The 114841-nt window shown below is 58.6% G+C and carries 102 protein-coding genes (2 of these 102 only partly in view); 53 read left to right on the forward strand and 49 right to left on the reverse strand.

Annotated elements, in window-relative coordinates; genetic code table 11:
- Positions 1-324: the end of a carbohydrate ABC transporter permease gene (locus tag J7447_RS04495; protein WP_022997643.1), read on the forward strand. The gene continues 519 nt to the left of window position 1, outside the view; 324 of the gene's 843 nt are visible here — the last part of the coding sequence; the start codon falls outside the window, past its left edge; it ends in the stop codon at positions 322-324.
- A 12-nt stretch (positions 325-336) separates the two neighbouring features.
- Positions 337-1398, forward strand: coding sequence for a sn-glycerol-3-phosphate ABC transporter ATP-binding protein UgpC (ugpC, locus tag J7447_RS04500; protein ID WP_209168911.1), 1062 nt, complete (start codon positions 337-339; stop codon positions 1396-1398).
- A 57-nt stretch (positions 1399-1455) separates the two neighbouring features.
- On the opposite strand, the gene J7447_RS04505 is transcribed toward ugpC, so the two are convergent.
- The 4 genes from J7447_RS04505 to J7447_RS04520 all read right to left on the reverse strand — a co-directional run bounded on the left by J7447_RS04505 (position 1456) and on the right by J7447_RS04520 (position 5852).
- Complete coding sequence (locus J7447_RS04505) at positions 1456-2868, reverse strand: metallophosphoesterase (protein ID WP_209168913.1); 1413 nt, start codon at positions 2866-2868, stop codon at positions 1456-1458.
- 110 nt (positions 2869-2978) lie between these two features.
- Positions 2979-4256 (reverse strand): TRAP transporter large permease, encoded by a 1278-nt coding sequence (locus J7447_RS04510; protein ID WP_022997640.1) that lies wholly within the window; start codon positions 4254-4256, stop codon positions 2979-2981.
- Between the two features lie 13 nt (positions 4257-4269).
- A complete protein-coding gene (locus tag J7447_RS04515; protein ID WP_167579479.1) occupies positions 4270-4857 on the reverse strand; it encodes a TRAP transporter small permease in 588 nt (195 codons plus the stop codon).
- Positions 4858-4874: 17 nt separating this feature from the next.
- A complete protein-coding gene (locus tag J7447_RS04520) occupies positions 4875-5852 on the reverse strand; it encodes a sialic acid TRAP transporter substrate-binding protein SiaP (RefSeq protein ID WP_031268038.1) in 978 nt (325 codons plus the stop codon).
- 236 nt (positions 5853-6088) lie between these two features.
- Between J7447_RS04520 and J7447_RS04525 the strand changes: the two genes are divergently transcribed.
- The 6 genes from J7447_RS04525 to J7447_RS04550 all read left to right on the forward strand — a co-directional run bounded on the left by J7447_RS04525 (position 6089) and on the right by J7447_RS04550 (position 12883).
- Positions 6089-6859 carry a GntR family transcriptional regulator gene (locus J7447_RS04525; RefSeq protein WP_209168914.1) on the forward strand — a complete coding sequence of 257 codons (771 nt, stop codon included), beginning with the start codon at positions 6089-6091 and terminating at the stop codon, positions 6857-6859.
- Between the two features lie 797 nt (positions 6860-7656).
- Entirely contained in the window at positions 7657-8910 is a 1254-nt protein-coding gene (locus J7447_RS04530; RefSeq protein ID WP_022997635.1) for an ABC transporter substrate-binding protein, read from the forward strand.
- A gap of 179 nt (positions 8911-9089) precedes the next feature.
- On the forward strand, positions 9090-10004 hold the full coding sequence (locus tag J7447_RS04535) for a sugar ABC transporter permease (protein WP_023000238.1): 915 nt from the start codon (positions 9090-9092) through the stop codon (positions 10002-10004).
- A gap of 13 nt (positions 10005-10017) precedes the next feature.
- Positions 10018-10857, forward strand: a complete 840-nt coding sequence (locus J7447_RS04540; protein WP_023000237.1) for a carbohydrate ABC transporter permease — start codon at positions 10018-10020, stop codon at positions 10855-10857.
- Entirely contained in the window at positions 10854-11888 is a 1035-nt protein-coding gene (locus J7447_RS04545) for a Gfo/Idh/MocA family oxidoreductase (RefSeq protein WP_209168916.1), read from the forward strand. Before J7447_RS04540 ends, J7447_RS04545 begins: the two co-directional genes overlap by 4 nt.
- Complete coding sequence (locus J7447_RS04550; protein ID WP_062489227.1) at positions 11885-12883, forward strand: ABC transporter ATP-binding protein; 999 nt, start codon at positions 11885-11887, stop codon at positions 12881-12883. Before J7447_RS04545 ends, J7447_RS04550 begins: the two co-directional genes overlap by 4 nt.
- A gap of 312 nt (positions 12884-13195) precedes the next feature.
- Here the strand turns inward: J7447_RS04550 and J7447_RS04555 are convergent, their stop codons facing one another.
- From J7447_RS04555 to yghU, 3 genes are all read right to left on the reverse strand, one after another.
- Positions 13196-14629: an NAD(P)(+) transhydrogenase (Re/Si-specific) subunit beta gene (locus J7447_RS04555; protein ID WP_209168918.1), complete on the reverse strand. Its 1434-nt coding sequence runs from the start codon at positions 14627-14629 to the stop codon at positions 13196-13198.
- Positions 14630-14641: 12 nt separating this feature from the next.
- Positions 14642-16225 carry a Re/Si-specific NAD(P)(+) transhydrogenase subunit alpha gene (locus J7447_RS04560; protein ID WP_209168920.1) on the reverse strand — a complete coding sequence of 528 codons (1584 nt, stop codon included), beginning with the start codon at positions 16223-16225 and terminating at the stop codon, positions 14642-14644.
- Positions 16226-16621: 396 nt separating this feature from the next.
- Positions 16622-17491: a glutathione-dependent disulfide-bond oxidoreductase gene (yghU, locus tag J7447_RS04565; RefSeq protein ID WP_062489222.1), complete on the reverse strand. Its 870-nt coding sequence runs from the start codon at positions 17489-17491 to the stop codon at positions 16622-16624.
- A 442-nt stretch (positions 17492-17933) separates the two neighbouring features.
- On the opposite strand from yghU, the gene J7447_RS04570 reads away from it, so the two are divergent.
- Together J7447_RS04570 and J7447_RS04575 are read left to right on the forward strand one after the other, a co-directional pair.
- Positions 17934-19334 (forward strand): selenium-binding protein SBP56-related protein, encoded by a 1401-nt coding sequence (locus tag J7447_RS04570; protein WP_209168922.1) that lies wholly within the window; start codon positions 17934-17936, stop codon positions 19332-19334.
- A 78-nt stretch (positions 19335-19412) separates the two neighbouring features.
- Entirely contained in the window at positions 19413-19997 is a 585-nt protein-coding gene (locus J7447_RS04575) for a hypothetical protein (protein WP_286189055.1), read from the forward strand.
- An 8-nt stretch (positions 19998-20005) separates the two neighbouring features.
- Here J7447_RS04575 and J7447_RS04580 read toward each other — a convergent pair whose 3' ends face one another.
- Positions 20006-21265 carry a Xaa-Pro peptidase family protein gene (locus tag J7447_RS04580; RefSeq protein ID WP_209168926.1) on the reverse strand — a complete coding sequence of 420 codons (1260 nt, stop codon included), beginning with the start codon at positions 21263-21265 and terminating at the stop codon, positions 20006-20008.
- A 95-nt stretch (positions 21266-21360) separates the two neighbouring features.
- Here J7447_RS04580 and J7447_RS04585 point away from each other — a divergent pair, with 95 nt between their 5' ends.
- The gene (locus J7447_RS04585) at positions 21361-22248 is read left to right on the forward strand and encodes a LysR family transcriptional regulator (protein ID WP_209168928.1); all 888 of its coding nucleotides are present in this window, start codon (positions 21361-21363) and stop codon (positions 22246-22248) included.
- 4 nt (positions 22249-22252) lie between these two features.
- Here J7447_RS04585 and J7447_RS04590 read toward each other — a convergent pair whose 3' ends face one another.
- The 4 genes from J7447_RS04590 to J7447_RS04605 form a co-directional block, all read right to left on the reverse strand.
- A complete protein-coding gene (locus tag J7447_RS04590) occupies positions 22253-22684 on the reverse strand; it encodes a universal stress protein (RefSeq protein WP_023000227.1) in 432 nt (143 codons plus the stop codon).
- The gene (locus J7447_RS04595) at positions 22681-25317 is read right to left on the reverse strand and encodes a TRAP transporter permease (protein ID WP_168687847.1); all 2637 of its coding nucleotides are present in this window, start codon (positions 25315-25317) and stop codon (positions 22681-22683) included. The genes J7447_RS04590 and J7447_RS04595 overlap by 4 nt, the downstream gene beginning before the upstream one ends.
- A 184-nt stretch (positions 25318-25501) precedes the next feature.
- Positions 25502-26470 carry a TAXI family TRAP transporter solute-binding subunit gene (locus J7447_RS04600; protein ID WP_023000225.1) on the reverse strand — a complete coding sequence of 323 codons (969 nt, stop codon included), beginning with the start codon at positions 26468-26470 and terminating at the stop codon, positions 25502-25504.
- 52 nt (positions 26471-26522) lie between these two features.
- Positions 26523-27392, reverse strand: a complete 870-nt coding sequence (locus tag J7447_RS04605) for a MurR/RpiR family transcriptional regulator (protein WP_055659167.1) — start codon at positions 27390-27392, stop codon at positions 26523-26525.
- A gap of 313 nt (positions 27393-27705) precedes the next feature.
- Here J7447_RS04605 and J7447_RS04610 point away from each other — a divergent pair, with 313 nt between their 5' ends.
- Positions 27706-28596, forward strand: a complete 891-nt coding sequence (locus tag J7447_RS04610) for an alpha/beta hydrolase (protein ID WP_077290300.1) — start codon at positions 27706-27708, stop codon at positions 28594-28596.
- A gap of 88 nt (positions 28597-28684) precedes the next feature.
- Here J7447_RS04610 and egtD read toward each other — a convergent pair whose 3' ends face one another.
- Both egtD and egtB read right to left on the reverse strand, forming a co-directional pair.
- Positions 28685-29647 carry an L-histidine N(alpha)-methyltransferase gene (gene egtD / locus J7447_RS04615; protein WP_031269029.1) on the reverse strand — a complete coding sequence of 321 codons (963 nt, stop codon included), beginning with the start codon at positions 29645-29647 and terminating at the stop codon, positions 28685-28687.
- A complete protein-coding gene (gene egtB / locus J7447_RS04620; RefSeq protein ID WP_209168930.1) occupies positions 29647-30912 on the reverse strand; it encodes an ergothioneine biosynthesis protein EgtB in 1266 nt (421 codons plus the stop codon). The genes egtD and egtB overlap by 1 nt, the downstream gene beginning before the upstream one ends.
- A 541-nt stretch (positions 30913-31453) precedes the next feature.
- Here egtB and J7447_RS04625 point away from each other — a divergent pair.
- From J7447_RS04625 to dapA (J7447_RS04635), 3 genes are all read left to right on the forward strand, one after another.
- Complete coding sequence (locus J7447_RS04625) at positions 31454-32047, forward strand: TetR/AcrR family transcriptional regulator (protein WP_209168932.1); 594 nt, start codon at positions 31454-31456, stop codon at positions 32045-32047.
- Positions 32048-32087: 40 nt separating this feature from the next.
- Complete coding sequence (locus J7447_RS04630; protein ID WP_077290298.1) at positions 32088-32372, forward strand: YciI family protein; 285 nt, start codon at positions 32088-32090, stop codon at positions 32370-32372.
- Positions 32373-32515: 143 nt separating this feature from the next.
- Positions 32516-33394: a 4-hydroxy-tetrahydrodipicolinate synthase gene (dapA, locus tag J7447_RS04635; RefSeq protein ID WP_077290297.1), complete on the forward strand. Its 879-nt coding sequence runs from the start codon at positions 32516-32518 to the stop codon at positions 33392-33394.
- A gap of 115 nt (positions 33395-33509) precedes the next feature.
- On the opposite strand, the gene metG is transcribed toward dapA (J7447_RS04635), so the two are convergent.
- From metG to J7447_RS04650, 3 genes are all read right to left on the reverse strand, one after another.
- Positions 33510-35030 (reverse strand): methionine--tRNA ligase, encoded by a 1521-nt coding sequence (gene metG, locus J7447_RS04640; RefSeq protein ID WP_209168934.1) that lies wholly within the window; start codon positions 35028-35030, stop codon positions 33510-33512.
- Positions 35031-35212: 182 nt separating this feature from the next.
- On the reverse strand, positions 35213-36208 hold the full coding sequence (locus J7447_RS04645) for a YeiH family protein (protein WP_209168936.1): 996 nt from the start codon (positions 36206-36208) through the stop codon (positions 35213-35215).
- A 26-nt stretch (positions 36209-36234) separates the two neighbouring features.
- Positions 36235-37551 (reverse strand): cytochrome c peroxidase, encoded by a 1317-nt coding sequence (locus J7447_RS04650; RefSeq protein ID WP_286188929.1) that lies wholly within the window; start codon positions 37549-37551, stop codon positions 36235-36237.
- A 3-nt stretch (positions 37552-37554) separates the two neighbouring features.
- Between J7447_RS04650 and J7447_RS04655 the strand changes: the two genes are divergently transcribed.
- Positions 37555-38037 (forward strand): tetratricopeptide repeat protein, encoded by a 483-nt coding sequence (locus tag J7447_RS04655; RefSeq protein WP_023000214.1) that lies wholly within the window; start codon positions 37555-37557, stop codon positions 38035-38037.
- Between the two features lie 213 nt (positions 38038-38250).
- Here J7447_RS04655 and dctP read toward each other — a convergent pair whose 3' ends face one another.
- From dctP to J7447_RS04685, 6 genes are all read right to left on the reverse strand, one after another.
- Positions 38251-39309 (reverse strand): TRAP transporter substrate-binding protein DctP, encoded by a 1059-nt coding sequence (gene dctP / locus J7447_RS04660; protein WP_055659181.1) that lies wholly within the window; start codon positions 39307-39309, stop codon positions 38251-38253.
- 27 nt (positions 39310-39336) lie between these two features.
- Positions 39337-40830 carry a TRAP transporter large permease gene (locus J7447_RS04665; protein WP_209168940.1) on the reverse strand — a complete coding sequence of 498 codons (1494 nt, stop codon included), beginning with the start codon at positions 40828-40830 and terminating at the stop codon, positions 39337-39339.
- The gene (locus J7447_RS04670) at positions 40830-41420 is read right to left on the reverse strand and encodes a TRAP transporter small permease (protein ID WP_023000211.1); all 591 of its coding nucleotides are present in this window, start codon (positions 41418-41420) and stop codon (positions 40830-40832) included. The genes J7447_RS04665 and J7447_RS04670 overlap by 1 nt, the downstream gene beginning before the upstream one ends.
- Positions 41421-41580: 160 nt before the next feature.
- Complete coding sequence (locus tag J7447_RS04675; RefSeq protein ID WP_209168942.1) at positions 41581-42096, reverse strand: flavin reductase family protein; 516 nt, start codon at positions 42094-42096, stop codon at positions 41581-41583.
- Positions 42096-42986, reverse strand: a complete 891-nt coding sequence (locus J7447_RS04680) for an aldo/keto reductase (RefSeq protein WP_209168944.1) — start codon at positions 42984-42986, stop codon at positions 42096-42098. Before J7447_RS04680 ends, J7447_RS04675 begins: the two co-directional genes overlap by 1 nt.
- Entirely contained in the window at positions 42986-44140 is a 1155-nt protein-coding gene (locus J7447_RS04685) for an LLM class flavin-dependent oxidoreductase (protein WP_055659188.1), read from the reverse strand. The genes J7447_RS04680 and J7447_RS04685 overlap by 1 nt, the downstream gene beginning before the upstream one ends.
- Positions 44141-44330: 190 nt before the next feature.
- Here J7447_RS04685 and J7447_RS04690 point away from each other — a divergent pair, with 190 nt between their 5' ends.
- Complete coding sequence (locus J7447_RS04690) at positions 44331-45041, forward strand: GntR family transcriptional regulator (RefSeq protein ID WP_055659191.1); 711 nt, start codon at positions 44331-44333, stop codon at positions 45039-45041.
- Between the two features lie 35 nt (positions 45042-45076).
- Entirely contained in the window at positions 45077-46201 is a 1125-nt protein-coding gene (locus tag J7447_RS04695) for a Gfo/Idh/MocA family oxidoreductase (protein ID WP_055659193.1), read from the forward strand.
- An 85-nt stretch (positions 46202-46286) separates the two neighbouring features.
- Here J7447_RS04695 and J7447_RS04700 read toward each other — a convergent pair whose 3' ends face one another.
- Complete coding sequence (locus J7447_RS04700) at positions 46287-46715, reverse strand: hypothetical protein (RefSeq protein ID WP_055659195.1); 429 nt, start codon at positions 46713-46715, stop codon at positions 46287-46289.
- Between the two features lie 214 nt (positions 46716-46929).
- Between J7447_RS04700 and J7447_RS04705 the strand changes: the two genes are divergently transcribed.
- Entirely contained in the window at positions 46930-49629 is a 2700-nt protein-coding gene (locus tag J7447_RS04705; RefSeq protein ID WP_209168946.1) for an SH3 domain-containing protein, read from the forward strand.
- A 6-nt stretch (positions 49630-49635) separates the two neighbouring features.
- Here J7447_RS04705 and J7447_RS04710 read toward each other — a convergent pair whose 3' ends face one another.
- Positions 49636-50097: an Lrp/AsnC family transcriptional regulator gene (locus J7447_RS04710; RefSeq protein ID WP_023000201.1), complete on the reverse strand. Its 462-nt coding sequence runs from the start codon at positions 50095-50097 to the stop codon at positions 49636-49638.
- A gap of 104 nt (positions 50098-50201) precedes the next feature.
- Between J7447_RS04710 and J7447_RS04715 the strand changes: the two genes are divergently transcribed.
- Together J7447_RS04715 and J7447_RS04720 are read left to right on the forward strand one after the other, a co-directional pair.
- Positions 50202-51668: an aminotransferase class V-fold PLP-dependent enzyme gene (locus J7447_RS04715; protein WP_209168948.1), complete on the forward strand. Its 1467-nt coding sequence runs from the start codon at positions 50202-50204 to the stop codon at positions 51666-51668.
- 16 nt (positions 51669-51684) lie between these two features.
- Complete coding sequence (locus J7447_RS04720; protein WP_023000199.1) at positions 51685-52473, forward strand: class II glutamine amidotransferase; 789 nt, start codon at positions 51685-51687, stop codon at positions 52471-52473.
- A gap of 70 nt (positions 52474-52543) precedes the next feature.
- Here J7447_RS04720 and J7447_RS04725 read toward each other — a convergent pair whose 3' ends face one another.
- From J7447_RS04725 to J7447_RS04740, 4 genes are all read right to left on the reverse strand, one after another.
- Positions 52544-52915: an STAS/SEC14 domain-containing protein gene (locus tag J7447_RS04725; protein WP_209168950.1), complete on the reverse strand. Its 372-nt coding sequence runs from the start codon at positions 52913-52915 to the stop codon at positions 52544-52546.
- A gap of 139 nt (positions 52916-53054) precedes the next feature.
- Positions 53055-53735, reverse strand: coding sequence for an HD domain-containing protein (locus J7447_RS04730; protein ID WP_353653742.1), 681 nt, complete (start codon positions 53733-53735; stop codon positions 53055-53057).
- The gene (locus tag J7447_RS04735) at positions 53725-54294 is read right to left on the reverse strand and encodes a helix-turn-helix transcriptional regulator (RefSeq protein ID WP_209168951.1); all 570 of its coding nucleotides are present in this window, start codon (positions 54292-54294) and stop codon (positions 53725-53727) included. The genes J7447_RS04730 and J7447_RS04735 overlap by 11 nt, the downstream gene beginning before the upstream one ends.
- A gap of 88 nt (positions 54295-54382) precedes the next feature.
- Entirely contained in the window at positions 54383-55009 is a 627-nt protein-coding gene (locus J7447_RS04740) for a DapH/DapD/GlmU-related protein (protein ID WP_055659209.1), read from the reverse strand.
- Between the two features lie 399 nt (positions 55010-55408).
- On the opposite strand from J7447_RS04740, the gene phnC reads away from it, so the two are divergent.
- The 5 genes from phnC (at position 55409) to J7447_RS04765 (ending at position 60936) form a co-directional block, all read left to right on the forward strand.
- The gene (gene phnC, locus J7447_RS04745) at positions 55409-56242 is read left to right on the forward strand and encodes a phosphonate ABC transporter ATP-binding protein (RefSeq protein ID WP_055659582.1); all 834 of its coding nucleotides are present in this window, start codon (positions 55409-55411) and stop codon (positions 56240-56242) included.
- A 58-nt stretch (positions 56243-56300) separates the two neighbouring features.
- Complete coding sequence (gene phnD, locus J7447_RS04750) at positions 56301-57215, forward strand: phosphonate ABC transporter substrate-binding protein (protein WP_023000193.1); 915 nt, start codon at positions 56301-56303, stop codon at positions 57213-57215.
- A gap of 182 nt (positions 57216-57397) precedes the next feature.
- Complete coding sequence (gene phnE / locus J7447_RS04755) at positions 57398-58246, forward strand: phosphonate ABC transporter, permease protein PhnE (protein WP_023000192.1); 849 nt, start codon at positions 57398-57400, stop codon at positions 58244-58246.
- Between the two features lie 11 nt (positions 58247-58257).
- Positions 58258-59592, forward strand: a complete 1335-nt coding sequence (phnE, locus tag J7447_RS04760) for a phosphonate ABC transporter, permease protein PhnE (RefSeq protein WP_152507038.1) — start codon at positions 58258-58260, stop codon at positions 59590-59592.
- Positions 59593-59748: 156 nt separating this feature from the next.
- Positions 59749-60936 (forward strand): lytic murein transglycosylase, encoded by a 1188-nt coding sequence (locus J7447_RS04765; RefSeq protein WP_209168952.1) that lies wholly within the window; start codon positions 59749-59751, stop codon positions 60934-60936.
- A 49-nt stretch (positions 60937-60985) separates the two neighbouring features.
- On the opposite strand, the gene J7447_RS04770 is transcribed toward J7447_RS04765, so the two are convergent.
- Entirely contained in the window at positions 60986-62590 is a 1605-nt protein-coding gene (locus tag J7447_RS04770) for a tetratricopeptide repeat-containing diguanylate cyclase (RefSeq protein ID WP_209168953.1), read from the reverse strand.
- A gap of 186 nt (positions 62591-62776) precedes the next feature.
- Between J7447_RS04770 and parA the strand changes: the two genes are divergently transcribed.
- From parA to J7447_RS04795, 5 genes are all read left to right on the forward strand, one after another.
- Positions 62777-63418, forward strand: a complete 642-nt coding sequence (parA, locus tag J7447_RS04775) for a ParA family partition ATPase (RefSeq protein ID WP_023000188.1) — start codon at positions 62777-62779, stop codon at positions 63416-63418.
- Positions 63419-63555: 137 nt separating this feature from the next.
- Positions 63556-69099: an alpha-2-macroglobulin family protein gene (locus tag J7447_RS04780; protein ID WP_209168954.1), complete on the forward strand. Its 5544-nt coding sequence runs from the start codon at positions 63556-63558 to the stop codon at positions 69097-69099.
- A 42-nt stretch (positions 69100-69141) separates the two neighbouring features.
- On the forward strand, positions 69142-71241 hold the full coding sequence (gene pbpC / locus J7447_RS04785) for a penicillin-binding protein 1C (protein WP_209168955.1): 2100 nt from the start codon (positions 69142-69144) through the stop codon (positions 71239-71241).
- An 813-nt stretch (positions 71242-72054) separates the two neighbouring features.
- Positions 72055-73215 (forward strand): porin, encoded by a 1161-nt coding sequence (locus tag J7447_RS04790; RefSeq protein ID WP_077290281.1) that lies wholly within the window; start codon positions 72055-72057, stop codon positions 73213-73215.
- A 438-nt stretch (positions 73216-73653) separates the two neighbouring features.
- Positions 73654-74814, forward strand: coding sequence for a porin (locus J7447_RS04795; RefSeq protein ID WP_077290281.1), 1161 nt, complete (start codon positions 73654-73656; stop codon positions 74812-74814).
- A gap of 231 nt (positions 74815-75045) precedes the next feature.
- Here the strand turns inward: J7447_RS04795 and J7447_RS04800 are convergent, their stop codons facing one another.
- Positions 75046-75975 carry an alpha/beta hydrolase gene (locus tag J7447_RS04800; RefSeq protein WP_209168956.1) on the reverse strand — a complete coding sequence of 310 codons (930 nt, stop codon included), beginning with the start codon at positions 75973-75975 and terminating at the stop codon, positions 75046-75048.
- Positions 75976-76254: 279 nt separating this feature from the next.
- On the opposite strand from J7447_RS04800, the gene dapA (J7447_RS04805) reads away from it, so the two are divergent.
- Both dapA (J7447_RS04805) and smpB read left to right on the forward strand, forming a co-directional pair.
- A complete protein-coding gene (gene dapA / locus J7447_RS04805; RefSeq protein ID WP_023003772.1) occupies positions 76255-77133 on the forward strand; it encodes a 4-hydroxy-tetrahydrodipicolinate synthase in 879 nt (292 codons plus the stop codon).
- 104 nt (positions 77134-77237) lie between these two features.
- A complete protein-coding gene (smpB, locus tag J7447_RS04810) occupies positions 77238-77717 on the forward strand; it encodes an SsrA-binding protein SmpB (protein WP_023003773.1) in 480 nt (159 codons plus the stop codon).
- Positions 77718-77904: 187 nt separating this feature from the next.
- On the opposite strand, the gene J7447_RS04815 is transcribed toward smpB, so the two are convergent.
- From J7447_RS04815 to J7447_RS04825, 3 genes are all read right to left on the reverse strand, one after another.
- Positions 77905-78363, reverse strand: coding sequence for a thioesterase family protein (locus tag J7447_RS04815; protein ID WP_051990088.1), 459 nt, complete (start codon positions 78361-78363; stop codon positions 77905-77907).
- A complete protein-coding gene (locus J7447_RS04820) occupies positions 78360-79523 on the reverse strand; it encodes an iron-containing alcohol dehydrogenase (protein WP_286188931.1) in 1164 nt (387 codons plus the stop codon). The genes J7447_RS04815 and J7447_RS04820 overlap by 4 nt, the downstream gene beginning before the upstream one ends.
- A 128-nt stretch (positions 79524-79651) precedes the next feature.
- Positions 79652-80059, reverse strand: coding sequence for a DUF2000 family protein (locus J7447_RS04825; RefSeq protein WP_168693346.1), 408 nt, complete (start codon positions 80057-80059; stop codon positions 79652-79654).
- Here J7447_RS04825 and J7447_RS04830 point away from each other — a divergent pair.
- Entirely contained in the window at positions 80058-80966 is a 909-nt protein-coding gene (locus J7447_RS04830; protein ID WP_209168957.1) for an AraC family transcriptional regulator, read from the forward strand. The genes J7447_RS04825 and J7447_RS04830 overlap by 2 nt on opposite strands.
- 30 nt (positions 80967-80996) lie before the next feature.
- On the opposite strand, the gene parC is transcribed toward J7447_RS04830, so the two are convergent.
- Positions 80997-83249: a DNA topoisomerase IV subunit A gene (parC, locus tag J7447_RS04835; protein WP_209168958.1), complete on the reverse strand. Its 2253-nt coding sequence runs from the start codon at positions 83247-83249 to the stop codon at positions 80997-80999.
- 322 nt (positions 83250-83571) lie between these two features.
- On the opposite strand from parC, the gene J7447_RS04840 reads away from it, so the two are divergent.
- Positions 83572-85587 carry an EAL domain-containing protein gene (locus J7447_RS04840; protein WP_209168959.1) on the forward strand — a complete coding sequence of 672 codons (2016 nt, stop codon included), beginning with the start codon at positions 83572-83574 and terminating at the stop codon, positions 85585-85587.
- Positions 85588-85710: 123 nt separating this feature from the next.
- On the forward strand, positions 85711-86385 hold the full coding sequence (gene lepB, locus J7447_RS04845; RefSeq protein ID WP_209168960.1) for a signal peptidase I: 675 nt from the start codon (positions 85711-85713) through the stop codon (positions 86383-86385).
- Between the two features lie 17 nt (positions 86386-86402).
- Here the strand turns inward: lepB (J7447_RS04845) and recO are convergent, their stop codons facing one another.
- The 9 genes from recO to rpoZ form a co-directional block, all read right to left on the reverse strand.
- Positions 86403-87158 carry a DNA repair protein RecO gene (recO, locus tag J7447_RS04850; RefSeq protein ID WP_209168961.1) on the reverse strand — a complete coding sequence of 252 codons (756 nt, stop codon included), beginning with the start codon at positions 87156-87158 and terminating at the stop codon, positions 86403-86405.
- Positions 87159-87217: 59 nt separating this feature from the next.
- A complete protein-coding gene (gene era / locus J7447_RS04855; protein ID WP_209169377.1) occupies positions 87218-88144 on the reverse strand; it encodes a GTPase Era in 927 nt (308 codons plus the stop codon).
- Positions 88145-88231: 87 nt separating this feature from the next.
- The gene (rnc, locus tag J7447_RS04860) at positions 88232-88942 is read right to left on the reverse strand and encodes a ribonuclease III (protein ID WP_023003783.1); all 711 of its coding nucleotides are present in this window, start codon (positions 88940-88942) and stop codon (positions 88232-88234) included.
- Between the two features lie 36 nt (positions 88943-88978).
- Positions 88979-89731, reverse strand: a complete 753-nt coding sequence (gene lepB, locus J7447_RS04865; protein ID WP_023003784.1) for a signal peptidase I — start codon at positions 89729-89731, stop codon at positions 88979-88981.
- Between the two features lie 115 nt (positions 89732-89846).
- On the reverse strand, positions 89847-90278 hold the full coding sequence (acpS, locus tag J7447_RS04870) for a holo-ACP synthase (RefSeq protein ID WP_209168962.1): 432 nt from the start codon (positions 90276-90278) through the stop codon (positions 89847-89849).
- A gap of 72 nt (positions 90279-90350) precedes the next feature.
- Positions 90351-90965 (reverse strand): DUF2062 domain-containing protein, encoded by a 615-nt coding sequence (locus J7447_RS04875; protein WP_031270631.1) that lies wholly within the window; start codon positions 90963-90965, stop codon positions 90351-90353.
- Positions 90966-90995: 30 nt separating this feature from the next.
- The gene (gene pyrE, locus J7447_RS04880) at positions 90996-91577 is read right to left on the reverse strand and encodes an orotate phosphoribosyltransferase (protein ID WP_023003787.1); all 582 of its coding nucleotides are present in this window, start codon (positions 91575-91577) and stop codon (positions 90996-90998) included.
- Positions 91578-91686: 109 nt separating this feature from the next.
- Positions 91687-93933 (reverse strand): bifunctional (p)ppGpp synthetase/guanosine-3',5'-bis(diphosphate) 3'-pyrophosphohydrolase, encoded by a 2247-nt coding sequence (locus J7447_RS04885; RefSeq protein ID WP_023003788.1) that lies wholly within the window; start codon positions 93931-93933, stop codon positions 91687-91689.
- A gap of 108 nt (positions 93934-94041) precedes the next feature.
- Positions 94042-94443 (reverse strand): DNA-directed RNA polymerase subunit omega, encoded by a 402-nt coding sequence (rpoZ, locus tag J7447_RS04890; protein WP_023003789.1) that lies wholly within the window; start codon positions 94441-94443, stop codon positions 94042-94044.
- 400 nt (positions 94444-94843) lie between these two features.
- Between rpoZ and J7447_RS04895 the strand changes: the two genes are divergently transcribed.
- A complete protein-coding gene (locus J7447_RS04895) occupies positions 94844-95437 on the forward strand; it encodes an NYN domain-containing protein (RefSeq protein WP_023003790.1) in 594 nt (197 codons plus the stop codon).
- Positions 95438-95451: 14 nt separating this feature from the next.
- Entirely contained in the window at positions 95452-96111 is a 660-nt protein-coding gene (locus J7447_RS04900) for a uracil-DNA glycosylase (RefSeq protein WP_209168963.1), read from the forward strand.
- 259 nt (positions 96112-96370) lie between these two features.
- Here the strand turns inward: J7447_RS04900 and J7447_RS04905 are convergent, their stop codons facing one another.
- Together J7447_RS04905 and J7447_RS04910 are read right to left on the reverse strand one after the other, a co-directional pair.
- On the reverse strand, positions 96371-97153 hold the full coding sequence (locus J7447_RS04905) for an arginyltransferase (RefSeq protein ID WP_023014479.1): 783 nt from the start codon (positions 97151-97153) through the stop codon (positions 96371-96373).
- A 45-nt stretch (positions 97154-97198) separates the two neighbouring features.
- Positions 97199-99031, reverse strand: a complete 1833-nt coding sequence (locus tag J7447_RS04910) for an SLC13 family permease (protein WP_023003793.1) — start codon at positions 99029-99031, stop codon at positions 97199-97201.
- Between the two features lie 199 nt (positions 99032-99230).
- Here J7447_RS04910 and J7447_RS04915 point away from each other — a divergent pair, with 199 nt between their 5' ends.
- The gene (locus J7447_RS04915) at positions 99231-99716 is read left to right on the forward strand and encodes a TspO/MBR family protein (RefSeq protein ID WP_209168964.1); all 486 of its coding nucleotides are present in this window, start codon (positions 99231-99233) and stop codon (positions 99714-99716) included.
- A 2-nt stretch (positions 99717-99718) separates the two neighbouring features.
- Here J7447_RS04915 and J7447_RS04920 read toward each other — a convergent pair whose 3' ends face one another.
- The 3 genes from J7447_RS04920 to hemB all read right to left on the reverse strand — a co-directional run bounded on the left by J7447_RS04920 (position 99719) and on the right by hemB (position 102741).
- The gene (locus J7447_RS04920) at positions 99719-100225 is read right to left on the reverse strand and encodes an RDD family protein (RefSeq protein WP_209168965.1); all 507 of its coding nucleotides are present in this window, start codon (positions 100223-100225) and stop codon (positions 99719-99721) included.
- A gap of 273 nt (positions 100226-100498) precedes the next feature.
- The gene (locus J7447_RS04925; RefSeq protein WP_209168966.1) at positions 100499-101749 is read right to left on the reverse strand and encodes a threonine ammonia-lyase; all 1251 of its coding nucleotides are present in this window, start codon (positions 101747-101749) and stop codon (positions 100499-100501) included.
- On the reverse strand, positions 101746-102741 hold the full coding sequence (gene hemB / locus J7447_RS04930) for a porphobilinogen synthase (protein WP_286188932.1): 996 nt from the start codon (positions 102739-102741) through the stop codon (positions 101746-101748). Before hemB ends, J7447_RS04925 begins: the two co-directional genes overlap by 4 nt.
- Before the next feature lie 274 nt (positions 102742-103015).
- Here hemB and J7447_RS04935 point away from each other — a divergent pair, with 274 nt between their 5' ends.
- The 14 genes from J7447_RS04935 to thiL all read left to right on the forward strand — a co-directional run.
- Positions 103016-104155, forward strand: a complete 1140-nt coding sequence (locus J7447_RS04935) for an isobutyryl-CoA dehydrogenase (protein ID WP_023003798.1) — start codon at positions 103016-103018, stop codon at positions 104153-104155.
- A gap of 53 nt (positions 104156-104208) precedes the next feature.
- Positions 104209-105246 (forward strand): enoyl-CoA hydratase/isomerase family protein, encoded by a 1038-nt coding sequence (locus J7447_RS04940; RefSeq protein WP_209168968.1) that lies wholly within the window; start codon positions 104209-104211, stop codon positions 105244-105246.
- Positions 105247-105269: 23 nt separating this feature from the next.
- Positions 105270-105689 carry a DUF6163 family protein gene (locus J7447_RS04945; protein WP_023003800.1) on the forward strand — a complete coding sequence of 140 codons (420 nt, stop codon included), beginning with the start codon at positions 105270-105272 and terminating at the stop codon, positions 105687-105689.
- A 73-nt stretch (positions 105690-105762) separates the two neighbouring features.
- Positions 105763-106680: a 3-hydroxyisobutyrate dehydrogenase gene (mmsB, locus tag J7447_RS04950; protein WP_023003801.1), complete on the forward strand. Its 918-nt coding sequence runs from the start codon at positions 105763-105765 to the stop codon at positions 106678-106680.
- Positions 106681-106834: 154 nt separating this feature from the next.
- The gene (locus tag J7447_RS04955) at positions 106835-107350 is read left to right on the forward strand and encodes a winged helix DNA-binding protein (RefSeq protein WP_023003802.1); all 516 of its coding nucleotides are present in this window, start codon (positions 106835-106837) and stop codon (positions 107348-107350) included.
- A 359-nt stretch (positions 107351-107709) separates the two neighbouring features.
- On the forward strand, positions 107710-109014 hold the full coding sequence (locus tag J7447_RS04960) for a L,D-transpeptidase family protein (RefSeq protein WP_023003803.1): 1305 nt from the start codon (positions 107710-107712) through the stop codon (positions 109012-109014).
- Between the two features lie 128 nt (positions 109015-109142).
- Complete coding sequence (locus J7447_RS04965; RefSeq protein ID WP_062489145.1) at positions 109143-109370, forward strand: hypothetical protein; 228 nt, start codon at positions 109143-109145, stop codon at positions 109368-109370.
- A 407-nt stretch (positions 109371-109777) separates the two neighbouring features.
- Positions 109778-111088, forward strand: coding sequence for a serine hydroxymethyltransferase (gene glyA, locus J7447_RS04970; protein WP_209168969.1), 1311 nt, complete (start codon positions 109778-109780; stop codon positions 111086-111088).
- A gap of 28 nt (positions 111089-111116) precedes the next feature.
- Entirely contained in the window at positions 111117-111593 is a 477-nt protein-coding gene (gene nrdR, locus J7447_RS04975) for a transcriptional regulator NrdR (RefSeq protein WP_023003806.1), read from the forward strand.
- A 20-nt stretch (positions 111594-111613) separates the two neighbouring features.
- A complete protein-coding gene (gene ribD, locus J7447_RS04980; protein ID WP_152511270.1) occupies positions 111614-112738 on the forward strand; it encodes a bifunctional diaminohydroxyphosphoribosylaminopyrimidine deaminase/5-amino-6-(5-phosphoribosylamino)uracil reductase RibD in 1125 nt (374 codons plus the stop codon).
- A 1-nt stretch (position 112739) separates the two neighbouring features.
- Positions 112740-113351, forward strand: a complete 612-nt coding sequence (locus J7447_RS04985) for a riboflavin synthase (RefSeq protein ID WP_055653455.1) — start codon at positions 112740-112742, stop codon at positions 113349-113351.
- A 157-nt stretch (positions 113352-113508) separates the two neighbouring features.
- Positions 113509-113958 carry a 6,7-dimethyl-8-ribityllumazine synthase gene (gene ribH / locus J7447_RS04990; protein ID WP_023003809.1) on the forward strand — a complete coding sequence of 150 codons (450 nt, stop codon included), beginning with the start codon at positions 113509-113511 and terminating at the stop codon, positions 113956-113958.
- 5 nt (positions 113959-113963) lie between these two features.
- The gene (nusB, locus tag J7447_RS04995; protein ID WP_023003810.1) at positions 113964-114485 is read left to right on the forward strand and encodes a transcription antitermination factor NusB; all 522 of its coding nucleotides are present in this window, start codon (positions 113964-113966) and stop codon (positions 114483-114485) included.
- 2 nt (positions 114486-114487) lie between these two features.
- On the forward strand, positions 114488-114841 hold the 5' portion of the coding sequence (gene thiL, locus J7447_RS05000) for a thiamine-phosphate kinase (RefSeq protein ID WP_209168970.1). The gene runs 645 nt beyond the window's last position; only the first 354 of its 999 coding nucleotides appear in the window; its start codon is at positions 114488-114490; its stop codon lies off the right edge, out of view.

Genomic DNA, 114841 nt, shown 5'->3' on the forward strand with positions numbered 1-114841 from the left:
GAGGCCGGCATGATTGACGGTTGCAGCCGCTTCGAAGCGCTCAGGAAGATTATTCTGCCGCTGACGCTTCCGGGGCTTGGGGCGACGCTGGGCTTCGTCTTTACCGCCGCCTGGAGCGAGCTGCTCTTCGCACTCATGCTGATCAACTCCAACGACACCATGACCTTCCCCGTCGGGCTTCTGACTTTCGTTTCAAAGTTCTCTGTCGACTGGGGGCAGATGATGGCCGCCGGCGTGCTCGCACTGGTGCCGTCCTGTCTGTTCTTCATCTTCATCCAGCGCTATCTGGTCCAGGGGCTTACCTCTGGCGCCGTCAAGGGGTAGGAGACCCAGACCATGGCTCGTATCGAACTCAAGAACATCGCCAAGGCCTATGGCTCCGTCGAGGTGATGCGCGATATCAACCTCTCCATCGATGATGGCGAATTCATCGTGCTGGTCGGCCCGTCCGGCTGCGGCAAGTCCACGCTGCTGCGCATGATCGCCGGCCTGGAACCGATTTCCGGAGGCGATTTCACGGTAGACGGCAAACGCATGAACGAAGTGCCGCCCCGTGATCGTGACATGGCCATGGTTTTCCAGTCCTATGCGCTTTATCCGCATATGGATGTGGCGCGGAACATGGGCTTCTCGCTGGAAATCCGCAAAGCGGCCAACGAGGAGCGTGTAAGCAAGGTGCAGGAAGCTGCCAGGACACTTGGCCTGAGCAATCTGACAGCACGCCTGCCGAAACAGCTTTCAGGCGGGCAACGCCAGCGTGTCGCCATGGGTCGAGCAATCGTCCGTGATCCAAGCGCCTTCCTGTTCGATGAGCCGCTATCCAATCTCGATGCGGCACTGCGTGTCGAAATGCGCCTGGAAATCGCCCGGCTGCACCAGCGTCTGAAGTCGACGATGATTTATGTGACCCACGACCAGGTGGAAGCCCTGACGCTGGCCGACAGGATCGTGGTCCTGAATGCGGGCGACATCCAGCAGGTCGGCACGCCGCTGGAGCTCTACGACACCCCTGCCAACAAGTTCGTTGCCCAGTTCATCGGGTCTCCGACCATGAACATCCTCGATATCGAACCGAAGGAAGGTGGCGTTGCACTGAAGAACGGCGCCAGCCTCGGCCTCGGGTTGAGCAATGGGCAAGCAGCTGCAAGGGAGTTGGGGGTCCGTCCGGAACATCTCAACATCGTCGCCCAAGACGTCGCTCATATTTCCGGAACGGCCGAACTGGTCGAGCATCTGGGCTCGGACACCAACATTCACGCAAGTGTGCCAGGCATCGGTCAGGTCCTGGTGCGCGAGCACGGGCATTTCGCGCTGAAATCCGGTGATCCGATCGGCATCGCGCTGGATCTCGATAAGACACATCTGTTCGATGCTGAAGGCCGACGCCTGGCAGCCTGAGTGCGTGGGGAGCTCAACCTCCCACTTGCTCAGGCTGATTAAAAAGTGCGCGCACGGTCAGTTGCTGCTGCAGAGGCAGGTTTTGTAGGCGTCCAGGCTGGTGGCATCGAGCGCGCAGCCATATGCCTGCCAATTGACGGGATCGATTTCCGGGGTCGCTGATTGAACGGCATAGAGATCGCTGAACCGCTGGCGCAGTGGCTCGTCGTTCTGAAGCGTCTTGGCGAGTGAAGCCCGACTGGCGGCGGAAAGATCCGGAACCGCATAGGTGGAGCGATAGTCATATTCGAGCCGCCAGTCCGGTTTTGCACCGGCGGCGGCAGCTTCGAGGTTCGTCAGATAGAAGGTCGCCGAGTCCTTCACCGTGCCGCTGGTCTTGTCGTATAGAAAGACCGCAAAGGCCGGGTTGTTGCCGAAAACAGGGCTGACCGATGCCGTTATCTGGTTCGCAATCAACGGTTCACCCGAAGCATCATTGATGACAGTGAAACCGTCCATATGCGTGTGGCCGGAAAACGTGTAGTCGACGGTGCCGGCATATTTGTACATCAGCTCCAGAAAGTCCGTGAGGTAATGCTCGTGCCAGAAGAGGTGGATACTGGCCTCACACGTCTCCTTGTCTGCATGGCGCGCCGTATCGCGGGCATCGGCCCCAGGTGGAACATGCATCAGTAGCTGCGCCTTGCGGCCGGCCTGCTGCGTTTCGGCAAGCTGCTCATCCAGCCAGGTCATGACGTCCTTTCCAGGATCGCCGCCATTGGTATTGCAGGCATCCGAATAGTGTTTTGCCCAGTAGACGTTGCTGAGGGCGATGATGTCCTGATCCGGCACCGTTGGATGCGTAACCTTGTAGAAGCCGTCGTGCTTGAACGCCTGGAACCCGCCCGGTTGACGGCTCAGCTTCGCCCACTGCTCGCCGACACCTGCAAGAAATGCACTGTCGGGAGCGAGCTGATAGTCACCGCAGGCTGAATCTTCGTTGCCCAGAACGCCGTAGACCGGGATGTCGCCGAAGGTATCGCCCAGAAGCTGGGAAACATATTGCGTGGTCTTGATGGCAAACGAGGTCACGCCCTGCGGATTGTCGCCCGCTGTCTTCTGGTAGGTGTCATTGAAATGGTGACTCAGGTAGTCACCGGTATAGAGCACGTAGTCGTAGGTCATGCCTTGGGCTGCCGCCGCATCCAGGGCGGAGACCATCAGCGAGTAGGTGGCATCATTGCCGTAACTCTTGATGCTTTCCGCGGCCCCCTTGAAAATGTCTGTCCACCCGGAGACCGGGCTCTTGTCCAGTTCTGGCACGAGGGTCGGATCACTGAACGGGTCGAAGTGGATGTCGGTGACGATCAGAAACAGACCCTCGTTCGTACCCGGGTAGAACACCGGTTCCGTGGATTGGGCGCGTACACCGTCGAGCGTCAAAGTGACGGCTGCAAATGCCGCAAAAGAAAATGCCAACCTGTCGAACATTCCGGCCCCCTAGCTGTGCCAAAAATTCCCTAGCGGAATATTGGCACAGTCAAACACGGCACCGGTAAATGGATGTGAACCGCACTTCCGAAAATTGAGCCGATTTGCGCCTACCGATAGACCAGTGTCGGCAGCCACATCGAAAAGGCCGGAACGAAAGTCAGCAACAGCAGCACCGTGATCAGCGGGACGAGGAAGGGAGCCGTTGCCGTCACGCATCGCTCGAAAGGCACTTGCGCCACTTTTGAAAGCACGTAAAGCACCATGCCGACCGGGGGCGTCAGAAGGCCGATCATCAGGTTCAGGATCATGATGATCCCGAAATGGACTGGATCAATACCCAGGCCGACGGCCACCGGAAGCAGCACCGGCGTCAGAATGGTGATGGCGGCAATTGTTTCCATGAACAGGCCGATCACCAGCACGATCAGCGTGATGATCAGTAGCAGAACGACCTTGTTGTCCGTCAATGCCACCATCAGCTCGGAAAAATGGCGTGCGGTCTGGTTGGCCGTCAGGATCCAGGCGAAAATCGTGGAAGCGGCCACGATCAGCATGATGGCTGCGGTCGTCTCCACCGTCTCGAAGGAAACCTTGAGGATCTTTCTGAAATTCAGCGTCCGATAGACGCCGACACCCAGAAAAATGCACCAGGCGACGGCAGCGATCGCCGCTTCCGTCGGAGTGAAAATACCGAACATGATGCCGCCGATGATGATCGTCGGTGTCATGAGGGGAAGCAGGGCGTCGAGAAAGGTCTGGCCAAGCCGCGAAAAGCGGAAATTGAGATCGCGCGGATAATTCCTCTGCCGGGAGTACCAGGCAACCATCACCATCAGGGCCAGTGCCATCATGAGCCCGGGAACGATGCCGGCCATGAAAAGCTGGCCGATGGAAGCGTCCGCAATGACGCCGTAGATAACCAGGGGCAAAGACGGAGGTATGATCGGCCCGATAGTGGAAGAGGCAGCTGTGATGCCGACCGCGAAATCCGTATCGTAGCCACTGTCCCGCATGGCCTTGATCTCGATGTTGCCGAGACCTCCCGCATCCGCCACGGCGGCCCCTGACATGCCGGCAAAGATGACACTCGCACCGACATTCACATGACCCAGTCCGCCGTGCATCCAGCCGACCGCCGCGCGGGCGAAGGCAAAGATGCGGGTCGTGATGCCTGCAGAGTTCATCAGGTTGCCGGCAAGGATGAAGAAGGGAACCGCAATAAGCGGAAACGAATTAATGCCGTTGACCATGTTTGCCAGCACGATCATCGGCGGCAGGCCTTCCATCAGCACGAAGGCGAGCGAGGCGAGGGCAAGGGCGGCTGCGACCGGCACCCCGATGATCATCAGGGCGAACAGCAGCATCATCATGAACAGGACGGCCATCGGCGAAAACTCTTCAATCGGTTGGCAGGTGGTCGTCCAGCGAGCGGACGAGGTCTTCGGGGCTTTGGCGAAGGCGGCGCCAAAGCCAGATGGCCGAGTAGAACGCCATCAGTCCGAGAGCGACGACGCAGATCGTGTAGATCCAGGCCTTCGGGATCGGCAGGGAAATCATCTTCTGCCGGGTTTTCTGGGTCAGTTCGATACCGATCCAGGTCATGGAGGCGAAAAAACCGAGCGTGATCGTCTGGGACAGAACAGTCAGACCTTTCGCAAGACGCGGTGGCACCATGCGCATCAGAAACTCGAGCGTGATATGCGCACCACGCCGCGTCGCGGTGATTGCGCCAAGAAAGCAGACCAAGATCAGCAGATAACGGGCCACTTCCTCGGTCCACGCGAGGGAATCGTTCAGCACATAGCGAGTGAAGAACTGGAGGAAAACGACCACGGCAAGGACCCAGAAGACCAGAATGCCGGGGGCATCGATCCATTTCAGCGCGCTGAGGTCGGTTTCGGTCTCGTCAAAGTGAAGCAGTTCGGGCGCGCCGTCCGCGCGCCCTTGCTCCGTTTGTGCGGTGGCCTGTTTCGTTTGGTCAGCCACGGCATCGTTGCTTTGCGTCATTGAGCGAGAGCCTGCATCCGCTCGTAGTGTTCCTGGGTATAGGGAACCTTGGATTCATCGGTCAGGATCGGCTCGACAGCAGCCTGGAAAGCGGCCTTGTCGACTTCGTTTATCTGGATGCCTTGATCAACGAACCACTGCACAAGGTCTTGTTCCGACTGATAGATCTCGTCCGCATTCTGCGCGGCGGCTTCCTTCAGAACAGCGTCCACGGTTGCCGCATCGTCCCCAAGCTGCCCCATCGCGTTTTCGGAAACGACGATGATCAGCGAATTGCCGATATGGCCGGTCAGATTGATGTTGGACTGGACCTCGTAGAACTTCTTGAACTTGATCGTCGGCAGAGGGTTTTCCTGGGCGTCGACAACGCCCTGCTGCAACGCCAGGTACACTTCGGAAAAGGCGATTGGTGTCGGGTTGGCGCCAACCGCATTCGGGAACAGCACCATCAGCGGCGAATCCGGCACACGGATCTTCAGACCCTTCATGTCGTCCGGTTTTGTGATCGGAAACTTGGATGTCACATGGCGGTAGCCGTACCAGGTGATGGCCATCACCGTGTGACCGGTCGCTTCCTTGTAGCCATTGGAAAGGTCGCTGAAGAGGTCACTGTCCCGGTAGGCCTTCCAGTGATCATAGTTCTTCAGCATGAAGGGATAGTCGGAAATGGCGATCGGACCGTAATCGCGTTCGGCGAAGTTGGGCCCGGTATAGATCATGTCGACGGACCCGATGGTCAGTCCTTCGTTGATCTCTGCTTCCTTGCCAAGTGACGAGGCCGGGTAGACCGAGATGGTCACGCGGCCATCCGTTTTTTCCTTGATCTGGTCTGCGGCCCACAGCGCCCATTTGTGGTAGCTGGATCCTTCCTCATAGACATGCGCCCATTTCAGGTCCGCGGCCCAGGACTGCCCAGCCAGGGCAAGTGTCATCGCGGCGGCCAGAAGGCCGCGCTTCATCGTTCTTCCAATCATGTCTGTCCTCCCGTCGGCCGGGGTCGAGCTCCTCCACTCAATCGGCCTATCTTGTATAACTGGTATACAAGTTATTTTACGTATATGACATATTGTCAGAATGCAAACGAATTCGGCTGGTCATCCCTTTGCTGGATTGCTAGTAAACCGGAAAAGAGGGGGAGAAACTGTAGGGATTCGAAGCAGATAGGCTCAGATCAGCTGCATCTTCGAACCTCTTGGTTTCAGGAAAGACGATGGCCGTATCACTGGATGAAACGCCTTCTGCCGGAGGCAAGACGCGCAAGCCGAGAGCGAAAAATGCACCCCCACGCGGTGCAGCTTCCGGGACTGCCAGACGGGCGGCCCGCAACTCGGAAATCGTCTACCAGGACCTGCGTAACGCGATCATAAATGTCACGCTGCCACCCGGTTCGCCGCTGGCGGAAAAAGACCTGACCGAAAAATACGGCATCAGCCGAACGCCGGTTCGCGAGGCGATCTTGCGGCTGGCGGAAGAGAACCTTGTCGACGTTTTCCCGAAGTCCGGCACCTTCGTTGCCAGGATTCCCGTTTCCGAATTGCGCGAGGCCATCGTCGCGAGGAAAGCGCTGGAGGAAGTCTGCGTTCGCGAAGCCACGATGAAGGCGAGCAAGAGCCAGTTGATGGGGCTGCGGGCGATAGTCCAGCGCGAACAGGAGCTGGCCGACAAAGGCGACGAACAGGCCTTCCACGAGGCGGACAATGCGTTTCATTCCGGTATCGCCGCAGCCAGCGGTTACCCGGGCATCTGGAACATGATCGAGAAGATCAGGCTGCAGGTGGAGCGCTACCGCAGGCTGACGCTGCCGCAGGAGGGCCGGATGCAACTGATCGTCGGCGAACATGCCGCTGTTCTGAAAGCGATCGAAAAGGGCGATGCAGATGCTGCGGTTGCCAATATGAACAACCATCTCAACAAGCTTCAGATCGATATCGGCACTTTTCAGGATCTGTGGCCCGACTATTTCCTGTTCGACAAGGATTAGGCCTGCCCGGTTGGGGCGCTGCCCTGATCGGAAAAGGCGGGCAGTTGGGGCAGGTGGTAACGAGGTGGCGTGAGCCGGCGCGACTGTTGCGCTTCAGGAAGAGCGAGTTTTTGGGGCTGTACTGTGGAAGACGCAGCGGCACAGGCGGCATCCGCCATTTCTTTTTCAATCGCAACCATTCAAGTGCGCTGTTGCCCGGGTCGGTTTCGGAAAACGGGTCTGGGTGTGGAGGCCTGTTTCAAGCGGCTGGTTCTGATTTCTTTTAGAAAACAGATCGTTATGCCTGATCTCTGAAGCGGGATCTCGACTGAACAGCTCCCGCGACCGTGCAGGACTGGCCTGTGCAGAAACCAGCTCGCACGAGGGTCAAAGCATTTGTTCCGGCTGGAGTAATGCCAGTTATTTACAAGACAATACCGGACAGGCGGAAATCCGCCGGATTTCGGCGTTTGCTGAACGTGGCGAAACAATACCTCTGAGCCTGAAAGGCTGAAAAAACAAATCCAATATAATACCAATAAGCTGCGTGAATGGGCGATTCGGCCTGTGAAAAATGATTTTCACGATTTCAAACTAATAGGTCGACAAGTGGTATCAAATAGGTATTATATGAAATGAGCAGGAGGGCTGATGCTCTCCGGCGCATATTGTTCTGTATCTGGCGGTAAAACAAAAACGCGAATGGCAACGGAAGGTCCCATTAGGGCCGGCCGCGCCGGGAAGCGGGACGGGCTCCAACGCCGTGAGCGGACAATTTTGAACGTCCCGCAATGGATGGAACTTTTCGGAGGTGTCTTATGAAACGCAATATTCTAGCTCTGGCGATGGCCAGCACTGCGCTCTTTACGTCGACGGCTTTTGCTGAAGATGTCACGCTGACGATCGAAAGCTGGCGCAACGACGATCTGGCGCTGTGGCAGGAAAAGATCATTCCGGCTTTTGAAGCCTCGCATCCGGGCATCAAGGTGAAATTCACCCCGTCCGCACCGACAGAATACAATGCCGTACTGAACTCCAAGCTTGATGCCGGCTCCGCGGGTGACCTGATCACCTGCCGTCCGTTCGATGCCTCGCTGGCGCTTTATGATGCCGGACACCTGGCGGACTTGTCCGACATGGACGCCATGAACAACTTCTCTGACGTTGCCAAGGCCGCCTGGCAGACGGACGACGGTTCGGCAAGTTTCTGCGTGCCGATGGCTGCCGTGATCCACGGCTTCATCTACAACAAGGATGCTTTCAACGAGCTGGGCATCGAAGTCCCGACGACCGAGGAAGAGTTCTTCGCCGCTCTCGACAAGATCAAGGAAGACGGCACCTATATCCCGATGGCCATGGGCACCAATGACCAGTGGGAAGCGGCCACCATGGGCTACAACAACATCGGTCCGAACTACTGGAAGGGTGAGGAAGGCCGCAAGGCTCTGATCGCCGGCGAGCAGAAGCTCACCGACGAGCAGTGGGTTGCCCCTTACGCCACGCTGGCAAAGTGGGCACCTTACCTGGGTGATGGCTACGAGGCCCAGACCTATCCGGACAGCCAGAACATTTTCACGCTTGGCCGTGCAGCGGTCTATCCGGCCGGCAGCTGGGAAATTTCGGGCTTCAACACACAGGCCGATTTCGAAATGGGCGCTTTCAAGCCGCCGCTCCGCAACGCAGGCGACAAGTGCTACATTTCCGATCATACCGACATCGGCATCGGCATGAACGCCAAGACCGAGCACCCCGAACAGGCAAAGGAATTCCTGGCTTGGGTGGCGTCTCCTGAATTCGCCACCATCTTCGGCAACGCTCTGCCGGGCTTCTTCCCGCTGTCCAAGACGCCGGTTGAACTGGAAGATCCGCTTGCGAAGGAATTCGCCAGCTGGCGCGGCGAGTGCGAAAGCACCATCAGGTCCACCTACCAGATCCTGTCCCGTGGCACGCCGAACCTGGAAAACGAAACCTGGGGCGCATCTGCCGCCGCTATCAAGGGCACGGAAACGCCTGAAGCACTCGGCAAGAAGCTGCAGGACGGTCTGGCGAGCTGGTACGAGCCGCAGAAGTAATCTGCACGAATGACAAACGGTTCCCTGGCGGTGTTCGCATCGTCCGGGAACTCTGGACCTGGACAGGCCTCTGTCTGCCCAAGGGAAGTTTGTGTCCCGGGCAAGCCTCTGCCTGCCCAAGGAAAGTCTATATCCCGGGCAGGCTACTGCCTGCCCGGGGCATTTGACCGGAGCTTTTTATGAGCAGGCCTCGCTTCCGCTGGCATATCGTCGTGTTCCTGGCCCCAGCGGTCCTTGTTTACACGGCCGTGATGATCTTTCCCCTCTTCAACACGCTTCGTCTTGCCCTCTACAGCAAGATTGACCAGGAGCGCGTCTTCGTGGGGCTGCAGAATTTCACCACGCTTCTTGGCGATCCACTCTGGTCGGATCAGTTCTGGAACGCGCTGGGGAACAATTTCTGGTTCTTCATCATTCATATGCTGGTTCAGAACCCGATCGGCATCGCCCTGGCGGCCATCCTCAGCCATCCGCGACTGCGGTTTGCGGCCTTCTACCGCTCGGCGATCTTCATTCCCACAATTCTGTCCTTCGTGATTGTCGGTTTCGCCTGGAAACTGATCCTGTCGCCGATCTGGGGCATTGCTCCGTCCATGCTGGATGCCGTCGGTCTGAAGTTCCTGTTCGCGCCCTGGCTCGGCAAGGAAGAGTACGCACTGACCACGTTGTCGCTCATTTCGGTCTGGCAGTTCGTGGGCATCCCGATGATGCTCATCTATGCCGCGCTGCTGTCCATTCCCGAAGAGATACTGGAAGCCGGCGAAATTGACGGCATCACCGGCATGTCGGCCTTCTGGAAGATCAAGCTGCCGCTGATCCTGCCGTCCATCGGCATCATTTCGATCCTGACCTTCGTCGGCAATTTCAACGCCTTCGACCTGATCTACACGGCACAGGGGGCGCTGGCCGGGCCGGACTTCTCGACCGATATTCTCGGCACCTTCATGTACCGCACGTTCTTCGGATTCCAGCTTCAGCTGGGCGATCCCTACATGGGCTCGGCAATCGCAAGCGCCATGTTCGCGATCATCCTGATCGGCGTCTGTCTCTACCTCTTCGGCATCCAGACCCGGATGCGCAGATATCAGCTGTAAGGGAGGTCGTCACATGAACAAGGCGCGTACCAACCCGCTCAACACCGCCGCCATGCACGGTGCCCTGATCCTCTATACGCTGATCGCGCTGTTCCCGGTCTTCGTGATACTGGTCAACAGCTTCAAGACCCGCAAGGCGATCTTCAGGGAACCGCTGGCACTGCCGGATGCCGAAAGCTTCTCGATGATCGGCTACCAGACGGTCATGAAGCAGGGGGATTTTTTCCTCTACTTCCAGAATTCCATGATCGTCACTGTGGTGTCCTTGACCTTCATCCTGCTGTTCGGGGCGATGGCCGCCTTTGCCCTTAGCGAATACCGCTTCAAGGGCAACATGCTGATGGGCCTTTATCTGGCACTCGGCATCATGATCCCGATCCGGATCGGCACCGTGGCCATTCTGGAAATGATGGTTGCCACCGGTCTGGTCAACTCGCTGATGGCGCTGATCCTGGTCTATACGGCGCAGGGGTTGCCACTGGCTGTCTTTATCCTGAGCGAGTTCATGCGGCAGGTGTCAGACGATCTGAAGAACGCGGGACGTATCGACGGGCTCTCGGAATACACGATCTTCTTCCGCCTTGTGCTGCCGCTCGTGCGCCCGGCGATGGCGACGGTCGCCGTCTTCAACATGATCCCGATCTGGAATGATCTGTGGTTCCCGCTAATCCTGGCGCCTGCTGAAGAAACCAAGACCCTGACCCTTGGCAGTCAGGTGTTCATCGGCCAGTTCGTTACCGACTGGAACGCGGTCCTGTCCGCGCTTTCGATGGCGATCCTGCCGGTGCTCGTCCTTTACGTCATCTTCTCACGCCAGCTCATTCGCGGCATCACCTCGGGAGCTGTCAAATGATCCGGGTTCTGATCGTCGGCCTTGGCAACATGGGACTTTCCCACGCCCTGGCTCACCACAAACATGCGGACGCCGAGATCGTCGGTCTCGTCAACCGTTCCGGACGGGTGACCCATCCGGATCTTGCCGGCTATCCGGTGTTCACGGATTACGCGCAGGCACTGGACACCTCCAAACCGGACCTGGTGGTGATCTCCACCTATTCCGATACCCATGCGGATTATGCGGTTGCGGCGATGCAGGCAGGCGCTCATGTATTTGTCGAAAAACCGCTGGCGACAACCGTGGCCGATGCAAAGCGGGTGGTCGCTTGTGCCGGGGAAACCGGCCGCAAACTCGCGGTCGGCTATATCCTGCGGCATCATCCGTCCTGGGTACGGCTGATTGAGGAGGCGCGGGGGCTCGGCGGACCATATGTCTTCCGCATGAACCTCAATCAGCAGAGCTCGGGAGCGGAGTGGGAAACCCACAAGGCCCTGATGCAGACGACTGCTCCCATCGTCGATTGCGGTGTGCATTATGTCGATGTCTGGTGCCAGATTACCGACGCCGAACCCGTGAAGGTGCACGGCATGGGGCTGCGGCTGTCCGACGAAATCGGCCCGGACATGTACAACTACGGCCAGTTTCAGGTCTTCTTCGACGATGGCTCGGTCGGTTGGTACGAAGCCGGGTGGGGGCCGATGATGTCCGAGACCGCCTTCTTCGTGAAGGATGTCGTTTCACCCGCAGGCTCCGTTTCGATAGTCGAGGACGACAAGGGCGCATCGGCCGATGTTGACGGCCACACCAGGGTCGGCGGGCTTCTGGTCCATCACCCGGAAGGTGACCGGCGCATCGATCTGCCGGGTGAACCCGGCCATCAGGAACTTTGCGACGCCGAGCAGGCTTTCATGCTTCGTGCGATTTCGGAAAACATCGATCTCAACCGGCACATGCTGGATGCCGTCCGGTCGCTGGCAATTTGCCTTGCCGCCGACGATAGCATCCGCACCGGTCACTCAGTCATGCTAAAGGAGCTAACGCCATGACGGCGCTAACCCTGACCAACGTCAACAAGTCGTTCGGCAACGTCCATGTCCTGAGGGACATCAATCTCGAAGTGGAAGACGGCGAGTTTGTCGTCTTCGTCGGACCGTCAGGGTGTGGCAAGTCCACCTTGTTGCGGGTGATCGCAGGTCTTGAAGACGTCTCCTCCGGCGAGGTCAGTATCGGCGGGGAGATCGTGAACACGACGCCGCCGTCCAAACGCGGCATTGCCATGGTGTTCCAGAGCTACGCGCTTTATCCGCATTTGAACGTGCGCAACAACATGACACTGGCGCTCAAGCAGGAAAAGCAGAGCAAGCAGGTGATCGACCAGCGCGTTGCAGAGGCGACCCGCATGCTGAACCTGGAGGACTATCTCGACCGCTATCCGTCGGAACTCTCCGGTGGCCAGCGCCAGCGTGTCGCGATCGGCCGGGCCATCGTGCGCCATCCGAAACTGTTTCTGTTCGACGAGCCGCTGTCGAACCTTGATGCAGCGCTGCGCATGAACACAAGGCTGGAGATCGCCAACCTGCATCAGCAACTCAAGACCTCAATGATCTATGTGACCCACGACCAGTCCGAAGCCATGACGCTGGCCGACAAGATCGTGGTCCTGCGCGCTGGCCGCGTCGAGCAGATCGGCAGCCCGATGGAGCTTTACAACAACCCGGTCAACCAGTTCGTGGCAGGGTTCCTCGGGTCTCCGGCCATGAATTTCATGCCTGCAAGCCTGGTCAGTGAAGGCGATGCCCGCACGTTGGGAGTGCGCCCGGAAGACCTGTTCCTGAGCGACCAGGGGCAACTGAAAGCGTCTGTGCAGCATGTGGAACAGCTCGGCGGCGACACCAACGTGATCGCGAAGGTGCAAGACCAGCAGATCACTGCACGGCTCTTCGGCCAGCACGAGATCAAGCCGGGTGCTGAGCTGAGCTTCGGCATCGCGGAAGGCAAGTCGTTCTATTTCGACAAGGACGGCGCCCGCCTGCGCGGGTAGCACACTTTTTTAGAAACAACACAAAGGCCACCTGGAAGTGATCCCGGTGGCCTTTGTTTTTTGGGGCCGTCATTCCGGACAATTAAGGCGAAGCCGAACGCCGATCCGGAATCCAGACATACTCGTGCCAACGGCACACAGAGCTTGAAAGAGCAACGGTGTTCGCTGGGTTCACGCTGATATCTGGGTTGCGGATCGGCGCGCAACTTGTGTTGCGCTTGTCCGGAATGACGGTGGAGGAAGCGTGGCTCTGTCATCAAAAAAGCCGCCCCGGTCTCCCGGGACGGCTTCTCGATATCTCGTCACTCAGACTTAGCCGATCTGGGTCAGCAGCTTGTCGAGGCTGGCCTTGGCGTCGCCGTAGAACATGCGCGTGTTCTCCTTGTAGAACAGCGGGTTCTCGATGCCGGAGTAACCGGTACCCTGGCCGCGCTTGGAAACGAAGACCTGTTTCGCTTTCCAGACTTCCAGAACCGGCATGCCGGCGATAGGCGAGTTCGGGTCTTCCTGGGCAGCCGGATTGACGATGTCGTTGGAACCAATGACGATCACGACATCCGTTGACGGGAAGTCCTCGTTGATCTCGTCCATTTCCAGAACGATGTCATACGGCACCTTGGCTTCGGCCAGCAGAACGTTCATGTGGCCGGGAAGGCGGCCTGCGACCGGATGGATCGCGAAGCGCACTTCCTTGCCCTTGGAGCGCAGGCGCTTGGTCAGTTCGCTGACCGACTGCTGTGCCTGGGCAACTGCCATGCCATAGCCCGGAACGATGATGACGCTGTCGGCATCTTCAAGCGCCGCAACAACACCATCGCTGTCGATGGCGATCTGTTCGCCTTCCACTTCCATGGCCGGACCTGTGGTGTTGCCGAAGCCGCCGAGGATAACGGAGACGAACGAGCGGTTCATCGCCTTGCACATGATGTAGGACAGGATCGCACCGGAAGAACCGACGAGCGCGCCGACGACGATCAGCAGATCGTTGCCAAGCGAGAAGCCGATGGCGGCCGCGGCCCAGCCCGAATAGGAGTTCAGCATCGACACCACAACAGGCATGTCGGCACCGCCGATGCCCATGATCAGGTGGTAACCGATGAAGAACGCCAGCAGCGTCATCAGAACCAGCGTCCAGATGCCGGCGCCGTTCAGGAACATCAGCAACAGGATGACGCTGAGTGCGGCCGCACCGGCGTTCAGCATGTGGCCACCAGGCAGTTTTTCCGCCTTGGAGGTCAGCTTGCCGGCCAGCTTGCCGAAAGCGACGACAGAGCCGGTGAAGGTGACGGCACCGATGAAGACGCCAAGGAACACTTCAACCTTCAGGATCGACTGTTCGATCGGGGTCTTGTGCGCCAGGATGGCGGCGAAGCCCTCAAGCGTATTGCGTTCTTCCTCGCCCATCGCCAGCACGTTGCCGAGCTCGATATAGGCATTGTAGCCGACGAACACGGCGGCCAGACCCACGAGCGAGTGCATGGCGGCGACCAGCTGGGGCATTTCGGTCATCTGGACGCGCTGCGCCACGAAATAACCGATGATGCCGCCGGCAGCGATCAGGATGAGAGACAGGAGCCACAGGCCGGAGCCCGGACCGATCAGGGTGGCGACAACGGCCAGTCCCATGCCGGCGATACCGTACCAGATGGCGCGCTTGGCGCTTTCCTGGCCGGAAAGGCCTCCCAGAGACAGGATGAACAGAACAGCCGCAACAACGTAAACGGCGGTCGTGAAACCGAATTCCATCTGCCGGCCTCCTTAGGATTTCTGGAACATGGCGAGCATGCGCCGGGTGACGAGGAAACCGCCGAAGATGTTGATCCCGGCCATGAAGACGGACAGGCCTGCCAGCAGGATGACCAGGAACGATCCGGATCCGATCTGCATCAGCGCACCGAGAATGATGATCGACGAAATGGCGTTGGTGACAGCCATCAGCGGCGTGTGCAGCGAGTGACTGACGTTCCAGATCACCTGGAAACCGACGAATACCGAGAGCACGAAAACGATGAAATGCTGCATGAAGCTGGCCGGGGCGATGAGGCCCACCAGCAGCAGAAGCAGGCCACCGACCGCCAGCAGGGTCACCTGCTGCTTGGTCTGCGCCTTGAAGGCGGCAGTTTCCTGCGCACGCTTTTCTTCCGCCGTCAGTTCCTTCGGCTTTTCCTTCGATTTCGCTGCGATTGCCTGCACCTTGGGAGGTGGCGGCGGGAAGGTGATCTCGCCTTCATGGGTCACGGTCGCGCCACGGATGACGTCGTCTTCCATGTTGTGAACGATCTGACCATCCTTCTCGGGCGTCAGGTCGGTCAGCATATGGCGGATGTTGGTGGCATAAAGCGTGGACGATTGAGCTGCCATGCGCGAGGGGAAGTCGGTATAGCCGATGATCGTGACACCATTCTCGGTGACGACCTTCTCGTCCTTGACCGTTCCTTCCGCGTTGCCGCCGCGTTCGGCGGCAAGATCGACGATGACCGAGCCCGGCTTCATGGCCTTGACCATGTCTTCCAGCCACAGCTTCGGTGCATCCCTGTTCGGGATCAGTGCCGTGGTAATGACAATGTCCATCTCCGGAGCCAGTTCCCGGAATTTTGCAAGCTGGGCTTCGCGGAACTCTGGTGAGGAAACGCTGGCATAACCGCCAGTCGCAGCGCCATCCTGCTGTTCTTCTTCAAAGTCCAGATAAACGAATTCAGCGCCCATCGATTCGACCTGCTCGGCCACTTCCGGGCGCACGTCGAATGCATAGGTGATCGCGCCGAGCGACGTGGACGTGCCGATGGCCGCAAGACCCGCGACGCCTGCTCCCACAACCAGTACCTTCGCAGGCGGTACCTTGCCCGCAGCAGTGATCTGGCCGGTGAAGAAGCGGCCGAAATTGTTGCCCGCCTCGATAACGGCGCGATATCCGGCGATGTTGGCCATGGAGCTGAGAGCATCCATCTTCTGGGCACGCGAGATACGCGGTACCATCTCCATGGCAATGACGCTGGCGCCCGATTCCTTCGCCTTTTCCAGCCCGTGGGTGTTCCCACCCGGGTTGAAGAAGGAAATCAGGGTCTTGTCCTTTGTCAGATAGCCCAATTCCTTGTCATCGGGCTGCCGGACCTTGGTTACGATGTCCGATTTCTTCCAAAGACTTGCGGCAGTCTTGACGATTTCAACGCCGGCTTCTTCATAAGCCTGGTCGGAAAATCCTGCGGCGGTCCCGGCTCCGCTTTGCACAAGGCAGGAGAAGCCAAGCTTCTGCAGCTGCTTTGCGGATTCGGGTGTCATCGCCACACGGTTCTCCCCGGGGAAGGTTTCCTTTGGTGTGCCGATCTTTAGGGCTTCTGGCATACGTCTCTCCAGCAAGTGTCGAGGAATTGGCCTTTGGTAAGGGCAAGTTGGCCGGATTGGCTAACAAACTCCCCCCGTGCGTCCTGTCCCTCACAAACGTGCTGCGAATTTAGAAACGAAAATATTACTTATGACAAGGTGTCTTGCGATTGAATTTGGAGGGTATTACCGCACTGCACAGTGAGAGCAGCGCGATATAAATTTCACGGGATTTACAAAATAGGGGTATCGGAAACTGTGGGCGAGGGCATTCGGCAGTCGGAATACTCAAATAGGGCCCGGAATTAGTAAATTTTCCCGGCCCTATACACATATCAAGGCAAAATGACCAAAGACTGGTCGTGCGTAAAACCCCGGCAGCGGTTCCTGGGGAAAGAGCCGCTGCCGGACGAAAATTTATTCTGCAGCAGGGTCCAGAGCGGCTTTTGCGTCCAGATCCGCGGCATCATGACGCTCCGGAAGCTGCTCGTGATCTTCTCCCCAGGTCCGGTTAACCTTGCGCCCGCGAACAACCGCCGGGCGGGCATCGATCTTCTGGGCCCAGGCCAGGAGATTCTTGTATTCGTGAACGGAGAGGAATTCCGCCGCATCATAGGCGCGGCCAAGAACCATTCCGCCATACCAGGGGAAGATCGCCATGTCGGCGATGGTGTAGTCGTCACCGGCGATGTAAGGGCGATCAGCCAGCGCCTTGTCGAGGACGTCAAGCTGGCGCTTGGCTTCCATTGCGAAGCGATCGATGGGGTATTGGTACTTCTCCGGCGCATAGGCGTAGAAATGGCCGAAGCCGCCGCCAAGATAAGGGGCGGATCCCATCTGCCAGAACAGCCAGTTCAGCGTTTCGGTGCGCTTCGCCGGATCCTTGGGCAGGAATTCACCGAATTTCTCGGCCAGATACAGCAGAATGGAACCGGATTCGAACACGCGCGTCGGGGTTTCGGTCGAGTGGTCGACAAGGGCCGGGATCTTGGAATTGGGATTGGCTTCCACGAAACCACTGGAGAATTGATCGCCTTCGTTGATCTTGATCAGCCAGGCATCATATTCAGCGCCCTTGTGACCGAGTGCGAGCAACTCCTCGAGCATCACCGTCACCTTGACGCCGTTCGGGGTCGCCAGAGAATAAAGCTGAAGCGGATGCTTGCCGACAGGCCGGTCCTTTTCGTGGGTTGAACCGGAAATCGGCCGATTGATATTGGCGAACTGGCCGCCGCTCGGCTGTTCCCAGGTCCAGACTTTGGGCGGGGTGTAGGTCGGGTCACTCATGTGAAAGGGTCTCCGGAACGGGTCGGGCAGTAAAGGAAGGCGTGGATCGGAGCCAAGGTTGGTTCGATCCATCGCAATCTTACGATTAAATAGGCGGCAATGGCAGGATTGCCTAGGGGCGATTTTTGTTCTGAGGCATACTATTGCGCAAAATCGAGCCTGGTTGAAACCGGGTCGCAATAAGTTCCTGTTTCGAGGTTTTCTGTTCTTTCTTCTTCATCAAAGTTAGGATGCGTTTTCGCCATCGACCCCTGATCGTATTTCAGGCATTGTACTAAAGTCGCAATTGGAAATGCCAATGGTCGGCACCGTGATCATTGGCGCGGCCCGGCTGCAAAATGCAGGACAAGCAGCATAGGAGACGAATTCGGGAGGTCGGTAACAACAAGAAAAGGAATGCGGACATCCCGTCTTGAATGTCATCACGTTTAGGGAGGACGACATGAATTTAAGGCCCGATCCGAGTTTTTATCCGACGCCGCGCATGGCTATGGAAGCGCCGGTTGAGAAGCTGGCTTTCACCTTGATGCTCAGTCCAGATTTCTCTCAACCCGATGGTCTGGATGTCGTCAATGTCGATCCGCAAAGTCCTGACTACGGCAAGATCGTGCATACCGTCTTCATGCCGAACAAGGGAGACGAATTCCACCATTTCGGGTGGAACGCCTGTTCCTCGGCGCTGTCGCCACTGACAGGACACGCCTTTCTCGAGCGCCGTTACCTGATCATCCCGGGCATCCGGTCGTCGCGCATCTACGTCATTGACGTGAAAGAGCCGCTTCAAGCGAAAATTCACAAGATCATCGAACCGGAAGAAGTCTTCGCCAAGACAGGCTATTCCCGTCCGCACACCATTCATTGCGGGCCGGAAGGCATATATGTCTCGACCCTTGGAGGAGGCGGTGCGGACGGCACCGACGGGCCTCCGGGCATCTTTATCATGGACTGCGAGACCTTCGACATTCTCGGCCGGTATGAAATGGATCGTGGCATCCAGGACAAACACTATGATTTCTGGTGGAACCTGCCGCGCGACTACATGGTGTCGTCGGAGTGGGGGCTGCCGCCGCAGTTCGAGAACGGTCTTGTCGCGGAAGATCTTCTGTCCAACAAATACGGCCACAGCCTGCATTTCTGGGATCTGCGCGGGCGAAAGAACATCCAGACCATCGATCTGGGCGAAAACCACCAGATGGCGCTCGAGGTTCGCCCTGCCCACGATCCCGCCAAACAATACGGCTTTTGTGGCGTTGTCGTCGACACAACCAACCTGCAAGGGGCGATCTTCACCTGGTGGCGCAAGGACGATGGCACGTTTGAAGCCAGGAAGACCATCACCATCGACCCACAGCCGGCCGATCCCGCAGACCTGCCCGAAATGCTGAAGGGGTTTTCCGCAGTTCCACCGCTGGTGACCGACATCGACCTGAGTCTCGATGACAAATATCTCTATGTCGCATGCTGGGGCACCGGTGAAATGCATCAGTATGATGTCTCCGACCCAATGAACCCGACGCTCGCCGGCAAGGTCGAGATCGGCGGGATCGTGAAGAAGACGAAACACCCGAACGGCAAGGACTTCGGTTACGGACCGCAAATGGTCGAAATCAGCCGGGATGGTCAGCGCGTCTATTGGACCAACTCGCTCTATTCCACCTGGGACGAACAGTTCTATCCGGGCGAGCGCGGCGCCGCGATGGTGATGGCCCGTGTTGGAGCGGGTGGCGGATTGACGCTTGATCCGGATTTCTGGGTCGAATTCCCGGCGGGCTACAGGTCGCACCAGATCCGGCTTGAAGGCGGGGACTGCTCCACCGACAGTTTCTGCTTCCCCTCGGTCTAGGTTTTGGAAGAGGCGAGTTTGTCGGCTCTCTGGTGGGCCGTCATTGCGTCTGGTCTCTATCACGGCGTGAACCCGGGCATGGGTTGGCCGCTGGCGGTGTCGGCTGCCTTGATGGAACAACGCGCGTTGGCCCTGCCGCGTGCGTTGTTGCTGCTGGCGGTCGGGCATCTGGCGGCAATGCTGGTTATTCTCTTGCCTTTTTCGGCAATGATCACGCTGGTTTCCCTGGAACGGGAAATCCGCATTGGCGCCGCTTGTCTGGTGATCGGCATGGGGCTGTACCTGCTGATCGCTGATCGCCATCCGCGCTTTCTGGCCCGTATTTCACCGGCGAAGCTTGGCCTGTGGTCTTTTCTGGTGGCGATCGCTCATGGGGCAGGGCTCATGCTGGTGCCTATCTACCTGGGCATCTGCGCAATGGAGCAGGAGGCAGGCCACGCGGCGGCCGGTGCTCTCATGGGGGCAGATTTGAGGATGGCGTTGCTCGTGGCTGCGGTCCACACGCTCGCCATGGCGCTTGCCGGTGGCCTGCTGGCCATCGGCGTCTATTTCTGGCTGGGCCTTCGGTTCCTGCAAAAGGCGTGGTTCAACCTGGACAGGGTCTGGGCAGCCAGCCTCGTTTTCGTCGGCTTGTTTGCTCTTGTCCTGGCGCTCCGGAGCTGAGCTGCTCATCAGGTCAGCAGATGTGCCTCGAACGGAAACCTCGACAGGGTCTCGATGCCGGTTTCGGTGATCAGGACCTGCTGCTCCAGCTTGACGCCTTCCTTGGCACCATCCTCGCCAATGTAGCTTTCGACACACAGTGTCATGCCCGGTTCCACGACACCGTCATAACCGGCGTCCGGAAAGTCGCCATGGTGATAGAGGTAGGGGTATTCGCCGGTCATGCCGCAGCCATGGGCAGACAGATAGTAACGGTTGGCATAGTAGCGGTCGGGGATGTTCCACGCCCGGTCGGCATATTCCCGGAAGCTCATTCCGGGCTTCAGAATGCCCATGTTGTAGTGAACCTGTTCGTAGGCGACCTTGTAAAGTTCGCGCTGGGTGTCCGTCGGCCGGTCCGGACCGGAGTGGAAGGTGCGTGAAAAGTCGGCATAATAACCGTGGCAGCCGACAACATCCGTATCGAGGGCTATCAGCTCGTTCGCGCCGATGACGTTGTCAGATGTTTCCTGGAACCATGGATTGGTGCGCGCGCCAGCATTCAGCAGCCTCGTTTCGACATAGTCGCCGTTCTGCGCGATGATCGACTTGTGCAGCACTGACCAGAGTTCGGCTTCGGTAAGCCCCGGGCGAATTGCTTCACGCAGCTTGCCGACGCCTATTTCCGTAGCGCGCAACGAAGCAATTACGCATTTCATTTCTTCCGGCGATTTGATCGCGCGCGCCATCTCCACGGGTTGTTGCGCGTCGACCACGTTGAGCCCGGCTTCTTTCAGCGCGATGGCCGTTCCCGCATTAAGCCGTTCCAGCCCCACCGTGGCGTCCTTCAAGCCTGTCAGCTCATGAATGGTATCGGCCATCTCCGCCGCCCAGGCGCGTTCGCGCTCTGCAATATGAGGACCGGCAGCGACAAAGCTTGCGGTTTTCGAGGGGCGAACCTCATCGACGGTTTCATAGCCCTCTCCAAGATGAAGACAGCCGGTGAACTCGAAAAGAATGGAGCGGTTCTGGGTCAGCAGCAGGTAGCGCGACGGGGCATTGCGCATGGAAAAAACCTGCATGTTCCGGGTGCCGGTCGCATAGCGGATGTTGACCGGGTCGGAGAGAATTACCGCATCAACACCATATTCGGCCATCTTCTGCCGCACACGCTGCTGCCGGTATGTGCGCACGGCCACCAGATCAATCCCTTCCACCTCGGGTGCGCGGTCAAGCTGCGCCAGTCCCTGAAGGTCGCTGCGCTCCGCGTGCCAGTCCAGTTCCGCCATTTGTCATCGTCTCCAGTTCAACTGGATGGAATATCGGGCGAGCTTCGATTCTTTAAAAGACTGGAAAAAATCGGGTCATTGGATAACCTCCAGTAATGCAAGCCTATCGAAAATCACTCCCGCCGCTCGACACATTGGTCTTCTTTGAAGCCGCCATGCGTCATCTGAACTTTACAGAGGCTGCCGAAGAACTCTTCGTGACCCAGGCCGCCGTTTCCAAACGCATTCGGCAGCTCGAAGACTGGCTGGGCGTCGACCTGTTTGAGCGGTCCGGCCGCAGGCTTCAGCCGACAGAAGCAGGAACATATCTTGCCGAGAAGACCGGCATGACGCTGGATTATCTGACGCAGGCGCTGAGTGCACTGAAAGTGCCGGAGAGGCCTGTCGTGCGGATTGCGTCTGTGACGGCACTTGCTGCCTTCTGGCTCCAGCCTAAGCTCAAGGAATTTGCACTGTCAGACGAAGCTTGCCTGTTCAATCTGGCAACAGCAGACGATCTGGGAGACCTGCTCAAACCAGAGCACGACCTTGTCATCCTGCACGGGGACGGCCGGTTTCCGGGCTGGCGGTCGGAATTGTTGTTTCAGGAGGTCCTGACACCTGTCGGGATCCCGGAAATTATTGACGCCCTGCGGTCAGGAGGTGGTGGGAAACAGCCGGCGCTTCTCAACTACCCGCGTCTTGCTCCGAACTGGATCGATTGGACAGGCTGGATCCAGCGGACAGGGAGATTGGATCTGAAAGATTGGCCTGTTCAGTCATGTGCAAGCTACAATCAGTCTATAGGGCGGGCCCTGAAAGGACTCGGCATTGCGCTTGGCGCCTTGCCATTGTTGCGGGAAGAGATTTCTTCGGGAAGGCTCGTACCGCTGGAAGGTGCTACGCTCAAGACGGGAATGGGCTATTACATCGCCTGGCCGAACATGCGGCCACTCGGCACGGAGGCCGAGCGATTGAAATCCGCGCTGCTGGAAGCCGGCTGAGGCGTCAGTTCCTCACCACATAGACCGAACATTTCGAATGACGGACGACCCGCGCTGCGTTTGGTCCGAGCAGGAATTCGCTCAGATGGGGCTGGTGGGCACCAATGACAATGAGGTCTGCCCCGGTCTTTTTCGCGACTTCCAGGATTTCCTCGTAAATGGAGCCGGTGGCGACCAGATGCCGGATTTCGCTGTTTCTTTCCGCCCCGAGGACGCTTGAGACCTTCTCGACCAGCTTTTTCTGGGTTTCCGCCACCATCTGACCCTGGAAGTTCTCGTCGAAATAGGAAGCGACAAGATTGATGCCGGCGCTCGGGACGACCGTGATTACATCGAGTTGGGCACCGTCCAGACGGGCGAGCTTGTCGGCCGTTTCCAGAACCTTGGTGTCGTCGACCTGCTGGACGTCGACGGCGCACAAGATGGATTTCGTCATGCCGCTACTCCTTCTTCACGGTTGGTCCGGCCTGCGCGGGCGCGCTGGAGCATGAAGACAAGGGCCAGAAGCAGAAGCCCCGGGATATAGATCAGCTCCTTCGGCAACTGATCCGCCTCGAGGCGAGCTTCTTTAACGACCACGGGTTCGTCGCCGTAGAAGTCGAACGTTCCGAGCTGTTCGAAGTAGGGCGTCCCCGGGAAGGGTTCCTCCAGCTTCAGAACACCGTCTTCTTCGATTGTCGTCAGGCCAAGCGCCTGCAATCTGGCTTCGCCCCCGTCTTCGCTTCCGGGCGTGATCGCAATGCGCGTTTCCATCGTGTTGCCGGTGTCGAAATCCGGACCACTCAGCACCAGACGGATCTCGCTGCCTGCAGGTGCATCGCCAACTGCCTGGACGAAACGGTCCGGCGAGACGATCTCGAACGGAGGCTGGATCCGGTTCATGAAGAAATCCGGACGGAACAGCACGAAGGCGACCAGCACCAGGGCAACACTCTCGTAGATCCTGTTCTTGGTCAGGAAATAGCCCATGGTGCCTGCGGTAAACACAAGGATGGCAATCGTCGCCATGATGAAGACGAGTATGCCTTGGGTCACCGTGACGTCGATCAGGAGAAGATCGGTGTTGAAGATGAAGACGAAGGGCAGGGCGACCGTCCGCAGAGAATAGAAGAATGCCGTGAACCCGGTCTTTATGGCATCGCCTCCTGACACCGCCGCCGCGGCAAAGGAGGCTAGACCCACGGGTGGCGTTACGTCCGCCATGATGCCGAAATAGAAGACGAACAGGTGCACGGCAATGAGCGGAACTATCAGTCCGGATTGCGCGCCGAGTTCGACCACGACCCCGGCCATCAGTGAAGACACCACGATGTAGTTGGCCGTTGTCGGTAGACCCATGCCAAGTATCAGCGACAGGACGCCGACGAAGACCAGCATCAGCACCAGATTGCCACCGGATACGAACTCGACAAGATCTGCCATCACCTGGCCGATGCCGGTCAGGGTGACCGTGCCGACGATGATGCCGGCTGTTGCGGTCGCAAGGCCGATGCCGATCATGTTGCGGGCACCGTCGATCATGCCGTGGACGAGGTCGTTGACGCCCTCCTTGAAGGCTTCGACCGTCTCGTTCTCGCCCCGGAAGATCGCCTTGATCGGACGCTGGGTCAGAAGGATCGCGAAGAGCAGAGCCGTTGCCCAGAAGGCTGAAAGGCCCGGTGACTTCTGCTCGATCATCAGGAAGTAGACGAGCACGACGATCGGAAGCAGGTAGTAGAGACCAGCCTTGTAGATCTGGGAAATATCCGGAAGCGTGATTTCCTTGGCATTGGGGTCGTCCGGATGAAGGTCATCGACGCTGGCAGCCAGTTTCAACAGAGCGATATAGGCAAGGAAAACCAGTAGCGCGAGGATCCACGACGCGCCTTCCGGTACCAGGGCGACAATCCATCCGACCGGGTATTGCACGCCATAGCAAAGAGCGGCAAAGGCCGCGAAAAACACGAACATGCCGATGATCGTGCGCAGGGTTGAAACGGTCTTGTGCCCGATGGTTGGCATGTTCCGCTTAACGGCTTCAAGGTGCACGATATAGACCAGCGCGATGTAGGAAATCACGGCCGGCAGAAAGGCGTGAGTGATCACGTCGACATAGGAAATGCCGACATATTCGACCATCAGAAAGGCGGCGGCGCCCATCACCGGCGGCATGATCTGGCCGTTCACGGAGGATGCGACCTCGACCGATCCGGCTTGTTCAGAGGTAAAGCCGACGCGCTTCATCAGCGGAATGGTGAATGTGCCCGTGGTAACGACGTTTGCGATGGATGAGCCGGAGATGAGGCCGGTGGCTGCAGAGCCGACAACGGCTGCCTTGGCCGGGCCACCCTTCAGGTGACCGAGCGCGCCGAAGGCCATCTTGATGAAGTAGTTGCCCGCACCCGCCTTGTCCAGCAAGGCGCCAAAGAGCACGAACAGGAAGACGAACTTGGTGGAGACACCGAGCGCGATACCGAAGACACCCTCCGACGTGATCCACATGTGGCTCATCGCCTTTTGCAGCGAAGCGCCCTTCCAGCGGATGACCTCCGGGACCCATTCTGAGGAGCCGAAGAAGACGTAGAGCAGGAATACGGTTGCAACGATGGCCATGGCCGGGCCGAGTGCCCGGCGCGCGGCTTCAAACAGGACCACGATACCGGCAAGGGCGAACCACTTGTCGGTGTCGTCGGCCAAGCCGCCGTTGGCAACGATCTTGTCGTAGAAGAAGAAGCCGTAAAGCGAAATGAAGGCGCCGAAAAACGCCAGGGCCCAGTCCTGGATTGGGACGCGGTGTCTCGGGCTGCTCGACAGTGCGGGGTAGGCCATGAATGCCAGGAACATCGCAAACGCCAGATGCACCTGTCGGCTGTTGTTGATGATGTCCGACGGCAGGACGTAGTAGACGATGGGGGAGGCGAGCAGAACCTGGAAGCAGGACCAGATCAGGGCCACGGTGGCGATCATCATCCCGACGGATCCGGCAGGGTTCCTGGACCCGGAATCGGAGGAGGCGACGAGTTCCTGAAGTTCTTCTTCGGATAGTCCCTGTCGTTGGTCCCGTCCGTTCGGCTGGTTCTGTTCAGACATGAAGTTCCCCCGGTCTTCCGGCTGAAGCGCAACGTCGGCATTGCGCTCGGCTGGCACCCGACAGCCACGCAGCCCGTGGCATCTGTTAATTCATTCAAGAAATGCCTTGGCCAAAGTGTCGTTCAATGGGCCGCAGCAGAGAAACGGGCCCGGACATGGTCCGGACCCGAAATGTTGGCAAGGATTAGTTGATCCAGCCCTGTTCCTGGTAGTACTTCGCAGCACCCGGATGAAGCGGTGCGGACAGGCCGTCCTTCACCATTTCTTCCGGCTTCAGGTTGGCAAAGGCAGGATGCAGCTTCTTGAAGGCATCGAAGTTCTCGAACACTGACTTGACCAGCGTGTAGACGACTTCATCGTCCACCTTGGCGGACGTGATGAAGGTCGCGCCGACACCGAAGGTGGTGACGTCTTCGTCATTGCCGCGATACATGCCGCCCGGGATGGTGGCCTTGCGGTAGTAGCTGTTGTCTTCGATCAGCTTTCCAACAACCGGGCCGTCAACGTTCACGAGTTTGGAATCGCACGCCGTTGTTGCTTCCTGAATGGAACCGGACGGGTGGCCGACCGTGTAAACCATGGCATCGATCTGGTTGTCGCAGAGGGCGGCAGACTGTTCTGCAGCCTTCAGCTCGGTCGCCTGCGCGAAGTCATCCGTGGACCAGCCCATCGCTTCCATCAGAACTTCCATGGTGCCGCGCTGACCGGAACCCGGGTTGCCGATGTTGACCCGCTTGCCTTTCAGGTCCTCGAAGGACGTGACGCCGCTATCGGCGCGGGCAACGACGGTGAACGGCTCGGGGTGCACGGAGAAGACGGCTCGCAGGTCTTCGAACGGGCCTTTTTCCTCGAACTGCGAGGTGCCGTTGTAAGCGTGATACTGCCAATCGGACTGGGCAACACCAAACTCCAGTTCGCCTTCACGCACCGTGTTGATGTTGTAGACGGACCCGCCGGTGGATTCCACGGAGCAACGAATGCCATGGTCCTTGCGGCCCTTGTTGACGAGCCGGCAAATGGCTCCGCCGGTCGGATAGTAAACGCCAGTCACACCACCAGTGCCGATGGTGATGAATTGCTCTGCAGAGGCTGCGCCGGTGAATGCGATGCTGGTCGCCATGACGGCGCCCGCAAGGTTCAGTTTCATCATCATTTGACTTGGCTTCCCTTTGTTTGAATTCTTGTGTCCGGCATGGCGATCCACGCTAGACGTTTTCAAATTCGTCGAGCAGACGATTGTGTCTGTCGACCTCCTGGATCCGGGCTTCCGCCTCGGCTCCGGCCCGCGCAACCAGCATGCCTGTAATGGTTTCGATAAGCACAAGCGTGGCTGCGTAAGACGAAAAAAAGTGTGGACTTTCAGTGCGTTGTATGAAGTGGTAATTCGCGAATTGCAACCCTGGAAAGGCGTGGCTGTCGGTCAGGACGATCACCTGTGCACCATTTCCTGCCGCCACTTTTGCCGCGCGTACCGAACGGTGGGCATAAGGGTGCTTGGACAGGACGATGACCGTGTCGGCCGATGTAATGCCGGCAAGCGTACTGCCCAGAGTGGCACCATTGCGCCCGGCAACGACCCACCTGTCATCGAACCACTTGGCCAGATAGGCGAAATAGTCGGTAAAACCTGCTGAGGCGAGGGCGCCTATCAGGATGATCTTGCGGGACTGGCTGAGCCGGTCGACGGCAGCATCCAGAACGGCCGGGTCAATGTCGTCCACCAGTGCCTTGATGTTGTCGATGCAAGCGGAGACCTGGCGTGGCAGCAAAGGCAGGTCGGCATCCGAGCGCAGCTTCCTGGCCTTGTCCTGAAACGTGTCTCGCCCACGGTGGCTCAACTCGTTCCGGGCCTGTTCGCGCAACGCTTCGTAATCAGAAAAACCCAGTGCCCTTGCAAGTCGGGTGTAGCTCGCCGGCGAAACACCACTGGCCGATGCGACCGACCTCAGGCTGCGGGTGGCGATTTCCACCTGGTTTTCCGCAATGTAATCCGCTGCCGTACGCAATGCATCGCTCAGGTCGGCATAATTGGCCGAAATTGCGGTGCGAAGATGGGGCGGCGAAATGGTTTCCATCCGGTTACTGTTCCATTTGTTTTTTACATTGTCAATTTGTGAAACAAATGTTTCGCGTTGAAAACGATCCCTCCCTTTCTACCGGAAATCCCTACGGTTTTGCCCGTCCTGCCAGCACACTCAAGGCAGGAAAATGTCCCTGTCCAAGCGGTTTGACGCGGCGATGACGGTTCTCGGTACCTGCTCAAAACGTCACTGATAAAAATACACGTATAAATTGATTGTTGAAATTATAATACACGTTAAGGTTTTATTAATGATATAATCCATTGGGGGCATTGCGCTTTTCCTGTGACCATAAGGGGAGAGAGACATGACTGACTACACATCGAGAACTTTGGCCACATGTGCCCGGTCGGTGCTGTTGACACTTGCAATGGCAGCTCCGGCAATTGCCGGTGACTTCTTTGAAGTCGAGCCCGGGGTCGATCTCTATTACGAGGATCACGGATCGGGTCTTCCGATCGTGTTTGTTCCCGGTTGGACCTTCACCACACAGGTGTTCGAACATCAGATCGAAGCCTTTGCGAAAGACCACCGGGTCATCACCTTCGATCCTCGAAGCCACGGCCGCTCGACGCTGACACTGGAAGGCAATAACTACGTTACCCAGGGGGCTGACCTTGCAAAGTTGCTTGATCATCTCAAGGTCGAAAAGCCGGTGCTGGTGGGGTGGTCATTCGGTTGCCTGACCACTTGGGAATTCATCAAGACAAGGTCTGTGGATGCTGCGTCCGCCCATATGTGCATCGATCTTTCGCCGACACCGCTAACCGGCAATGACGGCGACTGGGCTGAGGGAAGCGTCGCGGAAATTGCGGAACTTTACAGCGGCATTCAGTCAGCTGAAGGCCAACGCAACGTCATCAACTGGTATGCCGACGAGGTCATGATCGAACAGGACTACACGCCGGAACTGTCCCGCTGGATTGTTGACCAGTCGACCAAGTCGCCACCATTCGTGGCCGCGGCTTATCTGGCAGCCGGAAATTTCAGCAATTACCTAGAGACGGCCAAGGAGGTCGATGCGAAGCTGCCGTCGGCCTTCGTGATCGCCGATCACTGGTCCGACAGTGCCAAGGCCTACCTTGCCGTCCATACGCCCAACAGCTCGGTGCAGGCCTTTGGTGGCCATATGATGTTCTGGGAGTATCCGGACCGGTTCAACAGGGTGCTGGCCGGATTCATCGCACAGATCGAATAAGCTTCAGGCTGAACCATTGAGTAAGTGGCGGGTGAGGCCTTGAAACTTTGCCTCACCCGCCTCTGTTAGGTGACCCAAGTAGAAGGGCTTAAGCAGCCTGCAACGTATAGACCGAGAACCATTTGTTCTCGTCGCTGTCGACGTCCGTGATCTGCCATCCGCCTTCGCGGGCGATGCCTTCGAACGCTTCCTCGCTGTATTTGTGCGAGTTTTCCGTGTGGATTGTCTCGCCCTTTGCGAATGCGACGGTTTCCCCGGCGATGGAGACCTGCTGCTGACCCAGGCTTTCCAGATGCATCTCGATACGGCTTTCGCCCTCGTTCCAGATGGCTTTGTGTGCGAAGGCGGCGAGGTCGAAATCGCCATCCAGTTCCCTGTTGATCCGCTGCAAAAGGTTCTGGTTGAAGGCTGCTGTGATCCCGGCCGGATCGTCATAGGCTTCCTGCAGGACTTTTGCATCCTTTGGCCGGTCCACACCGATAACCAAGCTGGCCTCCGGCATGGCTGAGCGAATGTTCGCCAGGAGTGCCGCTGCCTCGGTTTTCTCGAAGTTTCCGATCGTGGAACCGGGAAAGAAGATCAGCACTGGCAACTCGGGCAGCAACGGCAGTTGTCCGAAGGGCTGTGTGAAATCGGCAGCAACCGGGATTACCGCCAATGACGGGTATGCGCGGCGCACCCGTTCGGCAGCAGCTTTCAGATGATTGGCTGAAATGTCGATCGGCATGTAGACGGACAGGTCCGGGAAGGCATTCAGCAACAGGTCTGTCTTGCGGCTGGACCCGCTGCCCAGTTCGACCATCGCTCCGCGTGCGCCCGGTAGACGGCGATATTTCCTGGCATTCTGTGCGAGGATCGAGATCTCCGTTCGGGTCGGATAATAGGCATCCAGTTCGGTGATTGCTTCGAACAGATGTGACCCGACATCGTCGTAGAGCCATTTGCTGCTGATCGCCTTCTGGTCCTTGAGGAGACCGGAGAGGATGTCGTCGCGAAACATATCCGACTGGTTCTCGTCCGTTTGGTTCTCGGGAGAAACATGCTTGGTCATCATTGATCTCCCGCCAGCCTCAGGCCGAGCATCTGCCAGCGTTGGTGTGGATAGAAGAAGGTGCGGTACGACGACCGCAACTGTTCCTTCGGGGTCGCGCAGGACCCGCCGCGCAGCACCATCTGGTTGACCATGAACTTGCCATTGTATTCGCCAATGGCCCCCTCGGGTGGTCGGAAACCTGGGTAGGGACTGAAAGCGCTGCTGGTCCATTGCCAGACATCGCCCCAAAGGCCGGGTCTGCGGCCAACAGGCTGAAAGGCCCCGCTTTCCAGGAAATTGCCTTCGATCGGGGTCGGCTCTGCAGCGGCTTCCCACTCTGCTTCCGTCGGCAACCGGCGACCTGCCCAGCGGGCAAAGGCTTCCGCTTCGTAGTAACTGACGTGGACAACCGGTGCCGCAAGATCAACCGGTCGTGGTCCCTGCAAGGTATAGGTCCACCATTGACCGTCCTGCTGCCACCAGTAGAGGGGGCTGTCCCAACCGTTCTTCTCTCGCACGGCCCAGCCTTCCATCAGCCAGAGCGTTTGGGTTGAGTAACCACCATCTTCCATGAAGGCGATCCACTCACCGTTTGTTACGGGACGATCCGCAAGACGATAGGGCTCCAGCCAGACCTTGTGACGTGGCCCTTCGCAGTCATACGCAAAGCCGGTCCCGTCGTGGCCGATTTCGAGAAGACCACCGTCGTAGGAAACCCATTCGGCGGTTTCAACCGCGCTGACCGGTGCCGGTTTTGGCTCGACATAGGCAGGCAGCAGCGGATTGAAGGAAAACGCATGGAGGAGATCGGTGACCAGCAGTTCCTGATGCTGCATCTCATGATGACAGCCGAGGGTAATCAGCTCTTCAAGCTTGTCCTGTTCGAGCGAAAAGGCGTTTCGGGCAACTCCTTCACGCAGGGCGTCTTCGACATGTGAGCGGTAGTCAAGCACGTCGGCGGCGCTGGGTCGCGAAAGCAGGCCCCGTCTCGACCGGGTATGTCTCGGGCCGGCTTGTACATAGTACGAATTGAAGAGCACGGCGAAACGATCATCGCGTGGCTGATAGCCAGGCAGCGAAGGCTTCAGGATGAATTCTTCGAAGAACCAAGTGGTGTGTGCCATGTGCCACTTGGGTGGGCTGGCATCCTCCATGGATTGCAGCCCCATATCCTCCGGACTGAGGGGGGCGGCGAGAGCAAGTGTCTGTGCCCTGACCCGATCAAACAGGTCGGTAACGGCGGAAAGAGGCGCTTCATGCGTCCGCTCATCCAGCAATGTCATGTCAATCCCTCCACGCGGGAACCGGCTGCTGTGCCTCCAGCCGGACCTGTGTCTGCCACCAAGCGACTTCTAGGTAGGCAGCGAACGGGGCATTCCAATGTCGGAAATTGCACCGGTCCTGTGCACAAATGCGCGATCAAGGCACTTGGTTGCGTATTGTTGATAAAAAGAAACATTGTTGAGACTAATCTTCAATCGATTGGATCGGGTGCGGAAAGTCACCAAGTCGTTGAGAGTGATGGAAGTTTTGCGTTTTGCCTTCCTGTAGATCAGGTGTGACCGTCGAAACCCATCCTAAAAAACAGCTACTGACAGGGTGTGTCAGGAGTTGCTGCAACCAGAGTTCACATTGATGTGAGGGAAGCGAAAATCGCTTCGTGTCAGCTTGAAATGACCCTTCGCAGCAGCGCCACACTGCCTGTCTCGCGCGGCATCCGTGTTTTCCTGATGAACTTCACTTGACTTATTCGGACGGCCGTCCTAATTCGTCAATAGGTCACTTGTCCTAATGAATGATGCGGAAATACGAAGGGAGATGGATATGGTTGCGGCAGGCGAGACACGGCGTCAGATCGTGGATGCGGCGGACAGCCTTTTCTATGCCCAAGGTTTTACGCAGACGTCCTTCGCGGACATTGCCGCAGCGGTCAAAATCTCGCGCGGCAACTTCTATTATCATTTCAAGACCAAGGACGAGATCCTCGATGCCGTGATCGAAAAGCGTTTGTCGGATCGCAGAGAGCTGCTTGCCAAATGGGACGAGACGGCGGATGAAGCACGGAAACGGATTGATTGTTTTATCCGGATCGTCATCGTCAACCAGGCGAAAATCATGGCTTACGGCTGTCCCGTCGGTACGCTGACGACGGAGCTGGCAAAGATCGATCATCCCTCACGGGACAAGGCCAACGAGATCATGGCCCTGTTCGGCGACTGGCTTGAAACACAGTTTCGCGAACTCGGCTGCGGTGAGAATTCGCGGGACTACGCCATGCATGTCCTTGGCTGGAGCCAGGGTGTCGCGACACTCGCCCAGGCATTCAAGGACAAGGCCTATGTCGAGCGTGAAGTCTCGAAAATCCTGAGCTGGCTGGACGGCGTCATTGCCGGGACACAGCAGAACAAGATCCAGTAACTCGCCTTTGCCTTTCGTAAAAACCTACATGGAGAATGACATGTTTGTCGTGACACTCACCTTTGCTGACAAATCCCGGGCAGGCGAACTCATGGAAGGCCACAAGGCCTGGATCCAACGCGGGTTCGAGCAAGGATATTTCCTGATGGTCGGCAGCCTGCAGCCGAACCGCGGCGGCGGGATTATAGCGCACGGCGCTAGCCTGGAAAAACTTGAAGGATTTGTTGCCGAAGACCCTTTCGTTGCTGAAGGTGTCGTAACGGCCGAAATTCTGGAAATAACACCTGCGCGGTTCGATGATCGCCTGGAGTTTTTGGCTGCCTGATCGCGGATCATGATGCAGTAAGATGTTCATGAGGGACGGGGCAGGTTGCCAGTGACGGGTTTTTGGTGGCACATCGATCTGGAATGACTATCGATGGACATGGGACCGTGCTTTCAGACAGCGCGGATCCGGGAGGACGCCACATGCTCGAACTCAAGGGATCCATTCCCGCCCTTGTCACACCGTTCAGGGACGGAAGCGTTGACATCGAAGCGCTGGAACGTCTCGTTGAGTGGCACATTGCCCAGGGCAGCGACGGGCTGGTTGCTGTCGGGACAACGGGCGAAAGCCCGACTGTCTCCAAGATCGAGCATAAGGACGTCATCAAGCGGGTCGTCGATCTCGTGGCCGGCCGCATTCCGGTTGTTGCCGGGACTGGCTCCAACGCAACGGCACAATCCCTCGACATGCTTCAGCACGCTGAAGCCGTTGGCGCAGATGCGGCGCTGGTCGTGACGCCCTATTACAACAAGCCCAACCAGGCAGGCCTGCTCAGCCACTACAAGGTTCTCCACGACAACAGCGCGATCCCGATTATCCTTTACAATATCCCGGGCCGGTGTGTGATCGACATATTGCCGGAAACCATGGCCGAGATGGCACGCTGGCCGCGGATTATCGGCGTGAAAGATGCCACCGGCAGCATGGAGCGGGTCAGCAAGCAAAGGGCACTTTGCGGCAAGGCTTTCATGCAGTTCAGTGCAGAGGACGCCGCCGCACTGGGTTTCAACGCCCATGGCGGGCAAGGGTGCATTTCAGTGACCGCCAACGTGGCTCCAGGCCTTTGTGCCGAGTTTCAGAGCGCATCACTTGCAGAAAACCTCGAACTTGCCCGGGAGTATCAGGACCGCCTGTTGCCGCTCCACTCCGCGATGTTCCTCGAGCCACCCGCAGCCTGCGCCAAATACGGCCTGTCCAGACTGGGGCTTTGCCACGAAGATGTCCGCTTGCCGCTGACACCGGTGACTGAGGCAACCCGTCGCGAGATCGACAAAGCCATGGAAATCGCAGGTCTGCTCTAGAGCCTCTGCTCGTTCGCCGTACACTTTGTGGCTGGAAATCGCTTTCCGCGCGATTGGTTATCTGAAGCGCCCCGAGCAGGGGGCGCTTCATTTTTTTGATCAAGCCGTGACGGGCTTACTGAACCCGCGGATAAAGTGTCTCGATTTCGCCGAGATCGCTATTGCCTTCAAGCCGGTCAAGTTCCGGCTTCCACGGGCAGGCGACAGCCGGTGCGTTCAGCATGGCAAGAGCCTTGCCGGCAGATGCAGGGATGACCTGTGTCAGCGCTTCCATGACGACGCGCAGGCAGTCCAGCGTCACGTAGATCACCGTCTGGCAACGCTCGCGGGTCTCCTCGTTCTTGATGAGATCCCAGGGAGCCTGCTCGGCGAAGTAGTTGTTCATCTCGTCGGCGACGGTGATGATCGACTGCATGCGAGCCGGGATTTCAGCAAGGTTGACCCATTCGCCCATGCCCTTGGTGGCTTCAAGCACGGACTTGCGGATCGCTTCGTCCTCGGCTGACAGCGGACCCGGTGCCGGCAGTTTGCCGTCAAAACGGGCCTTGGAGAACTTGGCCGCCCGCGACAGCAGGTTGCCGATCTTGTTACCCAGTTCTGTGTTGTAGGACTGGGTGATGAAGTCGACCGAAATCTGGCTGTCGCTGTCCGCACGCATGTGCCGGGCGAGGTACCAGCGCAAGGCGTCGACGCCCAGCTTCTCGATGACCTCGATCGGATCGACGACGTTGCCGATGGACTTCGACATCTTCACGCCGCCCGCACCAACCCAGTGACTGTGGACGGACAGCTTCTTCGGCAGCGGCACACCGGCGGCCATCAGCATGATCGGCCAGTAGACCCCATGCGGCTTGAGAATATCCTTGCCGATCAGATGCTCGCATTCCGCCCACCAGCTCTCGTAGCCTGCTTCCGGCCAGTTGATGTTGGTGAGGTAGTTCGCCAGCGCATCGAACCAGACATAGGTGACGAACTCGGTGTCGAACGGCGGTTCGATACCAAGGGTCACACGGGCTTTCGGCCGGGAGATGCAGAGATCCTCCAGCGGCTCGGACAGCATCTGCTTCAGTTCGTTCTTGAACGCTTCGGGCTGAACGAAGTCCGGATTTTCGGCGATGTGCTGCAGAAGGCGCTCGCGGAACGGTTCCATCTTCAGGAAGTAGTTGGTTTCCTCCGTCTGCTCCACCTTCATTGTCGGGTGCAGCGGGCACTGGCCCTCTTCGGTCAGATCGGATTCCTTCTTGAACTCCTCGCAGCCCTTGCAGTAGGTGCCGGTGTAGTTCTTCTTGACGATCAGATCCTTGTCAAAGATCGACTGCTCCATTCCAGCGACGGCCGTCTTGTGGCCCTCGCGGCTGGTGCGCACGAAATAGTCGTAAGCCACGTCCAGACGGTCGAAGACATCGCGGAATTCTGCACAGCGCATGTTGAGGTAGTCTTCAACCGACATTCCCTCTTTTTCCGCTGCTTCCTGGTTCTTCTGTCCGTGCTCGTCCACGCCGGTGGACAGCATCATGTCATACCCCAGCGCCTGTCGGTTGCGTTTCAGGATATCGGCCATCACGGAGGTGAAGGCGTGACCGATATGCGGAGAACCGTTGACGTAGTAGATCGGGGTGGTGATGTAGCTTTTCATCCAAACGCTTTCGAAATGTTTGGGCGGAAACAAGTCCGGTCCGGCCTGTTGCGGCGCATCTGCCGTTCCGCCTAAAGAGGTGCGAGCTATATTCCATACTCGCCCGCACAAGAAAAGCCCCGGCCTTTGAAAAGACCGGGGTTCTGCTTCGTTATATGGGTGCGGCAAGGCCGATTGAAAGGTCAGCCGATCAGCCAGATGCCGCCCAGAACGAAGAGCGCCAGAAACGCTGTCTGCGTGACCAGCATCCAGATGGCCGGGCCGCCGACTTCCAGCAGTTTCGGGATCGAGGTTTTCATGCCCACTGCCGCAATTGCGGCCAGCAACGCCCAGCGGGAAACGTGTCCGGCCGCCTCCTTGGCAACGTCCGGAATAAGGCCGAAGGAATTGAGTGCGGCAAGCACCAGGAAGGCGACAACAAACGCCGGCATGATCGGAGGACGGGCGCTGCCCGGCTCCGAACTCTTGCGCAGGATGAGCGCCGCGACCAGAACGATGGGCGCCAGCATGGTGACGCGGATCAGTTTCACCAGCGTCGAGAGGTCTCCGGTTTCCTCGGAGATCGAAAAACCGGCCCCGACAACCTGGGCAACATCGTGGATCGTGCCGCCAAGGAAGACACCGGTCGCGTCCATGGAAAGGCCGAGGGAGGAGGTGAGGATCGGGTAGAAGATCATCGCCAGTGTGGACAGGACGGTCACGGTAATCACCGTAAAGGCGAGATCGCGTTCGGCATGTTCGCGTTTCGGCAGGATGGAGCCTATGGCCATGGCCGCGGAGGCACCGCAAATGGCGACCGCGCCGCCGGTCAGAAACGAAAACAACCTGTCTCGTCCGAACAGCCTGCCGATCAAGAGGGAAAAGCCGATGGTAACCAGGACGCCGAGGATCACCAGAAGCAGAAACGGCAGACCCAGCTGCTGCACCATTTCCACGCTGATGCGGACGCCGAGCAGGGCAACGCCGACACGAAGCAGCGTGCGGGCTGCAAAGGCGATGCCTTCGCCCGTGCGCTGTTCTTCCGACAGGAAGTTCAGCGGCATGCCAAGCAGGATGGCCATCAACATGGCCGGTGCCCCGTAGTGCTCGTTGAGGAATTGCGCGGCGATGGCGACAAGCCCGGCAATCGCAATACCCGGGAACAGCCGGTTAGCCCGGTCTTTCAATGGAGCAACCATGAAACGTTCTTTGTCCTTGTTGATGTTTACCGGTCGACGGGAAGGCCGCTCGGGACAGTGGCAGGGATGCCGAAGGGCGGAGCTGTGACGGACTGCGTGCCGGTCAGGCTTTTCAGGAAAGCCTCCAGATTGGCAATCTCCGCATCCGAAAGCGGGAGAGGCTCAATATCCCTGAATCGGGCCTGACGCGCCATCTCACGAGCGTCATTCCAGACCACAAAATCGATCGCCCGCAGCCAGGGCGCTTGTGGAAGGGCTGCGGTTTCCGGTGTCCAGGCTTTCAGCATTCCATCGGGGTCGAGATGATGCCGGATGATCCCCTCCAGCGTGGGGTAGGCGCCATTGTGGCCGTAAGGGGCAGTCAGCTCGACATTGCGCAGCATCGGGGTCCGGAACCGGTAGGCATCTTCCAGGCGGTCGGTTTCTCCCATCACGCCGACATCGCGCACCATCGGATCGAAGCTGCGGGTGCGGCCCGGACCAAAGGGGGGCAGGCCCAGGGCGTGGAACTTCTGATCGCTGAGCAGTTTGCCCGAATGACAGGAGGAGCACCCGGCCTTGCCGTAGAAGAGATCGAGACCCCGCTTCTGGGCCGGATCCAGAGCGCTTTCGTCGCCGGCGAGATACGCGTCGAACGGGCTGTCGAAGCTCTGCCATTCAATTGCCTGGAAAGCTGCCAGCGCATTTGCGATTTCAACGATCGTGACCGCTTCCGGAGCGTCGATATGATCGAACGCCTCGACAAACAGGCGGCCATATTCCGGAATGATGCGGACGCGTTTGGCAAGGATCGGCCAGGCGTTGTCGATGCGGTCGTAAATGGCCCCGGCGATCTCGTTTTCCTTCGGATTGCCCGCCATCTCGAACTGGGCCGTCACCGGAAAGACAGCCTGGGCGGAGAGCAGAGAATTGAAGCCCGTGGGCAGCCATTCTTCCGCCGGCGAGTTGAAGCCATTCTCGAAGGTATCGGCAATCGACAGGCGGCCGTCATGAAACAGGACGTGGAGCTCTTTTGCTCCCAAGTTCCAAAGACCTGGAGCGTTTCGCGGAATCCGTTTCTTAATGCGGCTGTCACCGGTTCCGGCAATCCGCATGAGCCCCAACCCTTCGCCGCCTTCGCCGATGCCGAGCGACAACCGGTCCCCGGTGCCAAGGGTCGGGTGGTGGCATGTGGCGCAAGCAATATTCCTGTTGCCGGAGAGGATCTTGTCGTAAAAAAGCAACTGGCCGAGGGCTGCCTGCTTTCTGTCGAAGGCGATGAAATCGTCTTCCTTCAAGGGCGGTGGCAATTCGGAAGCAATCGCCGGTGCCGACAAGCCGAAGACCAGAGGGAGCAACCGCAACACATGAAAACCACGCTGACCGCCGCTCTTTTTGCTCTTGTGTTGTGCACGAGTTCTGCTCAGGCCGAAATCGAAGCCGCGCGCGACCTGATGGAGGCCAATCGCTACGAAGAGGCGATGAAGGAACTCTGGCCGGCGGCACGCTCCGGCAACGCGGATGCGGAAGAACTGATCGGTGTAATGTATGCAATGGGGCTGGGTGTCGAGCGCGACGACCAGCGGGCATTCGAGTGGTATCTCAGAAGCGCGATGAAGGGGCACCCGGGTGCCCAGTCCGGTGTCGGCTGGTACTATGAGGTGGGCCGGGGCATGCCGGCTCCGGATCTCGTGCGGGCTTACATGTGGTACACGCTCTCCGCCATCGGGGGGGACCCCGACGCCGCGATCTCTCTGGAAGAGGTGGTCAAGAAGATGACCAAAGACGAGATTGAGAAGGCGCATATCCTGGTCGGTGATTACAAGGTCTGGATGTATCCGTTCAATTGAAAGCCGGCGGTTCGTTCCTGATCGGCGCAGAACTCGCGTGATCGAGTGCTGGGCGGACCGGACCATTGAGTTCTGGCTCTCCCGGGTCTCCCACGGCTTCACCATGGGACGTGTGCCGATCCCTGTCCAGTTTACGGCAGGCACGATTCCGGAGCGGTGCATGTACTGGGATGTGTCACGCCCTGCAGTGGCAAGGCGTGACACGGTGTTTCGTCAGTTCAGATCGGCAGAGCGATTGGCGTTGATGTCGGCTTCGGCCGCAGCCACGGCTTCTTCCAGAGCGCCGAAGATCTCGCCGCCGCGTCCGACATTGCCCTTGAACCAGTCATAGACCGGAGCGGCTGCTTCCTTGAAGGCTGCCTTTTCTTCCGGGGTCGGGACGTAGAGATCGCCGCCACCGGCCACGAAGTCCTCATAAGCCTTGATCGACTTGCGCTTCGGTGAGGCGAAGGTTGCCTGCTGCAGGGCATAGAAACCGTCCACCACGACGCGGCGAAGGTCTTCCGGCATGGACAGGAACTTCTCGTTGTTCATCCACCACAAGGCGCCCATGTAAGCGTGCCCGTCGAGGGTGACATACTGAAGACCGGCATCGGGGAACTTCATGCCCATGATGTCGGTGATGCCGTTCTTGGAACCTTCGACAACGCCGGTCTGAAGCGAGGTGAACAGTTCCGGCCACGGGATCGGCGTCGGAGCAGCACCAAGTGCCTTGACCAGTTCCTGCGGCAGGTCGGCCACCACGGTACGGATCTTCAGGCCCTTCAGGTCTTCCGGCTTGGCCACACGATGCTTGGTGTTGGCGAAGTTGCGCCAGCCGCCGGTGTTGCCGATGGTCATCAGGCGGATGGTGTCACCGGAATCTTCCAGTGCCATCGTGCGCATGGTGCGGGTGAATTCACCCGACAGGACATGCTCCGCAATCCGGTCGTCGCTCATCATATAGGGCAGGTCGAGAACCTGGACATACGGGAAAATACCCGCCGCGCCGCCGGAGGTGGAGATGTAGATGTCGATCGCACCGTCGGAAATGCCCTGAAGGCATTCAGCGCCGTTGGAGCAAAGCTGCGTGCCGATGAACAGTTCGACCTCGATGGCACCGTTGGAAGCGGCCTCAACGAAGTTCTTGAAAACGACAAGACCGTCGTAGTCTTCGTCGTTTTCGTTGGAATTGGCGGTTGCGCGCAGCGTGTAGTCCGCGGCAAGCGCGCTTAGCGACGATCCGGCAAGCATCGCCGCGACGGTGAGCGTTTTCAGTGCAGTTTTGAGCATTAGGTTCCTCCCTTAGAAAGCTCAGGATCAGTTGGCAAATCCGGTCAGACGCGGGATCGTCATCGAAAGTGCCGGAATGTAGGTGATCAGGAAGATCACCGCGATTTCCACCGCCAGAAACGGCAGGATGGCTTTGGCAATGGTTTCAACCCGTTCCCTTGAAACCGAAGCCGCAACGAAGAGCACCAGTCCCATGGGCGGCGTTGCCAGGCCGATGGTCAGGTTGACGCTCATGATGATGGCAAAATGGATCGGATCGACGCCAAGGTTGACGAAGATCGGTCCGAGAATGGGGCCGAGAATGATGATGGCAGGGCCTGCATCCAGGAACATGCCGACAACGAAGAGCAGCAGGTTGATCAGGAACAGCAGGATCAGCGGGTTCTCCGACAGCGTGAGAACGAACTCCGCCATGATTTCGGGAGCGTGGCTGAGGCTGACGACGGTCTTGAAGGCCATCGCCGCACCGACAAGGAGAAGCACCACTGCAGAGGTTATGCCAGCCCTGTTCAGGACACCCGGGATCTCGGAGACCTTGATGGAGTGCAGAACGAAGAAGCCGATAACCAGCGCGTAGGCAACTGCGACCGCGGCCGCTTCCGTTGGCGTGAAGACCCCCAGCAGAATGCCGCCGAGAATGATGATCGGCGTCTGAAGCGGAGCAACTGCTTTCTTGCACACGACCCGAAAATCCTCCGAGACAGCACTTCTGAGCTTCCACAAGAGCACATGGGAAACCGCCAGGAAGACCGCGAAGAGGATGAAGGAAGTCGTCGTTGAAAGGGAAGCGACCCCGGTCAGGTTGATCACAAGGTCCGCGATCACCGTGAAGAGGGCAGCCAGGTTTGCCCTCAGCACAATGAAGGAGAACCAGTATTCCACCGGTGCCATGGTTTGGCCGGGGTTGACGATCCTCTGTGCTTTGGGAAGGTCGTACTTGTTGGCCATGACCTTGACCATCAGCATCAGGCCGATGCCGACCATGATGCCGGGTACGATACCGGCCAGGAACAGCGCAGCAACGCTCTCGCCCATTACATAGGCATAGATGATCATGATGCCCGACGGCGGAATGATCGGCCCGATGACGGAACTCGCCGCGGTGATTGCCGCAGCAAAGCGCCTTGTGTAACCCTGCTTCTCCATTGCCGGGATCAGCATGGATCCAAGAGCGGAGGTATCGGCAACAGCGGAACCGGACAAGCCTGCAAACAGCATCGACGACAGGATGTTCACATGAGCAAGGCCGCCGCGCAGATGTCCCATCAGGGCCTGGCTGAACTCGACCAGCCGCATGGTGATGCCGCCCTTGTTCATCAGCTCGCCTGCGAGCATGAAAAACGGAATCGCCATCAGAGGAAAACTGTCCATGCCGTTGTAGACGTTGCGGTAAAGCAGCGTGATGTCTTTTTCCTGGCCGTTCAGCCAGAGCAACAGGCCAGGGGCCGCCAGAAGGCCGAAGAAGACAGGCAGTCCGATCAGCAGGAAGACGAGGAAGACGGGAAGGAACCAGATCAGCATCAGTCAGCTCCTGCCATGTCGGGATCGGGAATGACCGGCATGCGGTCGGCGCCACCGAAGCTGGCGATGATGTTGCGCAGGATCAGCTCGATGTTGACGAGCGTCAGCAGGAATACGCCGACGAGGATGGAAGCCATCATCCAGCTGCGCGGCACGCGGATCCATTCGCTGAAGGAAAGGTTGCCCGGAACATAAAGCGAGGCGGTTGCGAAACGGCCTCCGAAACCGGTGACTTCCGAAAAGCCGATCTTCAGGGCAACGACGAGCACCACAAGTGAAATAAGCAGAAGGAGCAGGGATATGGCGCTCCCCAGCAGGCGAGGCAGGGAATGGGTGAACATGTCGATGGCAACGAAACCGCCTCTGCGGAACGCCGTTGGTGCCATAAGACCTGTCATCCAGAGCATGCAGAAACGGGCTGCTTCGTCCGGCCAGGGCAGGGCATTGTTGAAGACATAGCGGAACACGACCTGAACCAGGATCGCGATCACCATCAGGGCGACGGCAACGATGCCGATGCCCCGGCCAATTCGCAACAGCAGCGAATTGACGAAGTCGAGCGGTGCAAGAACCGCCAGCAAAATGCCCATTCGGGCTCCTCCCTGGATCAACCGGCCGTCATGTGCGCGAACATGAGAACCGCGAAGCTGATCATGTTAAAAGTGGTGAAGCGGTCTTCTGCGTTCTCCTGAGACAGAAGGCTTCTCACTTTCCTCCAGAACGGGCCGGTCACCGCCCCGTTTTCCGCCCTTATTTTGGAGCGATTTGTCCGAGTTTGCCTGCATAAAACGTCAGGGCCTCGCCTGAACGCATCTCGGCCTGCAGCACCTGCCCAAGAACGATCAGGTGATCGCCGCCCTCATAGGCGGTGAAGCGCTTGCACTCGAAGCGGGCGAGACAGTTTTCGATCAGGGGCACGCCGTTGTCGTCGATCGTATAGGTGAGCTGATCGAAAGCATGGGCATTGCGCACGAAACCGTTGCAGACTTCAGCCTGTTCGTTGCTGAGCACGTGAATGGCGTAATGTTCGGCCGTTTCGAAATACCTGAACCTTCGCGATCCCTTATCCGGCATCCACAGGACCAGCGCCGGTTCCAGGGAGACGGATGAGAAGCTGTTGGCTGTAATGCCGACGGGGCCGTCGGCCGAGCCGGTGGTCACCACCGTAACACCGGTGGCAAATCGACCGAACGCATCCCGCAAGAGGCGGGTGTTGTCGGCGTCCGGTTCGAAGGTCACGGTATGACTGGCATTCTGCATGGTCATCAGGGCACCTCTGTTCCAAGCGCCGCTTCGTAAAGACGGTACCAGGTTTCGCGATCCAGGCTGACTTTCAGCGCGTCGGAGATCTGGGCAATGCGCTCCAGATTGTTCGTGCCCATGACCGGCAAAAGTTGCGCCGGATGAGCCAGAAGGAAGGCGACCGCGACTGCGGACCGGTCTACACCGGCGTCTGCAGCGATTTCGTCCATCACGGTGCCAAGCTTGCCACTTTCGGAAATCAGCGAGCCGCCGCCGAGGGGGGACCATGCCATCAGCCGGGTGCCGAGGCGCTGGTGGAACGCGAGGTCGCCATTGGTGAACGGCGCGATTTCCTTCAGTGAGATCTCGATCTGGTTGGTCACAAGCCGGTTCGACATCGCCGACTGCAGCAGCTCCCAGTCCCAGGGGCGGAAGTTGGAGACACCGACATTCCGCACCTTGCCGCTCTTGACCAGGTCATCGAGCGCGGCGCCGGTCTCGTGATGGTCCATCAGCGGGTCCGGGCGATGGATCAGCAGCAGGTCGATGGTCTCGATGCCCATCTCCGTGAGGGAGAACTCGACCGACTTCCCGATGTGAGATCGGGACGTGTCGTAGTATTTCACCCTGGCATCCGAATACCGTCCCATCGGCGCGACAATGTCGCATTTGGTGACGATTTCCATCTGACCACGCAGGGCCGGATTGGCCTTCAGCGCCCCGCCAAGCACGGCCTCTGCGGCATAACCGCCGTAAATGTCAGCCTGATCGAAGGTTGTGATGCCCTGGTCGAGACAGGTCTGGATCTTGCGTTCCACGTAAGCGGGGGACGTGTCGCTGTCGTCGCCGATGCGCCACATGCCATAGATCAGCCGGGAGAAGTCCAGGGTTTCAGAAAGTTTCACGCGGTCCATTAGCGGCGCACTCCTTGGCCAAGCGGGGTTGCCGGCGTTTGAGCCGGTACACGACCATAGGCGTGCGGCAGGGAACATGTCTTCAGATTCGGCAGGACCCTGGACCCGAAATGCCTGGCTTCTTCCAGGTGCGGATAGCCGGAGAAGATGAAGGCACGAATGCCCATCTTCTGATAGGCCTCGATCTTGGACATCACCTGATCGGTTGACCCGACCAGCGCTGCCCCGCAACCGGACCGCGCCCGGCCAACACCCGTCCACAGGTTCGGTTCGATATAACCGAATTCATCGGCGATCTCGCGGTTCTTGGCCTGGTGGCTCACCCCCAGCGACTTGGCATCCAGTGCCCGTTCGCGAATGGCGGTTCCCTGGGTCTCGTCAAGTTTGGAGACGATATAGTCCGCGTATTCCTGCGCTTCCTTTTCCGTGTCGCGCACGATCATGTGCACGCGCAGGCCATAGTCGAGTGTACGGTCGTATTTCTCGGCGACTGCGTTGACCGCCTTCATGCGGCCTTCCAGTTCCTCGATCTTTTCCGGCCACATCAGGTAGACGTCGCAATGCTGACCGCAAAGGTCCAGCGCATCCGGAGAATAACCCCCGAAATAGAGCAGGGGGCCACCGGTCTGGTAAGGCCGGGCGGGGTCCGTGGTCAGTCCCTTGAAGTTATAGACCTGGCCTTCGTAATTGATTTCGTCCTGCGTCCAGGCCTGCTTCAGGATCTCCACCACTTCCCGCGAACGCTGGTAGCGATAGCTGCTGTCGGCCTGCTCGCCCGGAAAGTCGGACGAGATGATGTTGACCGTCAACCGGCCCTCGAGCATGTGGTCCAGCGTGGCAATGGTCCGTGCCAGCATGATCGGCTGCATCTCGCCGCAGCGAACCGCTGCCAGCAGGTTGATCTTGTCGGTGATCGGAGCGCAGCCGGCGACGAAGGACAGGGTGTCCTGGCCCACCTGGTAGGACGACGGGCACAGGATGTTGCGGAAGCCCTGCTGCTCGGCTGTTTTCACGATCGAAGAGCAATGCTCCCAGGAGGAACGCAGATGGCCTTCGGGTACGCCCAGAAACTGATAGTCGTCGGAACACAATGCGGCGAACCAGGATACCTCCGCTGCATCAAGATCCGGTGACGTGACTGGGACTACGGTCATGAAGTGCCTCCCTTGGACCATCTTTTCGAATACCGAAACCCGCAAGCGGCAACATGGGCGCGATTGTGGTTTCGCTATTTTCGTTTGTTTTCGAATGGCTTCATTCTGCCTTCGATTTCTTCTTGCATATCACCCGTTTTGATGTAAATCAATAGTGTATCAATTTTGAAAACGAGACCTTCGAACCGCCATGCCAACCGCCTCGCAAACCTCTACCGCGCTGCCGTTATATGTGCAGATAAGCGAGCTTTTGATCAGGGATATCGCGGCCGGGCGGCTGATCGACGGGGAGCGGTTGCCGCCTGAAAGGGACATGGCAGAGGAGCTTGGCATCTCCATCGGAACCCTTCGCAAGGCACTCGCCGACCTTACGCAAAAAGGCTTACTCGAGCGGATCCAGGGGTCGGGAAACTACATACGGCAGGGCGGCACGCATGAGAGCGTCTACGCCATGTTCCGTCTGGAACTCCTGACCGGAGGTGGTCTGCCTCGCGCGGATATTCTGGACGTAAAGCGCCTGGACAAGCCGGACGATCTGCCGCTTTTCGGTACCAGCGCCGAAGGCACCCGTATCCGCCGGCTGAGGTTTCTCAACGATGTGATGATCGCGGTGGAGGAAATCTGGCTCGACGGCGACGCGGGATTTGTGCGGCGCGAGCTTCTGTCGGACTCGCTTTATCGCTTTTACCAGAAACACCTCGGGTTCTGGATCGTGCGTGCAGAAGACCGGGTGACCATCCGTGCGCTGCCGGACTGGACGCCGGAACTCTTTCAGAAGACGCCGGGTACTCTCACAGGCTTTGTCGAACGGTTCAGCTGGGCGGATCGCCCCAAGCCGGTCGAATATTCGCGAACCTGGTTCGACACGGACCGGGCGCATTACGTGCAGCGCTTGAAATAGGTGGACGAGAAATGCCACCGCGCATGGAGGACTGAATGCCTGCAAAGGTAAGATATGGTGTCATTGGCTGTGGGATGATGGGGCAGGAGCACCTGCGCAACATCGCACTCCTGCCGGACACCGAAGTAACGGTGATCTTCGAGCCGGACGCCGGAATGGCGGAAGCGGCCGCAAGATTTGCGCCTCTTGCGCGATTTGCCAATTCCGTTTCGGAACTGCTGGAAGTGGACGAACTGGACTGCATCCTGATTGCCAGCCCGAACCACTGCCATGTGCCGCAGATGGAAGAAATCCGCCGCAAGCGCCCGTTGCCGCTTCTCGTCGAAAAACCTCTCTTCACCGATCCCAAGGATGTTGCCGAGCTGGAGGCTTTCAAGGCGTCCTATCCGGCGCCCGTGTGGGTGGCGATGGAGTACCGCTACATGCCGCCGATCGCAGCGTTGATCGAGCAGGCGGAAACAGCCACTGGCGGCATCAAGATGCTGACCATCCGCGAGCACCGTTTTCCGTTCCTCGACAAGGTCGGCGCATGGAACCGGTTCAACCGCTACTCCGGTGGTACATTCGTTGAAAAGTGTTGCCATTTCTTCGATCTCATGCGGCTGATCATGCAATGCGAACCAGTCCGCGTGATGGCGTCGGCCGGCCAGGATGCCAACCACAAGGACGAGGTCTACAATGGCGAGCAGCCAGACATACTCGACAATGGCTATGTGATCGTCGACTTCGAAAACGGTGCACGGGCCATGCTGGAACTTTGCATGTTTGCCGAAGGCTCCCGCTACCAGGAAGAAGTGTCGGCCGTTGGCCCGGAAGGCAAGATCGAAGCCTTCGTGCCGGGTCCCGGACGCTTCTGGCCAGAACACCTCGGCGAGCCGCCGGTGCCTCAGCTTGTCGTGTCGCCCAGGTACCCGAAGGGGCCACGTCAGATCGATATTCCGGTTGACCCGATGATCCTCGATGCAGGCGACCACAACGGCTCGACATTCTATCAGCACGAAGGCTTCGTGGCTGTCGTACGCGGTGAAAAGCCGTCACCTGAAGTAACGCTTGAAGACGGATGGCGGGCCGTGGAAATGGGGCTGGCGGCACAGCAGTCTGCCCGTACGGGTCAGGCCGTGACGCTACGATCTCAGGCGCTTTCCTCCGTCGCCTGCTGACAAGACGATTTTCCTCTGGAAGCCTGGCCGGTACGACATTTGTCGTGCCGGCTTTTTTCTTGCCAACCCAGCAGACGAGAAAGGGCTACCAGCGTTCCTTCGGCAACAGGGACTGCACGTTGTTGGAACTGAAGCCATCCCGTCCGCGCCGCAGGTTGATGGCGCGGATCGGCACCTGGTATTCTCGGCCCGTGTCCGACTTCTTGCACTGCTGTTTCCGGTAGGCGAAATTGTCCGGCACGTTCCTGTGGTTTTGCACCAGGACGCAGAAGACGTCGTAGCGGCCGTTCACGGCCACGTCACGCCGCGCGCCCTGGGCGACGATCACCTGCATGTGGCGGGTGAAGGCCTTGTCGAAAAGCATAAAGTTGCAGTAGGGCTCGCTGCCGTTGGGTGTGCGCGTGCTCTGGCAATAAAATATCTCTGCCCAGGCTTTCTGCGGAGCAGCGAACGGGAAAGAGCCGATCGAGACCAAGCCCGCCAATACGGCTGCCAGAGCGTAACGCTTCACCATTCCCTTAAACTCCTGGTCGAAATGCAGTTTTTTTCAACGTGATCTTGCGGATAGAATATCACTCCACGTAAGATTTACCCGTGACGCTCCTCACAGGGAATAGGCGTGACAACGAAATTTAGCTTGCCTCGGGAACGCACAGGTTCCCGTCACGTGCACAGACACATGCACCGACATCGACAGGGTTGGTTGAACCGGCCCCCGGGAGGTCCCAATGCGTAAGTCTCTTTCCGTTCTTTTGTCTTCCACTTTGATTTTGCAAACGGTTTTCGTAAACGGCGTGCTTGCCGCGCCGGCCCTGACGACCGCCAACGTGAATTTCCGACAAGGCCCGGGAACGAACTTCGGCTCACTGGGAACGGTGCCGTCCGGCACGCAGGTCGAAATGGAGAACTGCGATGACAGCGGGGCCTGGTGTTCAATCAGCTACAACGGCCAGAACGGGTTTGTCAGCGGACAGTATCTTCAGCTTAGCGAGCCGGAACAGACGACCGGCTGGCCGCGGTCTTTCCAGACCGACGCCGGGGCGACGCTGGTGCTCTACCAGCCGCAATTCACCGAGTGGGACAACTTCAAGACCCTGAAGGCGATGGTGGCAGCGGAATACATCAAGGACAAGGATGCCAAGCCTGTCTTTGGTGTGATCGGTGTCAGCGGCGCGACCGTGGCCGACACCGACAAGAGCGAAGTTGACATCAACCAGATCCAGGTAACGGAACTGAACTTTTCGGCCTTGGACCGGGAATCCCTCACTGACCTGTCGCTTCAGGTCGGCAAGATCATGCCGACCGGTACGATCACCGTGAAAGAGGATCGGATCACCGCAGGCCTTGCCGAATACCAGCGCATGGAGGATGTCCAGGGCCTGAGTTCGGAAGCACCGCCTATCTATGTCTCGACCGAGCCGTCCATTCTCGTGCAGACCGAAGGCACGCCGATCTTTGCGCCAGTCAAGGGTGATCAGGGGCTCAGCTTCGTGGTCAACAGCAACTGGGACATTCTGAAAATCGACGAGAGCGGCGAACTCTATCTGCGCGATGAAAAATCCTGGATGAAAACCAAGGACGTCTCGGCAGGGTGGGAAGCGGTCGACAAGCTGCCGGATCTGATCGGGTCTCTTCCGGATGACGATAACTGGAAGGAAACCCGGGAAGCGATTCCGGGGGAACCGTTCGCGGACAATACTCCGCCGAAGGTGATCTATTCAGACACGCCGGCCGAAATGATCGTCTTTGACGGCGAACCGGCTCTGGAACCGGTGGATGGCACCGATCTGGAATGGGCGTCAAACACCGAAAGCGACGTGTTCTTCCTGAAATCCACGTCCACCTGGTACATTCTGGTATCCGGCCGCTGGTTTAAGTCCACCTCGCTTGATGGGCCGTGGACTTTCACCACTCCGGACATGCCCTCCGATTTTCAGAACCTGCCGGAAGACGCGCCTTACTATTCGGTCCGTTCGTCCATTCCAGGCACTTCTGAAGCCTCGCAGGCACGGCTGAAAGCCAGCATTCCGACAACGGCTCGTGTGGAGGTCGGTTCCGTCAGTGCGGATGTCTCCTATGCCGGTGATCCGGAATTCGAGAAGATCGACGGCACGTCGATGTCCTACGCGGTCAATACCAGCGACCAGGTGATCCAGGTCGGTGCGAAATACTACGTGCTGCAGGACGGAGTGTGGTTTGTCGGAGACAGCCCGGAAGGACCATTTACGGTTGCCACGGCGGTTCCTGACGAGATCTACACCATTCCGCCGTCTTCCCCGGTCTACAACACCACCTATGTGCGCATCTACGACAGCGAACCGGGAGCGGTCTGGTACGGCTACACGATGGGCTATCTGGCTGGGTTCCTGTCCTGGGGCGTCTTCGTTTACGGCACAGGCTATTATTATCGGCCCTGGTACCGCCCGGGGCTGCGCCCGATCTACTTCCCGCGTCCGGTGAGCTACGGGATCGGTGCCTTCTACAATCCGGTCCGTGGCACTTTCGGACGCTATGGCTATGCCTACGGTCCGCTGCGCGGCATCGCCGGCGGCGGCATCTATAATCCGCGTACGGGCGGCTACATTCGTGGTGCCGCCATCAGCGGCCCGCGCGGCAGTGCAGGCTTCATCAGCGCCTATAATCCGCGCACCGGCAATCGTGTCGTGGTTGGTGGAGCCCGGGGCATTTACGGCTCCTGGGGCGGAAAGGTCGTAAGCGGGCCGGAATGGTCACGCACGCGCGATATCCAGGCTGGTGCCGTGCAGCGCTGGAAGCAGGACGGCAATCTGGGCCGTGTGGCAAATCTTGATCGCCGTGGTGACGTCTTTGCCGGCCGAGATGGTAGCGTCTATCGCCGCGATGGCGAGAAATGGCAGAAATTCGAGGGTGGTCGTTGGGGCGAAGTTGCTGCGCCCTCCCGCGAGGCAATCCAGGACCGCGTGGGTGACATTGGTGCCGGACTGGCCGGGGGAACGATCGGCGCCGGTGCAGGGGCAGCCCTTGCCAACCGCCCCCTTGGCGACAAGATCCAGAACCGGCCGAATGTTCAACGCCCGACCAACCTGCCTGCCGGCCAGCGCCCGAATATCGAGCGTCCCAACGTCCAACGCCCGAATGTTCAAAAGCCGAATGTGGAGCGCCCAAACGTCCAACGCCCGGCGCAGCGTCCCAACATTCAGCGCCCCAATGTGCAACGACCGAATATCCAGAAGCCGAATGTGCAGCGGCCCGCTACCCGCCCTGCGACACGTCCGGCGGCACGACCCCAGGCGCCTGCACACCTGAGCAGGGACAACCGGGCGAGAACGGCAGGCAACCGTCAGGTCAATCGGCAGCGCAACGTTCAGCGCTCACGTCCGCAGGCACGCCCGCAACGTCATGGGGGCGGTGGCGGTGCGCGCAGGGGAGGTGGCGGACGCCGCCGCTGAGAAAACCTAGATTGGAAGGTCGCGGGCATCCGCGATCGATTCCATGGTCATGTACGACGTGACCGTATCCAGATCGACTTTCTCGATCAGGCGCTGATAGACGCGGTCGAAGGCATTCATGTCTTCGGCCACCACTTTCAGCATGTAGTCGTAGTCTCCGGCAATCCGGTAGAAATCGATCACATTCGGAATGGCCACCACTTCGCCCCTGAACCTTTCCAGCCACTCCTTGGAATGGTGCCGGGTCCGGATCATCACGAAGACCGTGAGATTCAACCCGAGCTGCGCCGGGTCCAGCCGGATCGTATGTCCTTCAATCAATCCACTGTCGTACAGCGTTTTCAACCGGCGCCAGCAGGCGTTCTGGGAAAGACCGACCTTGTCGGCAAGGTCTCTTTGCGAAAGACGTGCGTCGCGTTGCAGGGCGCGCAGCAGCGCGCGATCAATATGATCGAATTTTTTCTCCATGTTCGATCAATTGACACGATCTGGAGCGTAAAACAATCGAATGAGGTGAAGTTGTCCCAGTGAAAGGGGTCGTATGATCCGAAAAAGACGTTTCGGAGCACAAGATGACCCAAAAAACAGGCACGGCACTCGATCATTTCATCGAGGAACTGAAATCTCCGGACCTGATTTCCCGCCTGCGCGCGGGACTGATCGGCGAGGGGGCGACCATTTCAGGTCCGTTCGGCGAGCGCGAGCTGATCTATGCCGACTACGTCGCCTCCGGGCGGGCTCTGCGTCAGGTCGAGGAATTCGTTCTGGAAGAAGTCCTGCCGGTCTACGCGAACAGCCACACCGAGGCTTCCTACTGCGGCAGCGCAATGACTCGAATGCGCGAGGCCGCGCGATCTGAAATCGCCCGCATTTGCGGGGCTGACCAGGGCTACGCGACGGTCTTTTGCGGCTCGGGGGCAACCGCAGGCCTTAACCGGCTTGTACATCTTCTTGGTGTTTCAGCCGCCGCAGAGCGGGGCGAACAGCCACTTGTTGTGATCGGTCCCTATGAACATCACTCAGACATTCTGCCCTGGCGCGAAAGCGGAGCGGAGGTGATCGAGATTGACGAAGCGGAGACTGGTGGTCCTGATCTTGCGGAGCTGGAGGTTGTCTTGCGCAAGGCGGGGGCCGGCCGGCTGATTGTTGGGGCATTCTCGCTGATGTCCAACGTAACCGGCATCGTTACCGACGACGTGGCGGTCACACGCATTCTGAAGCGATACGGCGCGCTCAGCGTTTGGGATTGCGCGGGTTCCGGCCCTTACCTCCCGGTAGATATGAAAGCCGGCACGGATGCCCAGAAAGATGCGGTTGTTGTCTCGCCGCACAAGTTCATCGGTGGGCCAGCCGCGTCAGGCGTCATGATCGTGCGCAAGCAAGCTGTCAGCAAGGCGACGCCGGTCTTTCCGGGCGGAGGAACGGTACGCTTCGTCTCGCCCTGGGCTCATGATTATTCAGACAATCTTTCAGCCCGCGAGGAAGCCGGTACGCCGAACGTGATCGGCGATATCCGGGCGGCGCTCGCCTTTCTGGTCAAGGAAGCCATTGGGCAGCGGCTCATGGACGAGCGGAACGCCGCCTGGCGCGCCAAGGCGCTGGCGGTCTGGCGTGACAATCCGGCGATCGAACTCCTCGGAAACGACAAGGCCCGTCACGTGCTACCCGTGTTCTCGTTCCGTGTGAAGGATCTGGAACGCGGAGGCTATGTGCACCAGCAGCTCGTCACCCGCATGCTGTCGGACATCTATGGCATCCAGGCCCGTGGTGGCTGCGCCTGTGCCGGGCCCTATGCCCATCGGTTGCTGGATATCGGTCCGGAACAGTCCGAAGCGTTGAGGGCCGGTATTCTTTCCGGTGAAGAACTGAAGAAACCCGGCTGGACACGGCTCAATTTTTCAGTGCTCATGACAGTAGACAAGGCGGACAAGATCATTGCCGCCGTCGAAGATCTGGCGCTGCATCCTTATCCGGCCGCGGATTACTACGCGTGCGATGAAACCACGGCCCGGTTCAAGGCCATGCAAGACGCTGCTTGAAGGACACCAAGTCGACATGTGCCGCTGGGCTGCCTGGAGCGGAGCTCCCAAATACCTGGAAGAAGTCATTTGCGATCCGGCGCATTCGCTGATCGACCAGAGCCGCAACGCGCTGTCCTGCAAGACATCGGTCAATGCCGACGGGTTCGGCGTTGCCTGGTACGGCGACCGGGACACTCCTTGTGTCTACAAGGACGTCCGGCCCGCCTGGTCGGATCCAAACCTGTTGCAGATCTCCAAGCACATCCGGTCTCGCCACTTCCTGGCACATGTGCGCGCCTCAACCGGAACGGCGACCACGCGAGACAACTGCCATCCTTTCACGTTCCAGCGCTGGACCTTCATGCATAACGGTCAGGTCGGCGGCTACGACAAGGTGAAGCGTCGCCTCGACAACATGATCCCGGACGACCTTTACCGCGACCGCATTGGCGGCACCGACAGCGAAAGTCTGTTTCTGGTCGCGCTCGCCTATGGACTCAATCTCCACCCGCGCGCGGCCATGGCGAGAGCTGTGTTCGAAGCAGAAGCCCTGTCCAAATACGCCGGAACGACGCCGCACATGCGTTTTGCTGCCGGCTGGTCGGATGGTGAAACGCTCTATGCCGCCCGCTATGCTTCTGACAACCTGGCACCGACGCTCTATTACCGGGTGTATGACGACGGTGTGATGGTGGTGTCCGAACCGCTGGATGAAGCCCGCGGATGCTGGATGGAAGTGCCTCAGGGCCAGATGATCGAGGTCAGGGACGGCAAGGTGAACCAGGTTGCCTTCCTGAGTGATGAACAGCTCGCTGACGCCTGAGTTTCCGCACTGACCTGCCAGATGAGGCTGGACGGCAGCCTCAGTGGCAGAAATCGCCAACGGCTTGACCTCAGACTGGCGTTTCGATCCAGTGCCAGGCGATATCGATTTCATCCCGGTCGAAGTGCTTTTCCTGAATGCCGACCATCCGTGCAAACGTGGCGTCGATCGCAACGAGGGTGGCAAGCAGCTTGCTGTCCGTAACGATGGCGATCTTGTTGAGATGCTGCATGTTGGCAAGCACCCACCGGATGTCCGCCTTGGCGGCCTCGAAGGAAACGCCGACATGATCGCCAAGAACGACCAGAACGCTGATCTTGCCCTGATCTTCAATCATCTCCTCGGCCTTGGCGATCAGGTTCTTTTCCTGATCAATATCGATTTTTCCGGAAATCTCGACACCGAGAACGGCACCCTGGCTGCGGGGCAGAATGGTGTACATGCTGGTTCCTCCGGCAGTGACTGGACGGCACAACCAGAAGGGTAAACCCAAACACGAAAAATAAGAACCTGCCTGACCTTTTTTGCTGACCGCCCGGCAAGGCACCAGGCACACTTGAGCGGCAAAGTCTCTGGTGCAATCAGGCGATTTCCCGTCCGGCGCCCGTCATCATGGTGCGGGTCAGCTCGTCGACTTCCTCCCGCAACTGGCGCGTGAGAGCACTGCAATCGGTGCGATCACGGCCGTAACCGAGGTTGAACTCATAAAATGAAGGCGCTTGCCTTGGCATCAGAACGTGCTGAAGCATGGTCTCCAGCTTGTCGAACGCCTTGGCAAGTCGGGCTTCGACGGTTCGTGCCGCTGCATACTCATCCCAGAGGGAGGTTAGCTCCCCAGCCACGTCACCCGGCAGCAGCTCACACAAGGTCAGGAAGTCCCGCCTCTCGCGTTCCTGACGGTCGTCACCCGGCGTCTGGAGTGGAGCGGGGACATCTCCGGAGATGGCTTCGCCCAGGTCATGCACAAGCGTCAGCTTCAGGAGTTTGAGCAAGTCGATTTCTTTCAGCTCTGGTTCGAACAACAGAACCATCAAGGCCAGTCGCCAGCTATGTTCGGCAGTGCTCTCCGGCCTGCCGCCGGTTGTCGTTCCCGAGCGAACTGTGTCTTTCAGCTGCTCTGCAGCCTGAAGGAAGTCCAGCAGGCCCGTCAGTCTGGTGTGGGAAATTTCAGGAAGATCGAGGGAAGGGGGCGTCTTTGTCATGGTGGCCAGATTATTGCGGGCCACCGCGCCAGACGAGTTACCGCATAATTTATGCAGCATCCTGTTCTTCACGGACCAGCCGCGCAAACCGTCCGTCTGACAGCGGCAGGCGCGAAATCCGGATGATGCTCTCCGGGATGGTCATTTCCGGGAAATCGACGTGTTCCGTTCGGTAGACAATGTCAGGAGCATCCGGCTCGAACCAGCCATAGTCTGTCAGTCTGTGCTCTGTTGCCCGGATGCCTTCGGACGCAAAACGCCACAGGGGCCGGTTCAGAAACTCGTTCACCGGTGCGCGCCATTCGCAGGCACGCGGTACGGACATGGCCAGCAGCCTGTGTGTGAGGTCGCAGACCAGATGCACGGGAATCGCGGACCGGGAGACAAGATCAAGCAGGGCCTTGTCGGCGGCGCTCTCCGGACGTGCCCTCAGCAGACGGGTGATCTTCGCCCTGTTGCTGTCGTCCGGCTGCAACTTGCCACTCTCCCAGCGCGATATCCTCGTCTGCGAGACGCCGAGTTCATACGCCAGAGCTTCCTGCTTGACCCGGTTCAGTACGCGCCAGCGCCGCAGCGACGGTCCAAGACTGCTTTCAAGAACGGCGGTTTCTGTTTGCATGGTGCAAGTGTAACGCGTCCCGGGAATTTTTTGCAGCGGGAAAAGAAGGCACGGCTCACCTGAGCAGGTGTCCGCGCCACCTGCAGGATCAGCGATACTTCTCGATGAACGCGTCGATCGACAACTTGCGAAAATCGGGCAGCCGCTGCTTCAGCTCTTCATGGGACCAGTCCCACCAGGAGATATCGATCAGCGCCTGTTCCTGCTGTTCGGTAAAACGCCGTTTGATTTCCCTGGCGGCCACACCGCCAACAACGGTGTAGGGGGCGACATCCTTGGAAACGACTGCCCCGGCTGCAACAATAGCTCCGGTGCCGATCGAGACGCCGGCAAGCACCGTGACATTGTGGCCGATCCACACATCATGGCCAATGGTGACCCAGTCGTCCTTGCGCCACTGGAAGAAATCCGCGTCGTCTTCGCCAAGGTCATAGGCAGCAGCGCGGTAGGTGAAGTGATGCTGGGAGGCGCGCCAGGTTGCGTGGTTTCCCGGATTGATGCGGACGCGGCGGGCGATGGAACAGAACTTGCCGATGGTCGACCAGACGACATCACCTTCCTGCACGATATAGGAATAGTCCCCCATGCTGCTTTCGCGCATTTCCGTGCGTGCGCCAACCTCGGTCCAGATGCCGAGATCACAATTCAGCACCCTGGCCTCCGGGTGAATGTTCGGGGCTTCGGTCAGGGAAGGCTTCTGGGTCGGGGCGGACATGGATGCTCCATATAGCGTTGGAAGGAGTGCGGAAACGGTTTGTAGCCGTGTTGCTGGCGCCGGTCGTGACGCTTTGATGACACTGGCGTGACTCCCGTTACTTTTTTTGCATGCATCCACAGCGGTGAAAACGGCATTTGGCGGGTAGAAGCCTTGTATTTGAGCACTGATTTCCGAGTAAATTTCAGCCAGGCATGTGTGACGCCAAGGGGGCTCGGAAAGCGCTGAGAGCGCTGCGGAATTCCCGACGGAGATGGTTGTTCTGCCGATGCTTCAGGCAGGGATGTCATTGATTTGTCATAAAATTTTGGGCTCCCCGACAAAGGAATGTCATTTTTCTGTAATGGTCCGGTGGCTCTTGTCGCGCAGCACGACGAACACAACGGACAGGGCTGGCGCGTGATTCAATTTCAGGAAGTCACCAAGACCTTCGGGTCTCGGACCGCGGTCAACAAAGTAAGTTTTAATATCGAAAAACCGCAGATGGTCGGGATCATCGGTCGCTCCGGTGCCGGCAAGTCAACCTTGCTGCGCATGATCAACCGGCTGACCCCCGCCAGCGCCGGACAGATCCTGTTCGATGGCCGGGACATTCTCAGCCTGAAAGGCGGCATGATGCGCCGCTGGCAGCGCGACTGCGCCATGGTGTTCCAGCAGTTCAACCTGGTGCCGCGCCTGGATGTTGTCACCAACGTCATGTTGGGGCGCCTCAACGGTCACGGCACCTTGAAGAGCCTCTTCAACATCTTCAGCCAGGAAGACGTCAATTCCGCGCTTGGTGCGCTCGACAGACTGGGCATTGCCCAGGAAGCCACCAAGCGGGCCGAGGAGTTGTCCGGAGGTCAGCAGCAGCGTGTTGCGATTGCCCGCGCTCTTATGCAGGACCCGCACATGATCCTGGCGGACGAGCCGATTGCCTCGCTCGATCCGATGAATGCCAAGATCGTCATGGATGCGCTGCGTGAAATTCACGAGCGCGACAACAAGATCGTCATCTGCAACCTGCACACGCTCGACACTGCCCGGACCTATTGCGACCGGGTGATTGGCATGCGCGACGGTTTCCTCGTGTTCGACGGGGCGCCGGAAGCGCTGACCACGGCTGTCGCACGCGAAATCTACGGTGCCGATGAGAGCTTTAACGAGGCGGCGACATCCACCGCCATCGATGCCGGCCAGTCCGGTTCCAGAGAATCCGCCGGTGCGATGACCCCGGCGGCAGCAGCGGTCTGATCCGGCTGCGCACCCGCTTAACGTCATCAAAATTGAGAACTCTCGGGGAGTGTCCCAAATGAAACTCGTTGCTAAAGTTGCTGCGCTTGCTGCCGTCAGCATGATCGCTCTGAACGCTTCTGTTGCCGGTGCAGCGGAAATCACGGAATTCCGTATCGGCCTGCTCGGCGGCGAAAATGCTTCCGACCGTCTGCGTGCCAACGAATGCCTGCGCGAAAAGACCGAGGAACTGCTCGGCGTTCCGACAAAGCTGTTTGCTCCGGCAGACTACAACGGCGTTATCGAAGGCCTGCTCGGCGGTAACCTCGACATGGCCTGGCTCGGTGCTTCCGGCTACGCAAAAGTCTTCCTGACCGACCCGGAAGCCGTTGAGCCGGTTCTGGTCAAGGTCAACAACGACGGCAGCTACGGCTACTACTCCATCGGTTTTGCCCGCGTCGACAGCGAGATCAACTCCCTGGAAGACATGAAGGGCAAGACCTTCGGCTTCGGCGACCCGAACTCCACGTCCGGTTACCTGATCCCGTCCATCGAAATTCCGAAACTCGGCTACTCCATGAAGCCGGGTGAGTATTTCTCCGACGTCGTCTTCACCGGTGGTCACGAGCAGACCATCGTTGCCGTATTCAACGGCGACATCGCAGGCGGCGTGACCTGGGCTGACGGTCTTGGCGAATGGGAAGACGGCTACAATTCCGGCGCTCTGCGCAAGGCAACCGATGCGGGTCTGGTCGACATGACCGAGATCAAGGAAATCTGGCGTTCGCCGGTGATCCCGGAAGGCCCGGTTGTCCTGTCCAAGAAGCTGCCGGACGACATCAAGGCAAAGATGACCGAGCTGATGGCCAACCTCGTCAAGGAAGACAAGGAATGTGGTTACGGCGTGATGGCCGGTGAAGCACGCGGCTTCGAACCGATCACCCATGCGGCTTACGAATCCATCGTCGCTGCCCGTAAGGCAAAGAGCGAGTAATCGGAATTTCCGATCTCCGCGCGGGCCGGTCTCCGGCCCGCGTTTTCTCAAGTATCGGCCAGCGGAATCGACTTTCCGCCAGAAGTGGCTCCACAGGGCCAGGATCGCCAGGTTTCGAAGGGTTGATCCAGCTAAGCCACCCCGCTTCGGATGAAGTGAGCATCAAGTAAAGGTCCCAAACAATGGCTGTTGCCGCACTCGAGCAGGAAATCCTGTCCATGCGCAAACGCCGCCAGCTCTATTCGTTGATAGGGTTGCTGCTGGTCGTAGCGGTTCTGGTCTCCGGTTATTCGAAATCCAATTCGATGAATTCCGGTGGATTTATTCAGGGTCTTTCCAAGTTCTTCGACTATCCGGGCGAGATCGTCGTTGAGGCCTTTGAGGCCGGCCCGGCCTTTTTCTCGCTGATGCTGCAGTTCGTTCCGGCCATGCTGGAAACCTTGAACATTGCCGCGGTTGCGACCCTTCTGGGCGGCGCGATGGCGGTGGTGCTGGCCATGGCATCCACGCGAAACGTCGACAGCTGGGGACCGTTGATCCCGGTGGTCCGCCGCATCATGGACATCACACGTGCCTTTCCCGAACTGATCATTGCGCTGTTCCTGATCTTCGTACTCGGCTCCAGCCCTGTACCAGCCATGATCGCCGTTGCGTTTCATACCGCAGGTGCGCTCGGCAAACTCTTTTCCGAAGTGAACGAGAACATCGATCGCAAGCCCATCGAGGGCCTGTCGGCCTGTGGGGCCAGCTGGCTGCAACGCATCCGGTTTGCGGTGCTGCCCCAGGTGGCGCCGAACTATCTCAGTTATTTCCTGCTGCGCCTTGAAATCAATGTGCGTGCTTCTGCCATTCTCGGCTTCGTTGGCGCTGGCGGCATCGGCCAGGAACTTCGCCGCACGATCGGCTGGGGCAAGGGTGCAGGCGATGAAACCGCCGCTATCTTCGTCCTTCTGTTCATAACCATCATGGCCATCGACCAACTGTCGTCCTATCTGCGCGGCAAGCTGGTCGGGTCCGGCCGGGCGCATTGAGGGGAAATCTCATGACCGTCGATACGCTCGAAACACCCGTCACCCAGGCACTCGTCTGGAATCAGGTTCGCCGGCGCGCATGGCTCACTGTCGTCGTACCGCTCGCGATCTTCACCTACCTCGTTTACACTTGGTTCGCCTTCGGGGTGCCGGAACTGCTCTCTCGTGCCCAGCCGGAACGGGCGGTGATCCTGGCAACGGATAGCGTCGCCTACAAAGTTCACGTCACAAAGAGCTTCCGGGACAACGAGTTCGAAGTTGCGATCGAAGGCGAGCGCACCGCTACCTACGACAACGCCAAGGTGCCCGACTGGGTGCAGCTCAGCGGCGAAAATGGTGTGGTTGACCTCGGCGATGGCTACAAGGTCGAGATCGATGGCAGGACAGCCCTGTTCACCATACCGGGCTATGGCGTGGTGGAGGGCACCGCGACTGCCGATGGTGTCGAAACGGTTCTGCCGGCAGGGCCGGCACCGGACTGGATCAAGATCGACCCGCGCAAGCTCGATGTTCGCCCGACCCTTGATCGGCGCCTTCAGGTCACCAAGACGAAGATCGAGGTTCACAACTATTTCGGCGGTTGGGAGAACTTCTGGTTTCCGTTCCGCTCACCACTTTACGGCATGTCCTTCAGCCAGCTTTATGCGTTGGCGTTGAGCTCGGACCGAATGGATCCGGAAACGTCGAACATCTGGTTCATCGTGAACGAGTTTCTGGAAAACCCTGACTGGCAGCACGGCAAGGTTCTTACCGCCTTGTTCGAAACCATCATGATGGCCGTTCTCGGCACTCTCACGGCCGCATTCTTCGGATTGCCGCTGGCGTTTCTTGCAGCTCGCAACTTCACGCCGTCGAAGCTGCTTCGGTTCGGAACACGCCGCCTCTTCGATTTCCTGCGCGGCATCGACATGCTGATCTGGTCGCTGATCTTCATTCGCGCCTTCGGTCTCGGGCCGCTGACAGGAGCTCTGGCAATTGCATTCACCGATACCGGTTCGCTCGGCAAACTGTTTTCCGAAGCGCTGGAGAACATCGACAACAAGCAGGTCGAGGGCGTGAGGGCGACCGGCGCCAATCAGATCCAGCGGTATCGCTACGGTGTGATCCCGCAGATCCTGCCGGTCTTCGTCTCCCAGGTCCTCTACTACCTGGAATCGAACACCCGGTCAGCCACGGTCATCGGTGCTCTCGGGGCAGGGGGGATCGGTCTCTTGCTGGTCGAAACCATGAAGACCTCGCGCGATTGGGAAAACACCAGCTACATCATCATCCTGACAATCATTGTCGTGATCCTGATGGATCAGACCTCAGGTTGGCTGCGCCGGAAGCTGATTGAAGGCAAATAGGTCCGTCTGACCTGAAAGTGATAAACCCGGCGCCGTAATGGCACCGGGTTTATCTTGATAACTGCAGGTACCCCCTTTTTGCCGCATTTATGTCGCGCTAGCGTGTCAGCGTTCGGAAATTGCTTCGAAGCTGCGGAGGGGGCTGTGCGCCAGGGCATGCGAAATCATCTTGTGAATGTTGCGTTCGGAACCGGTCTGTCCATGATGGCCATGGCAGGATCGGCCTTTGCGATCGAAAGCTGTGTTGCATCCCTGAAGAAACAGGCTGTTGCCGCAGGCGTCCGGCCGGACATCGCCGAGCGCATGCTGTCAGGTGCAACGTTTGACGAGAAGGTCATCCGGTTCTCGACGTCCCAGCCCGAGCACAAGACCGAAATCTGGGATTACATGGCCTTTCTGGTCGACGCGCAGCGGATCCAGGACGGCAAGGCAAACCTGAAGAAACACAACAGCACACTCACCTCCATCGAGAAGCGGTACGGTGTCGACCGGCACGTGGTTCTGGCGGTCTGGGGCATCGAGAGTGACTACGGCAACTTCCGCGGCGATTTCTACACCCCACATGCTTTGGCCAATCTGGTTTGCGCCGGCAAACGGCGTCAGAAATACTTCCAGGGCGAACTGATCAAGACCATGCAGATTGCTTCGCGAGGGGATGTACCGGCCAAAGACTTCGTCGGCTCCTGGGCAGGGGCTTTCGGGCAAACCCAGTTCATGCCAAGCACCTACAACAGTCTCGCGGTCGACTTTGACGGCGACGGCCGCAAGGATCTGGTGAATTCCGTCCCCGATGCCCTGGCTTCAACGGCAAACTTTCTGAAAAATGCCGGATGGAGCAACAGCCGGCCCTGGGGATACGAGGTCAAGGCACCGAAGAGTTACAGTGGGCCGTCGGGTCTGAAGAACTATTCGTCCCTGTCGACCTGGGCCAAAAGAGGCTTCACCAAAATCGACGGCGGCGCTCTTTCCGGCAATCTGGATGCAGCGCTGATCCAGCCGGCAGGAGCGGGTGGCCCGTCCTTCCTGGTGACCCGCAACTTCCGGGCTCTGCGTTCCTACAACGCATCAACCTCCTACGGTCTGGCGATCGCCCTTTTGTCGGAACTCGTATCAGGCGGCGATCCGTTCAAGACACCCTGGCCGACGGACAACCCCGGTCTTTCCCGTGCTCAGCGTGTGGAGCTGCAGAAGCTTCTCAACCGCAACGGCTTCAACGTCGGTGAACCGGACGGGAAGGTCGGCCCGGCCACACGTGAAGGCATCCGCAAGGCCGAGGCACGCCACGGCCTCCCGGTAACAGGACGTCCGTCCTGGAATGTGTACTCGGTGCTGGGGGGGAAATAGCCCACGGACGACCGGCTGAAATAGGGTGAACCTGCTTGACAGGTGCCGCTCAGGAAGCGTTCTGGGGAATGGAAAGCGGCACACTGGAATGGAGGCAGCTTCTGTTTCGGCCCGTTTTCTTGGCTTGATACATGGCCTCGTCCGCGGTCCTGAGAAGCTCATATTCGAGGTCCGGGCCGTTCGCCTGAACCGAGACCCCGACACTTGCGCCGACTGTCCTGTCCACCGCCCCTTTGATCGGGATCGGCAGGTTGATGTCGTAAACGATCCTGTCTGCCAGGGCGGATAGACTGTCCGCGTCAGTGCGCCGTGTCGACAGGATCAGGAATTCGTCGCCGCCCATCCGGATGATCGTCTCATCTTGTTGCAGCAAATCCGACAACCGTTCCGCCACTGCCTTGATGACCTGATCACCGACCGAATGGCCATGGTGATCGTTGACGGTCTTGAACCGGTCCAGATCGATCAGAATGGCGGCAACCTTGACGCCGGGGCCCACGCTGAGCCGGGTCGTTTCGAAGAATTTCGACATCATGCGCCGATTGCCGACACCTGTCAGCGCGTCGTGCAGTGCGTTGAATTCGATCTGGGCGTTGAGTTCAAGAAGGCTCGTGTTCGCCTCCTGCAATTCCGTGTTCAAGGTTTCGGTTCTGGTGCGCAATTCCCTCTCGTAATCGGCCTTGCTGTGTGCAAGCCGGAATTCCAGACGGTTCCGGAAATCGTTGCTCTGGCGTTCCGTTTCCTCGGTGAACATCTTCTTCTGAAGTTTCACATAGGCCTTCAGATAGTCGAGTGCACTGCGGTGTTCTTCCAGGGCTTCGTGGGTCTGGGAGAGCTTGAGGTAGAAGTTTCGCGTCCAGTGGTGATAGTCGGCACCGGCAGCGTTCAGCAGACCGTTTTCCAGTTCGGCACGCGCTTCGTCATAGCGTTTCTCTTCGAAAAGGCTCAATCCGAGCACGTAGTAAAGGTGGCAGGCGACCCGATGATCCTGGCTGAACTGTGCCGCTGCCAGGCCCTTGGCGGCGCAGGCGCGCGCCTCCTTCAATGCGCCGGTTTCCACCAGCGCCGCTCCCAGCACTTCATAGGCGTAAGGCAGGTTCACGGCGTTGCGATGCTCCAGGGCATCTTCCAGGCACGCCTTTGCCGCTTCGACGGCTGCGTCGGGGCTACCGCATCGCAATTCAGTGCGCGATAGGGTTTGCAGGATGTGCGAACGCTCGTAAACAAGGCCCAGCCGATCGGCGATGTCCATGGCTTCCTGAAGCTTGGACTGAGCCTTTTCGTAGTCATGATAATAGGCGCACATGTTGGCGAGCACGGTCAGCGGCTCGATACCGGCGCGTCCGTGAGTTGCCGCCCCGAGGATCTCCAGGCTTTCTCCCAGAATGGCATCGGCCTGGCTGAGTTCACCGAGGCTGTAGACGCAAACCGACTTGATGACCAGAAGCTCGGACCAGCCTTCCGGATCCTGCCTGGGATCCATCATCGAGAAAGCTTTGTCTGCAAGTTTTGCCGCCGCATCGAAATGACCGGACCAACGCTCCAGCCATGCAAGATTGAACTGAAGGGGACGGTTGCCGGGATCCGGTTCCGGCTGCCGTTTCAGCGCGTCATACAAAAGGCGTTTGCAGAACGCCGGATTGCGCCATCGCAAGGCCCAGCTTCGCTCTTGCAGTTCCTTCAGGTGCGCCTCCCTTGACGGCAGTTTTTAAAAAATACCACTGGTGATCATAGCCATAATTCCGGAAACGCAACGTAAATTCATTTGGATAAGACATAGATTTGTTGCGTTGCGAAAAACATCAGCGCAATATATTGGCGAAATTCTGGAGGTTTAGGCATGTCCGGGCGGATTCTGACGGTTGCACAGCAAAAAGGCGGGTCGGGGAAGACAACCCTTGCGGCCCATCTTGCCGTTGCGCTTGCCAAAAAGTCCGGCGAACCGGTGGCAATCCTCGACGTGGATCCGCAAGGCTCTTTGGGGACCTGGTTCGAGGCACGCGAAGACAACTTTGGCGAAGACAATACCGGTCTTGAATTCCGCACCGCGTCAGGCTGGGGCGCAAGGCGTGAGGCGCGTTCGCTCGCAAAGTCCCATGGGTACGTTGTCATCGATACACCGCCCAAGACCGACAGTGATGCCAAGCCGGCAATCGACGCCGCTGACTTCGTGATCGTTCCGATCCAGCCGACGCCGGTCGATCTCTGGGCAACCTCGCAGACGATCGAGATGGCTGCGCGTGAAGATACCCCCGCACTTCTGGTGCTCAACCGCGTGCCGCCCCGCGCGTCCCTGACAGGCGAGATGGCGGACGCCATCGCCGCTTCGGGATATGACGCGCTCAATGCCCGCCTGGGCAACCGGACCGTCTTTGCCTCTGCAATGGGCAGAGGCCGCGCCGTGACCGAGGACGCACCATCCAGCAAGGCGGCCCAGGAAGTTGCGCTGCTGATCGAGGAACTGGTCAGCAGGATTGGCTGAACTCTCGGACCATCTCGTCTGCATTTGCGCGACCACGCCCTTGTGTCAGGAGAGTTCACTCTAAAAACTATTTTGCCTTGTCCTTGTCACGATCCAGTGACTTGATAGGGGAAATTATAGGCCCCGGAGGATTGGCCATGTTCGTTTTTTCGTTTGTTTCCCAAAAGCTTTCCCTCAATTTCAAGCATCGTTTCAAGAAGGTTGCCAAAAGCGCGCTGCTTCTTGTAGCGAGCGCCGGTTTCGCCGGTGTCTTGGCCACCGCAGCAGGCGCGCAGGACCGGCGTATTGTCACCATCGATGATGCGGATTTCTTCGGTGGTGACTATCGCACCGTGAAAGACGTGGATCTGGACGGGTGCAAATCCGTCTGCCTCAGCGACAATCAGTGCCGCGCCTTCACCTTCAACACCTCTGCAGGCTGGTGTTTTCTGAAGACCGACTATGGCGAACTGCAGAGTTTTGCCGGTGCGATCGCCGGACGGGTCGTTGAAGTCAAGGCGCCACGCGCCGACCAGAGCGCAGACCGAAAGGCAGAGCTGGTTTTTATTCCCAAATCCCAGCTGGAAAGCGCACAGACCTATTCCCTCAGCATTGCAAATTCGGTGCGCCCGAACGGGCAGACTGCGGATCAGCTGCGACGGAACGGTCAGGACGCACTCGGCGAGCGTAACGGCGCACTGGCAGAAGCCGACTTCCTGCAGCTGATCAAGCTGGAACCGGGTGAATTTGATGCCTGGACCCAGCTCACCACCGCCCTGCTGCTGCAGGATCCAGACAACTGGCAGGACAGGGAAACCAAGCGCAAGAACGCGATATCAGCCTCGATCAATGCCTATCTGCGGTCGGTCAGCGCACCTGAGCGCGCCTTGGCACTTGAACTTGTGGGCCGCGCGATGACCCGCAGCAGCGAATACAAGACCGCGATCAAGGCCTTGCGGGCATCGTTGGCGGTCGAGGAAAATTCCAGCGTCCGTCGGCAATACGCGGATCTGGTTGCCGAGCACGGCTTCCGGATCGTTGATCACGAAGTCGATTCCGACAGCGCGTCGCCTCGGATTTGCCTGGTCTTCTCGCAAAAACTGCCGCTTGGCGAAGACATGAGCCCTTATGTCAGCGTAAGCGGCGAGGGTACTTTCGCGATCGAGGCGGAAGGCAGCCAAATCTGTGCGGATGGTCTCAAGCATGGCGGCCGCTATCAGATCACCGCACGCAGCGGCTTGCCGGCAGCCGATGGCGAGAAGCTGGAAAAGACCGCGGACCTGACTGTCTATGTGAAAGACCGGTCTCCCTCCGTCAGCTTTTTGAGCCGTTCCTACGTTCTTCCAGCTGGTGGCGACCCCACCATTCCGATCGTTTCCGTGAACACCTCTGAAGTCGAGACCTCGATCTACCGCATCGGCAACCGCTCCATCGCCGATATTCTGCGTGACAACCGCTTCCTGCGGCAGCTCGACAGCTGGCGGGCAGACCAGATCGAGGACGAACTGGGTCAGAAGGTCTGGTCCGGAATTGTCGAGACCGGTAACGACCTGAACCAGGACATCACGACCGCCATACCGATTTCGGAAACCGGCATCGAGCTGAAACCGGGCGTCTATGCCATGACTGCGCGGTCAAAGCTCGATCAGAAGAACCGCTGGGGCACGCTGGCAACGCAATGGTTCCTTGTGTCCGATCTGGGCCTGACGGCCCTATCAGGCGATAACGGCATTGCCGCCAATATCCGCTCTCTCACAAGCGCTGAGGCATTGGAGGGCGTGACCGTACGCCTGTTGGCCGTCAACAACGACATTCTCGGTGAAGCTGTCAGCAACGCGGAAGGTTTTGCGGAATTTGCCGTCGGCCTTACCCGCGGCAGAGGTGGTCAGGCCCCCGGTATTCTCGTGGTCGAAACGTCCGAGGGCGACTATTCCTTCCTCGACCTGCGCAAACCGGCGTTCGATCTGTCCGACCGGGGTGTCGAAGGACGTGCAGCGCCGGGGCCGCTAGACGTTTTTGCCTGGACGGATCGCGGTATCTACAAGGCCGGCGAAACCGTTCACGCGCAGGCTCTGCTGCGCAATGCAAGTGCAACCGCTCAGGAAGACTTTCCACTCACCTTCATCTTCAATCGGCCTGACGGTGTGGAGCACGCCCGCTTTACCGTGAACGACGGCGGGCTCGGTGGCCACCTTCAGGATGTGACGCTGGCAGCGTCGGCTCAGCAGGGTATCTGGTCCTGGCAGGTTTTCGCCGATCCGAAGGGCAGGGCTCTCACCGAGCAGACCTTCCTGGTGGAAGATTATCAGCCCGAGCGAGTCGATTTCGAACTTGAAACAGATGCAAAGGCCTTCAACCGTACCGGACCGACAGCGGTATCGCTGGACGCCAAGTATCTCTACGGCTCTCCGGCCAGCGGCCAGACGCTGGAAGGTGATGTCATCGTGCGGCCCATCCGCACGCTTGAAGCCCACCCGGGCTATCAGTTCGGCATTGCCGATGCGGATGCCTATACACAGCGTGGCTCCCTGTCGTCGGGCCTGAAGACCGATGAAGATGGGAAGCTTACCTTCGACGTCTTCATGCCCGAACTTCCCGAGACCACCATGCTTTATACCGGCGAGCTGATCGCACGCCTGGTGGAAGCGGGTGGCCGCTACGTTGAACGGGACATGGACCTGCCTGTTGCCATTGACGGACCACGCATTGGCGTGAAACCCGCCTTCGACGGCGGTGTCGATGAAGGCGGTCCTGCCGATTTCTCCGTAATCGTCATCGATGAAGACGGCAAGGAAGTCGACGGAGCGGACATCGGCTGGACCCTGTCCAAGGTCGATCGTCGGTATCAATGGTACCGCTATGACGGCAATTGGTCCTATGAGCCGATCACCACCACCCGCCGTGTTGCCACCGGCACTGTGCAGGTGACTGCTGGACAGCCGGCACAGCTATCCCTTCCGGTCGAATGGGGTGAGTACCGTCTCGACGTTGAAGGCAGCGGAACGCTGCAGACCTCGACGCGCGTCACCTTCAATGCCGGCTGGTATTCTGCCGATGCGTCCTCAGATACGCCTGATTATCTGGACGTTGGCCTCGACAAGACCAGCTACCGGCCCGGCGACACCGCCAAGCTGCGCCTCAAGCCGCAGATGGCCGGTATTGCCGTGGTCAATGTTGTTTCCGGCGGATTGCTGGCCAGCAAGACCGTTGAAGTGACTGCCGAGGAAACCGAGGTCGAGATTCCTGTCAGCGACGATTGGGGGGCAGGGGCCTATATCACGGCCAGCCTCTACCGGCCGATGGACCTGGACCAGAAGCGAATGCCGTCACGGGCAGTCGGTCTGTCCTGGCTGCAGGTCGACCCGGGTGACCGGGCGCTTGACGTGCAGTTGTCTGCGCCTGACCGGATCCTGCCCGAGACGACACTGGACGTTCCGGTGAAACTCGCGAACCTGAAAGCAGGAGACCAGGCGTATCTGACGATTGCCGCGGTTGACGTCGGCATTTTGAACCTGACCGGCTTCAAGACACCGGATCCGGAGAAATGGTACTTCGGCCAGCGGCGTCTCGGCACCGACTTCCGTGATCTTTATGGCCAGTTGATTGACCGGATGGCTGGAACCCGCGGGCGCGTCCGTTCCGGAGGAGATGCCGCAGGCATGCGGCTCGATGCACCTCCGCCGGATGAAGAACCGCTTGCCCTGTTCTCGGGACTTGTAACCGTGGGCGATACTGGCGAAGCAACCGTCTCCTTCGATATCCCGGCCTTCAACGGCGCCGTCAAACTGATGGCGGTTGCCTGGACAAAAGATGGCGTCGGTCATGCCGACCAGGAAGTGGAAGTGCGTTCACCAGTCGTGATGACGGCAAGCGCACCCGCCTTCCTTGCACCGGGAGACCAGTCGCGAATTTCCCTGGAAATCGACAACGTCGATGGCCCTTCCGGCTCTTATGCACTCGAAGTCTCGGTCGCTGACGGCCTTCGGCTGGAAGGCGGCAGCACGGATCAGTCGCGTACGCTGGATCTGGAAAACGGCAAGAAAGCCCTGGTGCTGCTCTCGGTTTCGGCAGAAGACATACTGACGAAGTCGGAAGTCGTGGCGTCGCTGACCGGGCCGCAGGGCGAAGTTTTCGTCAAGCGTTTCAGCCTCGAGGTTGAAGATACCCAGCCTGAAGTTGTCCGTCAGTCCAGCTTCTCACTGGCATCCGGAGACAGCCTCTCGCTGGATGCGGACACCTTCGACGGCCTGCGGGCGGATACGGTTGACATCACCTTGTCTGCCGGTGGTGCTGCAAGCATCGATGTCGCCGGCCTGCTGGCGGCACTTGACCGCTATCCTTATGGCTGCACCGAGCAGACGACCAGTCGTGCCTTGCCGCTGCTTTATCTCAGCGAAGTTGCCGAGGCTGCGGGGCTTGGCGGCGATAGTGCCATTCGGGAACGGGTGGTCAAGGCCATTGCCAAGATCCTGTCGAACCAGTCCTCTTCCGGCGATTTCGGTCTCTGGAACAGCTACGGCGGCGGTGATACCTGGTTGGATGCCTATGTTACCGACTTCCTGACCCGTGCACGCGAAAAGGGATATCTGGTGCCTGATCTTGCGTTCACTTCGGCACTGGACAATCTGGAAAACAGGTTGGCCTATTCCTCCGACTTCCAGGATGGCGGCGAAGACATCGCCTATGCGCTCTACGTGCTGGCCCGCAACGGCCGCGCCTCCATGGGCGATCTTCGCTACTACCTGGATGCCAAGCTGCAGAACTTCGCAACACCGCTTGCCAAGGCACAGGTTGCTGCCGGGCTTGCCCTTTATGGCGAGCGTGACCGGGCGGCCACCGGTTTCCGGGCGGCTCTTGCCGCTCTGCCGAAGGAGGCTCCGAAGTACTATCGCGACGACTACGGCTCCGTCCTGCGCGACAGCGCGGGCGTGACGGACTATGTCGTTTCGGCGTCAATGGAAGACAGTCTGAAGACGGAAGCCATCGACTTCCTGAAAACGGCCCAGGCCAACAAGCCATACCGGTCGACACAAGATATGGCCTGGATGCTCCTGGCAGCGAATGCGCTCAACGAATCCGCGCAAGACGCCCGGATCTCCGTTCGTGGTGAAGTAACGCCCGGACGGCTCGCCTGGTCGCTGGCTGGCCGCGAGGTTGCCGACTTCCCGGTCGAGGTGAAGAACAACGGTGACGCTGGAACGGAGCTTCTAGTCTCCGTGGCCGGCCAGCCGCTGGTGCCCGAGCCCGCAGGTGGCAAGGACTATGCGGTTGAACGCACGGTCTACGACCTTGACGGAAATCCGATCGATCCGGCCGCCGTTCCGGTCAACACCCGGCTTGCGGTTGTCGTCACCGTACGGGCCCTGACGGATCATCCAGGCCGGTTGATGGTCGTTGACCGCCTGCCTGCCGGCCTGGTGATCGACAATCCGCGGCTTGTGCGTTCCGGCGATATCGGTGGCCTGTCGTTCCTCGATACGGTTGATCAGCCGGAACATTCGGCATTCTACAGGGACCGTTTCGAAGTGGCCGTGGACCAGACCCGTTGGAGCAGCAAGGAACTGACCTTTGCCTATCTTGCGCGGGCTGCAACCCCGGGCGACTATTCGCACCCGCCGGCGTCGGTAGAGGATATGTACCGTCCGGACCGCCGCGCCATCACGGCAACCGGCAGGTTGGTTGTTCTCGGCCCAACGCGGTAAGGCGGCCGTACGATGAAAACGTTGGCGCGGCGGAATTGGCTCATGATCCGGCGGTGGTTCGCTGCCGCCGGTCTTGGTGCCGCCGCACTGTCTGTCTGCCTGATTACAAAGGTCGGGCACGACTATGCGTCGCTGTCCGCGCCGCCCCGTGTCGGCGACCTGCCTCTGTCGGTTGTCGTTCTGGACCGGAATGACCGCCTTCTGCGGGCTTTCACCAGCCAGGACGACAAATGGCGCTTGCCGGTGGAACTACCAGAAATAGATCCGCTTTATTTCCGGATGTTGCTGGCGTTCGAAGACAAGCGGTTTTACGAACACGGCGGGTTTGACGCGCTGGCGCTTGCTCGCTCTGCCCTGCAAAGTCTCAGGAACGGCCGCATAGTTTCCGGCGGTTCGACGCTGACCATGCAGGTTGCGCGTTTGCTGGAAGAGCAGCCGACGAAGTCGCTTGAGCGTAAATACGAGCAGCTTCTCAGGGCCGTTCAGCTGGAAGCGGAGTTTTCGAAAGAAGATATCCTGCGGCTTTATGCTCTCAGGGCGCCGTTTGGCGGCAACCTGGAGGGGGTTCGGGCGGCAAGCCTTACCTGGTTCGGCAAGGAACCTGGGCGTCTCACGCCGGCGGAAGCTGCGCTGCTGGTGGCATTGCCGCAAAGCCCGGAGGCGCGGCGGCCGGACCGTTTTCCAGAGCAGGCGCGCAAGGCCCGCAACCGTGTCTTGCGCCGGGCAGCAGTGGCTGGTGTCCTCGGCAAAGAGGATGCGGCTTCGGCAGCGAATGAACCGGTCCGGACGATACGTTATGCAATGCCATTCCTGGCGCCGCACGAAAGCCGGCAGGCGCGTGCCGATGCGCCTCTCTTGCCTGTCCACCGGTTGACGATCGACCTTGAGCTTCAGCGTGCGATCGAATCCCTGGCGAGACGGAAGAGCGAGACGATGCCATCGCCAGTTTCCCTGGCCATTCTGGTCGCCGATCACCAGAGCGGAGAAATTCTGGCAAGCGTTGGCGCGCCGAACCTTCTGGACACGCGCCGCCAGGGGCATGTCGACATGACCCGCGCCACACGTTCGCCCGGATCAACGCTGAAGCCGTTCATCTATGGTCTTGCCTTTGAAGAAGGTGTCGGTCTGCCGGAAAGTTTCATTGAAGACCGGGCGACCAACATTGGTGGCTACCAGCCGACGAACTTTGACCAGTCCTACCAGGGCACGGTCACCTTGCGCGAAGCCCTTCAGTTGTCGCTCAATACACCAGCCGTGAAGTTGCTGGAAGCGGTCGGGCCGGCACGGCTGATTGCCCGGCTGAAACGTGCCGGTGCCAATCCCGTCATGGAGAAAGGCATCGCACCGGGGCTTGCTATCAGCCTTGGCGGTCTCGGCATGACCTTGCGGGACCTGACCCAGGCCTACGCCGCAATGGCTCGAGGTGGCGAGCCGGTAGCCCTGTCCGTGTGCCGCAAAGACTGCGAAGAGGGTACGACGCCGGTGTCTTCAGCCCGCGTCCTTTCGGAAAAGGCCTCCTGGATGGTGGGCGATATTCTTTCCGGATTGCCGCAGCCGCAGAGTGCAGAAACACACCACGTCGCCTACAAGACGGGCACAGCCTACGGTTATCGTGATGCCTGGGCTGTCGGTTATGACGGTCGTCATGTGGTGGCGATCTGGTCGGGGCGCCCGGATGGCACGCCAGTGCCCGGGGCGACGGGAGCTTCGGTCGCCGTACCTATTCTCTTCGAGGCATTTCAGATCCTGGGACCCGACAGGGTTCCGCTTCCGGACGGTCCGGCGGAAGCCATGAGTGTCGCCGGGCAACAGGTTCCCGAACCGCTTCGCTTTGCCCGCTTGCCACAAAACCGCGGCACGGTTCGCACGGGTGACACCTTGCAGATATCCTATCCGCCGGACGGAGCCGAGCTGGATCTTGGGTTTGCACGGGACAGTTCGTTGGAACAGTCTGCGCAGCCGCTGGTCGTCAAGTTCAAGGGCGGTGCAGGGCCGTTCTCCTTCCTTGTCAACGGACGCCCCCTCCATACAAGGCAGCGGGAAAGGCAACTTGTCTGGCAGCCGGACACGCCTGGTTTTGCGGATGTGACGGTGCTCGATGCCAACGGCAACAGTGCAGGAATAACGGTTCTCTTGCGCTAATCGCACAACAGCGCGCCAAATCGAACCCTTTCATTGTCGGCATCACATAAAGGCCTGCGGACCGGTCTGCATCAAAGATGCGGATCGACACGCCCCGCCTGCGCATCCGCTTGTTTTGCGAGAGTTCGCATGGCATGAGCGAATCTTCCGAAAAACATGCGGTTTTCATCGCCGTGGGGCGAATCTTTCAGCATCGAATCCCGCGACAAAGTATGTGGAAGACAAGAAACACCTACCTTGGCGAGGTTTTAGCGGATTTTCTCCACTCGTCTGAGTGGTGTCGTATTTTCCTTAAGGGAAGGGTGTTGAAATTCTCCATTGAACTTGTTTTCAGGTGTTAATAAAGTATAAATTAAGAAAATATCTTAAATAAGAAGGACATGTATATTCTATTTTAGAAGTATGATCTATTTTTTGATTGAGCATTATCTTTTTAGATAGAAGTTCTTTGTTTTTCTGTGTTGTGTTTCGGAGGGGTGGGGTTGGGGTGTCTCATCGCGAAATAGTGATTTTCCCGGGATTTTCCGCGAATTTTTGTTTGATGGTTCCCTTGGGTAATGGAAAACTGGTTGCAAAACAGCATGTTGCAGAAAAAACACACAGCTGCCTGACAGTGCTGCCACTCAGCAGTTTGGACTTGCTGTACCAACTCGAGTTTGGTTCTTAAGCCCTGCGACGGCGAGTAATCGCCAGAAAAAATAGTTCGGACTTTTTCGACTGAATTGTTTTTGTACGAAATCGCGGGGATGGAGCCCGCCAGGTCCTTGAGGGTCAGGTTCGGTTCCAATGAAAATTGACTTTTGGAGGTCAGATATGAAACTCAAGAGCTTGATGCTCGGCGCTGCAGCTGCTGCTGCTGCCACCACCGCACAGGCAGCCGATCTTCCGGTTGCTCCGGAGCCGGTTGATTACGTTCGCGTCTGTGACGCTTACGGCGCACGCTTCTACTACATCCCGGGCACCGAAACCTGCCTCCGCGTTGGCGGCCGTGTTCGTACCCAGGTGATCGTCAACAACACGCTGGACAACGGCGCTTGGGGCAACCGTGATTCTGACGGCTACTCCTGGCTGTCTCGCGGCTACCTGTACCTGGACGCTCGCACTGCAACCGAATTCGGTACCCTGCGTGCATACGTCTCCATGTACTCGACCGTTACGAACGCAGTTAACTCTGCCAGCCTCGATAACGCCTACATCCAGTGGGGCGGCCTGACCGCAGGTCTTCTGACCTCGAACTTCGACATCTTCACCGGTCAGACCTTCATGGGTGTTGTTAGCCGTAACTGGTCCGACCAGACGGTCAACCAGATCGCTTACACCGCAGCTTTCGGCAACGGCTTCTCCGCTACGATCGCTCTGGAAGATCGTTCGCATCGTGAAGTTGGCACCTACGGCGGCACTCGTGCACCGGACCTGGTCGCTGCTCTCGGCGTTTCCCAGGGCTGGGGTTCTGCACAGCTGTCCGGTGCTCTGCACCAGGTTTACCCGGATCGTGCAAACGCACACCAGACCGGCGCAACCAACAACGGTGCTGACGATTCCTTCGGTTGGGCAATCGGCGGTGGTGTTGCTGTCAACATCCCGATGGCTTCCCCGGGCTCCAACATCTTCTTCCAGGGCTTCTACGCAGACGGCGCTCTGTCCTACATCGGCGCAGGCAGCACCGTTGGCGGCGTAGCAGTCTCCGATTACGGCCCGACCAGCGGCACCTCCACCGGCTACTCCCTGTCGGCTGGTGCTTACATCCAGGCAACTTCCACGATCGGTCTTGCTCTCGACGGTTCCTACATGGACATCGATCAGCCGAACGGCGCAACCGACCTGTCCCGTTGGGCAATCGACGGTTCCGTACAGTGGGAGCCGGTCTCTGGCTTCGTAATGGGTGCTGACGTTGGTTACGCCAACACCGACCCGGACAACGCATCTGACGTTGACGAACTCCTCTTCGGTGTTCGTATGCAGCGCACTTTCTAATCATCTGATTAGATTTCTGGCTGTGATCCTCTGAACTCCAGTCAGTCACGCGGCCCGGCAGGCTTCAATCTGCCGGGCCGTCCCCATTTTGATTCTCCGAGAATCCGCATGGGGCGAGGCCTCTAGCCTCCCGGTCAAGTGCCGGTCAAACCGGCGATTTTGCCGAGTTTCCTAACAGTTTCTAAATTTCCGATCTGATTTTGTGACATTCGCGCAACACCGGTTTTTGAAAACAGCCGCTGCGGTAGGTGCAAACCGTATTCTGTATTGAACCGGGAAATTGGATGCGTATGGTCATCCTTGCGAGCGGCTTCGAGCCGCACTGATTTGTCTGCCTCGGACGTCCAACCTCCGGTCGGTGGCAAACTCAGAAACAATTCGCGGGGACAATGGCGCTTTTCTTTGGTGCCAATTGAAATGACTGATTGGAGGTCAGATATGAAACTCAAGAGCTTGATGCTCGGCGCTGCAGCTGCTGCTGCTGCCACCACCGCACAGGCAGCCGATCTTCCGGTTGCTCCGGAGCCGGTTGATTACGTTCGCGTCTGTGACGCTTACGGCGCACGCTTCTACTACATCCCGGGCACCGAAACCTGCCTCCGCGTTGGCGGCCGTGTTCGTACCCAGGTGATCGTCAACAACACGCTGGACAACGGCGCTTGGGGCAACCGTGATTCTGACGGCTACTCCTGGCTGTCTCGCGGCTACCTGTACCTGGACGCTCGCACTGCAACCGAATTCGGTACCCTGCGTGCATACGTCTCCATGTACTCGACCGTTACGAACGCAGTTAACTCTGCCAGCCTCGATAACGCCTACATCCAGTGGGGCGGCCTGACCGCAGGTCTTCTGACCTCGAACTTCGACATCTTCACCGGTCAGACCTTCATGGGTGTTGTTAGCCGTAACTGGTCCGACCAGACGGTCAACCAGATCGCTTACACCGCAGCTTTCGGCAACGGCTTCTCCGCTACGATCGCTCTGGAAGATCGTTCGCATCGTGAAGTTGGCACCTACGGCGGCACTCGTGCACCGGACCTGGTCGCTGCTCTCGGCGTTTCCCAGGGCTGGGGTTCTGCACAGCTGTCCGGTGCTCTGCACCAGGTTTACCCGGATCGTGCAAACGCACACCAGACCGGCGCAACCAACAACGGTGCTGACGATTCCTTCGGTTGGGCAATCGGCGGTGGTGTTGCTGTCAACATCCCGATGGCTTCCCCGGGCTCCAACATCTTCTTCCAGGGCTTCTACGCAGACGGCGCTCTGTCCTACATCGGCGCAGGCAGCACCGTTGGCGGCGTAGCAGTCTCCGATTACGGCCCGACCAGCGGCACCTCCACCGGCTACTCCCTGTCGGCTGGTGCTTACATCCAGGCAACTTCCACGATCGGTCTTGCTCTCGACGGTTCCTACATGGACATCGATCAGCCGAACGGCGCAACCGACCTGTCCCGTTGGGCAATCGACGGTTCCGTACAGTGGGAGCCGGTCTCTGGCTTCGTAATGGGTGCTGACGTTGGTTACGCCAACACCGACCCGGACAACGCATCTGACGTTGACGAACTCCTCTTCGGTGTTCGTATGCAGCGCACTTTCTAATCAACCCTCACTCGAGGTTTGATGGGAAACCCGGCGGAAACGCCGGGTTTTCTTTTGTCTTGTCGGATAAAAAGTACTGTAAAATGCGACGCACAGAGTGTCGCTGCAGCTCAGAAGCTCAGAAGCTCAGAAGCTCAGAAGCTCAGAAGCTCAGAAGCTCAGAAGCTCAGAAGCTCAGAAGCTCAGAAGCTCAGAAATGCTAAGCGGAACAAGGCCAGGTGGCCGCCAGATTCAAACGCTTTTCAGAAAATCCGAAATCGTCTTGTGCGTCTCGCCATCCCACAGAACAGGGGCATGTCCTTGGCCGGGAATGGTTTTTGCTGTGGCGTTCGGGTGGTTGTCCGTCATCCGCCGACATGTTTCCGGGCTCAGCAGATCCGAATGTTCTCCGCGAAGCACCAGAACCGGTCTGTCGGTCAGCTTTTCGTAAAGAGGCCAGAGGTCGGGTGTGGGCGTGGCATCATCGAGACTTGCCAATTGATGGGCGAGGGCGGGGTCGTAGTCCATCATCACATGTCCGTCCTGCTCGCTCGCAAGCTGGCCGGCCAGCTTGAGCCAGTCAGCCTTTCCGAAGGCAGGGAATTGATATCCGAGCGTGTGTTCCAGGTTGGCTGCGACGTCTTCATGGGAGGCGCATTTCATGTGGTGGCCGAGTGTTGCGGCGATCCGGTGGATCGCGCGCATCTCGATATGCGGACCAATGTCATTGAAGATAACGGCCGCCATTCGGGATGCGGGATAACGCAAGCCCATTGCCAGGGCATGCAAGCCACCCCGTGAAGTTCCAAGAACGGCAAAACGGTCCAGTCCAAGTTCTGCAATGGCAGCATCGATGTCCTTGTCTTCAACGGTCAAGGCGTAATTGCGCCAATCGGGATCCCAGTCGCTCTTGCCTCGTCCCCTATAGTCGAGGGCGATGACCCTGTGGCCGCAAGTTTGAAGGAAACGCGCGATCTCATTGAAATCTCGCGTATTTCTGGAAAGTCCCGGCAGGCAGAGAACGGGAATTTGGGACGCTGCCTCGTCTGATGCCGGTTTGGCAGACGGCCACTCGCAGCCTGACAAAGTAAGGCCATCCGGGCTTTTCCAGGTAAAGTCTACTACTGGGGGCATCGGGGCGGTGCTGGAGCTGACAAGCGCTTCTTGCGGCGCAGAAGTCATGGGTGTCTCCCGTAACGTTTCCATCCAAAAGTTGTTTTTTTCAAAGATAGAGTGGATTGCGGGCGGGTGCCAATAGGAAGACTTCGTATCAGGCATTGAAAAGATGAGGTCAGGTGTCGCTGGAAGAGCGCAGTTAAGGCAAGAAAAGTCGAAAAGCAGCAGTTCTATAGCATTGGAACCATTGCTCCTTGTTCGGCAGATGAGTATGTTGCGCCTCCATCTGAAACAGATGCCCTTCCGCCCGTCGGAACCACGACAGTCATCCAAGAGGAAACCGAGATGTTTAAAGGTTCAATTCCAGCGCTGATTACCCCGTTTAAGGACGGAGCGCTCGATGAGAAACGGTTTCAGGAGTTCGTGGACTGGCAGATCGCTGAAGGTTCCTCCGGTCTCGTGCCAGTGGGCACGACCGGCGAAAGCCCGACGCTGACCCATGATGAACACAAGCGCGTTGTCGAACTGTGTGTAGAAGCGGCCGCGGGCCGCGTTCCCGTCATGGCGGGCGCAGGTTCCAACAATACGATCGAAGCAATCGACTTCGCGCAACACGCCGAAAAGGCCGGCGCCAATGCGCTGCTGGTCGTGACGCCTTACTACAACAAGCCGAACCAGGCTGGCATGAAGGCCCATTTCAAGGCCGTCAACGATGCCGTCGGCATCCCGATCTTCATCTACAACATTCCAGGCCGCTCGATTGTCGACATGCTGCCGGAAACGATGGCAGAGCTGTTTGAAACCTGCGAGAACATCAAGGGCGTCAAGGATGCAACAGCTGACATGGCAAAGGCCAGCCGTCAGCGCCATCTGTGTGGTCCGGATTTCGTCCAGCTTTCCGGTGAAGATATTTCCGCACTTGCCTTCAATGCTCATGGTGGTGTCGGTTGCATTTCGGTGACCGCAAACGTTGCACCGCGCCTGTGTGCCGAATTCCAGGCTGCCACGCTTGCCGGTGACTACAAGAAGGCGCTGGAATACCAGGACCGCCTTGCGCCGCTACACCGGGCAATGTTCCTGGAACCGAGCCCGGGTGGCGCAAAATATGCGCTTTCCCTGCTTGGCAAGGTGGACGAAGAGCTGCGGCTGCCTCTTCTGCCGGTGACGGAAGCAGCACAAGCCGAGATTCGCGCTGCAATGGCACACGCAGGGCTGATCAACTGACCGGAAAAGGAATGGCACTGGCTGCCGGGAACTGACGTTCGTCTCGATTGTTTGCCTTTTCGAGACGAACCGAACTTCAAGGCGCTGGCGCCGGAAGGAAAAAAATGGCTCCGAGAAAAGGGGGCGATCCGGGGCGGACAATCATTTCCGACAACCGGAAAGCCCGGTTCAATTTCGAAATCGAAGATACGCTGGAAGCAGGCATCGAGCTGAAAGGCACGGAGGTCAAATCCCTGCGCAACGGCAAGGCGAATATTGCAGAATCCTACGCCGCCGAACATAAGGGCGAGATCTGGATCTACAACGTCTATATTCCGGAATACCTGCAGGCCAATCGGTTCAATCACGAACCGCGCCGTCCGCGCAAACTGCTGCTGCACAAGCGCGAGATCGGCAAGTTGGCTGGTGCCGTCCAGAAGGACGGCAAGACGATTGTCCCACTCAAGCTCTATTTCAATGAGCAGGGCCGGGCAAAGCTGGAATTGGCCCTTGCCCGGGGTAAAAAGCTGCATGACAAGCGCGAGACTGAGAAGAAACGCGATTGGCAGCGCGAAAAGTCCCGCTTGATGAAGAACTTCAGCTGATTTTCGCTATCCACAGCGGCGCTGCGTGACAATTCCATGACTGTGCGTAACCTGTTGAAAGCTTGCGCATAACGTGTGGAAGAGCTGTGCAGTGCCTGTGGGTAGTGGAAACGCCGATCCCGGACTTTTCCCGTGGATTGCCTGTGATCATTCACAGCGTAACCGTCTCGACGGACTTGTCCGGTATCTAAGCCGTCAAACCTTCCAGGATTTCCCGTTTCCAGTCTGGAATAGGGCAGGGTCTGCGAGTTTCACGGGCCACGTGGACATGGACAAAGCGGCCGTGAGCTGCTGTCGTCTCGCTTTCGCCGGCAAACAATCCAACCCTGAAAATTACAGAAGTTGAGCCAAGTTTTTCAACCTTCAGTCCTGCGGATATGATGGCGGGAAAGGTTAGTTCGGCGAAGTAATGGCAGCCGGTTTCCACCACCAGAAAGATCTCGGGGCTCTTTAACGGGTCGAGCAGTTTCTTATCAACGTACCAGCTGTTAACAGCCGTATCGAAAAAGCTCAAATACTGAACGTTGTTGACGTGCCCGTAGATGTCCACATCCATCCACCTTGTGGGGATATGTTGAAAAGCTTTGAATTCGGACCTGTTTAAAGGTTCCGGCCTCGCCGCTTGTGGATGAGCTGTGATGTTCATAGCGCCGCCCTGTAGATTTCAAGCGCGTCCGTTTCGCCAAGTTCCCGCGGGTTGTTGACCAGCAGGCGGGTTTGCTTCATGGCGTCGCTCGCCATTTTGGGCAGATCAGTCTCGCTGATTCCGACATCGCGCAGGCGTGTTTGAAGGTCCAGTTTTGCAGCCAGGTCTGCCAGGTTATCTGCAAACAGGTCAGAGCGCGCCCTGGCATCGTTTACCTCGGCAAGTCCAGGGAAAACAATTGGCGCAATCTCGGCATAAGTTTCTGAAGCAACAGCGTTATTGAACTTCAGGACATGTGGCAGAACCAGCGCGTTGGATAGCCCGTGAGGGACGTGAAACGTGCCGCCGATGGGATAGGCAAGCGCATGAACCGCGGCCACCGGTGAATTGGCAAAAGCCATGCCGGCAAGCATGGAGCCGAGCAACATCGCGCCACGTGCGTCCCTGTCGTCCGGTGTGAACACGGCCTTTTCAATGTTGGCGCCAAGCAGTTTCAAGGCTTCAACGGCAAGCGTTCGGGAGACGGGGTTGTTGTTCACGGATTTCGAGGCGTATCCCTCGATCGCGTGGACCATGGCATCTATCCCAGTTGCCGCAGTGACCGGGCCTGGCAGGCCAAGTGTGAGCAGCGGGTCGAGGATCGCAAGATCGGGAAGAAGGAAGGGAGAAACGACGCCGCGCTTTTCCTCATCCCCCACTGTAATGATCGAGATCGGAGTGACCTCGGAGCCGGTTCCTGCTGTGGTCGGAACGAGGATGAGCGGCAGCCGTGGCCCCTTGGCGTTTCCGATGCCCCAGGCTTCGTCCAGATCCTCGTTGCTGCCCAGCAGCAGCGCGACAAGCTTTGCGACATCCAGGGAGGAACCTCCGCCGTACCCGATGATCGACGTTGCGCCGTGCGAGCGGGCCGCTTCCACGGCGGCATCGACCAGGGACCGCGGCGGATCGGCGACGACGTCACTGAACCGGGCGATGTCATGCCCCGCTCCGACCAGGGATGTCTCGCAGGACGCCTGCAGGCCGAGGGAAACAATGCCGGGATCCGTTACCAGAAAGGGGCGCGGCCCCAGAAAGGAAGCCGCGTGGCTTGCCAGGTTCGCAGCAGCTCCATTTTCGAAGACGATGCGCTGACTGGTATTGAACGTGAACGCCCCTATCATAAGTCCTCCCGGGTTTTCTTTGCCCCACAGTGCCCGGAAAAGACATGCGCAGTCGAGTGAAGATTGATCCGACTTTTGAAGAAGGCGGGAGGGGGGTAATTTTCGAGGCCAGTAAAGTCTGGAGGTGTTCAGGCGTGCATCTTCGCGCCCTTGGAAATTTTGTCTGCGACCTTCTTGTCCGCATGAAAGGCAATGCCGACCACTTTCGCATCGTCCGGGCCAAAGCGCGAAAAGACTTCCCGGTTCGCACTGTCATGGCCCGTGGAGAACATTTCCTCGATGTAAAGACTTGCCGGAACTGAACGGTCCAGCGTCCGCCTGTGGATCTTGCCGAGTGTTTCCGCGTCGGCACTCAGGACGATGATCGGCTGGACACTCATCGGGTGATAGACATTGGTCGCCGCATCGCTATAGGGTTCGCCGATTATGCCGGGCTTTGCAGCGGCAACGCCGGTTGACAGGAAAGCAGTCACATTCAGCTTCTGCCAGACAGCGAGATCTTCTCGGACAACAACGACGAACTTGGTTTCGAACATGACTTTCAACTCCACGCGGGGATTTCATCTTGAAGGCGAAAGCAAGGACCTAGCGGAGCCGAAGCCGAGTGGTCTTGAACGTTTGTGCGAAGTGAAAGCGGACAGGATCCAGGTAGCGCCACCGGAAGAGGGGATCGAGCGCATTGATGCCCGGTTTCACGGCAACGGCTTTACACCTCACCGGCACGACACCTACGCCATCGGTTTGACCATGAGTGGCGTACAGACTTTCAGTTATCGCGGTGAGAGACGTGCTTCGGTGCCAGGGCAGGTGATCGTCATTCATCCGGACGAGCTGCATGATGGTGGTGCAGGGACTGAACGCGGGCTCCGCTATCGCATGATTTACATTCCGCCGGAGCTGATTTGTGAAACCCTGGCTGTCTCGGGCAACGCGCGCCTGCCGTTTATCGGCTCACCCGTCATCTCCGACGCAGGCTTCAGGAAAGATCTGGCGGACGCCCTGACCGATATCGATCACGAAATGGGTCCTTTCCGGCGCGACTGCCTGATTGCGGACCTGGCAGCTTGCCTGGCTCGTCATGCCGATGACCGCATGGCAGGTGTCTCCTCATTGAACTGGCCGTCCCTTAAGGCCTGCGCCGAGTACCTGAGAGAAGGCTGTGCAGACCGTATAGCCATGGAGGAACTGGAGGACCTGGCGCAGATGGACAGGTTTTCCCTGTCGCGGCAGTTTCGAAAGGTCTTTGGAACGAGCCCGCACCGGTATCTCGTCATGCGGCGTCTTGAGAAGGCCAAGACCGAGCTGCATCAGGGAGCGTCACTTGCCGACGCGGCCTTTGCCAGCGGCTTTGCGGATCAAAGTCATCTGACACGTCACTTCAAGCGAACATTCGGGATGACACCCGGTCACTGGCGGCAGCTTTGCGCCGCCAGCATGGTTTAGCCCGATCGTAAAACGACCGGGGGTTTTGCCTTAAAGCTTGCTGGGCCCGAACTTGTTCGACCGGGGGAAACCCGTGGGCGGCAGGCGACCGGCCTGACCGCGTTCGCCGCGCCAGTCCGCAAGCTCTTCCATTGTCCGGGTAAAACTGCGGCCGGAACTATCGGTCCAGGTCAGGCCGTCTTCGCCCTTGAAGACCCGAATGTCCGAGATGTTACCGTCCCGGTAGCGCTGCAGGCGCACGCCGCGGCCGCGACCCATTTGCGGGATCTGTGCCATCGGGAATACCAGCAGTTTCCGGTTTTCACCGATGATGGCCACCTGGTCACCCGATGCCTCGACACAGATCGATGCTTCCGCCGGAGCGCTGAGGTTGAGAACCTGCTTGCCCTTGCGCGTATTGGCAACGACGTCGTCCTCGCTGACGACAAAACCACGCGCTTCGGTGGTTGCCAGGAGCAGGTTTCGGCCAGGTTTGTGAACAAAGGCGTTCACCACGTCCTGTGCTTCGTCCATTTCCACCATCAGACGTATCGGCTCGCCATGGCCGCGTCCGCCAGGCAGGCGGTCGGCACCAAGCGTGAAGAACTTGCCTCCGGTGGAGAACAGCAGGATCTTGTCCGTCGTCTCCGCATGCAGCGACAGTTTCAGTTTGTCGCCTTGCTTGAACGCAACACCGGAAAGGTCCGTCTGGTGACCTTTCATCGCCCGGATCCAGCCCTTTTCGGAAATGATGACGGTGATCGGTTCCTTTTCGATCATCGCCTGCTGGATGTCGATCAGGTCCGTCTCCGGAGCTTCGGACTTGTCGGTCCGGCGCTTGCCAATTTCGGTTTCAGGGCCATAGACCTTGGAGATTTCCGCAATTTCCTTGGAGATCTTGGTCCACTGACGCGCATCGGAACCGAGCAGTTTGGTCAGGTCGTCCTTCTCGGCCGACAGCTTGTCGTGTTCCTTGCGGATTTCCATTTCTTCAAGCTTGCGCAAGGAGCGCAGGCGCATGTTGAGGATGGCTTCCGCCTGAACGTCCGACAGCTCGAAAGTCTGCATCAGTTCGGCTTTGGGTTCGTCCTCTTCGCGGATGATGCGAATGACCTCGTCTAGGTTCAGATAGGCGACGAGATAGCCTTCCAGAACTTCCAGACGATGGTTGATCTGGCCGAGACGGTACTCGGAACGGCGGATCAGCACTTCCTTGCGGTGATCGAGCCATTCGCGCAAGACCTGTTTCAGGCCCATGACCATCGGCACCTTGCCCATGGAAAGGACATTCATGTTCAAGGAGAACCTGTTTTCCAGGTCCGTCAGCTTGAACAGGGATTCCATGAGGATATTTGCGTCGACATTGCGCGAACGCGGCACCAGGACGATGCGGATGTCTTCGGCAGATTCATCGCGGATATCGTCCAGAAGCGGCAGCTTGCGCGCCGTCAGCAGTTCAGCGATCTTTTCGATCAGGCGTGATTTCTGCACCTGGTAGGGGATCTCGGTGACGACGATCGTCCATTGCCCGCGGCCGAGATCTTCCACTTCCCAGCGGGCACGAACGCGGAAACTGCCGCGTCCGGTTTCATAGGCCTCGCGAATGGACCCCTGGTCCGACACCAGAAGGCCGCCGGTCGGGAAATCCGGGCCCTTGATGTACTCCAGCAGCTCGCCGGTTTCCGCATTCGGGTTCTTGATCAGGTGTTGGCAGGCTTCACAGAGCTCGAACGCATTGTGCGGCGGAATGGAGGTCGCCATGCCAACGGCAATGCCCGACGAACCGTTGCCGAGAAGGTTCGGGAAACCGCCCGGCAGAACGATCGGCTCCTTGTCCTCACCGTCATAGGTCTCGCGAAAATCGACGGCATTCTCGTCCAGGCCGTCCAGCAGTCGTTTGGCAGTGTCGGTCATGCGCGCTTCGGTGTAACGCATGGCAGCCGCGTTATCGCCGTCAACGTTGCCGAAGTTGCCCTGTCCGTCGATCAGCGGATAGCGCTGCGCGAAGTCCTGGGCGAGACGAACGAGGGCATCGTAGACCGCCTGGTCGCCGTGCGGGTGGTATTTACCGATCACGTCACCAACAACACGGGCACATTTCTTGAAGCCGGACCCAGGGTCCAGTTTCAAAAGGCGCATTGCGTAAAGCAGGCGCCTGTGCACCGGTTTCAAACCGTCGCGCACATCCGGCAAGGCCCGGTGCATGATGGTCGACAGTGCATAGGCCAGATAGCGCTCTTCCAGCGCATTCTTGAGATTGATGCTCTCAATGCCGCTTGGCGGCGGTGTCGTCTCTTTTCCCATACTTGCTTGCTAGCTGTTTCAGGCACGAGGTGCAATTCGCTAACTGCCTCGAATGGCCGGGAACAGCGGATTTTCAACGGATTTCACACGTCTGTGGGTGAATTTCTATCCGCCACAGGCGAAGGCAGGAGAGTACGGAAGGCGTGCGAGCAAGAAGTCCATTCAAAGAAAAACTCGAAGTAAAATATCGAAAACTGCGAAGCTTCCTTAATGTCATGTCAAGGAGAGAGCGGTATTAATCCAAGAAAGGCTGCGGATTTTACCGATGCCGGGTTAAACTTTGGAACATGCCTGAATGGGTTCAAACTGGTTGACGTCGGCCTTGACGGCTTTCAAAACGTGGGTTGCTGGTGATAGTGGCGACCCGGACGTTGCCCTTGCGCAATATCAGTTCATCCAGCGCCAGACACCGTTCCTCTACATGATGAGCCTGGCTGGCGGTTGGGGTTTGTCGGTGACGCACTGGTCGGTTGCTCCGATCGCTCTGACGCTTGTGGTGCCGCTACTCGTGACCGCCTTCGCCGTGCAGCGGATCGTGACGGTTCGCAGGCGCCAGAAAGAAACGCCGAGCCACGCTGAAATTCTTGCCTGGCAGAAGCAGGCCAAGGTCCTGGCGGTGGTTTCGCCTGCGATTTTCTCGATCTGGGTTCTGTCGCTTTTTCCCTATGGCGGGCCATACCTGCAGGTTCAGGTGGTCTTCACGATTGCCGTCGCCAATCTGGTGCTGCTTTTCTGCCTGATCCATTTTCGCGCGGTTGCCCTCATCAACGCCTTCTGCGCCAACACCTTGTATTTTATATACTTTGCCGTCGCAGGCGAGCATGTCTTCACCTATTTCGCGCTCTATGGGATAGCGGCTTCCATGGGGGCCTTCTTCATCCTGAACAACCACTATCGCGGCTTCATCAAACTGATCCGCACGGGCAGGGATCTGAAACGTCATTCCGAGGAACTGGAACACAAGCAGGATGAAACCCAGAAACTGAGTGATCTGAACTACTACATCGCGAACCACGATCACATGACCGGTCTGCCCAACCGGCGTTGCTTTCTTCTGGAACTGGACCAAAGCTTCAGGTCGGCTCGCCAGTCGGGGGAACCGCTGTCGTTATGTGTATTCGATCTGGGAGGCCTCAGGGCCATCAACAACATCTATGGGCTCAATACCGGAGATCAGATCCTTCTTGAGGTCGTGCGGCGGCTGAAATCCAAACTTGCACCGCAAATGTTCGTGGCCCGGATTGCCGGTGACGAGTTCGCTCTATTAGCCGTTGGGGACGAAGCTGCCTTTTCGGACGTCAGCAGTTTCTTTGACGAACTGTTTGCGGAGAGTTGCCAACTGCCGGAAGCCAGCATGAAGCTGAACTATGCCGCCGGTATAGCTCATCTGGATGAAAGCGTTCTGTCACCGACGGACCTGCTGGAACACGCCGTCTACGTTCTCCAGGAAGCAAAGCTTAATCGGAACGAGCCGGTTGCCGTGTTCGGACCGCGCCACAGCGAACAGATGCTGTCCCACGCCAGAGTTACCCAGGCGCTGCAGTCGGCGGACATTGAAGCCGAATTGTCGGTTGCCTTTCAACCGATTGTGGATGTGGCACACAATCGGATTACGGGTGTGGAATGTCTTGCCCGTTGGAACAGTCCGTTGCTGGGCAATGTGCCGCCAGGTGAGTTCATCCCCATTGCCGAACGTTGCGGAGTGATCAACAGGCTGACGCTGGTCTTGTTGCGCAAGGCGCTTGAAGCCGCTCGTCACTGGCCAGCCGATCTGAAGCTGTCTTTCAACCTGTCGGCAAGCAACCTGTCGTCCCGTGGTTTCGTGCAGGAGATACTCGACCTGTTGGAGAGCTTCGGATTTGAGCCAGGGCGACTGCATTGCGAAGTGACGGAAACTTCCGTGATGTGGGATTTCAAGGAAGCGAGCCGGGCGATCCTGGCCTTGAAGGAAACCGGGATCCGTCTGTCACTCGACGATTTCGGCACCGGTTATTCGAGCCTTTCCCATGTTCACAAGCTGCCCCTCGACTGCATCAAGGTCGATCGAAGTTTCGTCCACGGAATTCGGCCGGATACAGCCGGATATGGCATCGTCAAGTCGCTGTTGGCCCTCAGTCGCGACATGGGCATTGCCTGCGTTGTCGAAGGCGTTGAAACGGAAGAAGAACTGTCCGTTCTAAAAAGTCTCGGCACAAGCGAAGTGCAGGGCTACCTGTTTTCCAGGCCGCTTTCCGAAGCGGATCTTGGGCGCCTGTTTGCCAAAGGCATGACCCTTTCCAGCGGCACTATGCAATCGGACGACCCTCCGGTTGCTTTGGAGGCTGCCCAGGCAGGATGAAGGCGCGTCGTCTAAATACCTTTGGTTGCAGGAAAGGATTGTAGGAATCAGCACCGTCCCTTAGACCGTTGAAAGGTTTATTCAGCCGCACTGCCAATCGTGTGGTTCCTTTGCTGGGGGGGCATGGCTGCCAAACGCAAATCTTTTCGCTGGCTCTTGGTCGGTTTGGTAGCGCTGGTTCTGGTCGCGGTCGCGGTGTCCTGGAACGATTTTTACCTGCTGCGCCTGAAAACCTATTCCAATCTTTCAAGCAACATGCGTCCGACCCTGGAGGTCGATGAAGTTGTTCTTGCGACAAAAATCTTCCCCTCAATGGGCGAGCACTATGAGCCAGTCCGCGGAGACGTAATCGTTTTCACTATCGCCGCCAAAAGAGCGAACGATTATATGAAAAGGGTCATCGGCTTGCCTGGCGAGCGCATACGGCTTCAGGACGGCGTGGTGCTGATCAATGATGTGCCTGTTCCACGTCAGGCCCTTGCAGACTATCGCTACGAGCATCGAGACGGCTCAGAGATCTCTGCTCCGCGGTTCAGGGAAACTTTGCCAAACGGTAGAAGTTACGAAGTTCTGGATCTCGATCCGCAAGGAGAAATGGACACGACAAGAGAATATGTCGTGCCCGACGGTCATCTGTTTGTAATGGGCGACAATCGGGACAATTCGGTCGACAGTCGTTACACGGATTACATCGGATATGTACCGCTGAGTGGGGTCTCCGCTGTCGTTGAGATGATCCTTCTTCCGAAAGGCGAGGGCAGTTCGCTGTGGCAGCCGCAGCAGCCGGGTTCAAGTTAGCACGTGACCCTGAACGGTCAGAAATTCCAGGGAAATTCGGTTCGGTAACGCTTCTCAAGGGCCGAGAGTACCTGGCTTCGTGTACCGCCGTCCCTGGTGCCATGTTCCTGCAGGTATCTGTTCAGAAAAAAGCTTGTCAGGTCGAACCCCTGGGTGACATCAGCCCAGGTCAGCTCACTGCCGGCCTGCCGTTGCCCCTCAAGAAGAAAGCCGGGCAGGGGCAGCAGACGGTCATGATAGGGCGTGCCGGCTTCCCGGCAGACCGCACGGGCGGATTTCGGCGACACGTAGGCAAGGTCTTCGTTGCTGCCTGTGGCGGCGCAGGACGAAAGATCGAGACCGATGCCGAGGTCGCGCAATACCTCAAGCTCGAAACGGACCAGAAGCGCGGCTGCCGCGTCCGAAGCCTCCAGATGGTCCAGAACCACCGTTAGCGCATTGAACAATCTCGGGTAGGCGTGGCGTTCGGGCAGGAGACGGAGCAAAAAGGCCAGATGCTGAAGCGCGGCCAGACCGAGGCTGCTGGTCATGAGGTCACCCGCCCGCAGGGTTTCCGGCTCTATGTGAAATTGACCGAGATGGTCGGAAAGGCGCGCCTTCCAGGTGAGGGCGAGCTCATTGCCGGGCTGTAGAACAGGCCGGTGCCGCCGCGAGCGGCCACCACGGACGAGACCGAGATGGCGGCCATGATCCAGCGTCATGGCCTCCAGAATGACATCGTTTTCGCCGTGTTTGCGGGTGGTCAGCACCACGCCGCGTCCGCTCCATTCCAAGGGCCGTTTCCCGTTTCATGTCAGGCCGGGAGTTTGGCGGATTCGGCGATCCGCGCAAATTATTTCGGAAATTCCAGTCCCATTTCCCGGTAACGCTCCGGATCGTCGGCCCAGTTCTCCCGAACCTTCACGAACAGGAACAGGTGGACGGGAGCTTCGATGATTTCCGAGAGCTCTTCGCGCGCTGCCTGTGAAATCGCCTTGATCGTCTGTCCGCGTTTGCCGAGCACGATGGACTTCTGGCTGTCCCGTTCCACGTAGATGGTCTGTTCGATCCGGGCCGACCCATCCTTGCGGGCCTGCCACTGTTCCGTCTCCACGGTGGAGATATAGGGCAGTTCCTCATGCAGGCGCTCGAACAGCTTTTCGCGGGTGATTTCGGCGGCAAGAATGCGCAGGGGCAGGTCCGACGGCTGGTCTTCCGGAAAGAGCCAGGGGCTGTCCGGAACCTTGGACGCGAAATAGTCGAGGATGGTTTCGGTGCCGTCGCCGGTCAGAGCCGATACCATGAAGGTTTCTTCAAAAGAGACGAATTCGTTGATCTTCTGCGCCAGCTGCAGAAGTTTTTCACGCTTGGCGACATCGGTCTTGTTGAGGATCAGAACCTTCGGTGCCTGCTGGCTGGACAGGCGCTTGAGGATGTTCTCCACTTCCTCGGTCAGGCCTTTGCGGGCATCGACCAGAAGCGCGATCAGGTCGGCATCGCGCGCACCGCCCCAGGCGGTGTCGACCATGGCGCGATCGAGCCGGCGCTTGGGTTTGAAGATGCCCGGCGTGTCGATGAACACCAGCTGTGCCGCGCCGTGCATGGCCACGCCGCGCACAATCGTGCGTGTTGTCTGCACCTTGTGCGTAACGATGGAGACCTTGGTGCCGACAAGCTGATTGATCAGCGTCGATTTGCCGGCATTGGGCGCGCCTATCAGGGCAATGAAACCCGCCTTGGTATCAGCAGGCATCTCCGGCAGCGGCTCAGGCAGCGGCATGTCGAAACGGCCGGTGGGGGCCTGAAAGCCGTTGTCGTCATCTTCGTCCATCGGACCATCGTTGGTCGTGTTATCGTTCAAGCTGTCTTATTCCTTCCAGACGCCTTCCCGGCGCAATACGGCCTCTGCCGCATTCTGTTCCGCAATCCGTTTGGAGCCACCCTTGCCTTCGCCTGGCGGCAGCCCCTGAACGGTCACCGACACGGTGAAATTCGGTGCGTGGTCCGGTCCGTCCCGGCCTGTTACATCATATCGCGGTGTCGGCAGGCTCTTCGATTGTGCCCATTCCTGCAGCGTTGTCTTGGCGTCGCGCAGTGGACCCGACCAGGATAGCATACGCGGCTCCCAAAGGCGCGTAATGAAGCTTTCGGCCGCCTCAAACCCGCCGTCCAGGTAAATCGCGGCAATGACCGACTCGCAAATATCGGCGAGCAGGGCAGTTTTCTTCCGGCCCCCGGTCTGTGCTTCTGCAAGCCCGATGCGCATCGCATCGCCGACACCAAGTTCCTGGGCAATTTCCGCGCAGGTTTCGCGCTTGACCATGTGGTTGAAACGCCGCGCCAACTCACCTTCGTCAGCCTTGGGAAAATGCTTGTGCAGCATGGAAGCTATCACGAGGCCGAGAACACGGTCTCCAAGGAATTCCAGACGCTGATAACTGCCCGACACTGTTTCAGACGGTGCAAGGGCACTGGCATGGGTCAGCGCGACCCGCAGGAGTTCCAGGTCCTGAAACTCGTATTGCAGTGCCGTTTTCAGGGCCGAAATCGGACCTGGTTGATGCAGTTGTCTTTTCATGCAGCCTGCTTCGGCGGCGTTCCGCCAAAGCCCCGGTTAGAGTGTCCGGCCAATCCGTTCCCAGCGAACGCTCCACGGCCAGGACCAGATATGCCAGGCAGGAGTTCCGTCCTTGACGGAGAAGAACAGGATTTCGGCACGGCCCATGAAGTTTTCGAACGGAACGTAGCCGACCCTGTTCAGATAACGGCTGTCGACGGAGTTATCGCGGTTGTCGCCCATCATGAAGTAATGGCCTTCGGGCACCTTGTACTCGCGGGTGTTGTCCACCTCTCCGCGTGTCGTCAGGTCCAGGGTTTCATAAGAAACGCCGTTCGGCAGGGTTTCCCGATAGCGCGGAACCCGGCGTACGATACCGGATGGAGACTGTTCGATGAAATCATCGATCTTTTCGCGTTTGACCGGTTCGCCATTGATATGCACCACGCCGTCGATCACCTGAATGGTATCGCCAGGCAGGCCAATCACGCGCTTGATGTAGTCAACGGACGTGTCGGTCGGCAGTTTGAAAACTGCGACGTCACCGCGCTCCGGTTCGGAAGACCAGATGCGGCCGCTGAACGGGCCCAGGCCGAAAGGGAAGGAATAGCGGGAATATCCATAGCTGAATTTGGAGACGAACAGATAGTCGCCGATCAGCAAGGTATCCTTCATCGAGCCGGATGGAATGTTAAACGGCTGGAACAGGAATGTTCGCACGATCAGGGCAAGCAACAGCGCCTGGACAACAACCTTGATGGTTTCGGCGAGGCCGCTGTCCTTATCCTTCTTGTTTTCCGTCACGCTCATCTTGTCCCTTGATCAAAATCGTCCGGCGTTCTGTTCGGCAGCGCCTTTCACAGCCGGACTCTTATCCGCTAGCGCCTGCCGACGCAATGAGAGGAAGGCCCTTAAGGCAGGGCTTTCAGGGGGAATCCGCCTTTTGCGGCTCGGGCCAGTCGGTAGGCCAGGCTGAAATAACGACAAAGGCCTGCGCCAGCGGGTAGTCGTCCGTAATTGTGAGATCGATGGTGGTCCTGAAACCGGAGGGTACCATGGCCTGCAATCGTTCGGCAGCGCCACCGGTCAGGGCAATGGTGGGTTTGCCGGAAGGAAGGTTCACAACGCCCATTTCCCGCCAGGCGACCCCCATGCGAATGCCGCTGCCAAGTGCCTTCGAGCAGGCTTCCTTGGCCGCAAATCGTTTTGCATAGGATGCGGCGCGCTCGGCGCGCCTGTCAGATTTTGTCCGCTCGATTTCTGTGAAGACCCGGTTGGTAAAGCGCTCGCCGAATCTTTCGAGAGTTTTCTCGATCCGGCGGATATCGATCAGATCGCTGCCAATTCCAAGGATCATGGCCTTGCTTTCCAGGTTGCGGCGGGATGGGTTCTTGGTCCCGGTCTTAGTTGGACAGGTCGTCCACGAAAATCAAGCGCTGCCGTCTTCTTCGACAGTGTTGCCCGGGGCAGGGAACAAACGGCCATGTTTGCCGGCGCCCTTGTCGGCCAGCTTGTTTCTGCGGCGGCGCTGGTAGACCTCGACGCTCTTGTAAACGACCACATAGGAGACCGTTCCAACGATCAATCCAAGAGGAACCGCACCGATGAACATCGGTTTGAGCATTGGCCAGAGCGCGTCGAGAGATTTTTCGAAAAGACCTTGCTGAAACTGCTGGTGAACCTGATGCGGGTCCGCCTTTGGAGCGCGCCCGTGGATGATCCACTGCCCGATTTTGAAGGTGAAGGCCCAAATGAACGGGAATGTCAGTGGATTGCCGACGGACGTTCCAAGCGCTGCTGCTATCATGTTGCCGCGCACCAGGTAGGCAAGTGCGAAAGCGGTCAGGAAATGGAAGCCGACAAGAGGTGTGCAGGAGGCGAAGGCGCCCGCGGCAAAGCCAAGGGCAATCGCGTGAGGTGTCGCCGTGAGGCGCAAGACGCGCTTGCCGAAATAGCGGGTCGACCGCGCCCAGCTGTTCCGGGGCCAGACGGCAACGCGCAGTCGCTCAATCCGTGTTGGCCTATTTCTCCGGCGAAACAGCATGGTCTAAGGTTCGTTCCCGTCTTTTATCGTTCAGCTTAGTCCGCGGCTGCCAGGTTTGACAGCTGGCAAGGCGGCAAGTTCCGGCGGCAGGTTGTCAGGTTCATAGGCCGGAACCTTGTATTCTGCCAGAGCAATCACCGGAACCGAGGCGTCAGCCTCGCCGCCGGAGCGGTCGATCAGGCAGGCAACACCGAGGACTTCAGCACCAAGAGCTTTCAACGAGGTTACCGTTTCCCGACTCGATAGGCCGGTCGTGACGATATCCTCTACAACAATGACACGGGCGCCTTGCGGCATTTCGAAGCGGCGCAGCCGAAACTCCCCGTCCTCACGCTCCACCCACATGGCGGGAACGCCAAGATGGCGGGCAGTTTCGTAGCCCGGAATAAGACCACCGAGCGCCGGCGATACGATGTAGTCGATCTGGCCAAGGCCGGAGGCGCGGATCTTGTCGGCGAGTGCCTTGCAGAGCTTTTCCGTCTTGTCCGGATACATGAACACGCGGGCCTTCTGCAGAAATACCGGGCTGCGCAGACCGGAGGTCAGAATGAAGTGACCTTCCAGAAAGGCGCCGGCCTCGCGGAATACGGCCAGAACTTCATCGCGTGTCATTATCAGATCCCCTCAAATTCTTTGGCGGCGGCGGGCCTTCCATGGCCAAGCGGCTGTGTCACTCACCGGCAAGCCGCCTTGTCCTTATGTGCCTGCTACCGTTTGTAATCTAGCCGTTCACACGGCTGACGCTGGAAACATTAGGCTTGGTTCGCAGCTGATTTATGATCCTGTTCAGGTGCTTCAGGTCCCAGACTTCAAGATCGATGATCATCTGATGAAAGTCCGAGGCTCGCTGCATCATCTTGACGTTGTCGATGTTGCCGCTGTTTTCGCCGATCACCTGCGCGATGGTTGCCAGGGAACCAGGTTCGTTTGCAGCCGAAATGTCCAGACGTGCTGGGAATCGTTCCGGATTGTTGACGTCGATGTCCCAGCGAACGTCGACCCAGCGCTCCGTCTGGTCGTCGAATTCCTTCAGGGACGGCGATTGTATTGGATAGATGGTCAGTCCTTCGGACGGGGTCAAGATGCCGACGATACGGTCGCCGGGAACAGCACCGCCATCGGGAGCAAAAGTAACCGGGATGTCGCCGGACAGACCACGAATGGGAAGGGCAGGACCTTCTTCAGGCTCTCCACTCTCGCCGGCAGCTGCCTTGTCTGCATCCAGTTCGCCGGGCGGAATGCGGAACTTCAGTCCGTGGCCCTGTTTCAGGCCGAACCAGCCTTCTTCCAGTGGCGGGCCGGAAATGGCAACGCGCTCGTCCTGATAGTCCGGGTGAGCCGATTTCAGAACCAGTTGGGCGGAAAGATCCCCGCGTCCGACGGCAGCCAGCAAGTCGGCGACGCTGGCCTGGTGGAGGAGATCGAGGATCGCTTCCAGCAGGTCTTCCGAATAGGCTTTTTCGGCTCTGGCGAATGCGCGCTTCAGAATATGTTCGCCAAGGGCTCCATATTGCTTGCGCACGGATTCCCTGGTGGCGCGGCGGATCGCGGCGCGGGCCTTGCCGGTAACGGCAATCGCTTCCCAGGCCGGTGGCGGGGTCTGCGCGGGCGAACGGATGATTTCGACCTCGTCGCCGTTATGCAGCTCGGTCACCAGCGGCATGATCTTGCCGTTGATCTTGCAGCCGACACATGTGTTGCCGATACCGGTATGAACCGCATAGGCGAAATCGATCGGCGTCGCGCCTCGGGGCAGGGCGATCAGACGGCCCTTTGGGCTGAAGCAGAAGACCTGGTCGTGGAAAAGTTCCAGCTTGGTGTTTTCCAGGAATTCTTCCGGCGTGTCGCCCTGAGCCAGCAGTTCGGTCGTGCGGCGCAGCCATTCGAAGGCGCGGCAGTCTTCCGTATGCCGGGCGATATTGCGTCCGCCGAATTCGCCGTCCTTGTAAAGCGCGTGTGCGGCGATACCGTATTCCGCCACCCGGTCCATGGAAATGGTCCGGATCTGCAGTTCCACACGCTGGCGGGACGGTCCGACAATCGTGGTGTGGATCGACTTGTAGTCGTTCTGCTTGGGCGTGGAGATATAGTCCTTGAACCGGCCGGGAACGGTCGGCCAGGTCGTGTGAATGACACCCAGCACGCGGTAGCAGGCTTCCACGGTGCCGACAGTGACGCGGAACCCGTAGATATCGGACAGCTGCTCGAAGCCGATAGCCTTTCGCTGCATCTTGCGAAAGATGGAATAGGGGCGTTTTTCTCGGCCCTTCACGAGGGCGGCCATTCCCCGTTCGCTAAGGCGTTCGGTCAGCGTTGTCTCGATGTCCAGGATCAGATCGCGGTTGCGTTCGCGCAGATCGACCAGACGGTCGGTGATGGTTTCATAAGCTTCGGGGTTGAGCGTATGGAAGGCAATGTCTTCCAGCTCTTCGCGCATGTCGTGCATGCCCATGCGTCCGGCGAGCGGCGCATAGATTTCCATCGTTTCTTCCGCGATCCGCCCACGCTTGTGCTCCGGCATGTGGTGGAGCGTGCGCATGTTGTGCAGACGGTCAGCCAGCTTGACCAGAAGCACGCGGACGTCATCGGCAATCGCAAGCAGAAGCTTGCGGAAGTTTTCTGCCTGCTTGGCCTTCTGGGAAACCAGGTCCAGGCGCTTGATCTTTGTCAGGCCTTCGACCAGCTTGCCGATTTCCTCGCCGAACAGGGAGTCGATCTCGGCCCGGGTCGCGTCGGTGTCCTCGATCGTGTCATGCAGCAAGGCAACGGCAATGGTGGCGTCGTCCAGACGCAGGTCCGTGAGGATCGCGGCAACTTCAAGCGGATGGGAGAAATAGGGGTCGCCAGACGCACGCGTCTGGGTACCATGCTTTTGCATGGCATAGACGTAAGCCTTGTTGAGCAAGGCTTCGTCGGCGTCCGGATTGTAGCGCGTAACTCGTTCAACGAGTTCGTATTGACGCATCATGGCCGCAACCGACCCTGGCAAACGGCTGAGACATCAGCGGGACAGACAAAAATCGCCCGAAGCGCCGAGGAAACCCCGTCGCGCTTCAGACGAACTTGTGAACTCAAATCAGACGTCGTCGGTCCGCTCCGGCGGAACGAGGCCTTCGAGGCCGCGCAGAAGGTCTTCTTCCGACATGCGGTCGAATTCAACCGCACTGTCGTCAACGTTGTTGACCTGCGTCATCTGATGCTGGTTCGAGGACGGAACCATCGGCACGGCTTCGGCCTCGGGCTCATCCACTTCCACATATTTCTGCAGCGAGTGGATCAGGTCCTCTTTCATGTCTTCCGGGCTGACGGTCTGCTCGGCAATCTCGCGCAGCGCAACAACGGGGTTCTTGTCGTTGTCACGGTCAATGGTCAGCGGCGAGCCGCTCGAGATCATGCGAGCGCGATGCGCAGCAAGCAGCACCAGCTCAAACCGGTTTTCGACCTTGTCGATGCAGTCCTCGACGGTCACGCGCGCCATTCGACGTCTCCATAGGCTTAAGGAACTTGAAGAACCAGCGTATAGTGTTCACGTTTCCAAAAAGCAACCCCTTGTCAAATTTGAGAGGAGGAGGTCAGATACCGGAACGCATAGGCAAAGAATCCGCGGTTTTTTTGCCTGATTTGGCGCACGCTACTCGCTTTTGCATTGCGGCACTCCAATATTATGGTGTAGGCCACTAGTAACGGCCCTTTTCAGAATCAGAAGGCCGTTGACAAAACAAAACGATAAGCTGTGTGACGCCACGGAATACGCGGTAAACTTACAGCAAAATATACGTCGCCTTATAGAGTGTGCGTGGAATTGGTCGCGGGAAGCCAGTTCCTTCTACGCCAAATTGCAAGAGCGACGTGTATGACTCGGAAAGGTTTCAAATAAGATGTTTGACGCTCGAGAAAAAGTTGCTTTGTTCATTGATGGAGCGAACTTGTACTCAACGGCCAAGGCAATTGGTTTTGACATCGACTACAAACGTTTGCTGAAAGAGTTCCAGGGACAGGCGTATCTCCTGCGGGCGTACTATTACACCGCACTGATCGAAGATCAGGAGTATTCCTCCATCCGTCCGCTGATCGATTGGCTTGACTATAACGGCTACAAGGTCATCACCAAACCGGTGAAGGAATTTGTCGACAGTGCCGGCCGCCGCAAGGTGAAAGGCAACATGGACATTGAACTTGCCGTCGATGCCATGGAACTGGTCGAGTCCGTTGATCACGTGGTGCTGTTCTCAGGCGACGGCGATTTCCGCTCCCTGGTTGAGGCGCTGCAGCGCAAGGGCCGCAAGGTGAGCGTGGTGTCGACCTTGAAGACCCAGCCGCCGATGATCGCTGACGACCTGCGTCGCCAGGCCGACCACTTCATCGATCTGGCCAGCCTTGCCAACAAGATCGGCCGTGATCCGTCCGAACGTCCTGCCCGTCCGCAGACCCCCGCGCAAGTCGATGAAGACGACGAGGACGACGACTACTGAGGCTTGATCGGGCAATGTCCGACTATATCGCAGACCATGGGCCAGTCGATCCCCCATCAGATTGTCCGGCCTGTCCCCGACTTGTTGCCCTGCGTGAAGAGCTGAAAGCTGCCTATCCCGACTGGCACAACGCGCCGGTTCCGTCATTCGGAGCCGACGCGCCGCGTCTTCTGATCATCGGCCTGGCCCCGGGCATGAAAGGGGCGAACTGCACGGGCCGCCCCTTTACAGGGGACTATGCGGGAGATCTCCTCTACCAGACCATGATCGAATTCGGTTTTGCCGAAGGGACCTATAAGGCCCGGCCGGACGACGGTCTGCAGTTGAAGGATTCGATGATCACCAACGCGGTGCGCTGCCTGCCGCCGCAGAACAAGCCAACCGGCGCGGAAATCAAGACCTGCCGCCCGTATCTTTTGTCGACGCTGGATGCCAATCCGTCGATCAAGGCTGTGCTTGCTCTCGGCCGGATCGCGCATGAAACTTTTCTGTCGGCCCTGGATCAGCGTCGGGCATCTTTCGCCTTTGCCCACGGCGCCCGGCACGAGCTTCCCGGAACGGGACTGACGCTTTTCGACAGTTATCACTGCTCTCGCTACAACACCAACACAGGCCGCCTCACCGAGGAAATGTTCCACTCGGTCTTCAGGCAGATCCGCTCGTTTATTCCTTAGGAACACGACGGTTTAATGCTCTCGTCGCAGTTCGGTGATGTCGATAAAATTATCAGCCGTTTCCCGAGCGCAGCCCCCCCCTTCCAACCTCATCCTGAGGAGGACCGTCAGGTCCGTCTCGAAGGATGGGCCACTTGCTCAAGAGTGTGTCGCCCATCCTTCGAGACAGCGCTGACGCGCTTCGTCAGGATGAGGTGATGGGGTGGGGGAGCTGCCGCAATTTAGAGGAGAGGGCAGGCGTGCGCCGCCTTCCACACGGTCATTCCTCCGAGTGCGGTTCCGTTTGATAGGCCTCAGCGTCGACAACGAGCCAGCCGTTGGGGCCAAGATGTTCCTGAGGTTTGAAGCGGGCCTTGTAGGCCATCTTCTGGGAGCCGTTGACCCAATAGCCAAGATAAACGTAGGGCAGGTTCATTTTCCGGGCCCGCTCTATGTGATCCAGGATCATGTAGGTGCCGAGCGGCGTCTTGGTGTAGTCGGGGTCATAGAAGGAATAGACCATCGACAGCCCGTCCGAGAGCTGGTCGGAAAGGGCAACGCCCAACAACGGGCCTTCGCCGGCTCCGGTGATGAAGCTGTTCGGACCGCGTTGGCGATACTCCAGGACAATCGTTTCGACATGTGTGTCTTCGACCATCATTGCGTAGTCGAGGACGCTCATTTCCGTCATGCCGCCGTTCTCGTGTCGGGCTTGAAGATAATCGCGGAAGAGATCGTATTGTTCGGCAGACGGGCTGGGCGGCAGACGGGCACCAACGATGTCCGATCCGGATTTCCAGACCCGCTTGAACGACTTGCTCCACTTGAAATCGTCGACACGGACGCGAACCGAGATGCAGGCCTGGCACCGTTCGCAGGCCGGGCGGTAGGCGATATTCTGACTGCGCCGGAAACCGCCCTGCGTCAGCACCTCGTTGAGGGCGGGAGCGCCATGGCCGACAAGATGGGTAAAGACCTTGCGCTCTTGTTTTCCCTCAAGATATGGGCAGGGCGCTGGCGCCGTAAGGTAGAACTGCGGATGATCTGTGGGGTGCCGTGTCACCGTTTTGTCCCGCGAAACCTTTAGATTTGTTCTCTATTCCCGGTCCTATAGTCCGTAATACCATGGCGCGACCAGAGAGAAGGTCAACCATAAAATGAGCGCAAGCGGTGTGCCAGCCCGCACAAAGTCGTTGAACTTGTAGTGACCCGGACCCATCACGATCAGGTTGGTCTGATAGCCGATCGGCGTCGCAAACGACGAGTTGGCCGCAATAATCAGGCAGACGACGAAGGCTTCGGGGCTCGCACCGATCTGATTTGCCAGATTGATCGCAATCGGTGTGAACAGGACAGCCGCCGCGTTGTTCGACAGGAAGTTCGTCAGGATCATCACGATGAAGAACAGGGCCGACAGCATCACGGTCGGTGATGCCCCGGCGAGCAAATGAACCAGTCCGGTAGCAATCGCATTCGCACCGCCGGTTCCCTCCAGTGCAACGGCAGCCGCAAGTGAGGCGCCCACCAGCATGAAGATGCGGCTGTCGATGGCGCGCATGGCCTGGCGGATGTTGAGACATCCCGATACAATCATGGCGAAGGTCCCGGCCACGGCGGTGGTGACAATGGGAACAAGGCCGCTGGCAGCCAGCGCGACAACAAGAGCGAAGATGACAAGCGCCCGTGGCGCATAGCGTTTGCGCGGTACTTCGGCCATCGACCAGTCCAGCAGCAGCACGTCGCGATTACCGCGCAGGCGCGCGATCGCCTCTTCGCTGCCGGCCACCAGAAGCACGTCACCCGCTTCCAGGCGAATGTCGTTCATCGCCATGCGCGGCATGCGGCTGCGGCGCTGGATGCCCATCACCAGACAGCCGGTGTCGGTGTAAAAGCCCGACTGGGGCAAGGTGCGTCCCATCAGCCGGGACGCGGGGGCCACCACCACTTCCGCCAGGCTGATCGTGCCGGCAGGTGCCTGAGCCTCGCGGCCGGAGTTGCTGGTATCTGAATCAGCTTCCATCAGCGGCTGCCGGCGAGCCAGAGCATTGGCAAGGGCTGCACGCGTCGCCGCCACGATCACCGTATCGCCGGGAGAGAGCACCACGTTTTCAAACGGGGGCAGGATTGGCTTCTGGCCTCGCTGAACCAGTCTCACCGTCATGTCCTTCAACTGCGGGAACATGCCGGATACGGATTCCACGCCCACCAGCGGATGACCATAGGTGATTTCAATCTGGGCGATGAACTGCTTGCCGGAGGAACTCTGGAACTCTTCCGCCATGGTTTTGCGCACCGGAAGCAGCTTCGGCATGATGAACAGCACATAGATCGAGCCGACACCGGCGATGATCAGTCCGATTGGCGTGAAGCTGAAAAAGGTCAGTTTGAGATCGGAACTTTGCGCCGCGAAATTTGCTACCAGCAGGTTGGTTGACGAGCCGATCAACGTCGTCATGCCGCCAAGGATCGCGAGGAAAGACAGGGGCATCAGAACACGGGCCGGCGACTGGCCGACCGTGGCGGCAACAGCTGTCAGGATCGGCAGAAACATCACCACAACAGGGGTGTTGTTCAAGAATGCGCTGAGCGCCGCGACAGTCAGGAGAACAGGGATCGCAGCCCGCAGCGACCGGCCGCGCGTCATCTTGACGATCGCCTTTGCCGGTGCTTCCAGCGCATCGGTCTGGAACAGTCCCTGGCCGATGATCAGGAGACAGATGACTGTTATCAGCGCCGGATTTGAGAAGCCGGACAGGAAGTCGCCGGTGGTGATAAGCGAACCGTCCGGTCTCTCGACCGGAAAAACCGAAAAGATGACAATGAAGGCGGAAACGGACCCGAGGGCTATTGTTTCAATCGCGTACCGCTCGACGGCGTACAGGACGACAGTGGACGCGATCACCACGAAGGTCAGCGCCATTGCAATATCAACTGAGTCCATTCACCTGCCCAAAGCCACCTTGGCCAATTTCACGAACCTGCACTTTAAAGCAGGCGGTCCCGGCAATGGAAGAGCCTTAAGATAATATTGCCGTTGATATATTCCTTTGAGGCAATGACACTGTCAAAGTTCATACGCCGTTACCGCGATTTGATCCGATTAATGGGAACCCGGACTGGCGAACCGCGTTGAAGAAGTCATGAAATCAGAGAACCCAATTTCGCCTTCATTCCCGAAAGACCTGCCCTCGCTCGTCTTGTTTCTGGCAGTTGTTTTGGGTGTCGGCATCACGATCGGCGTATTGAACACCCCTGGCGCCTGGTACGAGGGCTTGCAGAAGCCGCCGTTCAATCCACCCAACTGGGTGTTCGCGCCTGCCTGGACCATTCTTTACATTCTGATAGCGATTGCCGGCTGGCGGACATTCCTTCGGGCACCCGATAGCCGCGTGATGAAAATCTGGTACGGGCAGATGGTTCTCAACTGGATCTGGTCGCCACTCTTTTTCACGCTCCACTTCATGTGGACGGCTTTTGCCGTGATCGCGGCGATGCTCTACCTGATCCTGAACTTTATCGGTGGAAGCTGGCAAACCGATCGTTTGTCCGCGCAGCTTTTCATTCCCTATGCGCTCTGGACCTGCTTTGCCGGAATATTGAACCTGTCGCTGGCTCTCTTGAACTGACCTTACGCCTGACCGCGCACATAGCCTTGATGGGAGGCCGAGTTGATCACTACCGTTCCCAGTACGAGGTCGTGCAGCAGGCGTTTACGGTCGGAAAACAGTGACACCAGCAAAACAAGCGGCGTCAGCAAAGAGACCGAAAACCAGAACAGGATGACATGGACGGCTGCCAGAAGCGGGTAGGGCTTTGCGCCATACCAGAGGCGCATTTCCAGTCCCATCGCACGCATGCCCAAGGTTGAAGCCTGCGGTCCGCCAAGGGTGAAGGCGACATAGAGCAGCGCAACCGCCGTCGGCAAGATGCCGTAAAGCAGGAAGCCGAGACCCAGCGTAAAGACACCCAGGAAGAACACCACGAAGCCGGCACCGAAGGTGAACAACGTGATCACGATCAGATCGATGAAGAAGGCAAAGATGCGCCGGCTGCGCACGCCGGAAAACAGCTCCGGATTGCTCACAGGATCGAAAACGTCCTGACGGGCATAATCGGAGGTGGTTTCAGCTGACATGGTTCGGCTCCCTTGGGTTCGATGATCAACATGTGGTGATTTGGAGCGGGTTTGGCAAATCATTTGCCGGGTGAAGCCGAACCGTTCCGCGGATAATCCACGCCAACCCCTCATCCTGAGGAAGCGCGGAGCGCTGTCTCGAAGGATGGGCGGCATACTCCGGAGCAAGGATCCCATCCTTCGAGACGGTCCTCCGGTCCTCCTCAGGATGAGGTCGGTGTGTGGAATGTCCGCATCAATAGCCGTGTAATGAAGGACTGAGGTGGCAGCCCTTCAGTCCATCCGCTCGCCGATTTCCAGGTAACGCACCACGAAGGCACGTTCGCGCAGAGCGGCGACGATACGCTCGCCATGCGGGCGGTCAAAGGCCTCGAAGGTCACGTCCAGCGTTGCGCCTTTTGCGGGAACATTGAGGAACAGGCGATGGTGTTCAACGTCGACCACGTTGCCCTGCATGTCACCGATCACGGTTGCGATTTCACCCAGAACGCCGGGGCGGTCTGGCGTGTCGATCCGGATCGAGACCAGTTTGCCATCGCGTGCAAGTTCGCGGACCACGATCTTGGAGAGCAGTCTCGGATCGATATTGCCGCCGCAAAGAACCAGGCCAACCCTCTTGCCGGCAAATCGCTCGGGTTCGGTCAGCAAGGCCGCGAGACCGGCGGCGCCTGCGCCTTCCGCAATGGTTCGTTGCAAGGTCAGATAGGCGTTTATCGCCCGCTCGATGCTGCTTTCCGAAACAAGCAGGATATCATCGACGACCCTTTTGACGACTTCGGTCGTCAGGACGCCGATGTCGCGCACAGCGATACCTTCTGCGATGGTCGCGCCTTCGCAGCGCACGTCCTTGCCATAGAAGGCGCCCCACATGCCGGGGTAGAGCGTCGTTTCAACGCCAATCACTTCGACGGAAGCCTTGAGAGCCTTTGCCGCCGTGGCGATGCCGGCGATAAGGCCGCCGCCGCCGATCGGCACGACGAGCACATCGAGATCCGGCTGCTGTGCCAGCATCTCGATGCCGATGGTACCCTGGCCGTGAATGACATGGGCATCGTCATAGGGATGCACCCAGACGAGATTGTTCTGTTCGGCCAGCCTGTCGGCTTCTTCCTTCGCCTCGGCCAGCGTGTTTCCCGCCAGGACCACCTCTGCACCATGGTTGCGGGTCGCGGAGATCTTCACGAATGGCGTCAGAACCGGCATGACGATGGTTGCCGGTATGCCAAGCCGTCCGGCATGATAGGCAACGCCCTGGGCGTGGTTGCCGGCCGAAACCGCAATCACGCCGCGCTTCTTTTCATCCGCCGTCAGGCTGGAGAGCTTCACCAGCGCACCACGTTCCTTGAAGGCGCCGGTGACCTGCATGTTTTCGTATTTTACAAAGACATCCGCCCCTGTGAGCTGCGAAAGCCGCGGAGCAGGCAGGCACGGTGTCTCGATTACGGCGCCCTTCAAAAGTGCAGCCGCTTCCTGAACCTTGTCGAATGTGACGTTGTCAGCGGTGGTGGCCCCGGCTGAGGTCATTTCCAGGCTGCCAGCATTTCGGCCACCTTCGGTGCGAAATAGGTCAGGATGCCGTCGGCGCCGGCGCGCTTGAAGGCGAGCAGACTTTCCAGCATCGCCTTGTCACCGTCCAGCCAGCCGTTTCCGGCCGCGGCCTTGATCATCGCGTATTCGCCTGACACCTGATACGCGTAGGTCGGCACCTGGAACTCGTCCTTTATCCGCCGGACAATGTCGAGGTAGGGCATGCCCGGCTTGACCATCACCATGTCGGCGCCTTCAGCAATGTCCAGTTCGGCTTCCCGCAGAGCTTCGTCCGTATTGGCCGGATCCATCTGGTAAGTGCGCTTATCGCCAACCAGGGTCCCCGATGAGCCGACAGCGTCGCGGAACGGACCATAGAAGGCGGAGGCGTATTTCGCCGAATAGGCCATGATCTGGGTTCCGCGATGACCTTGAGAATCGAGTGCCTGTCGAATGGCGCCGATGCGCCCATCCATCATGTCGGACGGGGCGATCACGTCTGATCCGGCTTCCGCCTGCACCAGGGCCTGCCGGCAGAGCTGATCCACGGTCTCGTCGTTCAGGATCGTCTCGCCTTCCATCAATCCGTCATGACCGTGGCTGGTGTAGGGATCAAGGGCGACGTCCGTCATCAGGCCCAGGTTCAGGCCTTCCGCCTTGATGGCGCGCAAGGCGCGACAGGTCAGGTTTTCAGGATTGAGAGCCTCGGAACCTGTTTCATCGCGAAGACCGGGATCGGTGTAGGGAAACAGTGCCAGCGCGGGAATGTTCAATTTCGCTGCCTTCTCGGCGTCGCGGACGGCTTCATCCACGGACAGGCGAACAACGTCCGGCATGGACGGAACGGACTGACGGATATTCTCGCCGTCCACCAGGAAAATCGGCCAGATCAGGTCATCGACCGTGAGATTGTTTTCGCGCACCAGGCGGCGCGACCAGTCGCTCTGGCGGTTGCGGCGCATGCGCGTGCCGGCCAGCAGTGTGTCCATGTGGTCGGAGGTTATCGGCGGGAGGGGAGATTTTGACGGCATCGGCACTGACTGTTCGCTAGGAGATGTTGGAAAGCGTATTCTGATCGAAGTGAGCCGCCAATCTATCACGCAGATTGACGCAATCCAACATTCTGTAAAATAACTGAATTTAATAAAGAAAAAGAGATTGTTTGACGTTCGCGTCAAATGTGCTTTAGTGCTGCCGCGAAGACAGGGCGCAAACCTTTCCGGAGGAGGAAGTGCGCCGCCACCGCTTGAGGGAGGATAACCCGTGGACTTTTCACTGAACGAAGATCAGCGCGCCTTTCAGGACATGGCGGCAAGTTTTTCGCGGGATGAACTGGCGCCATTTGCCAAGGAATGGGACGAGGAAAGCCACTTCCCGATTCCCACCCTGCGCAAGGCAGCCGAGCTTGGGTTCGGTGGCATCTACGTGAAGGAAGATGTCGGTGGTTCCGCGCTCACCCGGCTGGATGCAACGCTGATCTTCGAGGAACTGTCCAAGGGCTGTACGTCGACGGCGGCCTATATATCCATTCACAACATGGTAGCCTGGATCATCGATTCCTATGGCTCGGAGGACCTGCGTCAGAAGTATCTGCCCAGGCTCTGCACCATGGACCTGCTCACCAGCTACTGTCTCACCGAACCGGGCTCGGGTTCGGATGCAGCGAGCCTGCGTACCAGCGCCAAGGATGATGGTGACCATTATGTCCTCAACGGCTCCAAGGCATTCATCTCCGGCGGCGGCGTAAGCGATCTGTATGCGGTAATGGTCCGCACAGGTGGTGAGGGACCTTCCGGCGTTTCCTGTATCCTGGTCGAAAAAGGGACGCCCGGTCTCAGCTTCGGTGCCAACGAGGTGAAGCTCGGCTGGAAGAGCCAGCCGACGGCCCAGGTCAATTTTCAGGATTGCCGGGTGCCGAAGTCGAATCTGATCGGATCGGAAGGGCAGGGCTTCAAGATCGCGATGGCGGCGCTCGATGGCGGTCGGCTTAACATCGGCGCCTGCTCGATGGGGGCTGCACAGGCCTGTCTCGATCACGCCCTGGCCTATGTGCAGGAACGCAAGCAGTTTGGTCGACCGATTGCCGACTTCCAGGCACTTCAGTTCCGCCTGGCGGATATGGCAACCGAATTGGAAGCAGCCCGGCTGCTCTTGCACAAGGCCGCTTCGGCGGTGGATGCGAAATCGCATGACGCCACCAAGCTTGCGGCCATGGCCAAGCGGCTTGCTACCGACACCGGCTTCAAGGTGGTCAACGAAGCACTGCAGCTTCATGGCGGTTACGGCTATCTGCGCGACTATCCCATAGAGCGTTATTTCCGCGATGTGCGGGTGCATCAGATCCTGGAAGGCACCAACGAGATCATGCGGCTGATCATTGCGCGGCAGCTGCTGAAGGACTGATCGAGTTTTCCGTCCCATTCCGTTGAAACGACTCTTCTTTTTGCGAGGCGCCAGTGAGCGACGAGATTCTTTTCCAGAAGCGCGGCAAGGCCGGGTTTGTCATCTTGAACCGGCCGAAGGCACTGAACGCGATCAACCACGCAATGGTCCTGGCAATGGCCGAGCAATTGTCGCGCTGGGCGGAAGATCCGGAAATCGCACACATCGTCGTTACGGGTGCTGGCGACAAGGCGTTCTGCGCAGGTGGCGACATTCGCAGCATCTATGATGCCCGAATGAACGGGCAGACCGACGGCCTGAGCGCCTTCTTCCGCGACGAGTACATGCTCAATGCACAGATCAAGGCCTATCCGAAGCCATACGTCGCTCTCGTCAACGGGATTGTCATGGGTGGCGGTGTCGGGGTGTCGGTTCATGGCAGCTATCGCATCGGCACGGAAAAGACGTTGTTTGCGATGCCTGAGACCGGAATTGGCTTCTTTCCGGACGTCGGCGGGACATTCTTCCTGCCGCGCATGCCCAGGAACAGCGGCGTCTACTGTGCACTTAGCTCCGGCAGGCTGAAACAGGGCGATGCTCTAGCTACCGGCGTCCTGACCCACGCGGTTTCGGAAGAAAGCCTTGCTGACCTGGAACAGGACCTTGAAACAGCAGACGATATCGGCGCAGTGCTTGCGCCGTATCTGATGACGCCGGAGAAGGGGCCCGTCTGCGAAAGTCTCGACGTTATCGACGAGATCTTTTCGGCTGCATCGGTGGAAGACATTCTGTCGCGTCTGGATGCTTCACAGAGTGAATTTGCGGGGAAGGCCGCTGCCGCCATCCGGCAAAAATCACCAACAAGCGTTCTGGTTGCTTTCGAGCAAATGAAGCGTGGCCGCAAGCTTTCCTTCAATGAATGCATGAAGCTTGAATATCGCATCGTCTCGCGCATTCTGCAGGGCACGGAGTTCTACGAAGGCATTCGTGCTGTGCTGGTCGACAAGGATCAGGCGCCAAAATGGTCGCCTGCCCAGTTTGGCCAAGTGGACAGCGCCGAGCTGGCGTCGTATTTCGAGGAACCTGCTGACGGAGATCTGCCGCTCAGCTGAGCTCAACCTGACCCGGACAGCACATGATTACCAGCTTTCAGGACCTGATCGATTCCCGCCCACCCTGGAGCACGCTGCTGATCTGGTATCTGCGCGGCATTGCGATCATTCTCATCGGCGGCGGCGTCATCTACTGGGCCCGCATTATCGGCATCGTCGAATGGCGTGGATTGTGGTTCTGGGACATGCCCGTGGCGCTGCAGGGAGCCATCGTCTTTTTTGCCGTCCTGGATCTGGTGGCCGCGACCGGCCTCTGGCTGACCGTGTCCTGGGGCACGGTAATGTGGATTTTCCGCTGCTTCTGCCAGATCGTCATGCACACAGCCTTTTCCGATCTCTACGGCCGCCGGCCATATGAAATCGCCTTCTACCTGCTGACAATCGCAATTTATGCCGGACTGGCCTTCCTGATGGACAGGGAAAACAAGGCCAATGCCGGCTGACGGCGGTTGAATCAGTTTTTGAAGTGCCTGGAACGGCAGTTCAAGACGGCCAGCCAACAGATTCAAAATCAACATGAAATCTCTTTGGGAGGAAACCATCATGAGCACTATCGGATTTATCGGTCTTGGCAACATGGGCGGACCGATGGCGATCAATCTCGTCAAGGCAGGGCACAAGGTACACGGCTTTGATCTGTCCGATGCGGCCATGGCGGCACACGAAGCGGAGGGTGGTGAAAAGGCAGCTAGTGTCGCTGACCTGGCTGCTGCTGCCGACGTGATCGTCACCATGCTGCCCGCCGGAAAGCATGTCCGCCAGATCTATGAAGGCGAGGGCGGTATTCTCGACAACGCCAAGCCCGGCACTCTCATGATCGATTCCTCGACTATCGACGTCGACAGCGCTCGTGCGGTCAGCGCTGCGGCAGAGGCAAGAGGCATGAAAATGGTCGACGCACCGGTCTCCGGTGGTGTTGCCGGCGCCGCGGGTGGAACGCTGACCTTCATGGTCGGTGGATCTGCCGAGGCATTCGAAGCGGCGAAAACCTATCTCGACATCATGGGCAAGACCATCGTGCATGCAGGCGACGCCGGAACCGGTCAGGCGGCAAAGATCTGCAATAACATGATCCTCGGCATTTCCATGATTGCCGTATCGGAGGCATTTGTGCTCGCCGAGAAGCTGGGTCTGGACAAGCAGAAGTTGTTTGACATCTCCTCGACGGCGTCCGGTCAGTGCTGGTCCCTGACATCCTACTGCCCGGTGCCGGGTCCGCTGCCGTCGTCTCCTGCGAACCGGGATTATCAACCTGGGTTTGCAGCCGCGATGATGCTCAAGGATCTAAAACTTGCTCAGGAAGCAGCAAATTCGGCCGGCGCGGCAACGCCGTTGGGCGCGGAAGCGGCAGCGCTCTACTCGCTGTTCTGTAATACAGGTGGCGAAGCCCAGGATTTCTCAGGGATTGTGAAGTTCCTCCGCGGAACATCGTAAACAACTTGTTAAAGGGAAGTCTAAAACGCCCCTTGGAAGTTAACGGATGATTCAGCGTGTCTCTTAAGCGGATTTTAGAATCGCTCGGTTAGATTGCGAAACAAGGCGGGAAAAATATCCGTCCAACGACAGGTACTAAAAGAGGCGCAATCACATGATCACCGCAAGTAGGGCAGTCGACGCTGTTGCACAGAGTGAAGGGGAAGAGCTTGAGATCAAGCCGCTTTACCTAGAGGCTCTTACGCTCGTTGAGCGACTGCATCGGCGTCTGCTCGACGTCATCAAGGACGAATTCGACCGCATGGGCCGGTCCGACGTAAACAGCGTGCAGGCACTGCTGCTGTTCAACATCGGCGACAGCGAACTGACCGCCGGTGAACTGCGGACACGCGGTTACTACCTGGGGTCGAATGTCTCCTACAACCTGAAGAAGCTGGTCGAGACCGGTTACATCCACCATCAGCGTTCGCGTATGGACCGCCGGTCTGTCCGCGTCAGCCTGACGGAAAAGGGACGGGAAGTGGCCAAGATCGTGAACGATCTTTACGAGCGTCACATGCTGTCCGTGGAACAGGTCGGCGAAATTGGTCCGCAGGACTTTGTGGCACTGAACAAGTCCCTGCGCCGTCTGGAGCGGTTCTGGACCGACCAGATCCTTTACCGCCTGTAAGACATTCGCGGAACATTCAGATGACAAGGCACCGCCCATTGGGCGGTGCTTTCTGTTTTTCAGCCTCAAGTTGCCGACCTCACGCAAATTTGCACAGCCAGAATTCTCGAACGGCGGAGAAACAAAGCTATGGTGCAGGCAGTTTTAACTGCTGAGGCAAAGTTGACATCTTGTGGTCACATTGGAATGGCTTTGTGCAGTGCTCCTGAATCCGAGATGGTTAAAAAATCAAGCGATTTGTTAACTCCCTTCCGTTAGGACTGGGAGCAGGAACCGCCGGGGTGGCCTGTTTTGTTGGTCTCAATCCCGCGTATTTGAAGAACATTTGCGCCGAATGGCGCTGCAACATGGGGTCGGCGATGAACCTTTTATCCGGACCGTTCGGGATAAAGCGTCACTGGAAGTGGACTGCTGGAAAAACGCTCAAGAGCATGATGATGCTGGGCGTGGTAACTCCAGTCATGATCGCAACTGGTGCGCAGGCACAGACGGCCCCGATGACATTCGCACAGAACCAGCAGGTTGAATGGGCGGATAACTTTGACATCGCGACGGATCACATCACGGAAGTGAAATCCTCTGCTCCGACGTTGTCGCCGCAGACGGCCGACTATATCGCGGCAGCGATCGATCGTTATCAGCGCATTGTCCAGGCCGGTGGCTGGGGAACAGTGTCTGCTGGTGGCAAGGCGCTTCGCATCGGTGCCAAGGATCCGCGCGTCGTGGAACTTCGCCGCCGCTTGATCGTTTCCGGCGATCTTGAACAGCAGGCCGGCCTCTCCGACACCTTCGATTCTTACGTGGATGCAGGTCTGCGTCGTTTTCAGCTTCGTCACGGTCTTATTCCGGACGGTGTGATGGGCGACGGCACCGTGACTGCGCTGAACATTTCGGCCGACGTACGTCTGCGCCAGCTCGAAACCAACATGATCCGTATGCGGTCCATGTCCGGTTTCCTGGGCGACCGCTACGTGATGGTCAACATTCCGGCAGCAGAGATCGAGGCGGTTGAAAACGGCATGGTCCGTTCGCGCCACACGGCCGTTGTGGGCAAGATCGACCGCCAGACGCCGATCCTCAACAGCAAGATCTACGAGTTGAACTTCAATCCGTACTGGACGGTGCCGAAGTCGATCATCCGCAAGGACCTGATCCCGAAGATGAAAGAGGATCCGCAGTATCTTGCGAAGAACAATATCCGCATCTTCGACTGGAGCAACAACGAGCTGAACTGGCAACAGATCGACTGGAACACGGATGAGGCGACCCAGTATCGCTTCACCCAGGATCCGGGCTCGGAAAACTCGCTCGGGTCGGTGCGCATCAACTTCCACAACAAACACCAGGTCTATCTGCACGATACGCCGTCCAAGACCCTGTTTGGCGAAGCCAACCGGTTCCATTCTTCGGGCTGCGTGCGCGTACAGAATGTGCGAGAGCTGGTGACCTGGCTGTTGCAGTCGACAACTCCTGACTGGGATCGGGGGCGCGTCGATGGTGTCATCCGCACCGGTGATCGTGAAGACGTGAAACTGAAGTCGCAGATTCCGCTTTATCTCACCTACATCACCGCCTGGGCAAATGCCGACGGTGTGGTGCATTTCCGCGATGATATCTACGACCGCGACGATCTCTACGGAACGGGTGAGCAAGCACGCCTGTAGGTGTCGCCAAGCGTCAAACAATTGTTTCCTGTCCAGAAACGTCGGCCTTGATCAGGCCGGCGTTTCATGGATTCTAGCTCCATTCGCATGCTTGTTCGACAACGGGGTGCTGGATCAGGAGAACGGCAATGAGTCGCGAAGAGCGGCCTGGTGAAATTTATCTTGAGTTTCGGCCGATCGGTCAGCAGGTCAAGGTCACTGCCATTGACGCGGCGACCGGTTTTGAAGTGTCGGTCTTCGGGCCGGCTTCAGCAGCTCAGGAAGATCTGAAGCGGATTGCCGTTCGAAAACTTCGCCGCCGCCTTGAACAGGAAGGCTTGGCTGCGCAGAACAGACCTGACCCGACCCTTTATTGATGGTTTGTCTTAAGTCTCTGCTTCCGCAACAGGTTTCGATAAAACAACAAGCGATTTAAATCGTTTTGAGAAGAACGGCGCACCAGATCGGTTTGCGAGAGCAGATTTCAATTGTGCCCGGGTATTGTTTTGGTGCCGGTCAAATGATCGGCGCCGAAGGTCGGGTCTGTTGCAAGCGTAACTTGTTGGGTTGTCAGTTTAGATTTGGGTCGAGGTTGCGAAAACTTGTTTCGTTCAAGATTTGGCAGCTGTGTCGTTTTCCAAACTGGACGCGTCGGTATGCCCCTTGGTTCTGGTCGGGGGGTGTGTTAATTCCTCGCCTCACACAGGCATGACGGTCGAAAGCGTCCTTCCGGACATTGGCCGCCGATGCTCCTGATCTATCAAAAGAACACAAGGATGGCGCTATGTCTTTGATGGAAAGCTCCGATCAGTCCCTGCAGTCCGGTTTCTTCACCCGCAGCCTTGCTGAAGCCGATCCGGATATCTTCGACACGATCGGCAAGGAACTCGGCCGTCAGCAGCATGAAATCGAGCTGATTGCTTCGGAGAACATCGTTTCCCGCGCAGTGCTGGAAGCACAGGGCTCGATCTTCACCAACAAATATGCCGAAGGTTATCCGGGCAAGCGCTACTATGGCGGCTGTGAATTCGCCGACATTGCCGAAACGCTGGCAATCGAGCGCGCGAAGGAACTTTTCGGCTGCCAGTTTGCCAACGTTCAGCCGAACTCCGGCAGCCAGATGAACCAGGCAGTGTTCCTGGCTCTTCTGCAGCCTGGCGACACCTTCATGGGCCTGGATCTCAACTCCGGTGGTCACCTGACCCACGGTTCCCCGGTCAACATGTCCGGCAAGTGGTTCAACGTCGTCTCCTATGGCGTGCGTGAGGACGACCATCTTCTCGACATGGATGAGGTCGAGCGCCTTGCCAACGAACACAAGCCCAAGCTGATCCTGGCCGGCGGCACTGCCTATTCCCGTATCTGGGACTGGAAGCGGTTCCGCGAAATCGCCGACAGCATTGGCGCTTATCTGATGGTTGACATGGCGCACATCGCCGGTCTGGTTGCTGGTGGCGTTCACCCGTCGCCGGTGCCGCACGCCCACGTCGTCACCACCACCACCCACAAGTCCCTGCGCGGCCCGCGCGGCGGCATGATCCTGAGCAACGACGAAGCGATCGCCAAGAAGATCAACTCGGCCGTCTTCCCGGGTCTTCAGGGTGGCCCGCTGATGCATGTCATTGCTGCCAAGGCCGTTGCCTTCAAGGAAGCACTGCAGCCGGAATTCAAGGCTTATGCCCGTGCCGTTCAGGAAAATGCCAAGGTTCTGGCTGAAGTCCTGAAGGAGCAGGGTCTGGATATCGTTTCCGGCGGCACCGACAACCACCTGATGCTGGTGGATCTGCGTCCGAAGAACGCCACCGGCAAGGTGGCTGAAAAATCTCTCGGCCGGGCCAACATCACCTGCAACAAGAACGGTATCCCGTTCGACCCGGAAAAGCCGTTTGTCACGTCTGGCGTTCGTCTCGGCACCCCGGCAGCGACCACACGCGGCTTCGGTGTTGCGGAAATCCGCGAAGTCGGTCTGCTGATCACGGAAGTGTTGGACGGTTTGAAGGCCGCAAACAGTGAAGAGGGCAACGCGGCAGTTGAAGCGGCGGTCAAAGCCAAGGTAGAAGCACTGACGGCCCGGTTCCCGATCTACGGGGGCTAATCGCGGGCTCGCTCAGGAGCTTTAAGACATGAGATGTCCGTTTTGCGGGGGTGAGGAAACCCAGGTCAAGGATTCCCGCCCGACCGAGGACAATACAGCCATCCGCCGCCGCAGGATCTGCAATACCTGCGGCGGCAGGTTCACCACCTTCGAGCGCGTGCAGCTGCGCGAACTCCTTGTGCTCAAACGCTCCGGGCGCCGCGTTCCCTTCGACAGGGAAAAACTGATGCGGTCCGTGCAGATCGCGGTGCGCAAGCGTCCCGTGGATCCTGACAAGATCGAACGCATGGTCTCCGGCATCGTTCGCCAGCTTGAAAGTTCGGGCGAAACCGAAATCACCGCGGAAACCATCGGCAACCACGTCATGGAAGGCCTGAAGGGCATCGATGACGTTGCCTATGTCCGCTTTGCCTCCGTTTACAAGAATTTCCGAGAGGCGAAGGATTTCGAAGCCCTTCTGGATGAGCTGAGCGATCCGGACGGACAGCCGCTCAAAAACTCCTGACCTGCAGTATCCGGTTCTTGATGTCCGAACTTTCCAATCTTGATGCTCGTTTCATGGCGGCCGCCGAACGCCTTGCCCGTCGTGGTCTCGGTCGTGTGTGGCCCAATCCTTCCGTGGCTGCGCTCATCGTCCGTTTCGACGCAGGGGCCGCTGTTCTCGTGGGCAGAGGCGTCACGTCCCGTCCCGGCATGGCGCATGCGGAAGTCAATGCCTTGAACCAGGCGGGGGACAGGGCCAAAGGGGCGACCTGTTACGTCACCCTGGAGCCATGTTCCCACTACGGACGAACCCCGCCTTGCGCCAAGGCTCTGATCGAGGCGGGCGTGAAACGCGTGGTTGTCGGCATGCTGGACCCGAACCCGCGTGTCGCTGGCCGTGGTGTCGCCATGCTGCGCGATGCGGGCATCGAGGTGGAAGTGGGTGTGCGCGAAAAGGCCATGCATGCGCTTTACCGGGGGTTCACTTACAGGCAACTGAAACAGCGTCCAGTGGTTTTCCTGAAGCTGGCTGTTTCCAGGGATGGATTTATCGGCCGGGCAGGCGAAGGTCAGGTCAAGATCTCCGGTGCCTTGTCGATGCGCAAGGTCCATGGGTTTCGCGCCGAATGCGACGCCATCCTGGTCGGTTCAGGCACAGCGCTTGCCGATGACCCGCAACTGACCTGCAGACTTCCGGGCCTCGCTGATCGCTCTCCTGTGCGGGTCATCATCGACCGGTGTGCCCGGCTGCCATTGACTTCCAAACTGGTGCAAACCTGCGTCGACGTGCCTGTCTGGCTTGTGTGTGGCAATGCGGCGGATGCTGACAAGCTGGCGGACCTGGCGGCTGCTGGCGTCAATGTCATCCGGGTGCCCGCTGAAGAAACCGGCATCAAGCCCTCTGTCATCCTGAGTGCGCTGGCAACACGCGGCATAACGCGGGTGATGGTTGAAGGCGGTTCCCGTCTGGCGTCGTCATTCCTGGCGGCGGACCTGGTGGATGATCTTTGTGTCGTTACCGGGGATATCGTAATCGGCGAAGGCGGCATACCTGCTCTGCACGGTCTTGACCTTGCAGATGTTCTCAAAGACCCCAAATTCGAGCGGGTCGATGCGGGCCGTTTCGGTCCGGACAGTTTTGTTTATCTCAGACGGCGCGGAGCCTGACATGTTCACCGGAATTGTGACCGACCTCGGCGAGATCCTCGCTATCGACAAGATCCCTGCCGGAATGCGGACGCGGATCCGCACCGCCTACGATACGAATGGCTTCGACATCGGGGCTTCGATTTCCTGTTCTGGCGTCTGCCACACGGTGACAGCCAAGGACAACGGCTCCAATGGCAACTGGTTCGAAGTGGAATCGGCCGCCGAAACCCTGGCTCTGACCAACGTCGCATCCTGGAAAGTGGGGCAGAAACTCAATCTGGAACGCTCGCTGACGATGGGTGCGGAGCTGGGCGGGCACCTGGTGCTTGGCCATGTCGATGGACTTGCAACGGTGACAAAGCGTGAAGACCATCCGGATTCGGTCTATTTCCAGTTCGAAGCACCGGCGGAAGCAGCCCCCTTCATTGCCAAGAAGGGTTCGGTTGCGCTCGATGGCACGTCCCTGACGGTGAACGAGGTCGACGGGTTGCTCTTCTCCGTCTTCCTGATCCCGCATACGCTCGAGGTCACGACCTGGTCCGATCGGCAGGTCGGTGACAAGATCAACCTGGAAGTGGATATGATGGCCCGCTACGCCGCCCGTCTTGCGGAATTCTCCAAGACCGGGTAGGGGACGGTCCCAACACCTTCGAGAAGAGCTAATATCATTTACCGCCTTAACCACGGGACGAACTCGTCACCGGGATATCGTGGTCCTTTACGAATGAGACTGGACAAACCGGGGCAGACGTGGTTCCTGTCGCGGCCTTACATAGGAACGAAAACCCATGAGCGCTGCACCGAAACTTCTGATCATCGAAGCCCGTTTCTACGAAGATCTGGCCGATGCTCTCGCAGAAGGCGCGATCAAGACCATTGAGGCTGCCGGCGCAAGCTATGACCGGATCGCTGTACCGGGCGTCCTGGAAATTCCGGCTGCCCTGTCCATGGCTCTGACGGCAATGGAAAACGACGGCGAACTGTACGACGGCTTCGTTCTGCTGGGTGTCGTCATTCGCGGCGAGACCACCCATTACGATATTGTTGCCAATGAATCGAACCGGGTGATCATGGATTTGATCGTCGATGCGGATCTGGCTGTCGGAAATGGTATCCTGACCGTTGAAAACGGTGAGCAGGCATGGGCCCGCGCGAAGGTGGACGACAAGGACAAAGGCGGCGCGGCTGCCCGTGCTGCCCTCGACATGATCGCCCTGCGCGAGCGGCTTGGAGTATAAGAAGAATGACCGGAAAGGCCGACCCGGAAAAACCGGCTGGAAAAACTGTGCGCCCTGCAAACAAACGCGGCGTGGCTCGCCTTGCTGCTGTTCAGGCCCTTTATCAGATGGACGTCGGCGGTGCGCCGCTGACCAGTGTCGTCAGCGAATTCACTGCCTTTCGCCTCGGCAAGGAAATCGACGGTGCGCAGTACCGCGAAGCCGACGAACAATGGTTCAAGCAGATCCTTGCCGGCGTTGTGGAGGACCAGAAGTTTCTGGATCCCTACATTCACACCGCGTTGGCCGAAGACTGGCCCCTGAAGCGTATCGACAGCCTGCTGCGGGCTATCCTCCGCTCCGGCTCCTACGAGCTTTTGCGCCGCAAGGATGTTCCGGCCAAGGTGATCATTTCCGAGTATATCGACGTTACCAAGGCCTTTTTCGATGATGATGAGCCCGGCCTTGTCAACGGCGTGCTCGACCGTCTTGCGCATGAACTGCGCAGCGGCGAACTCGAGGAAAAGAAAACGGACGGCGCCTCCTGATCATGGGCGCTGACCGGCCAGGCGAATTCGAGCTGATCCGGCGTTTCTTTGCCCCTTTGGCAAAAGACCCGGGCAGTCTCGGTCTGACCGACGATGCCGCGGTGCTGACACCGCGGGAAGGCCATGACCTCGTTCTGACCAAGGACGTGCTGGCGGCCGATATTCATTTCTTTGCTGAAGATGCACCGGAAGCGATTGCCGCCAAGGCACTGAGGGTCAACCTCTCGGACCTTGCGGCGAAGGGCGCACGTCCACGCGGCTATCTGATGGGGCTGTCGTTGCCGTCCGACTGGACGGTCGACTGGCTTGAGCGGTTCTGCAACGGCCTGGCGGCTGACCAGGCGGCCTATGATTTC

The sequence above is a fragment of the Labrenzia sp. R5_0 genome (assembly GCF_017743835.1).
Classification (GTDB): Bacteria; Pseudomonadota; Alphaproteobacteria; order Rhizobiales; family Stappiaceae; genus Roseibium; species Roseibium algicola.

What these genes read in the sequence shown, in the direction of transcription:
- ugpC (WP_209168911.1), top strand. Translation starts at nt 337, where the DNA reads ATGGCTCGTATCGAACTCAAGAACATCGCCAAGGCCTATGGCTCCGTC.
- J7447_RS04505 (WP_209168913.1), bottom strand. Translation starts at nt 2,868, where the DNA reads ATGTTCGACAGGTTGGCATTTTCTTTTGCGGCATTTGCAGCCGTCACT.
- J7447_RS04510 (WP_022997640.1), bottom strand. Translation starts at nt 4,256, where the DNA reads ATGGCCGTCCTGTTCATGATGATGCTGCTGTTCGCCCTGATGATCATC.
- J7447_RS04520 (WP_031268038.1), bottom strand. Translation starts at nt 5,852, where the DNA reads ATGATTGGAAGAACGATGAAGCGCGGCCTTCTGGCCGCCGCGATGACA.
- J7447_RS04525 (WP_209168914.1), top strand. Translation starts at nt 6,089, where the DNA reads ATGGCCGTATCACTGGATGAAACGCCTTCTGCCGGAGGCAAGACGCGC.
- J7447_RS04530 (WP_022997635.1), top strand. Translation starts at nt 7,657, where the DNA reads ATGAAACGCAATATTCTAGCTCTGGCGATGGCCAGCACTGCGCTCTTT.
- J7447_RS04535 (WP_023000238.1), top strand. Translation starts at nt 9,090, where the DNA reads ATGAGCAGGCCTCGCTTCCGCTGGCATATCGTCGTGTTCCTGGCCCCA.
- J7447_RS04540 (WP_023000237.1), top strand. Translation starts at nt 10,018, where the DNA reads ATGAACAAGGCGCGTACCAACCCGCTCAACACCGCCGCCATGCACGGT.
- J7447_RS04545 (WP_209168916.1), top strand. Translation starts at nt 10,854, where the DNA reads ATGATCCGGGTTCTGATCGTCGGCCTTGGCAACATGGGACTTTCCCAC.
- J7447_RS04550 (WP_062489227.1), top strand. Translation starts at nt 11,885, where the DNA reads ATGACGGCGCTAACCCTGACCAACGTCAACAAGTCGTTCGGCAACGTC.
- J7447_RS04555 (WP_209168918.1), bottom strand. Translation starts at nt 14,629, where the DNA reads ATGGAATTCGGTTTCACGACCGCCGTTTACGTTGTTGCGGCTGTTCTG.
- J7447_RS04560 (WP_209168920.1), bottom strand. Translation starts at nt 16,225, where the DNA reads ATGCCAGAAGCCCTAAAGATCGGCACACCAAAGGAAACCTTCCCCGGG.
- yghU (WP_062489222.1), bottom strand. Translation starts at nt 17,491, where the DNA reads ATGAGTGACCCGACCTACACCCCGCCCAAAGTCTGGACCTGGGAACAG.
- J7447_RS04570 (WP_209168922.1), top strand. Translation starts at nt 17,934, where the DNA reads ATGAATTTAAGGCCCGATCCGAGTTTTTATCCGACGCCGCGCATGGCT.
- J7447_RS04575 (WP_286189055.1), top strand. Translation starts at nt 19,413, where the DNA reads ATGGGTTGGCCGCTGGCGGTGTCGGCTGCCTTGATGGAACAACGCGCG.
- J7447_RS04580 (WP_209168926.1), bottom strand. Translation starts at nt 21,265, where the DNA reads ATGGCGGAACTGGACTGGCACGCGGAGCGCAGCGACCTTCAGGGACTG.
- J7447_RS04585 (WP_209168928.1), top strand. Translation starts at nt 21,361, where the DNA reads ATGCAAGCCTATCGAAAATCACTCCCGCCGCTCGACACATTGGTCTTC.
- J7447_RS04590 (WP_023000227.1), bottom strand. Translation starts at nt 22,684, where the DNA reads ATGACGAAATCCATCTTGTGCGCCGTCGACGTCCAGCAGGTCGACGAC.
- J7447_RS04595 (WP_168687847.1), bottom strand. Translation starts at nt 25,317, where the DNA reads ATGTCTGAACAGAACCAGCCGAACGGACGGGACCAACGACAGGGACTA.
- J7447_RS04600 (WP_023000225.1), bottom strand. Translation starts at nt 26,470, where the DNA reads ATGATGATGAAACTGAACCTTGCGGGCGCCGTCATGGCGACCAGCATC.
- J7447_RS04605 (WP_055659167.1), bottom strand. Translation starts at nt 27,392, where the DNA reads ATGGAAACCATTTCGCCGCCCCATCTTCGCACCGCAATTTCGGCCAAT.
- J7447_RS04610 (WP_077290300.1), top strand. Translation starts at nt 27,706, where the DNA reads ATGACTGACTACACATCGAGAACTTTGGCCACATGTGCCCGGTCGGTG.
- egtD (WP_031269029.1), bottom strand. Translation starts at nt 29,647, where the DNA reads ATGACCAAGCATGTTTCTCCCGAGAACCAAACGGACGAGAACCAGTCG.
- egtB (WP_209168930.1), bottom strand. Translation starts at nt 30,912, where the DNA reads ATGACATTGCTGGATGAGCGGACGCATGAAGCGCCTCTTTCCGCCGTT.
- J7447_RS04625 (WP_209168932.1), top strand. Translation starts at nt 31,454, where the DNA reads ATGGTTGCGGCAGGCGAGACACGGCGTCAGATCGTGGATGCGGCGGAC.
- J7447_RS04630 (WP_077290298.1), top strand. Translation starts at nt 32,088, where the DNA reads ATGTTTGTCGTGACACTCACCTTTGCTGACAAATCCCGGGCAGGCGAA.
- dapA (WP_077290297.1), top strand. Translation starts at nt 32,516, where the DNA reads ATGCTCGAACTCAAGGGATCCATTCCCGCCCTTGTCACACCGTTCAGG.
- metG (WP_209168934.1), bottom strand. Translation starts at nt 35,030, where the DNA reads ATGAAAAGCTACATCACCACCCCGATCTACTACGTCAACGGTTCTCCG.
- J7447_RS04645 (WP_209168936.1), bottom strand. Translation starts at nt 36,208, where the DNA reads ATGGTTGCTCCATTGAAAGACCGGGCTAACCGGCTGTTCCCGGGTATT.
- J7447_RS04655 (WP_023000214.1), top strand. Translation starts at nt 37,555, where the DNA reads ATGAAAACCACGCTGACCGCCGCTCTTTTTGCTCTTGTGTTGTGCACG.
- dctP (WP_055659181.1), bottom strand. Translation starts at nt 39,309, where the DNA reads ATGCTCAAAACTGCACTGAAAACGCTCACCGTCGCGGCGATGCTTGCC.
- J7447_RS04665 (WP_209168940.1), bottom strand. Translation starts at nt 40,830, where the DNA reads ATGCTGATCTGGTTCCTTCCCGTCTTCCTCGTCTTCCTGCTGATCGGA.
- J7447_RS04670 (WP_023000211.1), bottom strand. Translation starts at nt 41,420, where the DNA reads ATGGGCATTTTGCTGGCGGTTCTTGCACCGCTCGACTTCGTCAATTCG.
- J7447_RS04675 (WP_209168942.1), bottom strand. Translation starts at nt 42,096, where the DNA reads ATGACCATGCAGAATGCCAGTCATACCGTGACCTTCGAACCGGACGCC.
- J7447_RS04680 (WP_209168944.1), bottom strand. Translation starts at nt 42,986, where the DNA reads ATGGACCGCGTGAAACTTTCTGAAACCCTGGACTTCTCCCGGCTGATC.
- J7447_RS04685 (WP_055659188.1), bottom strand. Translation starts at nt 44,140, where the DNA reads ATGACCGTAGTCCCAGTCACGTCACCGGATCTTGATGCAGCGGAGGTA.
- J7447_RS04690 (WP_055659191.1), top strand. Translation starts at nt 44,331, where the DNA reads ATGCCAACCGCCTCGCAAACCTCTACCGCGCTGCCGTTATATGTGCAG.
- J7447_RS04695 (WP_055659193.1), top strand. Translation starts at nt 45,077, where the DNA reads ATGCCTGCAAAGGTAAGATATGGTGTCATTGGCTGTGGGATGATGGGG.
- J7447_RS04700 (WP_055659195.1), bottom strand. Translation starts at nt 46,715, where the DNA reads ATGGTGAAGCGTTACGCTCTGGCAGCCGTATTGGCGGGCTTGGTCTCG.
- J7447_RS04705 (WP_209168946.1), top strand. Translation starts at nt 46,930, where the DNA reads ATGCGTAAGTCTCTTTCCGTTCTTTTGTCTTCCACTTTGATTTTGCAA.
- J7447_RS04710 (WP_023000201.1), bottom strand. Translation starts at nt 50,097, where the DNA reads ATGGAGAAAAAATTCGATCATATTGATCGCGCGCTGCTGCGCGCCCTG.
- J7447_RS04715 (WP_209168948.1), top strand. Translation starts at nt 50,202, where the DNA reads ATGACCCAAAAAACAGGCACGGCACTCGATCATTTCATCGAGGAACTG.
- J7447_RS04720 (WP_023000199.1), top strand. Translation starts at nt 51,685, where the DNA reads ATGTGCCGCTGGGCTGCCTGGAGCGGAGCTCCCAAATACCTGGAAGAA.
- J7447_RS04725 (WP_209168950.1), bottom strand. Translation starts at nt 52,915, where the DNA reads ATGTACACCATTCTGCCCCGCAGCCAGGGTGCCGTTCTCGGTGTCGAG.
- J7447_RS04730 (WP_353653742.1), bottom strand. Translation starts at nt 53,735, where the DNA reads ATGCTGCATAAATTATGCGGTAACTCGTCTGGCGCGGTGGCCCGCAAT.
- J7447_RS04735 (WP_209168951.1), bottom strand. Translation starts at nt 54,294, where the DNA reads ATGCAAACAGAAACCGCCGTTCTTGAAAGCAGTCTTGGACCGTCGCTG.
- J7447_RS04740 (WP_055659209.1), bottom strand. Translation starts at nt 55,009, where the DNA reads ATGTCCGCCCCGACCCAGAAGCCTTCCCTGACCGAAGCCCCGAACATT.
- phnD (WP_023000193.1), top strand. Translation starts at nt 56,301, where the DNA reads ATGAAACTCGTTGCTAAAGTTGCTGCGCTTGCTGCCGTCAGCATGATC.
- phnE (WP_023000192.1), top strand. Translation starts at nt 57,398, where the DNA reads ATGGCTGTTGCCGCACTCGAGCAGGAAATCCTGTCCATGCGCAAACGC.
- phnE (WP_152507038.1), top strand. Translation starts at nt 58,258, where the DNA reads ATGACCGTCGATACGCTCGAAACACCCGTCACCCAGGCACTCGTCTGG.
- J7447_RS04765 (WP_209168952.1), top strand. Translation starts at nt 59,749, where the DNA reads ATGCGAAATCATCTTGTGAATGTTGCGTTCGGAACCGGTCTGTCCATG.
- parA (WP_023000188.1), top strand. Translation starts at nt 62,777, where the DNA reads ATGTCCGGGCGGATTCTGACGGTTGCACAGCAAAAAGGCGGGTCGGGG.
- J7447_RS04780 (WP_209168954.1), top strand. Translation starts at nt 63,556, where the DNA reads ATGTTCGTTTTTTCGTTTGTTTCCCAAAAGCTTTCCCTCAATTTCAAG.
- pbpC (WP_209168955.1), top strand. Translation starts at nt 69,142, where the DNA reads ATGATCCGGCGGTGGTTCGCTGCCGCCGGTCTTGGTGCCGCCGCACTG.
- J7447_RS04790 (WP_077290281.1), top strand. Translation starts at nt 72,055, where the DNA reads ATGAAACTCAAGAGCTTGATGCTCGGCGCTGCAGCTGCTGCTGCTGCC.
- J7447_RS04795 (WP_077290281.1), top strand. Translation starts at nt 73,654, where the DNA reads ATGAAACTCAAGAGCTTGATGCTCGGCGCTGCAGCTGCTGCTGCTGCC.
- J7447_RS04800 (WP_209168956.1), bottom strand. Translation starts at nt 75,975, where the DNA reads ATGACTTCTGCGCCGCAAGAAGCGCTTGTCAGCTCCAGCACCGCCCCG.
- dapA (WP_023003772.1), top strand. Translation starts at nt 76,255, where the DNA reads ATGTTTAAAGGTTCAATTCCAGCGCTGATTACCCCGTTTAAGGACGGA.
- smpB (WP_023003773.1), top strand. Translation starts at nt 77,238, where the DNA reads ATGGCTCCGAGAAAAGGGGGCGATCCGGGGCGGACAATCATTTCCGAC.
- J7447_RS04815 (WP_051990088.1), bottom strand. Translation starts at nt 78,363, where the DNA reads ATGAACATCACAGCTCATCCACAAGCGGCGAGGCCGGAACCTTTAAAC.
- J7447_RS04820 (WP_286188931.1), bottom strand. Translation starts at nt 79,523, where the DNA reads ATGATAGGGGCGTTCACGTTCAATACCAGTCAGCGCATCGTCTTCGAA.
- J7447_RS04830 (WP_209168957.1), top strand. Translation starts at nt 80,058, where the DNA reads ATGACTTTCAACTCCACGCGGGGATTTCATCTTGAAGGCGAAAGCAAG.
- J7447_RS04825 (WP_168693346.1), bottom strand. Translation starts at nt 80,059, where the DNA reads ATGTTCGAAACCAAGTTCGTCGTTGTTGTCCGAGAAGATCTCGCTGTC.
- parC (WP_209168958.1), bottom strand. Translation starts at nt 83,249, where the DNA reads ATGGGAAAAGAGACGACACCGCCGCCAAGCGGCATTGAGAGCATCAAT.
- lepB (WP_209168960.1), top strand. Translation starts at nt 85,711, where the DNA reads ATGGCTGCCAAACGCAAATCTTTTCGCTGGCTCTTGGTCGGTTTGGTA.
- era (WP_209169377.1), bottom strand. Translation starts at nt 88,144, where the DNA reads ATGCCGCTGCCTGAGCCGCTGCCGGAGATGCCTGCTGATACCAAGGCG.
- rnc (WP_023003783.1), bottom strand. Translation starts at nt 88,942, where the DNA reads ATGAAAAGACAACTGCATCAACCAGGTCCGATTTCGGCCCTGAAAACG.
- lepB (WP_023003784.1), bottom strand. Translation starts at nt 89,731, where the DNA reads ATGAGCGTGACGGAAAACAAGAAGGATAAGGACAGCGGCCTCGCCGAA.
- acpS (WP_209168962.1), bottom strand. Translation starts at nt 90,278, where the DNA reads ATGATCCTTGGAATTGGCAGCGATCTGATCGATATCCGCCGGATCGAG.
- J7447_RS04875 (WP_031270631.1), bottom strand. Translation starts at nt 90,965, where the DNA reads ATGCTGTTTCGCCGGAGAAATAGGCCAACACGGATTGAGCGACTGCGC.
- pyrE (WP_023003787.1), bottom strand. Translation starts at nt 91,577, where the DNA reads ATGACACGCGATGAAGTTCTGGCCGTATTCCGCGAGGCCGGCGCCTTT.
- J7447_RS04885 (WP_023003788.1), bottom strand. Translation starts at nt 93,933, where the DNA reads ATGATGCGTCAATACGAACTCGTTGAACGAGTTACGCGCTACAATCCG.
- rpoZ (WP_023003789.1), bottom strand. Translation starts at nt 94,443, where the DNA reads ATGGCGCGCGTGACCGTCGAGGACTGCATCGACAAGGTCGAAAACCGG.
- J7447_RS04895 (WP_023003790.1), top strand. Translation starts at nt 94,844, where the DNA reads ATGTTTGACGCTCGAGAAAAAGTTGCTTTGTTCATTGATGGAGCGAAC.
- J7447_RS04900 (WP_209168963.1), top strand. Translation starts at nt 95,452, where the DNA reads ATGTCCGACTATATCGCAGACCATGGGCCAGTCGATCCCCCATCAGAT.
- J7447_RS04910 (WP_023003793.1), bottom strand. Translation starts at nt 99,031, where the DNA reads ATGGACTCAGTTGATATTGCAATGGCGCTGACCTTCGTGGTGATCGCG.
- J7447_RS04915 (WP_209168964.1), top strand. Translation starts at nt 99,231, where the DNA reads ATGAAATCAGAGAACCCAATTTCGCCTTCATTCCCGAAAGACCTGCCC.
- J7447_RS04920 (WP_209168965.1), bottom strand. Translation starts at nt 100,225, where the DNA reads ATGTCAGCTGAAACCACCTCCGATTATGCCCGTCAGGACGTTTTCGAT.
- J7447_RS04925 (WP_209168966.1), bottom strand. Translation starts at nt 101,749, where the DNA reads ATGACCTCAGCCGGGGCCACCACCGCTGACAACGTCACATTCGACAAG.
- hemB (WP_286188932.1), bottom strand. Translation starts at nt 102,741, where the DNA reads ATGGACACACTGCTGGCCGGCACGCGCATGCGCCGCAACCGCCAGAGC.
- J7447_RS04945 (WP_023003800.1), top strand. Translation starts at nt 105,270, where the DNA reads ATGATTACCAGCTTTCAGGACCTGATCGATTCCCGCCCACCCTGGAGC.
- mmsB (WP_023003801.1), top strand. Translation starts at nt 105,763, where the DNA reads ATGAAATCTCTTTGGGAGGAAACCATCATGAGCACTATCGGATTTATC.
- J7447_RS04955 (WP_023003802.1), top strand. Translation starts at nt 106,835, where the DNA reads ATGATCACCGCAAGTAGGGCAGTCGACGCTGTTGCACAGAGTGAAGGG.
- J7447_RS04960 (WP_023003803.1), top strand. Translation starts at nt 107,710, where the DNA reads ATGAACCTTTTATCCGGACCGTTCGGGATAAAGCGTCACTGGAAGTGG.
- J7447_RS04965 (WP_062489145.1), top strand. Translation starts at nt 109,143, where the DNA reads ATGAGTCGCGAAGAGCGGCCTGGTGAAATTTATCTTGAGTTTCGGCCG.
- glyA (WP_209168969.1), top strand. Translation starts at nt 109,778, where the DNA reads ATGTCTTTGATGGAAAGCTCCGATCAGTCCCTGCAGTCCGGTTTCTTC.
- nrdR (WP_023003806.1), top strand. Translation starts at nt 111,117, where the DNA reads ATGAGATGTCCGTTTTGCGGGGGTGAGGAAACCCAGGTCAAGGATTCC.
- ribD (WP_152511270.1), top strand. Translation starts at nt 111,614, where the DNA reads ATGTCCGAACTTTCCAATCTTGATGCTCGTTTCATGGCGGCCGCCGAA.
- J7447_RS04985 (WP_055653455.1), top strand. Translation starts at nt 112,740, where the DNA reads ATGTTCACCGGAATTGTGACCGACCTCGGCGAGATCCTCGCTATCGAC.
- ribH (WP_023003809.1), top strand. Translation starts at nt 113,509, where the DNA reads ATGAGCGCTGCACCGAAACTTCTGATCATCGAAGCCCGTTTCTACGAA.
- nusB (WP_023003810.1), top strand. Translation starts at nt 113,964, where the DNA reads ATGACCGGAAAGGCCGACCCGGAAAAACCGGCTGGAAAAACTGTGCGC.